98 protein-coding genes and 4 tRNA genes (2 of these 102 running past the window's edge) are annotated in these 115,343 nt (G+C 45.9%); 55 read left to right on the top strand and 47 right to left on the bottom strand.

The features are described 5' to 3' along the window. The 3 genes in view from NF543_RS08295 to NF543_RS08285 are tightly spaced (at most 58 nt apart) and all read right to left on the bottom strand, a layout consistent with a single transcriptional unit that may run on beyond the window. Positions 1 to 12 carry the beginning of a type 1 glutamine amidotransferase gene (locus NF543_RS08295; RefSeq protein WP_257667650.1) on the bottom strand. 708 nt of this gene lie to the left of the window's left edge, so 12 of the gene's 720 nt are visible here — the first part of the coding sequence; the start codon lies at positions 10 to 12; its stop codon lies off the left edge, out of view. 58 nt (positions 13 to 70) lie between these two features. After that, positions 71 to 949, bottom strand: a complete 879-nt coding sequence (locus NF543_RS08290; RefSeq protein ID WP_257667649.1) for a dihydrodipicolinate synthase family protein — start codon at positions 947 to 949, stop codon at positions 71 to 73. Positions 950 to 1,007: 58 nt separating this feature from the next. Beyond that, positions 1,008 to 1,517, bottom strand: a complete 510-nt coding sequence (locus NF543_RS08285) for a cupin domain-containing protein (RefSeq protein ID WP_257667648.1) — start codon at positions 1,515 to 1,517, stop codon at positions 1,008 to 1,010. Positions 1,518 to 1,653: 136 nt separating this feature from the next. Between NF543_RS08285 and pdxR the strand changes: the two genes are divergently transcribed. After that, positions 1,654 to 3,030 (top strand): MocR-like pyridoxine biosynthesis transcription factor PdxR, encoded by a 1,377-nt coding sequence (gene pdxR, locus NF543_RS08280; RefSeq protein ID WP_257667647.1) that lies wholly within the window; start codon positions 1,654 to 1,656, stop codon positions 3,028 to 3,030. Between the two features lie 120 nt (positions 3,031 to 3,150). On the opposite strand, the gene NF543_RS08275 is transcribed toward pdxR, so the two are convergent. The 3 genes from NF543_RS08275 to NF543_RS08265 all read right to left on the bottom strand — a co-directional run bounded on the left by NF543_RS08275 (position 3,151) and on the right by NF543_RS08265 (position 5,838). Then, the gene (locus tag NF543_RS08275; RefSeq protein ID WP_257667646.1) at positions 3,151 to 3,384 is read right to left on the bottom strand and encodes a thioredoxin family protein; all 234 of its coding nucleotides are present in this window, start codon (positions 3,382 to 3,384) and stop codon (positions 3,151 to 3,153) included. An 896-nt stretch (positions 3,385 to 4,280) separates the two neighbouring features. Further along, on the bottom strand, positions 4,281 to 5,582 hold the full coding sequence (locus NF543_RS08270; protein ID WP_257667645.1) for a tyrosine-type recombinase/integrase: 1,302 nt from the start codon (positions 5,580 to 5,582) through the stop codon (positions 4,281 to 4,283). Positions 5,583 to 5,764: 182 nt separating this feature from the next. Continuing rightward, positions 5,765 to 5,838: transfer RNA gene (locus NF543_RS08265), tRNA-Ile, on the bottom strand. A 61-nt stretch (positions 5,839 to 5,899) separates the two neighbouring features. On the opposite strand from NF543_RS08265, the gene NF543_RS08260 reads away from it, so the two are divergent. The 6 genes from NF543_RS08260 (at position 5,900) to NF543_RS08235 (ending at position 9,806) form a co-directional block, all read left to right on the top strand. Continuing rightward, positions 5,900 to 6,532 carry an HAD family hydrolase gene (locus tag NF543_RS08260; RefSeq protein ID WP_257667644.1) on the top strand — a complete coding sequence of 211 codons (633 nt, stop codon included), beginning with the start codon at positions 5,900 to 5,902 and terminating at the stop codon, positions 6,530 to 6,532. A gap of 77 nt (positions 6,533 to 6,609) precedes the next feature. Continuing rightward, the gene (gene rpsU / locus NF543_RS08255; RefSeq protein WP_257667643.1) at positions 6,610 to 6,801 is read left to right on the top strand and encodes a 30S ribosomal protein S21; all 192 of its coding nucleotides are present in this window, start codon (positions 6,610 to 6,612) and stop codon (positions 6,799 to 6,801) included. Between the two features lie 163 nt (positions 6,802 to 6,964). Further along, positions 6,965 to 7,846, top strand: coding sequence for a tyrosine-type recombinase/integrase (locus tag NF543_RS08250; RefSeq protein ID WP_257667642.1), 882 nt, complete (start codon positions 6,965 to 6,967; stop codon positions 7,844 to 7,846). 14 nt (positions 7,847 to 7,860) lie between these two features. Beyond that, positions 7,861 to 8,208, top strand: coding sequence for a ribosome hibernation-promoting factor, HPF/YfiA family (gene hpf, locus NF543_RS08245; RefSeq protein ID WP_257667641.1), 348 nt, complete (start codon positions 7,861 to 7,863; stop codon positions 8,206 to 8,208). 109 nt (positions 8,209 to 8,317) lie between these two features. Beyond that, on the top strand, positions 8,318 to 9,286 hold the full coding sequence (locus NF543_RS08240) for a helix-hairpin-helix domain-containing protein (protein WP_257667640.1): 969 nt from the start codon (positions 8,318 to 8,320) through the stop codon (positions 9,284 to 9,286). After that, a complete protein-coding gene (locus tag NF543_RS08235; protein ID WP_257667639.1) occupies positions 9,279 to 9,806 on the top strand; it encodes an adenine phosphoribosyltransferase in 528 nt (175 codons plus the stop codon). The genes NF543_RS08240 and NF543_RS08235 overlap by 8 nt, the downstream gene beginning before the upstream one ends. A 63-nt stretch (positions 9,807 to 9,869) precedes the next feature. On the opposite strand, the gene NF543_RS08230 is transcribed toward NF543_RS08235, so the two are convergent. Continuing rightward, positions 9,870 to 10,805 carry a DUF6263 family protein gene (locus NF543_RS08230; RefSeq protein WP_257667638.1) on the bottom strand — a complete coding sequence of 312 codons (936 nt, stop codon included), beginning with the start codon at positions 10,803 to 10,805 and terminating at the stop codon, positions 9,870 to 9,872. Between the two features lie 233 nt (positions 10,806 to 11,038). Here NF543_RS08230 and NF543_RS08225 point away from each other — a divergent pair, with 233 nt between their 5' ends. Then, a complete protein-coding gene (locus tag NF543_RS08225) occupies positions 11,039 to 12,190 on the top strand; it encodes an acyl-CoA dehydrogenase family protein (protein WP_308378622.1) in 1,152 nt (383 codons plus the stop codon). A gap of 45 nt (positions 12,191 to 12,235) precedes the next feature. Continuing rightward, positions 12,236 to 12,991, top strand: coding sequence for a TerC family protein (locus NF543_RS08220; RefSeq protein WP_257667637.1), 756 nt, complete (start codon positions 12,236 to 12,238; stop codon positions 12,989 to 12,991). A 9-nt stretch (positions 12,992 to 13,000) separates the two neighbouring features. Here NF543_RS08220 and NF543_RS08215 read toward each other — a convergent pair whose 3' ends face one another. After that, complete coding sequence (locus NF543_RS08215) at positions 13,001 to 13,144, bottom strand: hypothetical protein (RefSeq protein ID WP_257667636.1); 144 nt, start codon at positions 13,142 to 13,144, stop codon at positions 13,001 to 13,003. 152 nt (positions 13,145 to 13,296) lie between these two features. Between NF543_RS08215 and NF543_RS08210 the strand changes: the two genes are divergently transcribed. Then, positions 13,297 to 14,415, top strand: a complete 1,119-nt coding sequence (locus tag NF543_RS08210) for a M42 family metallopeptidase (RefSeq protein WP_257667635.1) — start codon at positions 13,297 to 13,299, stop codon at positions 14,413 to 14,415. Positions 14,416 to 14,519: 104 nt separating this feature from the next. Beyond that, positions 14,520 to 14,828: a DUF3467 domain-containing protein gene (locus NF543_RS08205; protein WP_257667634.1), complete on the top strand. Its 309-nt coding sequence runs from the start codon at positions 14,520 to 14,522 to the stop codon at positions 14,826 to 14,828. A 10-nt stretch (positions 14,829 to 14,838) separates the two neighbouring features. Here the strand turns inward: NF543_RS08205 and NF543_RS08200 are convergent, their stop codons facing one another. Continuing rightward, complete coding sequence (locus NF543_RS08200; RefSeq protein ID WP_257667633.1) at positions 14,839 to 14,994, bottom strand: hypothetical protein; 156 nt, start codon at positions 14,992 to 14,994, stop codon at positions 14,839 to 14,841. An 82-nt stretch (positions 14,995 to 15,076) separates the two neighbouring features. On the opposite strand from NF543_RS08200, the gene NF543_RS08195 reads away from it, so the two are divergent. Then, a complete protein-coding gene (locus NF543_RS08195) occupies positions 15,077 to 16,594 on the top strand; it encodes a carbon-nitrogen hydrolase family protein (protein WP_257667632.1) in 1,518 nt (505 codons plus the stop codon). 23 nt (positions 16,595 to 16,617) lie between these two features. Here NF543_RS08195 and NF543_RS25650 read toward each other — a convergent pair whose 3' ends face one another. The 3 genes from NF543_RS25650 to NF543_RS08185 all read right to left on the bottom strand — a co-directional run bounded on the left by NF543_RS25650 (position 16,618) and on the right by NF543_RS08185 (position 18,724). Next, positions 16,618 to 16,977 (bottom strand): four-helix bundle copper-binding protein, encoded by a 360-nt coding sequence (locus tag NF543_RS25650; protein ID WP_505560198.1) that lies wholly within the window; start codon positions 16,975 to 16,977, stop codon positions 16,618 to 16,620. A 309-nt stretch (positions 16,978 to 17,286) separates the two neighbouring features. Further along, positions 17,287 to 18,243: a hypothetical protein gene (locus NF543_RS08190; protein WP_257667631.1), complete on the bottom strand. Its 957-nt coding sequence runs from the start codon at positions 18,241 to 18,243 to the stop codon at positions 17,287 to 17,289. Between the two features lie 55 nt (positions 18,244 to 18,298). Continuing rightward, positions 18,299 to 18,724 carry a DUF1801 domain-containing protein gene (locus NF543_RS08185; protein ID WP_257667630.1) on the bottom strand — a complete coding sequence of 142 codons (426 nt, stop codon included), beginning with the start codon at positions 18,722 to 18,724 and terminating at the stop codon, positions 18,299 to 18,301. 172 nt (positions 18,725 to 18,896) lie between these two features. Here NF543_RS08185 and NF543_RS08180 point away from each other — a divergent pair, with 172 nt between their 5' ends. After that, positions 18,897 to 19,265 carry a TfoX/Sxy family protein gene (locus NF543_RS08180; RefSeq protein ID WP_257667629.1) on the top strand — a complete coding sequence of 123 codons (369 nt, stop codon included), beginning with the start codon at positions 18,897 to 18,899 and terminating at the stop codon, positions 19,263 to 19,265. Positions 19,266 to 19,303: 38 nt separating this feature from the next. Here NF543_RS08180 and NF543_RS08175 read toward each other — a convergent pair whose 3' ends face one another. Then, positions 19,304 to 19,462, bottom strand: coding sequence for a FeoB-associated Cys-rich membrane protein (locus tag NF543_RS08175; protein ID WP_257667628.1), 159 nt, complete (start codon positions 19,460 to 19,462; stop codon positions 19,304 to 19,306). Positions 19,463 to 19,936: 474 nt separating this feature from the next. Here NF543_RS08175 and NF543_RS08170 point away from each other — a divergent pair, with 474 nt between their 5' ends. The 10 genes from NF543_RS08170 to NF543_RS08125 all read left to right on the top strand — a co-directional run bounded on the left by NF543_RS08170 (position 19,937) and on the right by NF543_RS08125 (position 34,038). Continuing rightward, positions 19,937 to 21,283, top strand: a complete 1,347-nt coding sequence (locus tag NF543_RS08170) for a S41 family peptidase (RefSeq protein ID WP_257667627.1) — start codon at positions 19,937 to 19,939, stop codon at positions 21,281 to 21,283. A 186-nt stretch (positions 21,284 to 21,469) separates the two neighbouring features. Next, positions 21,470 to 22,081, top strand: a complete 612-nt coding sequence (locus NF543_RS08165; protein WP_257667626.1) for an RNA polymerase sigma factor — start codon at positions 21,470 to 21,472, stop codon at positions 22,079 to 22,081. 165 nt (positions 22,082 to 22,246) lie between these two features. Next, a complete protein-coding gene (locus NF543_RS08160) occupies positions 22,247 to 23,281 on the top strand; it encodes a FecR family protein (protein ID WP_257667625.1) in 1,035 nt (344 codons plus the stop codon). 230 nt (positions 23,282 to 23,511) lie between these two features. Further along, positions 23,512 to 26,757: a TonB-dependent receptor gene (locus NF543_RS08155; RefSeq protein ID WP_257667624.1), complete on the top strand. Its 3,246-nt coding sequence runs from the start codon at positions 23,512 to 23,514 to the stop codon at positions 26,755 to 26,757. Between the two features lie 99 nt (positions 26,758 to 26,856). Beyond that, positions 26,857 to 28,317: a beta-helix domain-containing protein gene (locus NF543_RS08150; RefSeq protein ID WP_257667623.1), complete on the top strand. Its 1,461-nt coding sequence runs from the start codon at positions 26,857 to 26,859 to the stop codon at positions 28,315 to 28,317. 98 nt (positions 28,318 to 28,415) lie between these two features. Then, positions 28,416 to 29,246, top strand: a complete 831-nt coding sequence (locus tag NF543_RS08145) for a hypothetical protein (RefSeq protein WP_257667622.1) — start codon at positions 28,416 to 28,418, stop codon at positions 29,244 to 29,246. A 136-nt stretch (positions 29,247 to 29,382) separates the two neighbouring features. Next, positions 29,383 to 30,849 carry a beta-helix domain-containing protein gene (locus tag NF543_RS08140; RefSeq protein WP_257667621.1) on the top strand — a complete coding sequence of 489 codons (1,467 nt, stop codon included), beginning with the start codon at positions 29,383 to 29,385 and terminating at the stop codon, positions 30,847 to 30,849. A gap of 195 nt (positions 30,850 to 31,044) precedes the next feature. After that, entirely contained in the window at positions 31,045 to 32,328 is a 1,284-nt protein-coding gene (locus tag NF543_RS08135) for a beta-helix domain-containing protein (protein ID WP_257667620.1), read from the top strand. Between the two features lie 502 nt (positions 32,329 to 32,830). Further along, on the top strand, positions 32,831 to 33,274 hold the full coding sequence (locus tag NF543_RS08130; RefSeq protein WP_257667619.1) for an SRPBCC family protein: 444 nt from the start codon (positions 32,831 to 32,833) through the stop codon (positions 33,272 to 33,274). Between the two features lie 20 nt (positions 33,275 to 33,294). After that, positions 33,295 to 34,038: an isocitrate lyase/PEP mutase family protein gene (locus NF543_RS08125; RefSeq protein WP_257667618.1), complete on the top strand. Its 744-nt coding sequence runs from the start codon at positions 33,295 to 33,297 to the stop codon at positions 34,036 to 34,038. A 192-nt stretch (positions 34,039 to 34,230) separates the two neighbouring features. Here the strand turns inward: NF543_RS08125 and NF543_RS08120 are convergent. The 3 genes from NF543_RS08120 to NF543_RS08110 form a co-directional block, all read right to left on the bottom strand. Further along, positions 34,231 to 34,321, bottom strand: a tRNA-Ser gene (locus tag NF543_RS08120). Between the two features lie 179 nt (positions 34,322 to 34,500). Further along, a complete protein-coding gene (locus NF543_RS08115) occupies positions 34,501 to 35,799 on the bottom strand; it encodes a carboxypeptidase-like regulatory domain-containing protein (protein ID WP_257667617.1) in 1,299 nt (432 codons plus the stop codon). Next, a complete protein-coding gene (locus tag NF543_RS08110) occupies positions 35,786 to 36,367 on the bottom strand; it encodes an RNA polymerase sigma factor (protein WP_257667893.1) in 582 nt (193 codons plus the stop codon). The genes NF543_RS08115 and NF543_RS08110 overlap by 14 nt, the downstream gene beginning before the upstream one ends. A 78-nt stretch (positions 36,368 to 36,445) precedes the next feature. On the opposite strand from NF543_RS08110, the gene NF543_RS08105 reads away from it, so the two are divergent. Then, positions 36,446 to 38,326, top strand: coding sequence for a vWA domain-containing protein (locus NF543_RS08105; RefSeq protein WP_257667616.1), 1,881 nt, complete (start codon positions 36,446 to 36,448; stop codon positions 38,324 to 38,326). 146 nt (positions 38,327 to 38,472) lie between these two features. On the opposite strand, the gene NF543_RS08100 is transcribed toward NF543_RS08105, so the two are convergent. The 6 genes from NF543_RS08100 to pxpB all read right to left on the bottom strand — a co-directional run bounded on the left by NF543_RS08100 (position 38,473) and on the right by pxpB (position 44,849). Next, positions 38,473 to 38,940, bottom strand: coding sequence for a cold-shock protein (locus NF543_RS08100; RefSeq protein WP_257667615.1), 468 nt, complete (start codon positions 38,938 to 38,940; stop codon positions 38,473 to 38,475). A gap of 157 nt (positions 38,941 to 39,097) precedes the next feature. Next, complete coding sequence (locus NF543_RS08095) at positions 39,098 to 41,119, bottom strand: heavy metal translocating P-type ATPase (protein ID WP_444511709.1); 2,022 nt, start codon at positions 41,117 to 41,119, stop codon at positions 39,098 to 39,100. A gap of 62 nt (positions 41,120 to 41,181) precedes the next feature. Then, the gene (locus NF543_RS08090) at positions 41,182 to 42,357 is read right to left on the bottom strand and encodes an NRAMP family divalent metal transporter (protein ID WP_257667892.1); all 1,176 of its coding nucleotides are present in this window, start codon (positions 42,355 to 42,357) and stop codon (positions 41,182 to 41,184) included. Next, on the bottom strand, positions 42,357 to 43,118 hold the full coding sequence (locus NF543_RS08085) for a LamB/YcsF family protein (protein WP_257667613.1): 762 nt from the start codon (positions 43,116 to 43,118) through the stop codon (positions 42,357 to 42,359). Before NF543_RS08085 ends, NF543_RS08090 begins: the two co-directional genes overlap by 1 nt. Further along, the gene (locus NF543_RS08080; protein WP_257667612.1) at positions 43,115 to 44,131 is read right to left on the bottom strand and encodes a 5-oxoprolinase subunit C family protein; all 1,017 of its coding nucleotides are present in this window, start codon (positions 44,129 to 44,131) and stop codon (positions 43,115 to 43,117) included. Before NF543_RS08080 ends, NF543_RS08085 begins: the two co-directional genes overlap by 4 nt. Next, positions 44,100 to 44,849 (bottom strand): 5-oxoprolinase subunit PxpB, encoded by a 750-nt coding sequence (gene pxpB, locus NF543_RS08075; protein ID WP_257667611.1) that lies wholly within the window; start codon positions 44,847 to 44,849, stop codon positions 44,100 to 44,102. The genes NF543_RS08080 and pxpB overlap by 32 nt, the downstream gene beginning before the upstream one ends. A 149-nt stretch (positions 44,850 to 44,998) precedes the next feature. On the opposite strand from pxpB, the gene NF543_RS08070 reads away from it, so the two are divergent. The 10 genes from NF543_RS08070 (at position 44,999) to NF543_RS08025 (ending at position 65,193) form a co-directional block, all read left to right on the top strand. Next, entirely contained in the window at positions 44,999 to 46,651 is a 1,653-nt protein-coding gene (locus tag NF543_RS08070; RefSeq protein ID WP_257667610.1) for an FAD-binding dehydrogenase, read from the top strand. A 650-nt stretch (positions 46,652 to 47,301) separates the two neighbouring features. Further along, positions 47,302 to 54,315 (top strand): type I polyketide synthase, encoded by a 7,014-nt coding sequence (locus NF543_RS08065; RefSeq protein WP_257667609.1) that lies wholly within the window; start codon positions 47,302 to 47,304, stop codon positions 54,313 to 54,315. Continuing rightward, the gene (locus NF543_RS08060; RefSeq protein WP_257667608.1) at positions 54,312 to 58,565 is read left to right on the top strand and encodes a type I polyketide synthase; all 4,254 of its coding nucleotides are present in this window, start codon (positions 54,312 to 54,314) and stop codon (positions 58,563 to 58,565) included. The genes NF543_RS08065 and NF543_RS08060 overlap by 4 nt, the downstream gene beginning before the upstream one ends. Next, the gene (locus tag NF543_RS08055) at positions 58,553 to 58,858 is read left to right on the top strand and encodes an acyl carrier protein (RefSeq protein ID WP_257667607.1); all 306 of its coding nucleotides are present in this window, start codon (positions 58,553 to 58,555) and stop codon (positions 58,856 to 58,858) included. Before NF543_RS08060 ends, NF543_RS08055 begins: the two co-directional genes overlap by 13 nt. Continuing rightward, complete coding sequence (locus NF543_RS08050; RefSeq protein WP_257667606.1) at positions 58,845 to 59,609, top strand: alpha/beta fold hydrolase; 765 nt, start codon at positions 58,845 to 58,847, stop codon at positions 59,607 to 59,609. Before NF543_RS08055 ends, NF543_RS08050 begins: the two co-directional genes overlap by 14 nt. Before the next feature lie 3 nt (positions 59,610 to 59,612). Further along, entirely contained in the window at positions 59,613 to 60,854 is a 1,242-nt protein-coding gene (locus tag NF543_RS08045; RefSeq protein ID WP_257667605.1) for a glycosyltransferase, read from the top strand. 7 nt (positions 60,855 to 60,861) lie between these two features. Further along, positions 60,862 to 62,067 (top strand): glycosyltransferase, encoded by a 1,206-nt coding sequence (locus tag NF543_RS08040; RefSeq protein WP_257667604.1) that lies wholly within the window; start codon positions 60,862 to 60,864, stop codon positions 62,065 to 62,067. Continuing rightward, entirely contained in the window at positions 62,064 to 63,353 is a 1,290-nt protein-coding gene (locus NF543_RS08035) for a condensation domain-containing protein (RefSeq protein WP_257667603.1), read from the top strand. Before NF543_RS08040 ends, NF543_RS08035 begins: the two co-directional genes overlap by 4 nt. A 9-nt stretch (positions 63,354 to 63,362) precedes the next feature. Continuing rightward, entirely contained in the window at positions 63,363 to 64,652 is a 1,290-nt protein-coding gene (locus NF543_RS08030) for a condensation domain-containing protein (RefSeq protein ID WP_257667602.1), read from the top strand. 4 nt (positions 64,653 to 64,656) lie between these two features. Continuing rightward, entirely contained in the window at positions 64,657 to 65,193 is a 537-nt protein-coding gene (locus tag NF543_RS08025; RefSeq protein WP_257667601.1) for a hypothetical protein, read from the top strand. Between the two features lie 26 nt (positions 65,194 to 65,219). On the opposite strand, the gene NF543_RS08020 is transcribed toward NF543_RS08025, so the two are convergent. The 4 genes from NF543_RS08020 to NF543_RS08005 all read right to left on the bottom strand — a co-directional run bounded on the left by NF543_RS08020 (position 65,220) and on the right by NF543_RS08005 (position 66,723). Then, a tRNA-Val gene (locus NF543_RS08020) sits at positions 65,220 to 65,294 on the bottom strand. Positions 65,295 to 65,500: 206 nt separating this feature from the next. Then, on the bottom strand, positions 65,501 to 65,887 hold the full coding sequence (locus tag NF543_RS08015; RefSeq protein WP_257667600.1) for a sulfatase-like hydrolase/transferase: 387 nt from the start codon (positions 65,885 to 65,887) through the stop codon (positions 65,501 to 65,503). A gap of 112 nt (positions 65,888 to 65,999) precedes the next feature. Beyond that, on the bottom strand, positions 66,000 to 66,428 hold the full coding sequence (locus NF543_RS08010; protein ID WP_257667599.1) for a group III truncated hemoglobin: 429 nt from the start codon (positions 66,426 to 66,428) through the stop codon (positions 66,000 to 66,002). A 222-nt stretch (positions 66,429 to 66,650) separates the two neighbouring features. After that, positions 66,651 to 66,723 (bottom strand) — tRNA-Phe (locus NF543_RS08005). 185 nt (positions 66,724 to 66,908) lie between these two features. Between NF543_RS08005 and mnmA the strand changes: the two genes are divergently transcribed. Continuing rightward, a complete protein-coding gene (mnmA, locus tag NF543_RS08000) occupies positions 66,909 to 67,997 on the top strand; it encodes a tRNA 2-thiouridine(34) synthase MnmA (RefSeq protein ID WP_257667598.1) in 1,089 nt (362 codons plus the stop codon). Positions 67,998 to 68,084: 87 nt separating this feature from the next. Here mnmA and gap read toward each other — a convergent pair whose 3' ends face one another. Genes gap through pfkA form a run of 3 tightly spaced genes read right to left on the bottom strand, consistent with a single transcriptional unit; the run spans position 68,085 to position 70,944 of the window. Next, positions 68,085 to 69,080 (bottom strand): type I glyceraldehyde-3-phosphate dehydrogenase, encoded by a 996-nt coding sequence (gap, locus tag NF543_RS07995; protein ID WP_257667597.1) that lies wholly within the window; start codon positions 69,078 to 69,080, stop codon positions 68,085 to 68,087. Between the two features lie 7 nt (positions 69,081 to 69,087). Then, positions 69,088 to 69,936, bottom strand: a complete 849-nt coding sequence (locus tag NF543_RS07990) for a hypothetical protein (RefSeq protein WP_257667596.1) — start codon at positions 69,934 to 69,936, stop codon at positions 69,088 to 69,090. 24 nt (positions 69,937 to 69,960) lie between these two features. Further along, positions 69,961 to 70,944: a 6-phosphofructokinase gene (gene pfkA, locus NF543_RS07985; protein WP_257667595.1), complete on the bottom strand. Its 984-nt coding sequence runs from the start codon at positions 70,942 to 70,944 to the stop codon at positions 69,961 to 69,963. 219 nt (positions 70,945 to 71,163) lie between these two features. On the opposite strand from pfkA, the gene NF543_RS07980 reads away from it, so the two are divergent. From NF543_RS07980 to NF543_RS07945, 8 genes are all read left to right on the top strand, one after another. Next, entirely contained in the window at positions 71,164 to 71,862 is a 699-nt protein-coding gene (locus NF543_RS07980) for an NUDIX hydrolase (RefSeq protein WP_257667594.1), read from the top strand. A gap of 243 nt (positions 71,863 to 72,105) precedes the next feature. Beyond that, the gene (locus NF543_RS07975) at positions 72,106 to 72,723 is read left to right on the top strand and encodes a TetR/AcrR family transcriptional regulator (RefSeq protein WP_257667593.1); all 618 of its coding nucleotides are present in this window, start codon (positions 72,106 to 72,108) and stop codon (positions 72,721 to 72,723) included. A 34-nt stretch (positions 72,724 to 72,757) separates the two neighbouring features. Next, positions 72,758 to 74,098, top strand: a complete 1,341-nt coding sequence (locus NF543_RS07970; protein ID WP_257667592.1) for a TolC family protein — start codon at positions 72,758 to 72,760, stop codon at positions 74,096 to 74,098. A 10-nt stretch (positions 74,099 to 74,108) separates the two neighbouring features. Further along, a complete protein-coding gene (locus NF543_RS07965; RefSeq protein ID WP_257667591.1) occupies positions 74,109 to 75,290 on the top strand; it encodes an efflux RND transporter periplasmic adaptor subunit in 1,182 nt (393 codons plus the stop codon). A gap of 2 nt (positions 75,291 to 75,292) precedes the next feature. Further along, complete coding sequence (locus NF543_RS07960) at positions 75,293 to 78,988, top strand: efflux RND transporter permease subunit (protein WP_257667590.1); 3,696 nt, start codon at positions 75,293 to 75,295, stop codon at positions 78,986 to 78,988. Between the two features lie 532 nt (positions 78,989 to 79,520). After that, positions 79,521 to 80,135: a papain-like cysteine protease family protein gene (locus NF543_RS07955; protein ID WP_257667589.1), complete on the top strand. Its 615-nt coding sequence runs from the start codon at positions 79,521 to 79,523 to the stop codon at positions 80,133 to 80,135. A gap of 10 nt (positions 80,136 to 80,145) precedes the next feature. Next, entirely contained in the window at positions 80,146 to 80,802 is a 657-nt protein-coding gene (locus NF543_RS07950) for a hypothetical protein (protein ID WP_257667588.1), read from the top strand. A gap of 271 nt (positions 80,803 to 81,073) precedes the next feature. Further along, positions 81,074 to 82,300, top strand: coding sequence for a Glu/Leu/Phe/Val dehydrogenase dimerization domain-containing protein (locus NF543_RS07945; RefSeq protein WP_257667587.1), 1,227 nt, complete (start codon positions 81,074 to 81,076; stop codon positions 82,298 to 82,300). Between the two features lie 26 nt (positions 82,301 to 82,326). Here NF543_RS07945 and NF543_RS07940 read toward each other — a convergent pair whose 3' ends face one another. The 4 genes from NF543_RS07940 to NF543_RS07925 all read right to left on the bottom strand — a co-directional run bounded on the left by NF543_RS07940 (position 82,327) and on the right by NF543_RS07925 (position 86,743). Beyond that, positions 82,327 to 83,082, bottom strand: a complete 756-nt coding sequence (locus tag NF543_RS07940) for a sulfite exporter TauE/SafE family protein (protein WP_257667586.1) — start codon at positions 83,080 to 83,082, stop codon at positions 82,327 to 82,329. Continuing rightward, the gene (locus NF543_RS07935) at positions 83,075 to 83,743 is read right to left on the bottom strand and encodes an HAD family hydrolase (RefSeq protein WP_257667585.1); all 669 of its coding nucleotides are present in this window, start codon (positions 83,741 to 83,743) and stop codon (positions 83,075 to 83,077) included. Before NF543_RS07935 ends, NF543_RS07940 begins: the two co-directional genes overlap by 8 nt. Positions 83,744 to 83,879: 136 nt before the next feature. After that, entirely contained in the window at positions 83,880 to 84,098 is a 219-nt protein-coding gene (locus NF543_RS07930) for a heavy-metal-associated domain-containing protein (protein ID WP_257667584.1), read from the bottom strand. A 167-nt stretch (positions 84,099 to 84,265) separates the two neighbouring features. Further along, entirely contained in the window at positions 84,266 to 86,743 is a 2,478-nt protein-coding gene (locus NF543_RS07925; RefSeq protein WP_257667583.1) for a heavy metal translocating P-type ATPase, read from the bottom strand. 216 nt (positions 86,744 to 86,959) lie between these two features. Between NF543_RS07925 and NF543_RS07920 the strand changes: the two genes are divergently transcribed. Then, entirely contained in the window at positions 86,960 to 89,806 is a 2,847-nt protein-coding gene (locus tag NF543_RS07920; protein ID WP_257667582.1) for a M16 family metallopeptidase, read from the top strand. 98 nt (positions 89,807 to 89,904) lie between these two features. On the opposite strand, the gene NF543_RS07915 is transcribed toward NF543_RS07920, so the two are convergent. Both NF543_RS07915 and fmt read right to left on the bottom strand, forming a co-directional pair. Next, positions 89,905 to 90,765: a sigma-70 family RNA polymerase sigma factor gene (locus NF543_RS07915; RefSeq protein WP_257667581.1), complete on the bottom strand. Its 861-nt coding sequence runs from the start codon at positions 90,763 to 90,765 to the stop codon at positions 89,905 to 89,907. A gap of 420 nt (positions 90,766 to 91,185) precedes the next feature. Further along, on the bottom strand, positions 91,186 to 92,103 hold the full coding sequence (gene fmt, locus NF543_RS07910) for a methionyl-tRNA formyltransferase (protein ID WP_257667580.1): 918 nt from the start codon (positions 92,101 to 92,103) through the stop codon (positions 91,186 to 91,188). Between the two features lie 184 nt (positions 92,104 to 92,287). Between fmt and NF543_RS07905 the strand changes: the two genes are divergently transcribed. From NF543_RS07905 to lysA, 10 genes are all read left to right on the top strand, one after another. Beyond that, on the top strand, positions 92,288 to 93,508 hold the full coding sequence (locus tag NF543_RS07905; RefSeq protein ID WP_257667579.1) for an ABC transporter permease: 1,221 nt from the start codon (positions 92,288 to 92,290) through the stop codon (positions 93,506 to 93,508). A 102-nt stretch (positions 93,509 to 93,610) separates the two neighbouring features. Next, positions 93,611 to 95,743 (top strand): cation:proton antiporter, encoded by a 2,133-nt coding sequence (locus NF543_RS07900; protein ID WP_257667578.1) that lies wholly within the window; start codon positions 93,611 to 93,613, stop codon positions 95,741 to 95,743. Between the two features lie 7 nt (positions 95,744 to 95,750). Further along, positions 95,751 to 97,034, top strand: a complete 1,284-nt coding sequence (icd, locus tag NF543_RS07895) for an NADP-dependent isocitrate dehydrogenase (protein ID WP_257667577.1) — start codon at positions 95,751 to 95,753, stop codon at positions 97,032 to 97,034. A gap of 85 nt (positions 97,035 to 97,119) precedes the next feature. Beyond that, positions 97,120 to 98,484 carry a sigma-54-dependent transcriptional regulator gene (locus NF543_RS07890; RefSeq protein ID WP_257667576.1) on the top strand — a complete coding sequence of 455 codons (1,365 nt, stop codon included), beginning with the start codon at positions 97,120 to 97,122 and terminating at the stop codon, positions 98,482 to 98,484. A 78-nt stretch (positions 98,485 to 98,562) separates the two neighbouring features. Then, a complete protein-coding gene (locus NF543_RS07885) occupies positions 98,563 to 99,534 on the top strand; it encodes a fumarylacetoacetate hydrolase family protein (RefSeq protein ID WP_257667575.1) in 972 nt (323 codons plus the stop codon). 169 nt (positions 99,535 to 99,703) lie between these two features. After that, the gene (locus tag NF543_RS07880) at positions 99,704 to 100,591 is read left to right on the top strand and encodes a flavin reductase family protein (RefSeq protein ID WP_257667574.1); all 888 of its coding nucleotides are present in this window, start codon (positions 99,704 to 99,706) and stop codon (positions 100,589 to 100,591) included. 241 nt (positions 100,592 to 100,832) lie between these two features. After that, positions 100,833 to 101,900 (top strand): 3-phosphoserine/phosphohydroxythreonine transaminase, encoded by a 1,068-nt coding sequence (gene serC / locus NF543_RS07875; RefSeq protein ID WP_257667573.1) that lies wholly within the window; start codon positions 100,833 to 100,835, stop codon positions 101,898 to 101,900. Positions 101,901 to 101,974: 74 nt separating this feature from the next. After that, positions 101,975 to 102,922 carry a D-2-hydroxyacid dehydrogenase gene (locus NF543_RS07870; protein WP_257667572.1) on the top strand — a complete coding sequence of 316 codons (948 nt, stop codon included), beginning with the start codon at positions 101,975 to 101,977 and terminating at the stop codon, positions 102,920 to 102,922. Positions 102,923 to 102,978: 56 nt separating this feature from the next. Beyond that, positions 102,979 to 104,292 (top strand): aspartate kinase, encoded by a 1,314-nt coding sequence (locus tag NF543_RS07865; RefSeq protein WP_257667571.1) that lies wholly within the window; start codon positions 102,979 to 102,981, stop codon positions 104,290 to 104,292. Between the two features lie 23 nt (positions 104,293 to 104,315). Continuing rightward, positions 104,316 to 105,488 (top strand): diaminopimelate decarboxylase, encoded by a 1,173-nt coding sequence (gene lysA, locus NF543_RS07860; protein ID WP_257667570.1) that lies wholly within the window; start codon positions 104,316 to 104,318, stop codon positions 105,486 to 105,488. Positions 105,489 to 105,506: 18 nt separating this feature from the next. Here the strand turns inward: lysA and NF543_RS07855 are convergent, their stop codons facing one another. The 5 genes from NF543_RS07855 to rnhA all read right to left on the bottom strand — a co-directional run bounded on the left by NF543_RS07855 (position 105,507) and on the right by rnhA (position 108,682). Continuing rightward, positions 105,507 to 106,127: a response regulator transcription factor gene (locus tag NF543_RS07855; protein WP_257667569.1), complete on the bottom strand. Its 621-nt coding sequence runs from the start codon at positions 106,125 to 106,127 to the stop codon at positions 105,507 to 105,509. A 23-nt stretch (positions 106,128 to 106,150) separates the two neighbouring features. Beyond that, the gene (locus tag NF543_RS07850; RefSeq protein WP_257667568.1) at positions 106,151 to 106,909 is read right to left on the bottom strand and encodes a sensor histidine kinase; all 759 of its coding nucleotides are present in this window, start codon (positions 106,907 to 106,909) and stop codon (positions 106,151 to 106,153) included. A gap of 15 nt (positions 106,910 to 106,924) precedes the next feature. Beyond that, positions 106,925 to 107,233 (bottom strand): hypothetical protein, encoded by a 309-nt coding sequence (locus NF543_RS07845; protein WP_257957454.1) that lies wholly within the window; start codon positions 107,231 to 107,233, stop codon positions 106,925 to 106,927. A gap of 358 nt (positions 107,234 to 107,591) precedes the next feature. Further along, positions 107,592 to 108,110, bottom strand: coding sequence for a hypothetical protein (locus NF543_RS07840; RefSeq protein WP_257667566.1), 519 nt, complete (start codon positions 108,108 to 108,110; stop codon positions 107,592 to 107,594). Between the two features lie 104 nt (positions 108,111 to 108,214). Continuing rightward, positions 108,215 to 108,682 carry a ribonuclease HI gene (gene rnhA / locus NF543_RS07835; RefSeq protein WP_257667565.1) on the bottom strand — a complete coding sequence of 156 codons (468 nt, stop codon included), beginning with the start codon at positions 108,680 to 108,682 and terminating at the stop codon, positions 108,215 to 108,217. Between the two features lie 214 nt (positions 108,683 to 108,896). Between rnhA and NF543_RS07830 the strand changes: the two genes are divergently transcribed. Beyond that, positions 108,897 to 109,595 (top strand): SIR2 family NAD-dependent protein deacylase, encoded by a 699-nt coding sequence (locus tag NF543_RS07830; RefSeq protein WP_257667564.1) that lies wholly within the window; start codon positions 108,897 to 108,899, stop codon positions 109,593 to 109,595. A 206-nt stretch (positions 109,596 to 109,801) separates the two neighbouring features. Here the strand turns inward: NF543_RS07830 and NF543_RS07825 are convergent, their stop codons facing one another. The 7 genes from NF543_RS07825 to NF543_RS07795 form a co-directional block, all read right to left on the bottom strand. Continuing rightward, on the bottom strand, positions 109,802 to 110,050 hold the full coding sequence (locus tag NF543_RS07825; RefSeq protein ID WP_257667563.1) for a hypothetical protein: 249 nt from the start codon (positions 110,048 to 110,050) through the stop codon (positions 109,802 to 109,804). 228 nt (positions 110,051 to 110,278) lie between these two features. Next, positions 110,279 to 111,529, bottom strand: a complete 1,251-nt coding sequence (locus tag NF543_RS07820; protein WP_257667562.1) for a sulfate adenylyltransferase subunit 1 — start codon at positions 111,527 to 111,529, stop codon at positions 110,279 to 110,281. Positions 111,530 to 111,558: 29 nt separating this feature from the next. Next, positions 111,559 to 112,449, bottom strand: coding sequence for a sulfate adenylyltransferase subunit CysD (gene cysD, locus NF543_RS07815; protein WP_257667561.1), 891 nt, complete (start codon positions 112,447 to 112,449; stop codon positions 111,559 to 111,561). Positions 112,450 to 112,522: 73 nt separating this feature from the next. Beyond that, positions 112,523 to 113,224 (bottom strand): phosphoadenylyl-sulfate reductase, encoded by a 702-nt coding sequence (locus tag NF543_RS07810; protein ID WP_257667560.1) that lies wholly within the window; start codon positions 113,222 to 113,224, stop codon positions 112,523 to 112,525. After that, positions 113,221 to 113,823, bottom strand: coding sequence for a precorrin-2 dehydrogenase/sirohydrochlorin ferrochelatase family protein (locus tag NF543_RS07805; RefSeq protein WP_257667559.1), 603 nt, complete (start codon positions 113,821 to 113,823; stop codon positions 113,221 to 113,223). Before NF543_RS07805 ends, NF543_RS07810 begins: the two co-directional genes overlap by 4 nt. Beyond that, positions 113,820 to 114,578 (bottom strand): uroporphyrinogen-III C-methyltransferase, encoded by a 759-nt coding sequence (gene cobA / locus NF543_RS07800; protein ID WP_257667558.1) that lies wholly within the window; start codon positions 114,576 to 114,578, stop codon positions 113,820 to 113,822. The genes NF543_RS07805 and cobA overlap by 4 nt, the downstream gene beginning before the upstream one ends. Before the next feature lie 46 nt (positions 114,579 to 114,624). Next, on the bottom strand, positions 114,625 to 115,343 hold the 3' end of the coding sequence (locus NF543_RS07795) for a ferredoxin-like domain-containing protein (RefSeq protein ID WP_257667557.1). The gene runs 1,390 nt beyond the window's last position; 719 of the gene's 2,109 nt are visible here — the last part of the coding sequence; its start codon lies beyond the right edge, outside the window; its stop codon occupies positions 114,625 to 114,627.

Raw genomic sequence — 115,343 nt, 5'->3', positions numbered from 1 at the left:
ATGTATTCTCATGGCAGGACCAATTTTATTCAGGAAGAAAGAGTGGGGAAATGTAGTTTTTCATCGCTTATTAAGTTGCTTTGAGAATCAGATCCAGCTGTTCTATCTCACTTGTAGTGAGAGGTTGCAACGGACCGCGCAACTGTCCCCCCTGTTCACCGATCAGGTCTAGGCCGGCTTTAATGGCTCTCGGCAAACCTTTGGTTACAATGAATTTCAATAAGTCGAGTTGTTGCAGAAATACGTCCTGCGCCGTCGAAAGATCGTTGTTCTGAATGGCCTTGTACAAGTCCAGATTTAATTTAGGTATCAAATTCGCCGCCGCAGTGCACCATCCTGTAGCTCCCGCTGCAAAAGCAGCCAAAGCAAGCGGGTTAGAACCGTTGTAAAATGCAATCTCATCGCCCAATTCCCGTCTGAGATAGTGCATCCGCTGTACATCACCGGTACTTTCCTTTATCATGGTGATGTTGGGGATCTCCAATAGACGCTTCAAAAGGGCGGGAGACATATCAACTCCACCAGTTGCTGGATTATTGTAGGCCATGATTGTTATAGAGATTTTGGACGCCACAGTATCATAGTGTTTCAGGATCTCATCATCGGTCAATTTCCAATAGCTCATGGGTATAATCATGACAGCTGTCGCACCAGCATTTTCTGCGAATTTTGCATGGTAGACAGTTCTTTCGGTTGTGAGGTTAGAGACACCGACCAAGGTTGGTATACGGCCTGCAACTTGCTGCATAGTTGCTTCGGTAACGGCTTCTTTTTCTTCGTCGGTTAAATAGGGTAACACACCTGTACTACCCAATGGAGCAATACCGTGTGAACCTGTTGTAACCAGGCGTTCCACTAATTTTTTAAATAGCGGTATATCTACCCGGTCATTATTGTCAAATGGAGTGATCGGATAAGAAATGATACCTTTGAATGGAATATTTTTCATAATGTTATTTCACTGGGCTCGAAAGCCTATAATAAGGAAACTTGAATAATTTATAAGCTTAAAGGTCCCTGCCTTCTTCTTCACGAAGCGCAACACCTAGATTTTGCAGCTGTGGCGCGTTCTCGCAAGCGATGTATTTGGCCGATTCAGTATCGCTCAGGTTCTTATGCTTGTGCCATGCCCACGACGGGATATATACCGCGTCGCCTTTTTGCCATGCTACCTTATCTCCTTCTATTTCCGTATAGCCATTTCCTTCCAGCACATACAGTACGGTTTCATAGGTGTGACGGTGTTTGTTTGTTAGCTGACCTGGAAGCAAACCACCAATCGTCATGCTTACGTTTTTACTTGGCAGGTCTACAAAAAACACTGGGTGTTTACGCTCTGTAGAGAACTGAGTATGCTCACCAGCATTTTCTACATTACGGTGAACCAGGTACGGAGGTTTTACAAACACCGGCCTTGCAAAAGTTTTATGAAAATCATTTGAACTGAATTGTTTTTGTTCGTCATGGATCGCTGTTTTGAACACGGTCTCGGCAGCATCGAATTTCGACTTTGACATCTTTAAAAAATTAAATGTTGTTGCACTATTGCATTACAAAAATCATATATATTTGGACTATTATAGTAGTACAGAATTTATAATATAGGGTAGTCCAGTTATGTTAAGACCTTGGGATCTTCAAATCGACATTAGTGTGAACTGCGAAAGAGCAGTATATATCCAGATAGCAGATTCAATTATCAGCGCGATCAAAACCGGGAAGTTGCAATGTGGCTCGCCCTTACCCGGCAGCCGGCAACTGGCTACCCAGCTGAAGTTGAACCGCAATACGGTAATCGAGGCTTTGGATGTACTGCTGGCAGAGGGCTGGCTGATCTCCAAAGAACGGAAAGGTACATTCGTCGCAGAGCGCGTACCGGAATTCAGAGCGGCTAAACCAGAGATCCCGTTACCGTTAGAACTGCCTGCGAACATTGTTCCTGAGATTATTTTTAATGACGGCGTACCGGATACCCGGATCGCGCCAATACCTGAACTGGCCAGAGCTTACCGCCAGATATTTAACCGTAAAGGCCGTTGGCAGATGATGGGGTATACTGAGAGCGCAGGTGACCTTGATTTCAGGAGTGCCATCATACGGATGCTCAACTATAAACGGGGCATGCGCCTTACCGTAGAGGAGATATTTGTGACCCGCGGCAGCCAGATGGCCATGTACCTGACGGCGCATTGTATATTACAGCAAGGTGATGTTGTAGTTGTTGAAAACCCCGGCTATAAGCCTGCCTGGATGGCATTTGAGCATGCCGGCGCAACGCTGTTGCCGATAAATGTTGATAGCAACGGTATTGTTGTGGACGACCTCAAGGCTTACCTGCAAAAAGGTAAACCCATCAAAGCCATATACATTACCCCGCATCACCAATTCCCGACCACAGTTACTTTGAGCCTGACCCGTCGCCTGGAACTGATCGCGCTATCCAATCAGTACAGCTTTACCATTATTGAAGATGATTATGATAACGAGTTCCACTTCGGGCAGCGCCCGATACTACCCATTAGCAGCTTTGAAAACGTAAAGCATTTTGTATATATCGGCACCATGAGTAAGATCGTGGCGCCGGCTTTACGAATAGGTTATCTGGCCAGTTCCAAAGAATTGATCCAAAGAGTAGGGAAATTGCGGCGGATCATCGACACGCAGGGAGATAACATGATGGAACAGGCGGTTTTGCAATTGATCAACGACGGCCATATCAAACGGCATTTGCGCCGGGCAACACTGCTATATAAAAGCAAACGTGATGTGTTCGATAAAATGATCAAGGAACATCTCGGCGAGAAGGTGGATTTTCACAAACCGGATGGCGGGCTGGCCTTTTGGTTGCAGCCTAAAGAAAAGATCGATATGATTAGCTTACACAAAAATCTGTTGGAAAAAGGCGTGCAGATCATGCCGCCGGAGAGTTTCAGCTACGGTATTCCCGTCAATGGCCTGCGCCTCGGCTACGCCTCATTATCTGAAGAGCAGCTGGAAGAGGGATTAAAAAAGATCGCGAAGCTCTTATAGCAAGTGGACTGCATCAATAGGAATAGATCGACACAGTCCGCCTTCAACGCAGCGATAATAAATCGCCTCTCTATGAGCCGGCTAAAATGCACGCCGTTTATCATTTCATGCCAGATAGATTTAGCCTTTTACATCCGTTAATGAGGCACCAAAGTTAATGTGCAGTACATTGCCATTAGGCGTTACTAAGGCAGGTACTGATTGAATGCCTGCTTTTTCCGCTTCGTCGACACGACTTCTGTCTTCGCCAATGTTTACCACTTCAACATTTGATTCACCGATCAGACTGATAATGTCTTTTTCAGCACTTACACATACCGGGCAACCGGCGTGATAGAAAATTGATTTTGCCATTTTTATAAAATTTATGCGTTTAATTGCGATACAAACATAGTTAGGTGTCCTCACCTCGCGATGATCCAGTTTTGTGTTTTATCGCGACAAACTGGTTCATTTCCTAACCCAGAAAGAATAAAAGCAGGTCATTAAGGGGCCTTGTTGGGATTAAACAACTGTAACATCCACTGACCATTGACATTATAGGGTGATTTGTCCAAGCCTTTTTAAGTATCGCGGTAAAGCCGAGTTTTGCGCTTCTAGACATTATTCATCGTGAAATAGTATTTTACGTCGTCACCTTGGTGTATTCGTTGAAAAAAACGTCTTATTCATTTTGATATAGGCCACCACCCACTTGCCAACCTTGCTGAGTTCAGCCATAGTTTAGGTGTGTTGGTGCCTGATATCTAGGTATTTTGTCTTCGGTTATTTATCATACTTTTACCAATTACCTCTTCGGTTAGGGGCTCACCATCGGTGCTGTCACTTTCAAACATACCTAGTGATACATAAGCGATCACCTTTTTACCCTTGGTATGCAAAGAGGTTACGGTTTAGCCTGTGTTTGGAAAGGCATCTACGTCCACGACACTACTGTTAAAAATGTGGGATGAGGTGATGTCATCAATATCCGGTCGATGTATATTGCGGTCGTGGCTGACCACAGTATAATTTTGTTAATAGATTTTCTTTATCTTTTTGAAACTCGATAAAGAAACAACATCCATACTACAAATGCAACAATGAAGGCTGGCAGTGGATTGTCCATAGTTGTGCCAGCCAAAAATGCTCCAGTAGCAATAGTACAAGTCACAAAAAATAGAATTAGGTTTTTCATGATATTCAAATCTAAGATTTCAATTAATATAAACCTGCACGGTCCAATAACTAAACCATGCAGGGTGCCAATTTTATGCAACATTCTTTAATGATGCTTCTTTCTTTTGTTTCGCCGCTATTTTTATATCTAACCTTCTCAATAGGCTGATGACTTTAATTTGTACCTCATCAACGATACTCCAATCTTTTTCAATATAAATGTCTGTTGTGCGGTGTTCATCGTCCACATGATTCAGCGCCAAAGCAACATCATCTTTACTTATTCGGCATGCATTGCGTGCCACGGTTGCAAAGGTGTGTCTCGCCCAATAAATAGTTGATCCGGGAATACCCGTGAGTTTACGCAGTTGTTTCATCCCCTGGCTTAGCGCCGTATCCAAAACACCGTATGTTGAATAACGTACAGGTAGCTTTTCAATGTACTTTTCTAATAATGGCCTGGCTTCTTCAATAACTTTGATACTGATAAATGCGTTGTCCTTTCTCCGGCCTTGTGTTTTGGCTCTATTATAGTCGATTCGTCCATTCTTAATATCTTTTCTTGTTAAATGAAAGAAGTCTACTGCATTCATCCCGCATAAATAGAACGATAACATATAAATTTCTTTTGCCAATTCCGCCCGGCTGCCAGCTTTGGTTACGCAATCCCTTATCGCCCTGACTTCCTCCAAACTATTGTTTCTTTTTCTGGTAAGAGGGGCAGAACCGACTTTGTACTTTTTAAACGGATAATGCTTGATCCTGTAGATGCCCAAGTCTTCATTATTATACATATTACAAGCAGCATTGAATAACGTACGTAGGTCACGCATGTGATTATGGAGGCCGCTATCGGAAAGGCCGTCTATTGTCCTCTCTTTTGTTTGACCGTCCCCGGTAACTATACGGGTCATGGTACGCCTGCTTCTTAGAAATCTTTCATAGGAGACTAGCATATTTGAATTGATCTCAGTAATAGATACAGAGTCCCGTTTGAAATAATCGATCAGACTGTTTCGTACAGTACGATGGGTACCCGCTGTTCCTGTGCGGTTTTCCTTTTTCAGCTGCTCAATGTGCAGCTGACAGAACTTGATAAAATCTACATCAGCATCTTTATCCCGCAGATAATCCCTTAGAGATTCTGCCTTAAAGAAGTTGAGCTTTTCGCCAAGTTCACTAATAATTTTGCGGTACCCTTTCAGCTGGTCATCGATCAGGTCGTTTAAAAAATTGTCCTTAATCTTTAGTTTTGCAGATAATTGCTTCTTGACTACGTAGTGATTGGTGTCAATAAATTTTCTTTGATCTTTGTGATGGACACAGATTTTTACGTTATAGGTGCCATCTGCTTTCTTGTGGTGTTCATAAACCTTCGCGCTTACGGTTGCCATAATTTTCTTTTTAGCACGCAAAAATTTCCGTTACGTATTTGTTACGGTTTTGCGTAAAGTTTAACAAAAAATTATGTAAAACCTGCTTTAAAGGGGCTTCCTCAAAGCATGGTTGCTGACGGTAATCAGCATCAGAAAACAAAAAAACCGCCTCCAAATTTCTTTGTAAGACGGTTTTATAGTGCGCCCACCTGGGCTCGAACCAGGGACCAAAAGATTATGAGTCTTCTACTCTAACCAACTGAGCTATAGGCGCGGCAATTCTATTGATTTGCGGGTGCAATTTTACATATTTGTAGCCACATTTGGAAATTTTTATGCAAAATATCAAAAACATTATCTTCGACTATGGCAACGTGATCTTCTCCTTGGACTTTGCACGTCTGCGACAAGCATTTATGAATTTGGGCCTCAAGGATGCGGAAACGTTCTTCTCGCATTCGGGTCAAAGTCCTTTATTCGATGCGTTTGACAAGGGAGAACTTACGGTAACCGGATTCCATGAGGAGATAAGGCGCACTACAGGTAAACCCACGTTGAAGGGGGAGGAAATCGACCACGCATGGAATACCTTGTTGGTGGGCGTGCCAGATGGGTACCACCAATTGCTACGCCAGCTTAGGGATCGTTATCGGACATTCCTACTCAGCAACAACAACGAAATCCATTATCAATGGATCACGGAGTATTTGAAGCGTGAGCACGATTTGGAGGGCAATTCGGATTTCTTCGAAAAGGACTACTATTCACATTTGATGGGCATGAGGAAACCCGATCCCGAGATTTTCAGGTTCGTGCTGGACACCCATGGGTTAGATCCCCAGCAAACGGTCTTCATCGACGATAGTCCACAGCATATTGCCTCAGCTAAAAAGATAGGGTTACAGGCCCAACTGCTTGAGCCTGGTGATACACTTCCTGCGTTACTGAACCGCATTGGCGTTAAATAAAAAGAGTTTTTAATAATACGGAATAAAGTATTACCTTTGCATTCCATAAAAATGTACGAAAGGAGGTATTACACGATATGATTATAGTTAATGTAAAAGATGGAGAGTCATTAGACAGGGCGCTTAAGCGTTTCAAGAAGAAATTCGAGAAAACCGGTGTGTTGAGGGAACTTCGCTCACGTCAGGCTTATGAGAAGAAATCCGTTACCCGCCGTACGCAAATCAAAAAGGCAATTTACAAACAAGGCCTTAACCAAGATACGATTTAAGGACTTTATCCATACAAACTACGATAACCTGTCTTTATATGCAAGTTTACACTAAACAGCATATAAAGGCAGGTTATCTTTTTTGGTCGTGGACAAGCAATTTATTTGCAATATCAGAAAACTATCCCTATATTCATCGTGTTGAATATGGGGGGAGTTTTTGATGCTTATAGACCGTTTTATTAATTTCCTGAAATATGAGAAGCGCTATTCCGAGCACACGCTTGCGGCATATCTCCATGAGGTGCAGCGATACATCGGATATCTGGCTGAACAGGATATCGATGTAGGTTCGGTTACCCACCGTTATGCACGAACTTACCTGGCCGGATTGCTCGAACTCGGTCAAAGTCCAACAAGCATCAACAGAAGTCTATCGGCCCTTCGTACCTATTATAAATTCCTAATGCGCGAGGGTACGGTTACACAAAGCCCATTTTCGCTAGTAAAAGCACTGAAGACTCCCAAGAAACTCCCTGTGATTGTCGATAAGGAAAAATTGTCATCATTGTTAGACACGGAAGATGTATTCTCGAGTACATTCGAAGGGCTTAGGGACAAGACCGTTATGGAACTACTGTTTGGCACAGGCATACGGCTGTCTGAGTTATTACAAATTCATGATGAACATATCGATTTTTACAATGGGAATATCCTTATATTTGGTAAACGGAAGAAGGAAAGGCTTGTTCCCTTGAATCAAACGTTGGCTATATTGCTTCAACATTACATAAATGAGAAAAAAGCACAGTGTTTCGACAACAATTGCCCACGTTTAATCGTTACTAAAGAAGGAAAAGATGCGTATCCTAGATTGATATATAATATAGTAAACCATTACCTAAGTGCAATATCTTCACAACAAAAGAAAAGCCCACATGTATTGCGGCACACATTTGCCACAGCCTTGCTCGACAATGGGGCAGACTTGAATGCGATTAAGGAGCTATTGGGGCACGCAGGACTGGCAGCTACGCAAGTTTATACACATAATTCGGTCGAACGGCTTAAATCGATTTATAAACAAGCCCATCCAAAGGCTTAAAAAAAGGAGGAAACATGAACATTACTGTGCAATCTATCCGGTTTGACGCAGACAGGAGACTAATCAAATTCATCCAAAAGAGGGCAAACAAACTCGATCAATTTTTTGATCATATCATTGATGGTGAGTGTTACCTGAAACTGGAAAATGTAGAAGATGAGGCAAACAAGGTCATGGAATTCAAGCTCAACATCCCGGGCAACCAATTGTTTGCCAAAGGACAGGCAAAATCCTTCGAAGAGGCCGCAGATCTCGCTATAGAATCATTGCGTAGACAGATCAACAAACATAAAACCAAGACACGAGCCAAGGCAAGCAACCATAAGGAATGGCTTGTTTCGACTAGCGAGAGCTTTGCATAGGCGCTCCCTAAAAAGGCAAACCCAACAGAACATAAGTAACTGTTGGGTTTGCTAAATAAAAATCACCAAAATTTGCTATCTTAGGTCTCCAAAACCTCGAGGATGGTGTATGCTTAAACAATTCGGGAAATATTTTGCTTTCAGCCGCAGGGAATTGAACGGAATCTGTGTGCTAGGTGTATTTCTATTGGTGTTATGGTCGGTGCCCTACCTTTTTCAGGTGTATCATGCCAATGAAAACGAGGATATATCCGCCCGTATCCGCGATATCGAACATTTCCTTTCTTCTACCAACGATAGTATATCCATCATCGATAAGGATAAGGCGATTGCTGCCTCGCCAAATCCCGTGGCGCATTTTGATGAAATAACTTACTTTATGTTCGATCCCAATGGTTTGGCCATAGTGGATTGGAAACGACTTGGGCTTTCTGACCGGCAAATACGGATGATCAAAAATTATGAGGCGAAAGGTGGACGGTTTAGAAAAAATGAAGACCTTAAAAAGATTTATGCCATCAATGAAGCTGATTATGCACGCCTTGCCCCTTATATTAGCATAAAGGATATTCAGGTAAAGGCGACAGCTAACGATGAGAACTCTATGGGTCAACCTGAAACGCAAACCCGACAATATGCTGCATCCCCTCATGTAGCAATGATGCAAAAAACATTGCTTATTGATTTAAATGCTACCGACTCACTTGAATTGCAGCAATTGCCCGGTATTGGTCCGGTATACGCCTCACGCATCGTGCGGTTCAGGGATCTCTTGGGCGGCTTCCATAATGTTTCGCAATTGATGGCGGTATATGGGTTTGATTCTGTACGTTTTGATGGGTTGAAGGAATACGTGTATGTTGATACGACTTCTGTGGAGAAAATGGCCTTGAACGTTGCCGATTATGATCAATTGAAAAACCACCCATTGATCAGCCCCAAGTTGGCCAATGCCATCGTTCGGTATCGCCAACAACATGGCCACTATAGGTCGCTTGAAGATTTATTGCGGATAGTAATCGTGGATGAAGAGATTTTTTGTAAAATTGCACCATACTTAACAATTTCGAATGATTGACGAGCAGCTTAAAGCCACCATACGGGACGTGCCCGATTTCCCTAAACCAGGCATTGTTTTCAAAGACATCACGCCAATTCTTAAAGACCCAAAACTATGCGAAGCCATATTGACCAATTTAATTATGCGATTGGCTGTCGACTCCTTTGATGTAATAGCTGGGATAGAAAGCAGGGGCTTTTTGTTTGGGTTAATGCTTGCCCAACGCTTGGGCAAACCATTCGTTCCTATTCGAAAGCAAGGCAAACTGCCTTACTCAGCAATGCAGCAAGAATATAAGCTTGAATATGGAAGTGCTACCATTGAAATCCATGAAGATGCCTTCATGCCGGGCGCACGGGTGCTTATTCATGACGACCTGCTGGCTACGGGGGGTACGGTGGCTGCTACTAGCCAATTGATCCAAAAACTGGGTGGGAGCGTGGCTGGATATGCCTTTATCATCACCCTTGATTTCCTCAATGGCAAAGAGCGGTTGTTGTCATATAGCCCAAACGTGGTTTCGTTGGTGGGGTATTGATCAAATAAAAAACGCCACGGGTAACTAAACAGTACCGTGGCGTTTTGGCGCTGGTAATTGAATTTACAGCTTTTTACCCGTGATGGTAATATCCGAGGTGATAGTCATCGGAATTTGCATCCCCTGTACTTCGAGGTTCCCAGATATCGCTTGCTTTAGTTTGGTTTGCAGCGGTAATCCCGATTTGATATCCACTTCCAAGGTTCCCGTTTGTGTACCCTTCAGTTTGAATTCCGCACCCTGTAGCATCGGGTTGCCACCGCCCCCCTCCAATTTGGAAAAATCCATTTCCCCGTTCATTTCCAATATCGCCAAATCGCCTTCTATATCTGATAATGAAAAATCAGAGGTGGCCTCCGATTGCATGATACCCGCTACCGGGCCGGAGAATTTCTTCATCCATTTATCACCAACCCTTACTTTCTTATTGGGGTAGATGTTGGTTACTTGGTTCATGTTTTGTATCATGGAGGAATCTCCAAAACTCTGCTTCAGCAATTCAGCCTGTTGTCCACCAATGGAGCTGATGATTTCGGCAAGTCCTTCTATCTTTTCAACACTTCCTTCTTCATTGATTTCCATCAAGAATGATTTGCCAACCATGTTTGACATCGCCTTCAATTCCTCGGTTCCCCCATCTGGATTATCCGAATCATACGTGAGCTTTTGCATACCTGCAACATCCATATCCATTTTGATGCTTCCGAAGGTCACGTTGATGGTAGTCATGCCATTTTGGACAGCTTGGATGTCATATATATAGTCAGCCACGATATCCTGGGTGGTGGTCATCTGTTGGCCCATAGCCTCCTGCACAATATTTTGTTTCGTAACAGATGAAAAATGATATTTATCTCCTGGCTGGAGATTAAACTTCAATAATACTTCCTTTTGGCGGCTTAGCGGGTTATCATTTTTTAATGCCGGTTCATCAGCCGATGCGGTGCCATGGATAAGAAATAAAAGAGACAGTAACCCTGTCGTCATGGAGTACTTCATTGTTTTTATTTTAAGATTATCAAATGCTTGCCCAAAGATACGCTTTATGAATATCTGCGATCATTAATTTTTTATCTTTTTTGGAGTCGACACGGGCTTGCGATATAGCGGCAATACCATTTGATTATATAGATTTCATACCAAATACCAATTTATTCTATATTACACAATATTTTTTTTGGTTTGCATTTCCTTCCATATTGATTATAATTGCGCAAACACCAATTATTATTATGCAAATACAATCGGAAATGATGGGCGATGAAAATCGGCGGATGGTACGTAACATGGTACGCGAATTTGCGGACAAACATATACGGCCATATGTGATGGAGTGGGATGAAGCGCAGATTTTCCCTGTGGATACGTTCAAAGCCATGGGGCAATTGGGTATCATGGGGGTGCTTGTGCCAGAGGTATACGGTGGGGCGGGTTTGGGTTACCATGAATATGTAGACATCATTGTAGAGGTAGCCAAGGTATGTGGTTCAGTAGGCCTTTCATTGGCTGCTCACAATTCGTTATGCACGGGGCATATCCTCACGTTTGGGAATGAAACGCAAAAACAACGTTGGCTACCTAAGTTGGCCACCGCAGATTGGATTGGAGCGTGGGCACTTACGGAGGCCAATACAGGGTCAGATGCGTTGGGTATGGGCACCACGGCCGTGTTGGATGGGGATGAATATGTGGTGAATGGATCAAAGAACTGGATTACCCACGGAAAAAGTGGAGACATAGCGGTAGTCATGGTGCGCACAGGCGAGAAGAACCGCTCCCTTGGGGTGTCTACCTTGGTCATCGAAAAAGGTACGCCCGGATTTACACATGGCAAGAAGGAAAACAAGCTTGGTATGCGTGCATCGGAGACTACGGAACTGGTCTTTGATAATTGCCGGGTGCCTAAGGAAAATCTGCTTGGTGAGGAGGGAGAAGGGTTCAAGCAAGCGATGAAGGTATTGGATGGCGGACGTATTTCTATTGCTGCGTTGGCTTTGGGTATTGCCAAAGGGGCATTTGAAGCTGCTACGAAGTATGCAAAGGAACGTCATCAATTTGGACAGCCGATAGCCAGTTTCCAGGGCATATCGTTCAAATTGGCAGACATGGCTACGGAGATTGAGGCGGCAGAGTTGCTGATAAGACAAGCTTGCGAATTGAAGAACCTCGGGAAGGATGTGACCAAAAACTCAGCAATGGCCAAATATTACGCTTCAGAAGTTTCAGTACGATGTGCTACAGAAGCCGTGCAGATTTTCGGAGGCTATGGCTATACCAAGGATTTCCCAGTTGAAAAATATTATCGGGATTCTAAATTATGCACCATCGGGGAAGGAACTTCCGAAATCCAGAAACTGGTGATCGCTAGGGAAGTATTAAAGTAGGGTAATTTAAAAACAATGTGTAGTTTTGTGCATTGTTTTTTTACTATGGAATGGCTCACTGACCCCGAAATTTGGATTTCACTGCTTACCCTTACAGCCCTAGAAATTGTATTGGGTATCGATAATATTGTTTTTATTTCGATTCTCAGCGGGAAACTGCCGCTAGATCAGCAGAAAAAAGCTAGGCAACTGGGGCTGTTGCTCGCCCTTTTTATGCGCGTGGCGTTACTGTTTTCCATAAAGTGGATCATGTCGCTCACTGCTACGTTCATGAACTTGGCGGATTGGTTCAATGTGAGCAATGAGAAATGGCAGGCGTATTTGAGTTTTTCCGGTAGGGACCTGATACTGTTGTTGGGCGGTTTATTCCTGATTTATAAAAGTACGACGGAGATCCATCATAAAATCGAGGGTGGGGAAGAGGGTCATGAATTGCGCGGCAAAGCTGTTACCTTTGGCAATGTCATTTTACAGATCCTTATATTAGATATTGTATTTTCACTTGATTCGGTGATCACCGCTGTGGGGATGGCTGACTATATCGGGGTGATGATTGCTGCAGTAGTCATTGCGGTAATCATCATGATGCTTTCTGCAGGAGCCATAAGCGACTTTGTCAATAAACATCCAACCGTAAAAATGCTTGCGCTGGCTTTCCTCTTGCTTATCGGGGTATCATTGACCGCAGAGGCCTTTGAACAGCACATACCCAAGGGATATATCTATTTCGCCATGGCATTCTCTATTTTGGTGGAGTTTTTAAATATGCGTGCGCAAAAGAAGGTGAAATCAAAAACTTGACAAGAGGGGTCAAAGTGAATTGATAAGGGCCCAATACCGGAACCCCAAGATGGCCCGCTGGCTTTTGGTCAAGACAGTGGGATCACTCCCCGAATACTTCGGCAGTAATTTGTTGTTGACTTTAACGAGTAATTTGAAAATTGCTTTCTTCATACCACTTCAACGAATCTATGAACCAATTTGTTTTAAATGCCCTTCCCCCTTGGCGGAAGCTCGAACACAAAAAACTAACTTGTGAAAAAAAATCACTTTATCTAAGTTTGCCAATGGCAATTTAATCACATCTTTTTATATCCGTAAATAACATGGCAAAAGTAAAAAAAGAAATAGAACAAAAACATATCCCTATTGTAACCCCAAAATCATTAGTTTTTTTTGGCAAATATATCAACAATCCTTCGCCTACCGGCTTTGAATGGGCGGGACAACGCCTCTGGTTGGATTACTTAAAACCCTATGTGGATGAAATGTTTACGGACCATTACGGAACTGCTGTTGCCGTCATCAACCCCAAGGCCAATTTCAAGGTTGTCATTGAGGCACATGCCGATGAGATATCTTGGTTTGTCAATTACATCACCAAGGAAGGGTTAATCTATGTAATCCGAAACGGGGGATCGGACCATCAGATAGCCCCGTCCAAACGTGTGGATATCCACACGGACAAAGGGATTGTAAAGGCAGTGTTTGGGTGGCCCGCTATCCATACCCGTTCGGGTGAAAAGGAAGAAGGGCCATCGCTGAAAAATATTTTTTTGGATTGTGGCTGCACCAGTAAAGAGGAAGTAGAGGCCCTAGGTGTACATGTAGGCGCTGTAGTTACGTATGAAGATCAATTCATGGTACTCAACGATCGCTATTATGTGGGGCGGGCGTTAGACAATAGGGCAGGGGGCTTTATGATAGCAGAAGTAGCCCGTCTCCTCAAGGAAAACAAGAAGAAATTGCCTTTTGGGCTGTATATCGTCAATTCGGTCCAAGAAGAAATCGGATTGCGCGGAGCCGAGATGATCGCTGAGCGCATCAAGCCCAATATGGCCATTGTGACGGATGTTACCCATGATACACAGACCCCGATGATCAACAAGGTAACGCAGGGCGACTTGGCTTGTGGCAGGGGGCCGGTGGTGTCATATGCCCCTTCGGTACAGATAAACTTCAATAGGCTTTTAATCGACACGGCCACTAAACAGGGGATACCTTTCCAACGGCAGGCCTCTTCCCGTTGGACAGGTACGGATACCGATGCCTTTGCCTATTCCAATGAGGGTGTGCCCTCCGTATTGATATCATTGCCGCTTCGTTATATGCACACCACCGTGGAGATGATCCATAAGGAAGATGTAGACAATGTCATCCGTTTAATCTACGAAACCTTATTGTCTATTAAACCTGAGCATGATTTCAGAACGTTTAAACAATGACCATTTCGATTTAAATTCCCTCAAACACTTTATTCATTTAGAAAAAAAAGGTATTTTCGAATCTTATAAGACTACAAATTTAAATTGTATTTAGCTAAGGGATCATGACAGAAAAGAAAGAAAATCAACTGAACATAGAATTGACGGAAGAAGTGGCTGATGGCACCTATTCCAACTTGGCAATTATCACTCATTCCAATACGGAATTTGTGCTCGATTTTATACGGGTGATGCCTGGTGTGCCTAAGGCGAAGGTGAAATCGAGAATCATCCTGACCCCTGAGCATGCCAAGCGGTTATTGCGGGCCTTGGAAGACAATATTGCCAAATATGAATCCATAAATGGTACCATTGACGCGCATGAAGAACCACCGTTCCCCATGAATTTTGGCGGCCCTACAGCACAAGCTTAACGACAACATGTCAACTGCTTTTTGGCTTATTGAAAATGGCCAAAATAAATGCGATTACGGCAAAGACAACGATGATGTTGAACAAGCCTTTCAATGCATATAAAAAGATGCCAATGCCCCAGATAGCCAATAAGACGAGGGCCAGGATAAACAAAAAAGTTCTCATACTTGTTGCTTTTCTATAGTAAACTCGAAAACAACATACTTTGTTTGCAACAAGTGGGTTAGTGGATTATTGAAACTACAATATGGACATCCAAATACGCTTGTTGAGCAAGCAAGATTACAGTGACCTGATAGACTCCATGACGGAAGCCTATGAAGGCTCCGATGTGGGGATATGGACCAGGAAAAACATTGTTGATTTGACTAATCTTTTTCCGGAAGGACAGTTATGTGTGGCTGTTGACGGGAAAGTGGTGGCGAGTGCCCTATCTATCATTGTGGATTCCAAAATAACGGATAGTGGTGATTCCTATTATGAGATCATCGATCATGGAAAATTCAGTAAGCACGATATGGAGGGCGATGTGCTGTACGGCATTGAAGTATTTGTGCATCCGGAATTCAGGGAATTGCGATTGGGACGTAGGCTGTATGACGCACGCAAGGAACTATGTGAGGAGATGAACCTCAAAGGCATCATCGCCGGAGGACGTATACCCAATTACCATAAATATGCAGACAAGCTATCTCCGCGGCAATATATTGAAAAGGTGAAACGTAAGGAAATTTATGATGCCACGCTTACCTTCCAGCTTTCCAATGATTTTCATGTTAAGAAAATACTGAAAGATTACCTACCAGGCGATACGGAATCCAGGGCATATGCTACGCTATTAGAATGGAACAACATCTATTATGAACCGAAATCCAAATCTAGTTCTCCAGCAAAACAAACCATCAGGCTGGGATTGGTGCAGTGGCAGATGCGGTTGTTTGATAACCTTGAGGCGTTCTATGACCAAGTGGAGTTTTTTGTGGATGTGGTGAGTGGTTATGGTGCTGACTTTGCGGTATTCCCCGAATTTTTCAATACACCATTGATGAGTCCCTACAACGATATGCCGGAGACCGAGGCCATGCGTAAATTGGCTGACCATACGCCGCATATCAAAAAGAAAATGCAGGAATTGGCTGTCGCTTACAATGTCAACATCATTGCCGGCACCATGCCGTTGGTCGATAAAGGCAATAAGTTGTTCAATGTGTCATACCTATGCCACCGCAATGGTAAAACGGACGAATTCCGAAAGATACACATTACGCCCAATGAAATAAAATATTATGGAATGAGCGGCGGCAATGAAGTGAAGGTATTTGATACAGACTGTGGCAAGGTGGGCTTGCTGATCTGTTATGATGTCGAATTTCCGGAACTTAGTCGAATATTAGCCGATCAAGGGATGCAAATATTATTTGTCCCTTTCCTTACAGACACGCAAAATGGATATATGCGTGTACGGCATTGCTCCCGGGCCAGGGCCATCGAGAATGAGTGTTATGTGGCTATTGCTGGGGCCGTGGGCAACTTACCCAAAGTAAACAACATGGATATCCAATACGCTCAATCAGCGGTATTCACACCATCGGATTTTGCTTTTCCAAATGATGCAGTCAAGGCCGAGGCCACGCCCAACACGGAAATGGTACTCATCGCGGATGTAGACCTTTACCTGCTGCGTGAGCTGCATGAATACGGTACGGTGAAGACGATGAAAGACCGACGGAAGGATTTATATGACCTGCGCGTGCTGAAGGGTTAATTTTGAGTATGGAGTAGCCAATTTTAAGCAGCCATTTTGTAACATTCGTCCGCACATTTTCTACAGGCTTCTGCGCATACCTTGCAATGCTCGACCTCATGTTTTTCGCATTCATTTGCACAGTCCTCACAGATTTGAGCACATAAACTACACATCTGCTTGACATAGCCTTCATGTCCTACACCGCTGGTTTTTGCCATAAACGAGGCTGCCGTCTGGCAGGCTTCCACGCAGAACCTATTCAGGTGGATGCACGTAGCCATAGCTTTTATATGTTCCTCTTGAAGGCAGGCTGTTGCACAATGATCGCATGAAGTTGCACACAGATAACAAGCCTCTATACAACTTTTAAATTTTTCCTGTAAGATGATTTCTTGTAACATAATTTCTTTTTTTGAAGTGCTCCTTTTCTAACATTAACAGCGACTGTCTACAATTTGTTTAGAAGCTATGAAGATATTACGGGATAAACACGTCATCTGATTCCGCCACCTTAAGAACAATTTTGCCACTTACATGCCTCCGCTTGCCCCATAACGATATTTGACGCTTTGTTGTTTGTCAAATCATGAAAACAGCAGTCGCGTGATTGTACAACATTTCCCGCTTGTCAGCAAGGCGAAGGCCACTCAGTTTTTAAACCGGCTCTCAAAAACCAATTAACCTACTTTTGTATGCCTAGGCAGGGCTTCTTATGATTTTTTGATCGGTCCAATGTATTTTCGGGCAATGACCAGGTTGGAAAATTTGATATGATGGGACTGTCCTTCTGGTGTGGTATCATCGTAGAATTGGATCCAGAGATAATTGAGGTTCAGTTTTTCATTTATTCTCCAGCGAAATCCTTCAAATGGCTGCCCTGCCGGATCATTGAACCAAGAATCGGCATCCCACTTCCCGTTTGGAAAGCCCGGTCCCCAATGTCCTATTTCAAGGCCGTCTTGCCAAACCTTTAATTCGCCATTGTATGCCCTTACCGGATTGTTAAGTTTGATCATCAATTCAACGCACATCCACTTTCCCCAATCCAATTTTTTTGACTGCGGACTGCCATTGACCATGTCATTGCCATAGCATTTTCCCCGGGCGCCGGCCCTCATGTCTCCCCAATAAAGATAGGTGTCCATATTTGGCGCATTGACGGGTTCATAGCTTATTGCGATTCGCTTATCTCCCAGTCCGCAGGAGCCCGCATTCGGGCTTGGATACCTTGTTGAGGGATGATAACCTCCGATCCAAACCGATTCATGATGAATGTACCCTTTCGAGCTCAGTGGGTATTTTACATAATATCTTATGTAGATGGTACTGTCAAATCCTGGGTTAAATCGTCTGAATAAATGCCCTCCTTGGTTTTTCCCTCCCTGATTTGTCATTTTGATGGCAACAGAACCTTTGGCTGGAACGTCCTCGGTATCAAGACTCATTCCTTCGCTGTTCAATACATCCGTATACCTGGCCAATATATTGGCCATGCCATCATTAAATTTCTCCGTGTAAAAGACATCAGGATCATATTCAATACCTATATCACTGGGATATTTTCCTGCGAGCGAGCTGTCTAGGTTGGTAGGGGCGTGATTGTATAGCGGTTTGAAACCAGTAAAACCAGCGAGGATCAAAAAACAGATCATTAGCTTAATTTTCATATCCCAAAAACTGCGGGGTAGTTTAATATACGTTTTTCAGTGGCCGCGTAGCCATTCAATTATCCCCATATTTTGATTTTAAATAACTGATGGTTTCCGTTAGGAGTTTCGTCAGCTTCCGTGTATCAATGTCAGCCAATTTCTTGATATAGATACAGGCTTTACCCATTTTGAATTTGCCCAAAGCATCCAGCAAATGCCTATGCTCTTCCAGTCCTGTAAAGGCATACAGTGATATGGCGGCCTTTCGCGGTGAAAACCCGACAAGCGGCGCATCGCCTTCGTGCCCACTATCATACCGATAGTGATAACTACCGAAGCCGATGATGCTAGGCCCCCATAGCTTGGGTTCATGACCGGAAACCCGTTGCATGAGTTCCAGCAATTCAAAGCTGTCTTTTTTCTTTTGCTCGGAGTCCGCAAAGGCATTGATGAAATCGACGACACTTGCTTCGGTTGGTGCGGTTTTGTTCTTTGTCATGATTAGGGGTTTTCATATCCCGGCCATCTATGGGAAATCCGACTATTTCTGTTACTTTTACGTGGTAAAAATAAGCATAAAGTATTGGCTGTATCTTATTATTTTCAAAATGGAATAAGGTGTCGATTGGGAAGTGCAAAAAGTAGGGAATTATTTATAATTTTGAATACTTATGGCATTCAACGAAAATCTAGTCAATCGTATCCGGGAGTTATTGGTTGACCAACTGGTTGTCAAGGAACCGGCTATTGAAGAAAAGGCAATGTTTCAAGGACTCTGTTTCATGGTGAACGACAAGATGTGCATTTGCGTGAAGAACAGTGAACTATTGTGCCGCATCGGTGAAGTTCAGGCCAAACCAGAACTTGAAAAGGACCATTGCCGTCAAGCGGTAATGGGGGGGCGGGTGATGAAGGATTTCGTGTATGTCGATGGCACCAATGTACAATTCGGGGAAGGGCTGAATTACTGGATTACCCTGTGCTTGCAATTCAACGGGGAAGCCAAATCCTCCAAACGGAAATCGCCAAAGGCTCTTTAAAAAGGCAATGAATCGCCCCGAACAAGTAGCCACCTTTATTAAATATCGTCCTCTTTGTGTTTTTTAAGATTCAGTTCAGACTGATTTACGGTCCTTTCAAAATCTTTCCTGTCCTTTTGGTTTCTTCTAATCAGCCAGATGATTAATACAATGACGGCTGTCAGGACCAGGCCAATGATTATATAGTTCGTTTCCATCATGTAAATATTATTCACTTCTTAATACCTAACGGACCACTTAACGTAGCGGCGTATTGTGCGGCATGGGTAGCTGCTTCCGAGAAATCGTTGGTAATGATGATGGTTCGCATGGTATGTGACTGAAATAACTAATACAAAGTTAGGTATAATCTTTCCACCCCGGATAAGTTATTGGAATTTAATGTTTTCTTAATATATAATTTAAATATATATTATTCAAAGTGCTGGGGAAAGCCGTTAAGAACAAGTTAGAAAAGACTGTGAAATAAACAACAACGTTTTGAGGTAAACAATTTTTTGTGTTACCTTTGCCCCGATTTTTTAATTAATGTTATCATAACATTAAGGCGCATCATGCGACAAGGCTGATCTACATAAATAAGTAGGTCAGCCTTTTTAGTCCCCGACCCAAATTTAACAATAACTACATCTTGACCCGTTATCTTTGTTGCTATCCGACAAGCGACCGTTATGTGTAGATCTAGATTTTATTTTCACGGGTTATTCCTGTTTGCCGTTCTGGCTTTGCTTGGGGCCTGCAGGAAGGATGCACCCGATCCGTCCTATCCTCCCGGTAGTAATGAAGCAATCAATGACTGGGTGCTGGACAGCATGGCGGTCTATTATTACTGGAACCGTAACCTGCCCAAAAATCCGGCACGTTGGAAGGCTCCGGTAGATTTCTTTGCTGACATCCGATATCGGGATGACCGCTTCTCGGAGTTGGTCCATCCATCCCGGCCGGATACTTACCAGCAAACCATGACCGGAAACTTCGGCCTCGATCTGGTAGCCGTAGAAAGCGGGCAGAATTTAGCGCTTTACATCTCGCTGGTTGTACCCAACTCAATGGCAGCACGCAGTGGGTTGAAACGGGGTCAACGGGTGGTTACAGTCAATGCGATCAGACCCGATGCAGGGAACGTCGCGGATTTGGTCAATGGATGCATAGCCAATGGGATTGCGGAACTGGAAATCGACGGGATGGATGAGCCCATCAGCCTGGTCGCGACACATATAAACGAAAATCCCGTGCATGTGTTCAACTTGGTGGGCACAGGTATGAAAACGGGTTACCTTTTCCTGAATCGATTCGATTCGGGACGCCTTTCGCCGGTAATGGAAGCATTTGACTATTTCAGGAGTCACGGAGTCTCCGAACTCATCATCGACCTACGCTACAATCCCGGAGGTGACGTACCTGTGGCGGCATTGGTTGCCGCTTTGCTAGCTCCGGTCAATGGAGCGGACATCTTTGCGGAATACCGGGGCAACACGAATGCCGGGGTCAAGCGTAATAACTTCGATGCGGAGTTGTCCTTCATCAACCATAACGTGTCAGGGTTAGCAATCCGCCGACTAAACCTATCGCGTGTCTTCTTCTTAACCGGCCGGCATACCCTTTCAGCAGCGGAGCTGCTGGTGAATAACCTGGCACCTTATATGGACGTCATCCGGATTGGGGAACAGACGCATGGCAAGGACATGGCCGCTTTCGTGATCCGGGACCATCAGCAACCCTCACCTGCGGACGGCTGGATCCTCCATCCACTGGTCTACAAGCTATATAATGCACAGGGAATCGGTGATTATCCCGAAGGCCTTGCCCCCGATATCGGTGTCAACGAATTGTCGATACTTCCGCTCCGCCCTTTGGGAGCCGAGTCCGATCCGCTGGTCGCAGCCGCCTTATCTCAGCTATCCGGCACCAATGCCCAATCCCAACGTTACGCCCAGCCTGCTTCCACTGCGCCCAAGATTATTTTGGACACACGGATAGCGGTCGACAAACAGTCCGGTGTGCCCCTTGTCCGATGATTTAGATTGCTGGGTTTAAACCGTATTCCAGATTTAACATTAACTTTAAATAACCTCCCTATCTTGCACAACGTTTGAAAGCACTAACCAATTGCGAGATGGAACCTGCATGAGCTACCACTCAAAAATGGATATAAACAAATTGCTCATGCAAGCTTCATTGCCACTTAAAAACAACTTATACTGATGGAAAAGTTTGCCAATCATTCGGGGGAGGAATTGTTAACTGGGATCAGTTCAGGCAATAGGGAAGCCTTTAATGAGATTTACCTCCGGTATGTCGTGAAGGTGATGAACTTTGTCCGGCGTTTTGTCCATTGTGACGATGAAGCGGAAGACCTTGCCCAGGATGTCTTTATCCATCTCTGGGCTAACCGTTCAAAAGTAGGGGATATCCGCAATGCCGATGCTTTTCTAAATACCATCAGCCGAAACATTGCGTTGAAGGCCTTACGAAAAAAGTCGCTTGAGGTCAGTTCCAATGCAACGCCCATTTATGAGCTGGCCCATGCGCCTATTTCAAATGCCGTATCCGAACGTCTGGATTACATGGAATCCCATCGGCTTGCCCAAGAGGCCATTGAAACCCTTCCGCCGCAGTCAAAAACGGTTTTCCTGCTGAGCCGAGACAAGGGCCTGTCCTGTGATGCCATTTCGCGTCAGCTCCATATCTCCCAAAATACGGTCAAGTATCACATCAAGACCGCCCTCAAACAGATACGGACCTATTTCGAAATCCATTCCCCCGATACCCTGTTGTCGGTTATCTGCTTTTTTTCTTTTTCGGGTTTGATTTAGCAGCCGCCATTTGCCACCTTATCTTTCCGAAAATTTTACGTATTGACATCCAGTAAGTTATAATTCATTTAGGAAAAAGTAACCTCCGTCACCTACCCACCTATGCGTTTTGTGGATCAATAGTTATAAAGGGTACCCATTAGGTAACCGGAAATAACAACGAACGTGGAAAGCAAGGAAGATATCAAGCGATTATTCAGACTCTACCTAGCGGGGCGCACGAATCCCTTACAGGAGAAACTCCTGTTCCGGCACTTGCATGCCGGGACCCTATCGGAAAAAGAGCTGGATGAACTGGCTAATGAGCAATGGGTGAAGGAGCCGGCGCCACGTCTTGAGGGTAACAGGGCAGCCCAAGGCCTGGATAAGCTTTGGGACAGGATTGGGCATAGCGAGCCGGTACGCAAACGCCGATATGGGTTACTGAAATATGCCGCCGTAGCCCTATTGTTTGTTACGGTGGGATTGAGCTGGTATAGTTACCAGTTGGGTCAGCAGGAGTCCAAGACCGAAAAGCTAGTACAACTGGTCACCAAATCCACCCTTCCGGGCGAAAAGAAAAAGGTCGTGTTGCCGGATAGCAGCATCGTTTACTTAGGCGGTGGAAGCACCCTGAGCTGGCCGAATCAGTTTGCGGAAGGGCCGTACCGGAATATTTTCCTGGAGGGTGAAGCATTTTTTGAGGTCAAACGGGATACCTTGCGGCCATTCACCGTTCGGTCCGGTAACTTGCAGACCCGCGTGCTGGGGACATCGTTCAATGTTTATTCCTATCCATCCGATAACCAGTCCAGTGTCCTGGTCAAGTCGGGAAAAGTGGAAGTTTCGGAACTCAGCAAGGACAGCACAAGGCAGCTGTCTGTGCTGACCAGCGGCATGGAACTGACCTATCAGCGTGACCACGGTACTTATGCCGTGAACAAGGAGCGCACCGAAGACGCGGATAGCTGGGCCCATAACCGTTTCGTGTTCCGGGATGAACCGATGGAAAACATCCTTAGGAAGTTAGAACGGTACTACAATATACAGTTCATGTGGCAGGGAGATCCCGGTCTCGATTGCCCGTTCAATGCAACGTTTGACAAGAAGAGCATCAAGGAGGTGATGGACGAACTGCAGATCATGAGCGGCGGAAAACTGCACTACCGGGTATCCGGGGACAATGATAAAATCACCTTGTGGGGGGGGGTATGCCGATGACATAAGCTACTACATGTCTAACAACGAATCGGATCCGGGTGGAGCATGCACTCGTCTCGATAAGAAATAAATTTAGAAAAAAGAAAACCGCTCTGCGCCAACAGAACGGCTTTCCAACAATAGTTTTTAACGCTGTAAACATTAAAAAACACTTCATCCCTATGGATATAGGAATCTTTATACAAAGAAACAAATTTTATTCCAATCTAAAACTAAGGAAACTTATGTTAATGCCTTTGGTAATCCTGTTATTGGCTAACGACACCCTTTCTAAACCCCTTGAACAACATGTAAACATGACACCGGTGGTCATGAGTGTCCGCGAAGTGACCATTGAGGAAGCCTTAAGTGATCTGGGAGAACGCGCTGGTATCTCGATCAATTACAACCGGATGTTATTCGACCGAAACCGGCGAGTCAGCGTTCATGCCGAGCAAGGCATGAAGTTTACGCAGATACTCAAAAGATTGCTTCGGAATACGCAGGTTGGCTACCAGATTGTTGACACCAGGACCGTACTGTTATTCAGAGAACAACAGCCCGGACGCGTGTCTGGCAAGGTGGTGGATGAGCGTGGCGAACCGCTGGCTGGGGCTACGGTGAAAGTCGTGGAGCCCAACCGTTCTCTCCAAAGCAGTGTAGATGGAGGCTTCAATTTCCCGTTGGATCCCGGCACGTATACCATAGAAGTCTCCTTCCTTGGCTTCCAGACCAAGCGCATCACCGATGTGGTAGTGCGCGAAGGGGCGCAGACCCCATTGGACGTGTCCCTGCAACCGGCCAGCGCCGCCCTGGGCGAAGTGAGCGTAACCGCCAGCTACCAGCGGGCTTCCATCGAGGGCCTGTATGCCCAGCAGAAAAACGCCGCTTCCATCACCGATGGGATTTCCGCGGAGCAGATTAGCCGCACCCCCGACAACAACATGGGGCAGGTTTTGAGGCGTGTGAGCGGGGTAACCACCGTAGACAACAAGTATGTGGTGGTACGCGGATTGACAGAACGTTACAACCAAGCCATGATCGATGGCGTGGTATTGCCCAGTACGAACATGAACCGCCGGAATTTTTCCTTTGACGTGCTGCCACAGGAACTGGTAAGCAATGTGGTGGTCAATAAGACGGCTACGCCAGATATGTCTGCCGAGTTCAGCGGCGGGCAGATATCGGTGAATACGCTGGATATCCCGGAAGAAAATTTCACTAGCATCACGATTGGTACAGGTTATAATAGTCGGAGCACGGGAAAGGATTTCCTGATGCTGGGCGAACGGAGGGGCTGGGATTATCTTGGGTTTGACGATGGGCAGCGTAAGGAGCCGGCCAACCTTATTCCATGGCGATTTCCGAGTGGCGTAGATATACCGCCCCCAGGCGAACCCGGCAATGATTTTCCCCTTCGGCCCGGCAGTGACGCGCCTTACAGTAGTCTCGATGCGATTGCTCAAAGCAAACGGCTGAATGCCGAAGGTTTATCGGTTAACAATTACCAGGCGTTCCCGCACCAGAACATGCGTTTTGCCCTCGGTCGCATCTATGACCTGAAAAATGGTCTACGGGCCGGTTTTGCCGGTGGGGCGACCTACCGTAACCAACAGAACATTGCCGATTTCAATAATGTGAGGGGGCAAGGTGGCGCCGGAAGCGCGATAGCAAGCAATTATATGGATAGTTTGGAGAATGGCAGCGGCCGTTCCTACCGCTTCAATAGTACGGTGGGCGCTGTATTGAACCTTGGCTTGCAGGGTGAAAGTTTTAAACTAGCATTGAAGAATATGTATTCCCGTATTTTTGACGATAATTTCAATGAGGCTTATCGCCTGAACCTTGGTGGAGATAACCTCAACAAATACCGGGAGATGTTCCAGGAGCCGCAGACAACCGAAGTTTGGCAGCACAAACTGGAAGGCGAGAACCTGTTAGGTAGTACAGGTATCAGGTTGGCCTATTCCGGTGGGATGACGCGCATCGGGCAGCAGGTGCTGGATCAACGCAGGCTCCGTTATTGGAAGACCGCTGACGTAGGCGGGGTGGAGTATTTCCAGACACCGAATATCTATAACCCCAGTCGTGTGGATAATGATTATGACTACCGGATGTGGACCCAAGTCAAGGAAACCGATTACAATTGGGGTGTAGCGCTTAGCCGAGATTTTGATCTTGGTCATAGCGTACGCAATACCGCCAAAGTGGGATACAACGGTTGGCATAAACATCGCACCCTTGGTGTGAACCGCATGATTCCTTATGGGCTATATGGAAGCTTTCACTCCTTTGAACAACCCTATCATGTCTTACTTGATCCGGATAATATTGGCGTTGGAGAAGGCTTAGCCTACTATTATGCAGAAATGCTGAACGGCCCCGCCTTTGATGGCACGATGGAAACCCATGCTGCATACGCCATGCTGGACCAGCGCTTCTTTCAGAAGCTGCGATTGGTGTATGGCATTCGCATGGAGCATTACAACCTGGGTAACCGGCAGGAACAGTATATCATCAACCGATTCGGAGAGATTCCCGATCATTTCACGCTGTTCAGCACAACCGGCGAAAAGAACTGGCGTGTGCTGCCATCGGTCAACGTAACGTACGGCTTAACTTCCCAAATGAATGTACGAGTCGCGTATAGCAAGACCGCCATCCGACCTGATTTCCGGGAGACGGCCTACTTCGGTTTCTACGATTATGAACTGGACGCGAATATTTCCGGCAAGCAGCTGATTTCCACGATTGTAGAAAACTTGGATTTGCGCTATGAATGGTATCCCACTGCTGGGGAGATTGTTTCAGTTTCTGGGTTTTACAAGAAGCTGCATGATCCTATTGAATTAGTCCTTGCACGGGCTAGGCAATATATTTTCCAGAACCAGCATGCGGCGGTCAATTACGGGCTGGAAGTAGAGTTCCGCAAATCGCTGGGATTTATTGCGGATAAGCAATGGCTCCATAACCTGGTGATATTCGGCAACGGTACGTTGATCAAATCTAAGGTAGAGGTACAGACACAACCCTTGCCCGGAGAATTTATAGAGGCCGAACGCCTACCAAGCCTAGACCGACCGCTCTATGGACAAGCCCCGTGGATCGCCAATGCCGGACTATCCTATCAGGGGAATATCATCGGCCTGACGGCCAGCTACAACCGGTCGGGCCACCGAAGCAATACCATAGATTTGCAACCCCAAGGCGTGGAATATGAAAACGGACGTAATCTACTGGATATCCAGGTTAACGCACGGTTGCTAAAGCAACGTGCGGAATTGAAGCTGAATCTGAGCAACCTGCTGGATGAGTACATCTTGTTTTATCAGAATATCAGTGCGTACGAAGAAATCATGGATTCAGAAACCGGCCCAGCTTTAGGTTGGAGATTGGTTAATGGCACAACTGCTTTTGAGAAAGACAGCGGTGACCGGGTGACCTATCGAATCAAAACAGGGAGGGCTGCAACCCTTTCATTCACCTATAACTTTTAGCTCCATCATGAAAATACCGACAAAAAAGAATTGAATGAACATTACCAGGGCACGATGTGCTTTTTTCATACACGATTCATTAATTAAAAAATCAAAACAATGAAACTAAATTTTGTTAAATCGATGTTGATTGCGGCAAGCGTCGCAATTACGGGCGTAAGCTTTACAAGCTGCGAAAAAAACAAATTTGACTCTGGCGAGGGAAATTTCGACCAATCTGCCACTGCTGGGGCGCTGAATAACGGCCGACCTTGTGTTTCCATTCCCGTGAATGCCAGTGGCATCATTACGGTAAGCAGTCTTTCGAATGCCAACAACTGGTTGCTTGATGGTGTTGCCTATGTGGCACCCGGTCAAACGCTGACCATTGATCCCGGAACGGTCATTGTCACTGGTGCGACGAAGACATATAATGATCCAGCGTTTGGCCCGCAAACGTTGGCCGGCGTATTGGTGGTACCGAAGACCGCTAGATTAATTGCACAAGGTACCGCAGGAAATCCGATCGTCTTCACCACGCCCCAACGGGTAGGTTGTTCTTCGGGCACATGTAGTACTGCTGGTCAGTTCGGCGGAATCGTAGTCCTTGGAAGGGCTACAACTAATCGCACAACTCCAGTCCGGATTGAAGGCATACCTCAGCCAGCCGGCACGGACATCACCTTCGGTGGTACTGCCAACAACATTAACAACGATAATTCAGGAATTATTGAATATGTACGGATTGAATATCCAGGGTACAGATTGGCTGAAGGGAATGAAATTAACGGTCTTACCCTTGGAGGAGTAGGATCTGGTACGACATTGTCACACATCCAGGTTTCTTACAGTGCGGATGACGCCTTTGAATTTTTCGGAGGCACGGTGAATGCCGACCACTTGGTGGCCATCGGTACGGACGATGACGATTTTGATTTTGACTTTGGATATACCGGCACCATTCAGTATGCACTGGGCTTAAAGGATCCCAATTCGACTCACAGTACCAGTGGTGGAAACTCAGATTCCAATGGTATAGAATCCGATAATGATGGATCCGGTAGTGGAGCAAACCCTAAGACAAATCCTATCTTAGTTAATTTTACATTATTGGGATATGCCAATAACAGTAATTTGACTGATCTTCAGGATGGTAATCGATGGAGAAGGGCTACATCATTGAATATGACCAGATCAATTATTGCAGGATTCCCTACGGGGATTGAGTATGGCCGCACTACCGGCATCACTAATCCTTCTACTTTCGTAAACAACGTTGTTCACGGATATACCGATTCTGTCGAGGTTATCAATACGCCCAAGCCCTCAATTTTGTTCGGGAATATAAATAACCAATCTGTGACTTTGGCAAATAATTTCTTGCAATTAGGGCCGACAACTGCAAGCAATCCATTCTACTCTTGTTCCACTGCGGCATCCTACAATCCAGCTTTATTGATACCAAGAAGCAGTTCCCCGGCATTCGGAAACGCCACGACATATAAGGGTGCATTCCAACCAGGTCAGCCTGTTTGGACAGCTGGCTGGACGGATTTCAATCCAGAATTCTGCTGTAACTAAAAAACAAAAGCATGTACGTGCATTGGTAATGTAATTTAAATGATAGACCAAGGTGGCACAATGGGCCACCTTGGTTATATAATAACTGAAATAAAGAAATGAAAAAAAGATTTTACATGTTTGGTGGTTTCTGGATTCTTTGCTGCGTCGTTAGTTTCTATTCCTGTCAAAAACAGAACTACGAAGATGGGTTTGTCACATTTGGCAATGTGTATTTCCAGAACCAAAGTGTATTGAATACTGATTTGAGTATAAAATATAAAGGGGAGCCAATAGCTTGGCAAGGAGGCACAGGCATGGTAAAGGTTCCAGAAGGGGAAGCAAGCTTTGAGTTTTATAATAAAAGGACCGGCAAAGTCTTGGGGGAGAAAACGGTACAAGTGATTGCATCCCATCCAGAAACCTTTCTGGTATTCCAACCAACAATCGACGCCCCAGTGGCATTTCTCGATCCCAATGAACAAGCCGATGAAGAGGCCGCACCTGAAGGATTTTACAAAATGAAGCTGGCCAATTATTCATTTGATCTATTGCCCTTTGAAAAAATCGATATCATTGTAATGGGTGAGAAATTCAATTTGGAGACATTTGAGTTGTCATATGAAGAATTGGCAATGCTTGAAGACGTTGGACGGAACTTGGGTGATGAATCGTATCGGTTGATTCCCAAACCGACTGGTGGTGACTTCACCGGAAGTATTCTATTTGCCTTCAGGGATTCTAATACAGGCATGGATGTCCTAAACCACGGAGGACGGCTGTATATATCAAGTTTTGCTTTCTTTCCTGAATTTGAATATCCAAATGCACAAAAAGCCGTATTTACCGTGTATCTAATTCCCTATGAACAATGGGGTGAGTCTGAGGAGCATTTAGCTTACGGAGGAACGTATTATGATATTGAGCCAAAGGTTCTGTTTAGCGATTAATTGACACTTGCTATATATGATAATAAAGTAACAGAAATTGAATTATACATGGCTCCTATTCATCCTGACGACGGTATGGTTTGTACGAACAAATGATGCAGAAGTATATTTATAAATAATTTTAAAATTAAAACTTATGTTTAAAGAAACTCTCAAACGGATCGGATTAATAGCATGTTTTGCAATTATCACGACAATTGGATTTACCTGTTGTAAAAAGAATAAACTCCATGACAGTGGAGACTTCAACCGGTCAACTACAGCCGGCGCATTGAGCAATGGACGGCCCTGTGTTCCTATCCCCGTAGATGCGAATGGTCTTATTACGATAAGCTCGCTTTCAAACACCAATAATTGGCTTTTGGACGGGATTTCTTATGTTCGTCCCGGACAAACGCTGACTATCGCTCCCGGAACTATAGTGGTAACGGGGGCAACTAAGCGTTATGACGATCCATTATATGGTCCTCAAGATATGGCTGGTGTATTGGTCGTACCCAGAACGGCGAAACTTATTGCCGAAGGAACTCCTAATGAGCCTATTGTATTTACTACTCCGCAGCGAGTAGGCTGCAAAAGCAATTCTTGCAATACAGCAGGAAGTTTTGGGGGTATTGTCATCATCGGAAGGGCCTCTACAAATAGAACCTTTTCTGTACGAATTGATGGAATTGCACAACCGGCTGGAGCTGATATAACATACGGTGGCGTGTCAAACAATATTAACAATGATAATTCAGGGATTCTTAAATATGTCAGGATCGAATTTCCTGGTGATAAGTTAACGGAAACCAATGTTCTAAGTGGTTTGACACTGGGAGGAGTGGGTTCGGGTACCACACTATCCCACATTCAGGTATCTTATAGTTCGACCGATGCTTTTGCCTTCTTCGGAGGCACGGTGAATGCCGATCACTTGGTAGCCATCGGTACGAGTGATGACGACTTCGATTTTGACTTTGGTTATAATGGAACGATTGATTACGCCATTGGTCTGAAAGATCCCAATTCGACTCACAGTACCAGTGGTGGAAACTCAGATTCCAATGGTATCGAGTCAGACAATGATGGCTCTGGATCAGGAGCTACTCCATTGACGGGGCCAACATTGCGCCACTTCACGTTATTGGGGTATAATACCACTTCAAGTGACCTGCTCAGAGGAAATCGTTGGAGAAGGGGTACCTCTTTGGATATTCAATATTCAATTATTGGAGGATTTCCTACTGGTGCTGATTTCGTAGGTACGTCATCAACTGGAAGCATATTCAGCAATAATGTACTTCTCGGGTTTGCCGATGATCATCTCCCAGCTTCACCAACTCCACCTAATCCTCCATCAACATGGGTGGGAAACATTATCAATCAGGGAACGAGTACAGCTAATAATTATCTGCAATTGGGACACCCACTTGGTGGAACGCCTTTCTACAACTGTTCGAACGCTGCTTCCTATAATCCAGCATATTTATTGCCTCGTAACGGAGGATCTCCTGCATTTGGAAACGGAACAACAACCTATAAAGGTGCGTTTCAGCCAAGTGGCGGAACCATCTGGACAGCAGGCTGGACGGACTTCAATCCAGAGTTCTGCTGTAACTAGTCAGTTTCGATAATCAATTCATTCTCCTATACGATTCCTTTAAAACAAATTGAGAAGAAGTACCGTGTCCAAAATCTTATTCGCATCGGAAGAAGCATTGACCCCAGACTGGCTGACCTACATCGAGCAGGAAGCTAAGTCATCATAAACAATAAAATGTCCCGACATCCCATTCTGTTCATAATCCCATTTGCCATGCTTTGGCTCGCGGCCTGCGAAGAAGTTGAGCAATTTCCGCTCGATCCGTACAGCCCTGCGGCACCCGATTATGCCGCATTGGCGCTGCCCGTGGTGACGATAAGCGGAGATATTACCGGCAACATGACCTGGGATGCGGCGCATGTCTGGGAAATAGATGGGGTGGTTACTGTGCGGATGGGTGCAACGCTGACCATCGAATCAGGTACTCACATCAAATCGACCATCCAAACCCCCGGTGAACCCAAAGGCGTGCTGGTGGTTGCTCGTGACGGCCGCATCCATGCGATTGGCACTGGCGACGCACCCATTGTGATGACCAGTCGTTACCTGCTGGATGGTGACCCCTATACCGTAGGTTCGTCGGGGGATTTTGGAGGCCTGGTAATCCTTGGAAATGCACCCATCAACGACCCCGGAGGCGAACGGGCCGTAGAAGGGTTGCCCGATGAGCCGGCTTTCCGCTATGGCGGCCGCGATGAGAACGACGACCGAGGTGTCATCCGGTATGTGCGAATTGAATATGCCGGTTTTGATAAATCCCTCGACAATGAAGTGAATGCGCTGACCTTGGGCGGTGTGGGTAGGAGTACCACTGTCGACCACATCCAGGTATCCTATGCGCTGGATGACGGGTTCGAGTTTTTCGGAGGAACGGTCAATGCTTCGCACTTAGTGGCCCTTGCTTCGCGGGATGACCAGTTCGATTTTGACAGCGGCTACCGCGGCACCATCCGCTATGCCCTGGCCGTGGCCGACTGTAATAGCGGGCATTCGATGAACAGCGTGACCGGTCTTCCAGACGCCCACGGTATCGAGTTGGATAACCATGCAGATCGCTATGATGCCGAGCCAAGGACTCACCCCGTGCTGATGCACTTCACCGTTATCGGCACGGAGATGCTGGGTACCATGGATCCCGGTTTGGGCCACGGCATTGCGCTGCGGAACGGTGCCGCACTGAAACTGGAGAACTCCATCATTACTGGATACCCGAAAGGTATGGTATTCGATGAAAATACGGATGCGGATGGTTCCACACTGACGGACGTAGTTGTGCACGGACTCAGGGATGCCATTACTTGGCAGGTAGGTGAATACTGGGGCAGACGAAGCACGTTCAGCGTGGCAGCAAAGGCTTCCAGACTCGGGATGGGGCAACCCTGGTACAATGCTCCCAATTCACCGGTTACATTGGCCTTTGATGGCACAGACGCTATTGGGGCATTGCCGGAAAGGCATAGCGATTGGATGATTGGTTGGACGAATTTCATTTTCTGATTAGCCATGAAGGCTACCCTTTGTGGAGGAGGCTTCGGGCCAAATGAAGCCATTTGCTCCGCTTATTGCTTTTTCTGCTTATGCTGAAGCTAATGCTTCCCAACGATAAAAACCAAAAGGGGCTGTCTTCTATGCTGAAAAACAACTTTACCGGTGAGTTTTTCAGCATAGAACCTATATTGGAATGTTTAAATATGCTTCATTAGGTTTTTTCTGCAAAGTTACTATTACACCTGTCTAAATCAGCCCGTCAAATTGTCTTATTATCCCCCTTTCAAGATCATTGTTTCACTATACTTTTGTAATGTTTTTTTATCTCAATTAGTCAATATGGATAGATTAAAAGAAAAAGTAGCCATGGAAAGTAAGACTCATACGAAACATCTCACCTCCATTAATGACCTAGCAAAAGCAGCAGTGTTTTTGGTAAGGCCATTACCGGAACCATTTTAAATTTAACCGCCGGAATAATTGTCAATTAGACCGGATAATACTAACTATTATGGAAAATCAAGATTTCAGCACAACAATTTTGGTTGATCAATCGCCTCAAGAAGTATTCAATGCTGTTAATAATGTTCGGGCTTGGTGGTCGGCAACCACCAAGGGAAACACTGTCAATCTCCATGATGAATTTATGGTTGATTTCGGGTCACATTGGTGGGCACTTAGAATTATTGAAACTGTTCCCGATCAGAAAGTGGGGTGGCAGGTTAGCGGTAGCTACATGCCGTGGAACGAAGACCAGTACGAATGGACTGGCACGACGGTTAACTTTGAAATTTCTCGCAGTGGTACTCAAACAAAGTTACGATTCATACATAGTGGCTTGGTTCCGCAATTTTCGTGCTTCCAGGGCTGTTCCAAGGGGTGGGCCGGTTATATCAATATTAGCTTGAAAAATCTGATAACCACAGGCATCGGAACCCCCGATTTTCCTTATTAACTTTTAGATTTAAAAACAACATGAATCATTATCAAACATTTTACGATCTCCATCATCGGGAGCACCCCTTAGTGATCGCTAATGTCTGGAATGCCAGAAGTGCCCAGATTATAGAGAAAGTAGGATTCGATGCTATAGCTACCTCAAGTGGGGCTATAGCGGATTCGCTGGGTTATAAGGATGGAGAGCATATACCCTTTGCTGAACTGCTTTATATGGTGCAGCGGATAAAGGCCGTAACCAGCATTCCATTATCAATCGATATGGAACGGGGATATAGCGATAACCTCAAGATTTTGAATCAGCACATCCAACAGATAATCGATACAGGTGCAGTGGGCATTAATCTGGAAGACAATCAGGGTGAAGATATCTTCCTTAGAAAATTGCACGCCATAAGGAACTATCTACAGCAGACCAACCAACAATTGTTTATCAATGCCAGGACCGACGTCATTCTCATGAAACGGCCCAATCCTGTGGAAACGATCATAGTTAGGGCCGGGCTCTATAAGGATGCGGGTGCTGATGGTTTATTTGTTACCGGTGTGCAGGATACAGAAACAATCAAAGAAATTGTCTCCGCCATTTCACTGCCCTTAAATGTAGTGGGTGTCTCCAAACTCTCCTCCGTTCCTTTACTCGCCACCTGTGGTGTAAAAAGAATCAGTATGGCTGGGATTTTATATTCAGTTGGTTATAGAAAAGTAGAAGGCTTGGTAACAGGCATCAAGGCCGAAAATTCGTTAGTTGGTCTGTATTAAAAAGTAGACGAAAATAAAATGGGGAAGCTGTTCAAGCAAAAGAAGCCGCTCGTTTCCGTTTACTTCTTTTTTAGTTCTTCCGCTTTTCCGAAGCTGGTGCTTGGTAAACGTGGTCGGGATTAGCTCAAGTTAACGCTTGGCCTTGCTCCAAAACAAAAATGCCCCGCCTATAGGGCGGGGACATTGATTGCTTGGCGGAGAGGGAGGGATTCGAACCCTCGATACGGTTAGCCCGTATACACACTTTCCAGGCGTGCTCATTCGACCACTCTGACACCTCTCCTTGGGTCTCTGGGCCCGCAAAAATAAGGTTTTTTTTAGGATTTCAAACGAAAAATGTTTTTAGTCGTTTTGCAAAAACCATGTTGCCGTCGCCTTGATGCCTTCCTCGTATGGAGTGGGCTTAAAATCAAAGGCTTGTTCAAATTTGGACAAATCGCGAGTGAACGGAACATATGCTACTCAATGGAACCTAATTTTCAATTGGATTTCTTGGCTTTCGTCATTGCCCAGCACCCACGTTGAGCCATCGCGCACCAGTTGGATCGCTTGTTGATCCAAGTCGTCGTTAAGGCCGTTCACGATGCGGATATTGATGGGGTTGCCTTCAGCATCCAACATGAAGGCCAACTTAACAATGCCATTTTGGTCATCATGGCTGCGCGCATGGTCCTTGAGGTATTGATTATAGGCTTCCCAGCCTATCCTTGGTTCGGCTTTCTTCTTTTGCTTGATGGGATCGTAGCCTACTACCACTACTTCACTAAGTGTCTGTTTATCCGACTCCAACCCGATGATGAGGCTATCATTATCGGTTAGGTTGATTTGCCGACTTTTATAACCAATCATCATGGCTTCCATTTGTGCCTTGGCTTCCCTGCCGACGGTAAACTTACCCGTCGAATCGGTCATGATGGTATAGCTGCCATCGCGGAGCCTTATGGTAGCTCCGGCTAACGGTTCATTCGTTTCCCTGTCCACTACAGTTCCGGTAAAGGCTGGCTGTTCCTTGGTTCCCCTTATGGATACACCGGCCACGCGACCTGTTAATGCCTCGGTTAGATTTGGGGAGTCGGGTGTGTTGATGGCTGATAAGTAAGCCACAGCATTTTCTTTCTTTTGGGCCATGTAATCTGCAACCTGTGCTTCGCCCAGCGTGTCATTCACACCGCGAAGCCGGACTTGCTCCATGGGGCGTAAAGCAGCCAACCTCGTAGGTGAAGTATCAGCCATCTTGCGGCTTGCTAAGCGTGTGTCTGCGGATGGGGGAATGGATTCTTCTGATTGTTTTGGTGCTGGTCGTGCTGCCAGTACCTGTGGACTATCGGCAACCTCGCTTTCAGCTGCAACAGGGGCACGGGTGGCTTTTTCAGCTGGCGTATCGGGAGCTGTTTCTTCTTGTTTTTGCAACGGGGCCTGCTGCGCAATACGTTCTTCCATTGGTGTTGGCTGCTCGCGGAACAACCATAATGCACCACCTATGGCTAATAGGAAAACAACCGATGCGGCTGCTCCCCAACGCCACCATAACACCATGTTTGCCTTTTTGCCTCCCTGTTTTACACGCTGTTCGATTCGCTTGTGGATGTCCGATAAATTGGCATCATGCTCTCCTAGTTCGCCATGCTCCATGCCCATGATGATATCCATCAGCAGGGGGTCGTCCTGCGCCTGCCGCTCCATTTCATACATCTCACGTGGGCTCAGCTCCCCGTTGAGGTACTTGCGGATCAATGCGATATCGGGTTTATGCTTCTTCATGGGTTGCCTCCATGCATATTTTCAAGTTCCTTTTCCCATTTTGGATGTAACTTTTTACATCCTTTAAGCTATATCCGGTCATCTCGGCTATTTCCTTGTAGCACTTTTCGTCCATAAAAAACAAATCAATGCTACGTTTTTGCTTTTCAGGGAGCTTTTCCAAACAGTGTTCAAGCGCTGTAAGTTGTTTCTCCTTGTTTTCATGGCTATCCTCCTGATGCGCAGCTATCGGAAATTCCACAAATTCATCAAGAGAAATTTGCTGCATCTTCTTTTCCGAACGTAGTTGCATCAGGCAATGGTTGCGGCTCAATACATAGAGCCAGCTTCCAAATTGCCGGATTTCCTGTTTGTTTACCTTGGTTATCAGTTCCTCAAAGATTTGCATGACGGCATCCTTGCTGCGTTCGCTATCCTGTAAATACCGGAAGCATACGTAATACACCATTTCCGCATGGGTGTGAAACAAATCCCCCAGCACAGCCAAATCCCCCGTTTCGCGATAACGCTTCAACAGCTGTTCATCGTTTGCTGTGTCTGGTTTTTTGGAGTTGCCGAACCGATTCATTGTGATGGGCAAAATAAATTATTTTTCTTGTTTATGGAAATATACTTATTGATGCATCCTTGGCCAAAATTCAATACCATGAAGACTTATTTTTATGTAATCGTGCTGACGCTATCCCTGGTGGGATTTAGGAACAGTACTCCGCGACAGATCAGCGGAACGGTTTATGACAAAGCTAACGGGACACTGTTAGCCGGCGTATCCGTAAAGGTAGAAGGTCACAATGCCCGGGCACAAACCGATGCCAATGGCCATTATTCCATTGCCCTAGCCAAAGGGGATAAATACCTGGTGTTCCAGTTTATTGGGTATGAAACCCAACGGATGGGGATTGGCAAATCCGATAAGCTGGATGTTTGGCTTAATCCATCGGTTCAGGCATTAGAAGAAATAGTTGTAGTAGGCAATGGCACTCAACTGAAAAATGTACTTATCGGCCGCGTCGCAGGTGTGACGACGGGAACAAGGCATCGGATTGCCTATGAAAGTCGCCCTCCGATGTTATATGCGATGGATTCCGAATCCTATAAAGGTATAACGGAAAACCGCTTTTTCAACCCGAAGAGCGAGCCATTATCCACGTTCGCAATCGATGTAGATGCCGCATCTTACAGCAACGTGCGCCGTTTCATCAACAACGGGCAGTTGCCCCCAACAGATGCAGTGCGTATTGAAGAGATGGTAAACTATTTTCAATACAACCTAAAGGGCCCATCCAACGGCGATCCAGTAGCTATCCACACTGAGCTTTCGATAGCCCCATGGAATCCGAAGCACCAATTGCTACGAATCGGATTAAAGGCTAAATCAGTGCCCACCGACCAACTTCCTCCGTCCAATCTCGTGTTTTTGTTGGATGTATCTGGCTCCATGGCCAGCATGAATCGACTACCCTTGGTAAAGGCTTCGATGAAAATGTTGGTCGATCAATTACGGGACAATGACCATGTATCCATCGTTACGTATGCGGGTACATCGGAGTTAAAGCTGGAGCGTACACCTGGCAATCAGAAAACAAAAATCAAGGATGCCATTGACGGATTGGTGGCCAGCGGATCTACCGCCGGGGGAGCTGGCCTGAAGCTGGCCTACCGTACTGCTCGTGAGCATTTCATCAAGGGCGGAAATAACCGGATCATCCTTGCTTCAGACGGGGATTTCAATGTGGGGCCGTCCAGCGATGGCGATATGGAACATCTTATCGCCAAGGAGCGGGAATCTGGGGTGAGCCTATCGGTGCTGGGCTTTGGTATGGGCAACCTCAAGGACAGTAAAATGGAGCTAATGGCTAATAAAGGGCATGGCAACTACGCGTATATCGACAACATCATGGAAGCCCGTAAGGCGATGGTCACGGAGTTTGGCGGCACGCTATTTACCGTGGCTAAAGATGTGAAAATACAGGTAGAATTCAACCCCGCTAAAGTACAGGCTTATCGATTGGTGGGCTACGAAAACCGTCTATTGGAAAAGGAAGATTTCAACAACGACCAGAAACTGGGGGGCGACATGGGCGTGGGCCACACAGTCACGGCACTGTATGAAATCGTCCCGGTAGGGGTGAAGAGCGATTACCCAGGTGATGTAGACCCGCTGAAATACCAACAGACCAAGGGCAATACCGTGGTTTCCAATTCGTCTGAAGTAGCCAATATCAAATTCCGGTATAAAGACCCACATGGCGAAAAAAGCCGCATGCAACAAGTGGCCATTGCGGACAAGCCGCAAGATTTATCGAAAACAAGTGAAGATTTCCGTTTTGCCAGTGCCGTTGCCGAGCTGGGCATGCTTTTGCGCGATTCCGAATATAAGCAGCAATCAGGTTATGATGAGCTCATTGCCCGGGCCAAGGCAGCAAAAGGAGTCGATGGCGAAGGCTACCGGGCTGAATTCATTCGTTTGGCCGAGAGCGCTAAACTACTTTCCAAAAGCAATGATTTGGCGGTAGAAACGCAGTAATGTTATAAATCACCGCGTTCCTTTTATGGACTGGGTGGCATTCCATGCATATGGAATGCCACATCCATGAAGTCAGTTCTGTATACCGTGAGGGAAGGTGTGGGCGATCATACAAAAAAAGCTGCCCAATTGGAGCAGCCTTTTCGCTATGTGTTGCTAAGTTTCTTTACGGATTCTGCCTGTAGGCCACGGGGGCCATTTTTGACGACAAATTCCACTTGGTCGTCTACCAATACCGGTTCGGCAAGGTCATTGATGTGTATGAATACACGCTCCCCTGTTTGCGCGTCTGATATAAAGCCATAACCCTTTGCTTCATTGAAATAAGACACACGGCCTATTCGTGTGCCATCGCCATCTTCTATGGCTTCTAGTTTCGGTGTGCTGATCATAATTTCCTCAGCTGATACCTTTTTCAGTTTCTTCGGATCTGGTGGTACAGTGGAGAGGTTGCCGTTTTCATCCACATAAGCCAGCATCTCATCCAGGCTCTTGCTCTTGGGAGATGTACCTGTTTGCCGTTTTTCCTCCCGGCGCTGCTCTTTTTCCTTCTTCTTCTGAAGGCGCTTTTTAGTGTTTTCTTTTTTACTGAATGTTTCTTGTGATCTTCCCATTTATAAATTTTAAATTAAACATGCGGTTCGCTAGTATACAATTATAGTGCTCGAGGATTTGCAATCTGGGGAGCAAATACGAAAGGCACAGTGCTACTTTTTGCGAATATACGAAAATATAATGAGATAATAAAGTCGTGCTAACGTATAGTTTGATTTAAAATTTCATGCGTTGTATGCGTACGGCGTTCAGAATGGCCAGTAAAGCCACTCCAACATCGGCAAACACAGCCTCCCACATACTGGCCAATCCTCCGGCACCGAGGGCTAGTACAGTGGCTTTGACCACAAAAGCCATCGTGATATTTTGCCAAACTATTTTTTTGGTGGCCTTGCCAATGCGGATGGCCACAGGGATCTTACCGGGGGCATCGTCTTGGATGACCACGTCGGCTGTTTCGATGGTGGCATCACTACCCAGTCCACCCATGGCGATGCCCACATCACTCAGCGCAATCACTGGCGCATCGTTTACCCCATCGCCCACAAAAGCTACACTTACATTCATTGCCTTTATTTCATTGATTTTATTTACTTTATCTTCCGGCAATAAATCACCATATGCATGCGCGATGCCCAATTTTTCAGCGACTGCCCGCACCACGGCTGATTTATCGCCGCTTAGCATCGTTGGTGTTATGCTCAGAGCCTTCAATTGCCGGATGGTTTCTGCCGCATCGGGCTTGATTGCATCGGCAATGGAGAGATAGCCCGCAAAACGACCATCATAAGCTATGGCAATGACCGTATGCACGATGTCTGAAAGGTCGGCGCCATAGGTGACGTCAAATTTGTCCATCAGCTTGAAATTGCCTACAAGCAACTCCTTGCCATCCACGGTGGCCTTGAGGCCGTGCCCCGCTATTTCCTCCACATGGCCCAAGGAGATGCTTCGGTCTACCTGCCCCACATATTCATGGATGGCCGTAGCTACAGGATGGGTGCTATTGCTTTCCAGCGCGTTGACCAACTGAAGCATTTCTTGTTGGTCGAACCCCTCTTCCATCAGCACTTCTTGAACCTTAAAAACTCCCTTGGTGAGGGTGCCGGTTTTGTCCATAACCACTTGCTTCACACCAGCCATGGTGTCCAAAAAATTGCCTCCCTTGAAAAGGATGCCATGACGACTGCCGGCGCCAATGCCTCCAAAATAGCCGAGCGGGATGGAAATAACCAAGGCGCAAGGGCAAGAGATGACTAGGAAAACAAGTGCCCGGTACAGCCAATCGGCAAACACGTAATCGGCAAGGAAGAAATAAGGCATTACCGTGATAAGTAGGGCCAGCAGCACCACAATAGGGGTATAGACCTTCGCAAATTTACGGATGAATAATTCGGTGGGCGCTTTTCGGGTGGTGGCATGCTGTACCAGGTCGATAATTTTACTGAGTTTGCTATCGGTATAAGCGGTGGTGATTTTCACCAGGGCGACCCTATTTAGGTTGATCATGCCTGCCAGTACAGGCTCTCCTTTGGTCTTGGTCTGCGGTTTGCTTTCGCCGGTTAGCGCTGACGTGTTGAAGGAAGCGCCATCAGAAAGCAACTCGCCATCCAATGCCAGCTTATCGCCCGGCCTGAGCTGTATGGTTTGCCCGATGGCTACGGTTTCGGCTTTAGCTGGGCGCGGTACATTGTTTTCAAGAACGGTCACTTCATCCGGGCGCTGGTCCAGCAAGGCCTTGATATTTCCCTTTGCGCGGCGTACTGCCATGCTTTGGAAGTTTTCCCCCACGGTATAAAATAGCATTACGGCCACGCCTTCAGGATATTCGCCAATGAGAAATGCCCCGATGGTGGCTATGGTCATTAGGGTAAATTCAGAAAAAAACTCTCTTTTGGCAAAGGCTTGCAGCATTTCCCATATGACCGGGAGGCCTACGGGTGCATAGGCAGCCGCATACCAACCTATGCGTACCCAGCCCGCGAAAAATGCCGGCCGGGATATCCACCCTTGGTCGAAACTGAGTCCCAGCAGCAATAATACCAAGCTGATGATGGCTGGTAAAAACAACCGGAAGATAGGATATTCTTTAGGTTGGACTTGAGGTATCTGCTTATCGCCAACAGCATCGAGCAAATCAGACGCTCCAGCCTTCTCATATACATGTTCTTCCATGGTGCAGCAGGTCCGCCGGCCTTGTTCGTCATAGGTATGTATATGGTTTGGATCGGTATTCATCATCATATAAAATGCTTCAATAAACAGTAATACCCAAAGGTATGCAAATTATGGAAATAATATCATTCCAATAGCTGGACAATGGTTTGATACCCCATCCATGTCATGAGAAGTACCACGGCTACTCCGGGGACACTCAGCCAAAGCGGTTGTTTATATGCACCTACAATCTTGGAGCGATAGGCAGCGACCAGCATGATACCAAGCGAAAGTGGTAAGATTAGCCCATTGAGCGCTCCTACAACGATTAGCGTTTTGATGGGTCGGCCAACGATCACATATATGATGCAGGAAACTAAGATGAAGCCGATGGTCACTGTGCGATTTAACCGTGCTATCCGTGGGTGGAAGTTCCGGATAAAAGAAACTGACGTATAGGCGGCGCCGACAACGGAGGTAATGGCCGCGGACCACATGACTAAACCAAACAACTTGTATCCAATCTGACCACTGGCGAGCTTGAAAATGGAAGCGGGTGGATTATTGCTATCCAACACATTGCCTGCACTGATGACCCCCAATGCAGTGACGAACAAAAGGACGCGCATCAATGAAGCGATGCCAATGGCACCGATAGCTCCTCTGTTTACTGCTCGAAGGTTTTCTTGGCCCGTTATACGGGCATCCAATAGCCGATGTGCCCCCGCAAAGGTAATGTAACCACCCACCGTGCCCCCTACGATAGTGAGCACCGCTGCAAAACTGAATTGCGTGGGTGCAACTGACCGGACAAGGGCTTCTGCCATAGGAGGTTTGCTTTGATAGGCGACATAAAGCATAAGCATAATCATAAGCAGGCCAAGTCCCTTGGTAAACAAATCCATTGCTTTACCGGCTTCCTTATAAAGAAAGATGCCAATGGCAATGGCGGCACTGATGATGGCTCCGTGTTCCACATCCAATCCCGCCAATACGTTCAGGCCTAGGCCTGCGCCGGCAAGGTTGCCAATATTGAAGGCCATGCCGCCAAGGAAAACCAAAAAAGAAACCAGGTAACCCAAGCCGGGTAATACACGATTGGCAACTTCCTGGGCCGGTTGGTCTGCAACGGTGATAACCCGCCATATATTCAGTTGGGCCACCGCATCTATCAAAATGGAAAGCAGGATAATGAAACCGAAATTTGCCCCCAATTGGGCCGTGAAAACGGCGGTTTGTGTCAGAAAACCAGGGCCGATAGCTGATGTGGCCATCAGGAAGGCTGCACCCAATAAAACACTCCAGTTGTATTTCCCCATCACATGGAAGGGGCTTTGATCATGATGCCTTCCTGAACTAACGCACCATGGATGGCCTGAGCAAATTCCGCGGCGTAGGGCGTGTCACCATGTATGCACATCGTGTCTACCTGATGGAAAATGACTGAGTTGGTGACGCTGATTACTTGTTGATATTTTGTTAACATAATCGATTGTTTTATTGCTTCTTGTACATCGGTAACTAAAGAATCAGTGTGATTTCGGGGGGTCAGTGAACCATCAGCTTGGTAGGTGCGATCCGAAAACCCTTCAGCGGCTACAGCAATACCCTTTCCCTGGGCGGCCTTGATCATTTCGCTGCCCGCAAGTGCGTAAAGTATCAGCTTGGGGTCAAAATCATATAACGCAGTCACCAGCCCCCCAGCCAAGTCGGCATCCCGCGCAGCCATATTGTACAAGGCTCCATGAGGTTTTACATGGTGAAGTTTTCCGCCAGCGGCTTTGACGAAACCATATAAGGCGCCGATTTGGTAGGTGGTCAGTTGGTATACTTCATTGGCAGTAACTCGTATTTCCTGCCTGCCAAAACCATCCAAATCGGGCAATCCCGGATGGGCGCCAATGGCTACACCTTTTGTTAGCGCCGCATGGACGGTAAGTTGCATCCGTTGAGCATCCCCTGCATGGAAACCACAGGCAATATTGGCGGAAGAGACGTAATCAAGCAGTGCCTCGTCCGGTGAGCCGGGTTGGTTTCCCGCAGTCTCACCCATATCGCAATTCAAGTCTATGCAAATCATCTAAAAACGGTTAACATGTCGGTTTTCAGGGCAATAGCCAATCTGTCCAACTGGTTTTCTTGGTGAATATATAGCTTTTCAGCGTCGGTTCGGCTTATTTCTTTGAAATTGACGGCATCACCCGGCTTCAGCTGGGCGCATAATGGGATATCCACAGCGGCTACCTGGGCGATACGCGGATAGCCTCCGGTTGTTTGGCAATCAGCCATTAATAGCACGATACTGCCGTCCCCGGTCACCTGTATCGTGCCCGGTACAACGGCGGTAGATAATAATTCCTGCTTGACAAATCGATGGATAGATGGGCCTTCCAATCGATATCCCATGCGATTACTTTGTATGCTTACCGTATAAGGTGTCGATAGGAAATCCACCACCGATTTGCCGGCAAACCATGTAAACTCATGGGCTGGAATTACGTGTACGGTTTTGCGGTACTTGGGCAAAAAAAGCCAGCGGGCAATACCCCATTTCGAATGTTTGATGGTTGTTCCTTTTAGGCTTTGGAGGATTCTTGCCGATGTTTCGTTCAGTTGACCGCAGGCGTTCAATAGGTCGTCCGGCTCAAGTGCCCTGCCCTTATATCCACCTATCCCAGCGGTGACATAGGTGCTTTTACTGCCCAATACTTCGGCGACATCCCATCCACCAGCAATAGCTAGGTAAGTGCGGCTGCCCAGCGGGTTATTGGCAAGATGGATGTTCGTACCCGATGGGATAAACAACGGTCTATCGGGAGGCAAGGGTAGGGAATTCACCCTTAATGTGGCCCCATCACCTGAATAGGCAAGGAGGATGTCGGTTTCTGCTTGGAACTCGGCTTCACCATAGGTGAATTCAATGACCACATCATGCGCATTATTCCCCACTGCTAAATTGGCGATGCGGGAAGACAAGGTATCCATAGCCCCGGAGATAGGCATACCCTGTGATAGGTAATTCCAGCGGCCTGTATCCTGCATGGTGCTCAATAACCCGGGTTTAATGATACGTATCTGCATCTTTGCTGCCATTGTAGTGTTCAAACCTATCATATTCCATTGCCTTGAAGACCACTTTATCCCCGGCTTTCAGCAATGCGGGCTGGGCACGGTTGGGATTGAAGAGATGAAGTGGTGTCCGACCGATGATTTGCCAGCCACCCGGTGTATCCAACGAGTATATTCCCGTTTGCTTGCCCGCTATACCTACTGAACCGGCAGGTACAACGCTACGGGGAAATGACTTGCGCGGTGTGGCCAATTGTCCCGGCATCCCCCCAAGGTAAGCAAACCCCGGTGTAAAGCCTATTAAGTATACATGGTAAATGGCGGTGCTATGTAAATGGATTACTTCGTTGGCCGTCATCCCATGTAACCGTGCCACTTCATCCAGATCCGGGCCAAATTTACCGCCATAACAAATGGGAATGGTCATTGTTCCATTTTCGGTTATGATCTGATTTTTCTCTTCATCTTCCAGCCTACTCAAATAACTCGAAATCCGCTCAAAGCAATTGATGCCGCGTAGATGAGGTGATTGAATGACTTCTAACGGATCAAAAAATACGCTCAACGTGGCATACGCAGGAACTGTAGTACAGAAACCATCAAATGGTTTCCTGTGCAACAATGTGTTGAACTTACTGATTAGCTGCAATATATCGGCGTTTATTTCATGGCTAAACTCAAGCGTAACTGCATATTCACTTAGCGGATAGATAGTAAAGTCATTAACTGTATATGTTTGCATATTTTGCATGATGGGTTAAAAGATCTGATTGGGTGTATTGTCCATCAATAATAGTGAAAAAATAATAAACCGTAAAAAACCTTGTTTGCTTTCCAACGAATGCTATCTTTGAGTAACACTCAGCAGAAATCAGTGTAAATCTATCCAACATGGAACAATGTGAAGTGATTATCATCGGTGCTGGGCTTGCTGGATTGGTGGCCGCTGCCGAATTGGTGAAAGCGGGCAAACAGGTTGTTATACTTGATCAGGAACCCGAACAATCCATTGGCGGGCAAGCTTTTTGGTCTTTTGGAGGGTTGTTTTTGGTCAATTCATCCGAACAACGACGCATGGGGATCAAGGATAGTTATGAATTGGCGTTGCAGGATTGGATGGGAAGTGCCGATTTCGATAGGGAAGATGACTACTGGCCTAGGAAATGGGCGGAGGCTTATGTACGGTTTGCCACATTTGAGAAACGGGATTATGTCCGATCATTCGGTCTCCGGTTTTTTCCTGTGGTAGGCTGGGCTGAGCGTGGAGGATATGGAGCAATCGGCCATGGCAATTCCGTGCCCCGCTTCCATGTTACCTGGGGTACGGGGCCTGGTGTGGTGATGCCGTTTGTGGAGGCAGTCTACAAAGGCCAACGGGATAGATTGGTCAACCTGAAGTTTCGGCATCGGGTAAATCGATTGCTTACAAACAATGGAATGGTGATAGGCGTGGCGGGTGATATCCTCGAAGACAGTCAGGTGGCACGCGGCATAAAAAGCAACAGGATAGTGAAAGCATCGTTTGAATTAAAAGCCCCTGTAGTGCTGGTCACTTCCGGTGGTATCGGTGCCAACATGGATTTGGTGAAGGAAAATTGGCCCGATAGGCTGGGAAAAGTGCCCAAAAACATGGTATGTGGGGTACCTGACCATGTTGACGGCCGCATGTTGGGTATCGTAGGCGAAATAGGAGGAAATATCATCCATCCCGATCGGATGTGGCACTACACCGAAGGACTGAAAAACTGGAGCCCCATTTGGACCAATCATGGCATTCGCATCCTTCCCGGACCATCATCCATGTGGTTTGATGCCACCGGAAAACGCTTGCCCGTACCATTATACCCGGGTTTTGATACATTAGGCACGCTCCAATACCTGATGGATACGGGCTACGATTACAGCTGGTTTATACTTACCCAAAAAATATTGAAAAAGGAGTTCGCCCTCTCCGGCTCCGAACAGAATCCTGACCTGACAGACAAAAAATGGTCGCAAGTGCTTAAACGCGCCTTTGGAAAACTAGCCACTCCACCGGTGGAGCGTTTCAAGAGCCAGGGAGAGGATTTTATCGTGCGCGACAACCTCTGGGAGTTGGTCGGGGCGATGAATGAGCTAGCTGGGAATAATTTGCTTGACCATGCCCGCATCCTAGCCGAAATTACAGCACGCGATCGGGAAATCGACAATACCTTTTCGAAAGATGCTCAGATAAATGCTATCCGTTCAGCCCGTAATTACCTGGGTGATAAACTTATCCGTACGGCCAAACCCCATAAGATCCTCGACACCCGAAACGGGCCGCTGATTGCCGTCCGGTTGAACATCCTCACGAGAAAGACACTCGGCGGGCTGGAAACCAACCTCGACGGACAGGTGCTTCATGCTTCGGGAACGCCTATTCCCGGCTTATATGCAGCAGGAGAGGTGGCAGGCTTTGGCGGTGGGGGTATGCATGGATACCGGGCATTGGAAGGGACATTTTTGGGTGGATGTATTTTTTCAGGCAGGGCTTGCGGACTGGCTATCGCAAAGGGGAACTGATAGCGTTGTGTTTGGTAATCAGTGAGGCGTATATTCCCTAAATTGAAGTCGTTGTATAGATAAAGAAGGGTAATTAACGGCTTGTTCATCTCATTCAATTGTAGATTTTCGGTTGCCTAAGGGTGGCTATTTAGTAGCTTTGTAGAGTGATTTGTAAGCATTTTATTTAAGATTTGTAGGAGATGTTGACGTGTTGTATTAATTTTGCTTGATGCTATCCTTTAAAAATCTCATTGCTATACCCATTGTTGGTTGTTTTACAAATCAAAACGTTTGATTTTTATTCATCTACCCAAAAGTCAGGCAATTTTCTAATACCTTATGCTATGTTGTCTATGAAAACATGTTTTTGCTTCCCGTTTCTTGTTCAATTGGCCGTGAAACAATATGATATTAACTCTTTAACGATGCAAGTTAACTTGCTTTCGTATCATGGAGCATAAAATGAGTTCCTTTACATTCAAATTTATCTTGGTGAAGATGTTTTGAAAAATGGTACGCCAATTCAAATTTTAAGATGTTAGCTATATCAAGTTGCGTCGTCATATGTTTGCCCCTAAACTTGGCAACGGCATAGCGAAAGTAGTAACGGGCAATTGCCACATGCGGATGAAAATCTTGTTTATCAACTTATCTATACAACGTTATCGATGAATTCGGCTCAAATTATCATTATTACCCCTTTTGAAAAACCAGATACAGCCCTGGTAAACCGGCTGCGAAAAACGACTGCCTTCCCGGTATTGCACGTTGGCCGTGATGCTGATGAAGCCAATGCGGCATTGATACAGGTAAGTCGATATGAGGGCAAACCTTTTGGGATTTGTCTCGCCGATGATAGCCCATATCCATCATCCATCCCATCACAGGTAAATCTGCTCATTTTGCCCTGGGGCAAGCCCATACCCGTTTCTTATACGGGTGAAGTGTTGTACCAAGTGACGTCGGTGACCGATGCCATGGCAGCCAAATCGGCGGGATTCCAACGCATCATTGTCAAAGGCAGTGAAAGTGCAGGGAAAGTGGGAAATGATTCTGCATTTATCCTTTTCCAACGGATTAAACAAGAGCTACCTGATATAGATGTATGGGTGCAAGGTGGTGCCGGCGTCCATACCACGGCGGGTTTGGTAGCCCTCGGGGCCAAAGGGGTGGTGCTGGATAGCCAAGTGGCACTTTTTGCAGAATGCAGCGTGCCAACGCCTTTGAAACAGTTGTGCGAAAAATTAAGCGGCAACGAAACCCGCATCATCGACGGATTCAGGGTTTTGGTACGTCCCAACTCACCGGCGTTGACCGAAGGGGCCGGATGGCACAAATTGCAACCATTACTGGGTGAATTAGACCTTAATGAGGCTTACGTGCCAATGGGGCAAGATATTGCCTTTGCTGGGGGTATGGCCAAACGGTATGGAAAAATAACAAACCTCATCCATGCGTTGTATGATGCCATCCAAGGGCATATTAGGCAGGCCAAGGCGGTGAATGTATTGGGTATGGGCAATACGATGGCCAAGGATTTGGGCACCGATTACCCCATCGCGCAAGGACCGATGACCCGAGTGAGTGATGTGCCAGCTTTTGCCCATGCCGTTGCCGAAGCTGGAGCATTACCCTTCGTGGCTTTGTCGTTGATGAAAGGCGAAGATGCGAAAGCGCTGATTACTGAGACCAAGGCGCGGGTAGCGGATAAGCCTTGGGGAGTTGGGATATTAGGTTTTGTGCCTCAAGAGTTGCGAGATGAGCAAATGGCCTACATCATGGCAGAAAAGCCACCCTTTGCGCTGATTGCTGGGGGTCGGCCAAGCCAGTCGGCCGCACTGGAAAAAATGGGCATCAGCGCATTTCTGCATGTCCCTGCGATGGCGCTGCTGGATTTATTCCTGAAGGAAGGCGCAGCCAAATTTGTATTCGAAGGCCGGGAATGCGGAGGACATGTGGGACCATTATCTAGTCTTGTACTATGGGAAATGCAGCTTACCCGGTTGCTGGATGAGGAGCAGGCGGAGCGGTTACATGTATTTTTTGCCGGAGGCATACACGATGCGCTATCCGCGTCGTTTGTAGCGGTAATGGCGGCCCCGCTGGCAGCAAGGGGAGGCAAAGTGGGGGTGCTGATGGGTACAGCCTACCTCTACACGCAAGAGGCGGTTGAAACCGGAGCTATCCTCAAGCAGTTCCAAGACCATGCACTTATGCACTCGGAAACGGTACTGCTCGAAACCGCACCGGGTCATGAAACCCGGTGCCTAGATTCGCCATTCGCTGGGTTTTTCGAAATGGAAAAACGGAAAATGGCCTCGGAAACAACAGACAAGAAGGAAATATGGGCCAAATTGGAGGCACTTAATGTAGGCCGACTACGCATTGCCAGCAAGGGTAAGATGAGGAAAGGTCCACAATTGGTAGCACTCACCGCCGAGCAAAGGGCTGAAATGGGCATGTTTATGATCGGGCAGGTGGTATCGCTGCGGCATGAGATTGTGACCATGGCACAACTGCATAGCGAGGTATCCACGGGTAGCCAAAAATTGATTGAGGCGATGTCGAAACCCATAAATCCCGAAACTCATGAAACAGCAGGCTTGGATATCGCCATTGTTGGCATGGCCTGTATTTACCCCGGGGCATCAAACATGGATGAATTCTGGACCAACGTCTTGTTGGCAAAGGACTGCATCACCGAAGTGCCGGATGAGCGTTGGAACAAAGCGGTCTATTACGATCCCGATGCTCAGCATGGCGAGAAATCGCCATCCAAATGGGGAGGGTTTATCCCTAAAGTCGCTTTTGATCCCTTGGCATTCGGCATACCACCCCAGTCGCTTGCCGCCATTGATCCCACCCAATTGCTGAGCCTGCTCGTGGCCAAGCAGGCACTTGATGATGCTGGTTATGGCGGCGATGCGTTCAATGGCGATGATGTCTCGGTTATTATCGGTGCCGAGGGCGGCCACGACCTGGCCAATAACTATGGATTCCGGGCCCTATTTCCACAACTTTTTGGGCAAATGCCTTCAGAACTTGATGAGGCGTTGCCTAGGCTTACGGAAGACTCGTTTCCCGGAGTACTGGCCAATGTGATTGCGGGCCGTATCACCAATAGACTCAATCTCGGAGGACGGAATTATACGGTCGATGCCGCATGTGCGTCTTCACTGGCCGCGCTGGATCTGGCATGCCAGGAATTGCTACTAGGTAAATCCGACATGGTTCTTGCCGGAGCGGCTGATCTCCATAATAGCATCAACGATTATTTACTGTTTGCTAGCACCCACGCCCTTTCCCGAAAAGGGAGGTGCGCTACATTTGACAGCGAGGCAGATGGCATTGCATTGGGCGAAGGCATTGCCATGGTGGTGCTGAAGCGCCATGAAGATGCCATAGCCGATAAAGATAAGATATATGCGGTAATTAAAGGCATTGGCGGATCAAGCGACGGGAAAAGCCTGGGGCTTACCGCACCCCGAAAAACCGGACAGCTTAGGGCGCTGGAAAGGGCTTATTGGCAGGCTGGCATATCAGCCGCAGACGTGGGAATGGTAGAGGCCCATGGTACCGGTACAGTGGTGGGCGACCGCACGGAAATGAGCGCGCTCAGCGATATGTGGTTGGCTGCCGGTGCTGCAAATAAAAGTACCTTGCTGGGGTCAGTAAAGACTCAGATTGGTCATACAAAATGTGCAGCCGGTCTTGCCGGTGTTATCAAAGCGGCCTTATCGGTCTACCATGGTATCAAACCACCAACTTTACACCTCAACACACCAAATCCATATTATAGGGAGCGCTTTAGCCCGTTTGTATTCCATGTGGCAGCTACACCATGGCTTGAAGAGAAACGCCGGGCCGGGGTAAGTGCTTTTGGATTTGGCGGCACGAATTTCCACGCCATACTGGAACATCCTTCAACGGAAACAAGAAATGAAGCTGTGATGAAGGTTTGGCCCGCGGAGCTGTTTGTATTCCGGGGTACGTCTAGCACAGAAGCCCTGGAGGTAATGACATTGGCCGAAAAGCTGATGGCGGTAAACCATAGTCTCCCATTCAAGGACATTGCCTATAGCTTGGCCATGTACAGCGATCATCCGGTTCAGTATTCCATTGTAGCCACTTCTATGGAAGAATTATTGAACAAGATGGCGCTGGCCCGTACAGGTGCTGTTGATAAGGTAATCCATTATACCCAACCGCAAGCGGGCCAGGTAGCGTTGCTTTTTTCCGGCCAGGGAAGCCAGCGTATTGGCATGGCAAGGCAACTTTTCCTTGCATTTCCCAGCTTACGCAATTGGCTTGAACGGTATCCCGCCTATGCGGATGTTTTATTTCCTCCCGCCACTTTTGACCCTGCTGAATCCGTACGGCAGAGGGAAAGGATGAAGGATACCCGGATGGCCCAGCCATTATTGGGTATCGTAGATTATGCCTTGGCAGATTTGCTGCGTAATCTGGGTGTGGTGCCTGATGTGTTGGTGGGCCACAGCTACGGTGAATTGCCTGCGCTTTGTTTCGCCGGTGTATTTAGCGAAGACTTGTTGGTGCCGCTGAGTGAGTGGAGGGCCAAAGCCATCCTCGATGCCGTAGGAGACGACAAAGGGATGATGCTCGCGGTCAACGCTTCACAAGATGCGTTTTCCGAGCTAGCCAATGCTGAACAAGGTGTGTATGCCGTGAATCACAATTCACCCCAGCAATGGGTGTTGGCTGGTGGTACCGAGGCTATCACAGCCGCTATGCAACGGCTGAAATCGGCCGGTATCCCCTGCAAAGCATTGGACGTGGCCTGTGCCTTCCACAGCCCGCTGATTGCTGGAGCCAAATCAACGTACCGCGAGATGCTGGATGCGGTTGATTTTAAACCGGCAGGCGTTACGGTGTGGTCAAACACGACAGCGCAACCCTATCCCCAAACAGCAGTCGGTATCAAGGAGCAGTTGGCTGAACATTTAGTCAAACCCGTGCGGTTTGTTGAAGAAATCGAACAACTATATGCACAGGGCACCCGTATATTCATCGAAGTTGGGCCCGGCAACGTACTTTCCGGTCTCACCCGATCCATCGTGGGGACGGATGCCCACATTATTCATACCGAGGACCGTAACCAAGCGGGTATTGCCCATTTCTTGGGAGCTATTGCGAGCTACATGGCCACCGGAAGGGACCTCAAGCTGCAATTATTGTTTGATGGAAGGGAAGCGCGGCTGTTGGACCTACATAATATCGAACAGTACAGCCACAGCAAAAGTACATGGTGGGTCAATGGGCAACTGGCCATGCCGGAAAACGGTAAGATACCTAGCTATGCGGCCCTGCCCGTGATAACGCCGTTGTCTACCTTTTCCAGCATACCTCACCAGGCCACACCGGGGCGCAATGCCGAGCCTGTGCAATTGATAGCGGAGTATTTGGAGGGCATGCGCCAACTGGCACAGTCGCAACGGGATGTGATGCTCGGCTATTTGGGTCAAAACCCTGGCCAGCAACCAAGCGTGGCAGATCGACCGATCGCCGAGTTGGGCACGGGGAGAACAATAGATGTTGTTCCTGCGGCAACCACCGAGGTATTACCACCGGCTGCCACCGCAGCATTACCGCTTAAGGATATCCTGTTACATATTGTGAGTGACAAAACAGGCTATCCAGCGGATATGCTAGGCATGGATTTAGATTTGGAGGCCGACCTTAGCATCGATTCCATCAAGCGTATGGAAATCATTGGTGAACTCCGTCTCCAGCTAGGGGGCTTTTCAAAACCGGATGGCGTAGAAGATGAAGCATTGATGGAGGATCTGGCCGGTATAAAAACCCTCAGCGCGTTATTGGAATGGATTACCCAATACAGGCCTACTACGGATGCACCTGCGCATGAAGGCACTCCAGTGACGCTTCCCGAAGCGTCCACCCGACTGACTGAATCGCAAATCAAAACTATTTTGCTAACGGTAGTGAGCGATAAAACAGGCTATCCAGCGGATATGCTGGGTATGGATTTGGATTTAGAGGCCGACCTCAGCATTGACTCCATCAAACGCATGGAAATCATGGGGGAAGTGAAGACGCAGATGGGCCTGTTTGATAAAAACAGCGAAACCGACGATGAAAGGCTGATGGAGCAGATGGCGTCCATCAAATCATTAAATGGCTTGGTGGAATGGGTGAAAAATGCGGTTTCGGGTGGCCTTGAAACCGTCGCCGAGGCCAAAAAGATATTGGATGACGATAGGTCGCTGTCCGATGAAGATACCGATCAAAATGGCTTGTCACGTTTTCGCTTTGGAGCGTTATCCGTGCCCCTGCCTGACAATACCAGCTTGACATTTGACGGAGAGCATATAGCTATCTTGGGATCAGGTACATGGAGTGATATGATGAAGGGTATGCTTGAAGAAAAAGGAGCGACGGTAGACCTCATCCATAACGGCGCGGTCGACAATCTTCCTGCATATGATGGCTTGATATTTCCTAATCTGTTATCGGTACCGGCTGATTCGATATCGCTCAAAGCTGCATTGCCTATACTCAAGGGCTTGGCTCCCGATAAGACAAAGTGGGTTTATGCACTATTGGAAAGCCCCAGTTTACCCGAGCAATCGCAAGGATTTGCAGGTTTGTTGAAAAGTTTGGGACATGAATGGGAACAAACCAGCTGCCGGGTCATCCATGTGGAATCCGCAACAGGTATTGAGCAAATGGCTGCCTGGGTATTGGATGAGCTAGCCCATCCGGAGGGCACAATGGAGATTGTATACAAAGAGGGACTACGCCATGTATGGCAACACGTTCCTGAGGATTTGGAAACAGGGCATTCGGCATCATTGGCATTGGACGAAGAGGATGTGATCTTAGTCTTTGGAGGTGCCCAGGGGATCACCGCCCAGCTCATGCAGCATGTGGCTAATGATAGCCCCTGCCGTTATGTGTTAGTCGGCCGTACACCGCTTATAACCATCGAAGAGGAGTTTGCGAGCCTTATGGATTTCGAGACGATAAAAAAGACGCTGATTGATAGTGGCCGTTATACAAGCCCTGCAGAAATAACCCGTCGGGCCAATGAGATTTTCAAGACCAACCAAATTCGGGAATCATTGGCTGCATTTGGCCAATGTGGTGCTGAAGTTTCCTACCATAGCTTGGATTTACAAGACGGAGTAGCTTTGGCCGCGTTCATTGATGAATTGTATGCTACTTATGGGCGCATAGATGGTGTTGTCCATGGTGCCGGGTTGCTCGAAGATAAATTATTCCAGCAAAAATCAATTGAATCATTTGAGCGGGTGTATGATACGAAAGTAGCCCCGCTGAATATTCTCATTGATCGGTTGCGCTGGGATGGACTCAAATTCATGGTATTGTTTTCCAGTGTGGCATCAGTCTTTGGGAATCGTGGCCAAACGGATTATGCGGCGGCCAACAGTGTGCTGGATGAATTTGCACATATCCAAAACAAGCGGATTGACGGCAAGGTGATGGCCATTAATTGGGGGCCATGGAAAGGTGCGGGAATGGTCTCCCCGGGTTTGGAAAGAACCTACAAACGTCGTGGCATCAAACTAATCCCCCTGGAGCAAGGGAAAGCGTGGTTTTTACAGGAATTGAAATATGGCCAAGATAGTCAGGTGCTTATTATGGCTGGGCAGAAAACAGCGGAGTTAATGGCACAGACATGAAGAAAGGGGTAGACATAGCCATCGTAGGTATGGCCGGAATCTTTCCCGGTGCCGGGGATGTCGAGGCCTTTTGGCGCAACATCCGGCAGGGCAAGGATGCCATACAAACCGTTCCTGAACATCGCATGGAAACCTGCTTTTTCGGGAACGATGGCCCGGCTGTCGACCGGTTTTATTGCCGAAGGGGTGGCTTTATTGATGATTTTGTTCAGTTTGATCCCATCCCGTTTGGTCTATTACCCGTAGCCGTGGCCGGTACCGAGCCTGAACATTTGCTGATGCTGTCGTTGGCCAAAACCGCATTGGAAGATGCAGATGTTGGGGATCAGGCCCCATACTTAGACCGCACCGCCATCATTATTGGCAAAGGCAACTATGCCGGACCAGGTGCAACACGGGCCATTGAAATTGTACGTACAGGCGAGCAAATTATACAGCTGCTAAGGACATTGCTTCCTGATATGGATGAGGAAACCTTGCTCCGCGCCAAACGGGAATTTCAGCAAAAAAAAGGCCGGTTCGCAGCAGATACTGCGATGGGGCTCATCCCAAACATGGTGGCCTCCTTGGTGGCCAATAGGCTGAATCTGGGGGGAGCCGCCTATACAGTGGATGCCGCATGTGCCAGTTCATTGATAGCGGTTGATCATGCTGTTCGGGAATTGCGGAGCGGGCATGCGGACATGGTGCTTGCAGGAGGTATGCATGTGAGCCAGAATGCACCATTTTGGAGCATATTCACGCAATTGGGAGCACTGTCACGCGACCAACAAATCCGTCCGTTTGACCAACGGGCCGATGGCCTGCTTATCGGCGAAGGCTGTGGCGTGGTCGTTTTGCGCAGGCTTGAGGACGCCCAACTGGCGGGCCAGCGCATCTATGCCGTGATCAAAGGGGTGGGGGTATCCAGCGATGGGGCAGGCACCAGTGTGATGAGCCCATCGATCAAAGGCCAGCAAAAAGCCATCGAAGAAGCATGGCAGCATGCCGGGATGGATCGGTCAGACATTGGATACCTTGAGGCCCATGGCACAGGTACGCCACTTGGCGATAAAACGGAATTAGAGACGCTCAACATACTTTTCAGCAAGGCTACCGACGAACCTAAAGCCGGTATCGGTACCATCAAATCCATGATCGGCCACACCATGCCCGCCGCCGGTATAGCCGGACTCATCAAAATGGCACTGGCTTTACACCATAAGCTACTGCCGCCCACCCTGCACTGCGAAGAGCCCTTACCGGCGTTGAAGGAAAGCTGCTTTGAGCCTATCCGTCAAGCTCGAAGTTGGCCGGAAAGCGGACTGCCCTTGGTGGCTGGAGTGAATGCGTTCGGATTTGGTGGGATAAATGCCCATGTGGTGCTCGAAGCCTTTGACCATCCTAACGATATCCCTGCTTTTCCAATGCAGGATAAAGCTCGGTTGCTGGCCCGATCCTCAGCGGCATCGCTCATTAAAGCACTGGAGGAAGGGCAGCAAGACCTAGGCCACGGAGATTACAGGATAGCCTTATTTGACCCCAGCCCCGAGCGTATACAGAAAGCCATCAAAATCGTGCAGCGGGGTAAACCATGGCGTAATCGGCAGGACATTTGGTTTTCCAATGAACCCCTGTTGACACGTGGCGGCAAAATTGCCTTCCTGTTTCCTGGGCTTGATGCGCTCGCTGGAGGCGAAGTGGAAAGCCTGGTTACTTATTTTGATTTGCCATTGGGCGAAGCCACAAACAAGCAAGGTAATGGGGAGGGCGTTTTTGGCACAGCCATTGAAGTCCTGGAACGCAGCCGGATCATTGATTCGGCGTTGAAGTTGCTGGGGGTTGTTCCCGACCTCAATGCCGGGCATAGTTTAGGCGAATGGCTAGCCGGGCGCGCATCGGGCTTGGCTACAGAAGCCTCCGTGGCAAACTTGTTGCAACGGCTCAACCCTGACTCTTTTGAACAGCTCCATACCCGGTTTTTAGCCGTGGGCGCCGGAGCAGATACTTTGCTGCCACTACTGCAAAACACCCCTGATGTTTACCTAGCCATAGACAATTGCCCGCAGCAGGTAATCTTATGCGGTACCAATGAGGCCGTGGACCAATTTGTTGCTGTGCTGCGTCAAAAGCAGATTTTCCACCAATCTATGCCATTCCAGTCGGGGTTCCATTCCCCGTTTATGCACGAACAACTCGACTACTTGATGTTGGGCATGAACCAGATGGAATTCCGCAAGTTGACCACACCGCTTTGGTCGGCCACCACGTTAACCACTTATCCGGACGACAATGAAGCCATCAAGGAGCTCAGCATTGCACATCTCGTAAAACCTGTGCGTTTCCGGGAGTTGATTGCTAAACTGTACAGGGAGGAAGAGGTACGCTGTTTCATTCAGGTGGGATCGGGTGGTTTGGTTGGTTTTGTAGATGATACGCTGAAGGGAAAGAATTATAGCGCAATAGCGGCAAACTCGCCGCATCGGCGTGGACTGGATCAGTTGAAACGGGTGCTGGCCGCCTTATTTGTGGAGGGGAAAAATACCGATCTTACCTTGTTGGGGATTGAACCACCACGGACGGCGCAGCAGTCAACATCCATTACGCTGCAACTCGGTTCTCCTTTCGTAAAAGAACTGGATACCTTGAAAGGAAGGGCAAATGTGCCCAAGTATGCTTTGCCGTATGATACCTATACCCAGCTGGGTACGGTACATCCGCTGGTGGACGCCTATGTGGCCAACATTAATGAACTACAGGAAGCGCAGGCGACCATTATTCAACGGCTTAAAACCAGCGTAACATCCCCCCAAAAACTGAAATCGGTTGTCAGGGAATTGGACATTTCCCTGCAAAACACCCCGTATCTGACAGACCACGCGTTAATCCGTCAACGGGAGGGCTGGCCCCATCCGGAAGATACGGATCCGGTGATACCAATGACCATGATTCTGGAGCTGTTTGCTGAAATGGGGGAATCATTGTCTGAAGAAGGGCAGATGGTGCATAAAATCAAACAGATAAAGGTGCATAAATGGCTCAATGTAGCCAATCCTTTCCGGGATACGTTGAAGGCAACAAAAGATGATAACGGACATACGGTCAGCGTCATACTAAGCGACTACGCCAGTGCGTCGGTGGATCTATCAACCCGGTATGAAGAGGTGCCTTTGTATACTACGGAAATTGGGGCAACGCTACCCATAACCATCACACCGGAGCAGATTTATACGCATCATATGTTTCACGGATTAGCCTACCAGGGCATACAGCAGGTATTATCCGTGGGACAAGGCGGTATCCGCGGCATCATAGTGGGAGCAGCCGGCAAAGGCTCATTATTGGATAATGCCGGGCAATTGTTTGGCCTCTGGCTGCAGCTCACACTTGATCAAGACAAGGTGGCTTTCCCCGTCAAAATAGATGAGGTGCAGTTCTATGCCGACCGCCATGACCAGCAAGGAAATTTTACCTGTACCTGCCTCTCCACGCAACTCAATGACGAATTTGCCTCAGCCGATATCATCATAGAAAAGAGTGGGCACCTATGGGCTTATATTCGGGGCTGGCAAAACCGGCGGCTGGAAATTGATGAACGCCTGTGGAATGTATCGATGGATCCGCTAAATAACTTGTTGTCTGAAGAAATAGCCCCAGGCGTGTGTTTCTTTCATAATGCCTACCAGCGCGTGGTCTCTTGGGATTTCATTATCAAAAGATACCTCAACCAGACTGAAAAGAAACAGGTGAAATCATTGAACCCACGGAAACAACGGGAGCGTATCATCAGCCGTGTGGCTGCCAAAGATGCCGTTCGGCTGGCGATGCGTAACGGCGGCGCTGAAGCTTGCTACCCCATTGAATTGGAAATCGCCTCTAACCCTTATGGCAAGCCTATGGTGGTGGGGCATGGCCCAGCAGATGGCGTGGAAGTTTCCTTATCGCACAAGAACAAGGACAGCGTGGCCATTGCCCGATTCGGCATTCCGGTGGGAATTGATATGGAGGAAATTCTGGAGCGGGACGAAGGTTTTGCCAACATGGTATTCACAGTGTCTGAGAAAAAGCTGTTGGCAGGAAGGGATCTCGCCGAATGGTACACCCGGTTTTGGGTGGCCAAGGAAGCTTATGGAAAATACCTTGGCATGGGATTGAAAGGCAATCCCAAAGCTTATGAAGTAAGCGACATTGAAGGTTTTAACTTGACGATAAATCAAACCATTATTCATACCATTAGCTACAAAAATTATATAATCGGATGGACATTATAACTACTCAGCCTGTCTCATCGGGCAATTCAGATGTATTTGACACATTGAAAGGCTTTATCACCGAAGTCATCGGCGAAGAATTCATGGAAGACCTGGATATTACCCCGCAAAGCTCCTTTACCAAAGATTTGGAAATGGATAGCATCGAAATCGTGGCTTTTTCCGAAAAGGTGAAAACCCATTTCGGGGAGCAGATCGATTTCACAGGATGGCTATCCAGCATGGATTTGGATGAGCTCATCGCACTCAATTTGGATGACATCATTAGCTATATCCAGCATGCCCGTCATTAAGGTAAACGGCCTTGCTATACATATGCAGGAGCTAAACCCGCAAGGTACGCTTACGGTGGTACTTATTCATGGCATGTTCAGCAATTTGTCCGTTTATTATTTCAACATTGCCGCGTTGCTGGCCCAGCATTTCCATGTGCTGATGTATGATTTGCGGAGCCATGGCTTGAGCGAAGAGGTAAATTCTGGTTATGGTTTAGCGGATATGTCTGATGATTTCAAGGGTCTGCTGGATTATCTCCATCTCCCCGAGGTCTATGTGGTGGGTTATAGCTTCGGCGGCCTGATAGCCCTGAAAAGCGCGCTAAGGTTTCCAGACCGTGTGAAACGATTGGCCATCATCGATACTCCTGACCCCGCTGACCAGCAAACTAGGGATGTGATCAATGTTTATAGCAGGGAGTTTCTGGAAAATTACATTGCCAATTATACGGATACCACGCGGTTCAGCATGGGCAAACGACAGTTGGAGAAAAACCACCGGAAATACGAATTTCTGTTCCATCAAACCACCATGAAAGCCGATATGCTCCGTGACCAGCATTTTATGGAAGCGGAAAACCTAGGTGCCATCCGGCACGCTTTGCTAATTTATGGAAAGCAGTCAAACTGCCTCCATGCAGCCAAGAAGTTGCAAGAGCGACTGGGCGACTCCACCTTGCAGTTGCTGGATGGCGACCATAACATCCCCATCCAACAACCGGATGCCGTAGGATCCGCACTTGTGAAGTATTTTATAGAAAAAAGATAAGGTATGGCCAAATTTGCTTTTACTGTTCCACCGTTTACCGGCCATGTGAATCCCACATTGAGCATCGGTGCCGAACTGCTGAGGCGGGGCCATGAAGTGGCATGGATTAGCCTCGACGAATCCTTACCAGCACAGCTTCCAGTAGGAGGGAAATCGCTCTTGGTACAGGAAGCCGGTAGTTTGGTGACACAGCATGACCAGTCCGATTATCAAAACCACATCACCCAAAATCACTTTACGGGCATTGAGAGCGTGAAGTTCTTATATGAAGATGTGCTTATGCCACTCAACCGGTATATGTTTAAAGGCATTGTAGGTTGCCTCAACGCATTCCAACCGGATGTAGTGATCCATGACCACGAGCTATTTGCCGGTGCATTTGCAGCAAACCTATTGGATATCCAGTATGCCACATTGGTCACCGCTCCGGCGGCCATTCGGTTGAAATATGATTTGCCAGGGGTATATGCTTGGGAGCATAAGCAGGTGCTTGCCCTGCAGCGTGAATTGGGATTGCTTAGTTCAGCTGATATCACCCTTTCGCCCCAACTGGTGCTGATTACTAGCATTGCCGCTTTTTTTGGAGATATGGCGCTTCCTCCCCATTACCGGTTCACAGGGCCGGTGATGCAGCACCGCCGATCACTTGCGCCATTCGATTGGAAGCGCTTTGAAACCATGGAGCCCGGAGCTCCAAGAGTGCTGGTTTCCATCGGCACCACGTTTGACCATGCTTACAAAAAAGAGTTTTTTGCTAAAGTTGTGACGGCGTTTGCCGGGCAGCCTATGCAGGTGGTGGTGGTAACCGATCCCAAGCTATTCACCGAATGGCCGCCCAATTTTATGGTTTGCGAAAAGATACCTCAGGTGGAGTTGCTACCACATCTGGATGCCGTAGTGTGCCATGGCGGACAAAATACCGTATGCGAAAGCTTGGCCAATGGATTGCCGTTGGTGGTGATACCCATTGCCTATGACCAATCCTATGTGGCGGGCCGTGTGGTGGAAACCGGATGTGGAATACGACTCAATTATAAACGTTTCAAGTCGCAACATTTGAAAGACGCCGTGGAAACCGTGCTGCTGGATGATACTTATCGTCAAAAGGCCGCCACCATACAAAAGGCTTTTGCCGGTTTGGGTGGTACCGATGATGCCGCTTCGCGGCTTGAGGAATTGTCGCAGTCAGGGGGATACCGGACAAAGGCAGACAAAAAGCCATTTGAAGTAACCCATAAAGGATAACAGTTGTATGCATAAGTATCTATTTGTAGTGCCGCCTTTTTTTGGCCACATTAGCCCAACGCTGAGTGTAGGAGCCAGTTTGCTGCAGCGAGGGCATCAAGTGGCGTGGACAGGGCTCATTCCCTTGGATGATTCTCATATCCCAAAAGGGGGGGAATACATCTTGCCAACGGATGAATTGGCCATGCATCAGGAGGAGATTACCCGAATCCTAAGGCGACAAGATGATGGCCCTCGGTTATCTGGCGCCGAAACGTGGAAGCTGGCCCTGGAAGAAACATATATCCCCTTTTGCCGCATCATGATGAACGGATTGGAGCGGGTAGTGGATGATTACGCACCCGATGTCATCATCAGTGATTGCATTACTTTTGCCGGCGGGTTATGCGCCTATAAGAAGCAAATTCCTTACGTAACCAGCACACCGGTACCTCCTGATATCGGAGGACAACATATAGATGCTCTACGCGTGATGGAATGGCAGAGCAAGCTAATGTATGATCTGCAACGGTCGGTGGGGATAGACGCACCAAATCTGGTGATCCATTCGCAGAAGCTCAACATCGTGTTTACCTCATCTGAATTCGCTGCCATTGAAAACCCTGAACCCCATATGCGGTTTGTGGGTCCGGTGAAGGGTAGGCCCAATGACGTGCCTTTCGATTGGCAGCGATTGGAAAATGCCACGGGGCCTAAAGTGTTTGTTTCCTTAGGTACATTGTTGGAAGATATCCGGGAAGCCTATTTTGCCAAATTGGTAGAAGCTTTTGCCAATGAACCCGTTACTATCATTGCCGCAACCAACCCGAAAATCAGGGATTCATGGCCCGCCAATTTCATCGTGCAAGGGTTTGTTCCACAGGCGCAGCTCATGCCACATATGGATGTGGTAATTTGCCATGGCGGTTTCAATACCGTGAATGATGCTTTCGCAAATGGCTTGCCCATGTTAATCACGCCCATTGCTTATGATCATTTCCATACGGCCGGGCTGATTGAAAAAGCGGGGTGCGGTATTAAAATACGCTACAAAAGGCTGCGTATCGCTGATTTACGTTATGCGCTTTGGCAGCTGATCGCAAATGATGCTTACCGGCAAAACGCCATGCGTATTGGGCAGTCTTTTACAGCTGCAGGCGGCAATGAGCGAGCGGTGCAGCTATTGGAGGATTTCGCCATAGCATCGCCTGAAAATGGAGAGTTAGTAGTATGATTAAGGAAAGGGACCTGTTGTTTTTGGAGCGGGTGCTCTATGGAGATGGCACAGCAGCCTTTAACGGTGTTTTTGCCTTGCGGATAAAGGGACAGGTAGATGAGGGTCGACTAAGGCAAGCCTTGCAGAAAGTGCAGGCCAAGCACCCGATATTAAAGGCATATGTGGTAAACAGCGCCAAGGGACTGCCGGCTTTCCGCGTGGCTGAACAAGGCCCTGAAATCCCATTAATAGTGGGCAAACGAAAGGGCGATACGACATGGAAAGATGCCGTGAAAAAGGCATGGGGCACCATATTTGATATCCGAATAGGACCATTGGCCCAATTGGAAATGCTATTGGATACAGACGGAGCTGATCTAATATTTGCTTTTCATCATTGTATTTGTGATGGGGGTGGGGGTGTGGTATTGATGTCCGAATTGTTGAAGCTGCTGGATAATCCTAACCATTCCATGGGCCCTGCACAAGGGTTGCCCGGATTGGAGGCGATCATTCCGTCGAAAGTACAGGGTAGCAGCAAGCAGCGGAGGCGTACCCGACTATTGGCCAGGTTACTTCGCGTAGCGCTTAGTACTTCCGTGGCGTTTGTCTCCACCAAAAACAAACCAAAAATCAGCAGGGTAGACGATTACCTGATACATTGGAAGTGCTCTCAGGCATTTTCGGCCAAACTGTTTTCCGCCTGCTCAGCAAAAGGGGTTACCGTCAATACGGTGCTTTCCCTAGCGTTTCTATTGGCCTTTAAGCAGGTGAGGGGGCGACAGGCGCATGGTCGGCTCACATGTCCGGTGGATATTCGTCGATTTGTGCCGGGTATTGATAAGGACAGCCTGTTTTCATTTGGCTTGGTGCTCAAATTCCAATTGACCAAAAATGGTACAAAGGACTTTTGGCAACAGGCAAAGGCGCTGCAAACGCAATCGGATAAGCAGGTTAACGGTATGAAACCGTATGATTTTCTCATGGTCATGGAAAATCTCCATGGCGCCTTGGATAACATGCTGAAAGTACTTACCTATGGGAAGGTAAGTAACGACCTGATGTTTTCAAACATCGGAAAGTTGCAAATACCGCAAACCTATACTGATTTTGAAGTCGATACTATTTTCAGTCCCACCGTTATTGGCCCTTTTGCCAACCCGACAACGGTGATTACATCGACCTATAAGGGCCAACTTGATTTTTCTTTTGTATGTAACGAAGGGTTTATCCAGAGGTCTGATGCCGAGTCCATTAGAAATGAAGCGATAGCCAATCTTGAATTGGCCGTAGCCACCGCATAATATGATGTTATGACAACAACATTTGCCAGAAAGCTGACCATGGGAGAGCGCATCCTGCATGTGGATGCTCATACTTCCATCAATTGCATATTTGCCGCAAAAATTCGCGGACAAATCAAAGCTGAAGATGTAAAACTGGCCTTGAAGAAAATTCAAGGTAAGCACCCGGTATTGAGGATGGGCATACGTGAGGATCAAAGTGGGTTGCCCCATTTTGTGGAGTTGGAATCTCCGCCCCCAATCCTATTGACGCAGCTCATTCGATATACCGATGACGACTGGAAACGGATATCGATGAAAGAATGGGCAAGGACATTTGACAAGGAAAACGGACCACTTGTGCACGTTGTTTTGCTTCACGGTGTCGATGAGGTGTCTGAATTGATATGGGTGTGTCCGCATAGTCTTGTAGATGGGGTAAGTTGCACGGCATTGATGCGTGAATTGCTGCTTTTGCTGGATAACCCCAGTTTGGAATTGGATGCTTACCAGCTATTTGGAGAAGTCGGAGATCTTCTAGGTAAAGTAGATGCTGCACAACGTTTGGGCACCCGACTGAAATCCAACCTATATATGTTGATCGCCAGAGGCTTTCTGTGGTTCAAAACAGGCAGTCAAAAACAAGCTGCATCAGGGGAAAGCTATTTTATCCATTGGAAACTGGACAGGGCTTTGTCAGACGCGATTGTAGCCACCTGCAAAGCCGAGCAGACAACGGTGTACGCCGCATGCTGCACCGCGGTATTAGATGCGTTTGCACAAGTGTTGGGCACGCGGGCCAAAGGGAAACTAATCTGTCCGGTAGACATCCGCCGGTTCATACCGGCTATTAAGGACGACCAGCTATTTGCCTTTGCGCCCATTACCGATATCGCCAAGCCTCCTGCCGGAGCGTTTTGGGAAAGGGCAAGGAACGTAAAAGCTGATTTGGCCACACGTATTGAAGCCATGGACGTACCTAAGCTGCTTGTACGGGGCGAGCGATTCCATGGGCTTGTTGGCTTTATCGTCAAACTTTTGCTGCAATCTGTCGGCGACCATGATGTGACTTTTTCGAATATGGGGCGGTTAGCCATTCCCGAGCACTATGATCATTTCGATGTGGAGTCCATTTTCAGTCCCACCGTAGGGTTCCCGTGGCGCAATCCCAACACACTAGTGCTAAGCACGTACCGAGGTATGATGGATTTTTCTCTTATGTCAAATACGGCACTGGTTACAGAAGCAGAAGCAGAAGCGATAAAGGAACAGGTCATGCATCAGTTGATTTCGGCCATGTCGGTTCATCAAGAAAATTAAGGTTATGAAGCGGGAAGAAGCAGTAATGGACTGTTCCAAAACACAAGCGACTGAACCATGGCCCGGAGTGCGGATAGGAAAGTTAATCCGCAGGAATCTGTGGCTTTATATACCCACGAATCTAGTTTTCAATACGTTGGTTGCTTATTTTAATTTCGAGGATCCAACAGCCGTATACCTGTTTCGAGGGGAGCAACATTTTGCACGTTTCCTATTGCCGATGGCGTTGTTGCTCCCATTTATCATTTCGTTTGATATTCTTAAAAAAACAATCGATATGGCCGAAAAGGAAGATGTTGGTTTTCAACTGCCACAACCCTTTGCCAAGTATCGGTTCATTACCAAAATTGCCACGGTACATACCTTGATGGCAAGTGTTCCGATAGGCCTCGTTTTGTTGCTGCTTCCTGCCGAAAGGCCCTATGATGGGCGGGTATTAGCTGTGATACTGGGCTTCTTGGCTGCTTTATTGGCTGCAGCGTTTGTATGGCTATCGATTAAAAAATTAAGGGGAGTCGTTGAGGTGAACAAAAAACCCTGATTGATCAATCAGGGTTATGCTTTATGTGGGAAATACAGGGCTCGAACCTGTGACTCCTACCTTGTCGAGGTAGTGCTCTAAACCAACTGAGCTAATTTCCCTTGATATGGCACAAAAATAGATTTTTTTGATGATGATGCAAATCATTTTTTAAAGTATATTACCATCACAAGTAATACCACGGTTCACAAGGAATCCCGAATAAACGGTAAACTATTCAGTGTTGTAATTTATTAATTTCGCCTCGGCTTTCAATTTGTAATATTCCTTCATTTCTTCATTCTTATGTGATATCCTTCATTTTTCATTATTCGGGGAAACAGTATTTGTTGCGTGCTATCCCATCCAGAAGCGTTTCTGTAACGCTATTTTTATGACTATGTTGTCCGGTGAGGATCGTTGCTCGGCTTGGCCCGTATATTGAGTTACCACAAAAGTTGTTTTGAAAAATGGCGCCTTCTTCCGCAATCCGATCTATATTCGGTGTATTGTTGATGCCTGCTCCATAACTGCTGATGGTGCGGTTGGCATGATCATCACTGAAGATAAAAATGATATTGGGTCGATCCAGTTTCTCCGCTTGTCCAAAAGCTTTCATCGTAAATAAAAGCACCACCAGGATGTAAAATGTCGACTGTGCCAATCTGATAATAAATAAAGTTTCTTTTTTCGTCCGTATAAGTATTGATTTCACTTTATGGCCTTTATGGCATCGTTTTGTGAGTAGCAATTCATGCAGGTTTCATACAGCGTAAATTTATTCGTTCGCAGGTAAGAATGACGAAGAGGAGTTAGTAGTGTGTAAACTAAGACTCCTTGGTATACTTTAGCTTGTTATAGAATACATTGGCGATGCTGTTTGCCCTGAGCTTTGCCTCATCAGCTATCGGCCCGACGTACAGTTCGTCCACCGTGCCCCGGAAGAGTACCAGCCAGCGCTCAAAATGCTCGATGCCAATAGGTAGCTGGGTATGCGGGGGGAAAGGTCTGCCATGGTAGGTATGCTCGCCTAGTAATAACCCCTGCCAAAACCGGTACATCTTGTCTAAATGTTCCGGCCAATGATCCTGTATTTTATCAGTGAAAATCGGGCCGATAAGTGGGTCATCCTTCATTTTTGCATAGAATGAATCCACCATTAGTTTGATGTCCTCCAATGTTTGGATGTCCTGCCTTTCCGCAACCATGTTTCCTGTTCTTGGGGTAAAGATAGCGTTATAATATTTATTTGACATTGCCGAGGTCTAGAATAATTTTTTAAATAGAACGCCCTATTCATATATGTTGTAAATTTTACCAGTGTTGACTTACCGGACGGCTCCCATGCCGGAGTAGCCAGTTTTATAGGCAAGTGATGGAGGCGTTGTCGTTCCGCTGCCCCAGGGTTCGACCCGTTTGGATGATATAAAAACGCAAAAAAAGCGCTTAGCAGAGCTATAGCACCTTTTTTCATATTGTGGTACCACCTGGATTCGAACCAGGGACACAAGGATTTTCAGTCCTTTGCTCTACCAACTGAGCTATGGTACCCTATCTCAACCGTTTCTGATTGTTTTGGGACTGCAAATGTAGCGTCTTTTTTCATTTCAGAAAATTTTTTTTGAAAATTATTCGAAAGACACGAGCAAGCGCTTGATTGTGTTAAGGATAAAATGACGAGGCAAAAACATATGGTCAAAAAAAATAGCTGTATCTTTGCGATTTAATTGTTGGAAATGAGCAAAAGAGGAAGAGTATTGGTTGCCATGAGTGGTGGTGTAGACAGTTCTGTAGCCGCCGTGATGCTCCATGAACAAGGATATGAGGTTATCGGGCTGACCATGAAAACATGGGATTATGCTTCATCAGGTGGGTCATCCAAGGAAACGGGCTGTTGCAGCCTTGATAGCATCAACGATGCGCGTGCATTGGCCGTGTCTTACGGTTTTCCTCATTATATACTGGACATCAGGGGGGAGTTTGGCGATTTTGTGATTGACAATTTCGTGGATGAATATCTGGCCGGACGTACACCTAATCCATGTGTGCTCTGCAATACCCACATCAAGTGGGAAGCACTCCTCAAACGTGCAGATAAGCTGGATTGTGAATTCATTGCCACGGGCCATTATGCCAATATCCGCCTGCAAGACAACGGTCGATATGTAATTTCCAAAGGAAAAGACGCTCATAAGGACCAGTCATATGTACTATGGGGGGTATCGCAGGAAAATCTTGCCCGAACTCAATTCCCTTTAGGTAGCTATACCAAGGCAGAGATTCGCCAAATGGCCGCAGATATGGGGCAAATGGAATTAGCCGACAAATCTGAAAGCTACGAGATTTGCTTCGTGCCCGACAACGACTACCGAGGGTTTCTACGCCACCGCGTGGAAGATATCGACGAACGGGTAGGGCAGGGGAATTTTGTGTTGACTGATGGCACCATAGTGGGTCAGCATCAAGGTTATCCTTATTATACCGTAGGCCAACGCAAGGGCTTGGGTATTGCCTTAGGCCGCCCGATTTTCGTAACCGAGATATTGCCACAAAGCAATACGGTGGTGCTTGGTGACGAACATGAACTGCAACGCGGGGAAGCCTACGTAAAAAATGTAAATTTAGTGAAATACGCTTCCATTGAACAACCCCTGGAAGCCGTGACTAAAATACGCTATAAAGATGCAGGTATGGCAAGTACCATCATGCAAGCGGACGATAAGGTTAAGGTGGATTTCCATCATGCCGTGAAAGGTATTGCGCCCGGACAATCGGCTGTGTTCTATGAAGGCGACGATTTGTTGGGTGGTGGTTTTTTGATGTAAACAAACAAAACCTCATAGGTGTAGTTGTATGGAAGCTCCCATGCAGACCTATGAGGTTTTTGATTATAGCTATTAAAATGGGGCAAATTATATTTTGCCTACCAACTCAACCAAATCAACCAATTTGTTGGAATATCCCCATTCATTGTCATACCAAGATACCACTTTGACAAATGTATCATTGAGTGAAATCCCCGCCTTAGCGTCAAAGATGGAAGTACGCGCATCACCACGAAAATCTTCGGAAACCACATCCTCCTCAGTATAGCCCAATATCCCTTTCAATTCGCCTTCAGAGGCATCCTTGAATGCTTGTTTGATTTCTTCATAAGTGGCTGGTTTTTCCAAACGAGCAGTAAGGTCTACCACTGAAACATCCGGCACAGGGACGCGAAAAGACATCCCTGTAAGCTTGCCTTTCAGTTCGGGAAGCACCAGTCCAACGGCTTTCGCTGCGCCTGTGGAAGAGGGGATGATGTTTTGATAGGCACCACGTCCGCCACGCCAATCTTTCGCGGATGGCCCATCAACGGTCTTTTGGGTTGCGGTAACCGCATGGATGGTACTCATCAATCCTTCAATAATACCGAATTTATCATGAAGTACTTTGGCAAGTGGAGCCAAACAGTTGGTTGTACATGAGGCATTTGACACAATGGTTTGATCAGCCCTTAGCTCCTTGTGGTTTACACCGATGACGAAAGTAGGTGTGTCGTCTTTTGCTGGAGCAGACATCACCACCTTCTTGGCGCCCGCATCAATGTGTTTCTGTGCGGTTTCTTTGGTAAGGAATAAACCGGTAGATTCGATGATTACCTCGGCACCTACTTCATTCCATTTGAGATTTGCGGGATCTTTTTCTGCGGTTACCCGGATGGTCTTACCATTCACGATAAGGTTGCCATCTTTTGCTTCTACCGTGCCGTCAAAACGCCCATGTGTAGAGTCATATTTCAGCATGTATGCCATGTAATCCGGTTCTACCAAGTCATTGATGCCAACAATTTCGACATCTGGGCGGTTGACCGCCGCCCTGAATGCTAAACGGCCAATCCGGCCGAATCCATTGATTCCAATTTTCATTTTTATATCAGTTTTTATTTAAATAGTATTTCAATAAATTATGTATCGGTTCCTTAATAACTGTACCAATCACTATGCCATATCTTTCAGCTACATCCCGCAACCATCCTTCATATCCGGCAGCTACGCTTCCTGTAAAGTTGATGGTCGTATCCGGATGTTGGTCTTTCAATGGCAATATATAGGTTTCAATGTAAAGTTTGAAACCATGGTAAATCATTTTTTTTATAAAACGGTGTTTATGATTTTCCAAAACAAAATCCGCAAACGATGTCAGGAACAGGGTAGGGTTTGCTTGATTATACACTTTGTCCAATATTTGTTTGCGGTCTAACGGATAGCGTGCAACAAACTTTTCCCTCAAATCGTCGGGCATCACCTCATTGAGAAAGCTTTTCAACAACATGCGCCCAATCCAATTGGCAGATCCTTCATCCGCTAGGATATAACCCAGTCCAAAATTGTTATCCAATGTTTTTCGCCCATTGAAATAAGCTGCATTGGATCCACTGCCCAATATGCCAATCAGGCCTTTGCCGTCACCGAGTGTCGAAATGGCAGAAGCTTTGACATCGTGGTCTACATTGATTTTCGCATTTCTAAAAAATTGCCTGAGAACCAATGCTATTTTCTCTTTGCGCTCAGCGGAGGATGAACCGGCTCCGAAAAAATAAATCCGCTTTATTTGTTCGGCATAATTGATGAGGTTGTTGTTTTTGTTTAGCAATTGCAGAATGAATCGCTCGTCGTGCAAATAAGGATTGATACCCATTGTCCGGAACCCCGTCACAATCTTCCCCTTATCAGCCAACCGCCAATCTGCAAACCTCGAACCACTGAATACAACAGCTATCATCAATAATCAAACCCAAACATGAAGTTATATGGACAATACTTCCACCATTTCAAGCATATCCTCACTCAGTTTAAACGCTTTGTTGTTCAACGCTTCTTCCAGCGGAGTTGTCCTAATTTCATTGCCCCATAATCCTACCATTACCCGGGTGGAACCTGCAAGCAAATGCCTCACGGCTGCAAAGCCTAGTCTACTCGCCAATACCCGGTCAAAACTGCTTGGCGACCCGCCGCGCTGCAAGTGGCCCAATATCGTAACCTTGGTATCATAAAAGTCAAACCGGTCCTTGACCGCCTTTGCGACATTATACGCACCCCCATTTTTTTCTCCCTCGGCTACAATAACAATGGTAGAAGCCTTATTTCCCTTTGCGGCAATCTCCAATTGGCTGCAAAGATCCTGAATTGCCGTAGCCTTTTCCGGTAGCAAGATGGCTTCCGCGCCACCAGCGATGCCGGCATTCAAGGCAATGCAGCCCGAATCACGCCCCATCACTTCCACGAAGAAAAGCCGGTCGTGTGAGGCTGCTGTATCCCGTATTTTGTCTATGGCCTCAATAACGGTATTGGTGGCCGTATCATACCCCAATGTAAAATCCGAACCATATAGGTCGTTGTCTATTGTGCCGGGAATACATACCACGGGAATGTTGTGTTCGCGCGAAAAGATTTCAGCCCCAGTAAATGTGCCGTCGCCGCCAATGGCAATAAGGCCGTCAATACCCGCTGTTTTAATGTTGTCATAAGCTTGTTGTCGGCCTTCCTTCGTCCGGAAAGCTTTGCATCTGGCAGTTTTGAGGATCGTGCCGCCTAATTGAATGATGTTACTTACCGAGCGACTGCTCATCTCCTCGAAATTGCTGTCGATCATCCCTTGATAACCATGGTATACACCTACCACAGATTTGCCAGCGTGTAACGCTGTTCGCACTGATGCCCGGATACAGGCGTTCATACCCGGTGCGTCACCACCGGAAGTAAATATACCTACTTTTTTTATGCTTTGCACTTTTCTAATAATCTTTTGTAATTTAGCAGCACGAATATAGTGTGTATTTACTACACTATTAAATTTTTCAAGAAATATTTTTCCACTTTGGAAGGTTTAAGTGGGCAAACTTAGTGAATTAAAATCAATTAGTAAACAACATGAGTATAATTCAAATCGTTTGAGCCTGAGTTTTTTGGAGCCTACAATTTGGACTGTATTCAACAAACAGGCAACGCTTTGCAATCAAACTTACCACATTTACAATCTACGTTTACCACGGACTGCGTGATTTTTGGTTTCCACGAAGGGGAATTAAAGGTGCTTCTTATTGAACGCAACGAATACCCTTTTAAAGGTTGGTGGGCCCTCCCGGGCTTTTTCGTTGAACATAATGAAACCATTGACGATGCTGTGAAACGGATATTATATGAGCATACCGGCCTGAGGGGGATCTTCATGGAACAATTGTATACATTTGGTAACCTGAAACGCCATCCTCAAGGACGTATCATTACGGTGGCCTATTATGCATTGCTACGTTTGGACGACCTCAAGAGCCAACCTGCGCCGGTGACCGACTATGCGCGGCAGGCCGTGTGGCACCCATTGAAGAACTTGCCCGAACTGGCCTTTGACCATAGACATATTATTGATAAAAGTATCCAGAAAGTAAGACGAAAGATAAGCTATAGTCCGATTGCCTTTGAACTGTTGCCTGAAAAGTTTACCCTCACGCAATTGCAACAACTTTATGAAGCGATTTGGGGAAGGAAATTGGATAAGCGTAATTTCCGTAAGAAGATGCTTAATTATAATATCCTAAAGGAATTGCCGGAATTCCAACGAGGGGTTTCATATCGCGCAGCAAGACTGTACAAGCTCGATAAACGCAAATACGCCAAGGTGTTCCAGAACGAGCTGACATTCAGCAGATAGGAAAATTCTTCAAATTACCTTCAAAATCCGCAATCAAAAATCTTAAATCCGTTTATGGCGCACTGCCATAGGGTTGTCATTGCCCGTTATTTCCTTTGCAGCAGCTGAAAAGGAAATATAAAGTAATATGTATGTCATAAAATGCTTCATGAATAAAATGTGCAAAAAAAAAATTTGCATCGTAAATTCTTAGTTTTACTTTTGACCAAATAAAAAAAATAGTCAAATAGTAGAAAAGCAAAAATGCAGATTGTAGATGACAAACGGAATCAAATCATAACGGCAGCGTTAAAGCGATTTTCGCACTTTGGCATAGCCAAAACAGCATTGAGTGAGATAGCGGAGGATATAAATATTTCCAAAGCGAATCTGTATTACTACTATCCGGATAAATTAGCCTTGGTAGAGTCAATCGTAGAGTGGTTGTCTGCCGAGGCAACGGATTTGATGGATAATGTATTTCGAGACGATGCCACAACGCTTGAGCTTTTGGAACAAGTACTCCGGATTAAATACGATTTGTTCAGTAAACACTACATGTTGATGCGTGACCTGGTAGAAGGAAATTTCAGCAACGAAAAAGCAAAGGAAATATCCAAAGACGTGTTTGAAAGAGAAAAAAGGACCATCAGCAACATTTTTGAACGAGGCATAGAAAAGAGTGAACTTGTAACATTTGATATCGGACTGATGTCAGAGTTATATGTTGCGATTCAGCGTGGCTTAGCCCTGTTTTGTGATGCATGTCTACCGTCAGGATTTTTGGACCAGGCGTTCCTGGAAAAGATTTTTGAAAAGCAAAAATTGGCCACTAAGGTTTTTCTTCATGGAGTCATCAAAGTTAAGGCCAGTACATTATAATGAACTGAATTACATAAATATATTATACATCAACATGCGCTATCTATTTGTCATTTTATTACTTTCTGCGTCGAGCTGGGGGTTTTCACAAGACAACAAATCCTTTTCGTTTTCTCTGCAGGAAGCCATTGATTTTGCCATGGACAGTAACCGGACAGCAATCAACGCCAGACGCGATGTGCTGGCAGCCTTGAAGAAGAAATGGGAAACCACTGCAACGGGATTGCCACAAGTCAATGCCAATGTGGAGTACCAAAACCAGCTTAAACAACCTGTTTCATTGATCCCAGCAGAATTTTCAGGGGGGGAGCCCGGCACATTCATCCCCGTGATTTTCGGTGTGCCCCAAACCATGACTGCCACCGCTACCTTGGACCAACTTATTTTTGATGGTTCGTACATTGTGGCTTTACAGGCTTCCAAAACGTTCTTGGAATATTCAAGAAACACGGAGGAAAAAACGGCATCAACGATACGGAAAGAAGTGATAAACGCTTATGGCAATGTGTTGCTGGCTGAGGAGAATATTGATATTTTGGAAAGTAACAGGCAGACACTGGAGAAAAACCTAAAGGAAACGCAGGCAATTTTCGACAACGGAATGGGCGAAGAGGAGGATGTAGAACAGCTGCAGATTACGCTTTCCAATATGGAAATCCAATTGGAAAATGCTAAACGTGTACTGCAATTGTCTAAACAACTTTTCAACGTTACCTTGGGTATTGATTTGGAAGCTTCGGTTGATTTGACGCAGAATCTGGAAACACTTATTGGGGAAAATATCGATTTAGAGCTGTTGTCTGAGGAGCTGAATTTGATAAGGAATGTAGACTACAAGATTGCCTATAATTTTACCGAACAACGGAGGCTTGAACACAAATTGGAAAAGGTGAAGTCATTACCCACGCTAAGTGCTTTTATCAATTACGGCACAGCATCCTATGGCAACAACTTTGACTTCTTCAAGAGCAACCAGGACTGGTTTCAATCATCGGTACTCGGCTTTAGGCTGCATGTGCCAATCTTTAGTTCCTTTTCGCGTAGGGCAAAGACCCAACAGACGGCAATAGCTTTTGATCAGGCGAAAACAGATCTGGAATCTACCATTCAGCAAGTAAAAATGGAAGTCACCACAGCGAGAAACGACTATCAGTTTTCAATAGAAAAATACGGGAATGCAAAAAATAATCTCGCGTTGGCAACGCGCATCGAGAACAAGAACCAAATCAAATTTTTTGAAGGGCTTAGCAGCAGTTTCGATCTCCGGCAAGCCCAGCTGCAGCTTTACACTGCACAGCAAGAATTTTTACAGGCCATGCTAGATGTAATAAACAACAAAGCAGAATTAGAACGAATCCTTAATACCCATAATTAATCACCATACCATGAACAGGACAGTAATCGTATTTCTTATGCTGGCACTAACGTATGCCTGCTCCAATAATACAGGCTCAGAGGAGCGCGTAGAAGTTGTCATTGAATCAGGCGACCTTTCGGCCATGCAGCGGAAACGGGCCGAGGTTTTAGCCTCTTCCGATAGCATCAGCAAGATTCTGGCGCAGTTGGAACTCGCCATAGCGGAGAAAGACTCCACACTCAAATACCCATTAGTGACGGTATATCAAGTAAAGGATACCACATTCAATAATTTCGTTTCCATACAGGGGAATGTAGAAACATCGGAGAATATCCTGGTTTATCCTGAATATCAGGGCATACTTTCGGGGGTTTATGTAAAGCAGGGCCAGCAAGTTAGCAAGGGGCAGCTACTAGCCCGGATTGATGACGGTGGCCTATCTAGCCAATTGGCTCAATTGGAGACCCAATACAATTTGGCAAAAACAACATTTGAGCGTCAAGATAGACTGTGGACTCAGAAAATAGGTAGCGAGATCCAGTTTCTCCAAGCAAAGGCGAATATGGAAGCCGCAGAGAGTGCCGTGCTCCAAATGCGCTCACAATTGGACAAGACGTCCATACGCGCGCCTTTTTCAGGAGTTATCGATGATATCATTACAGAACAAGGTCAAGTGGTGTCACCTGGCGGACAGGCACTGATGCGCCTTGTGAATCTAAATAAAATGCGTGTAAAGGCATCAGTGCCTGAGACTTATCTGCAAAGCGTAACCACGGGGACGACAACGAAAGTTACTTTCCCAGCTATCCAAACCACGGTAGATGGAAAAATATCGAGTGTGGGCAGTTACATCAATCCTACGAATCGCACATTCCAGATCGAAGTGGCCATACCCAATACGGAAGCGAAAATCAAACCAAATTTGATTGCAAATCTCCAGATCAACAATTATAGCAATCAGGAGGCGTTTACCATTCCTTCAAATTGCATTCAAGAAAATGCAGCTGGGGAGAAATATGTCTATGTGCTTACGGACATGAATAACGACAAAGCAAAAGTGGTGCGTACACAGATTCAAACAGGAAATAAAAACGAAGGGTATGTGGAAGTGCTGGACGGGCTCTCCAGTGGAGATGTTATCGTAAAAGACGGAGCATTGACCCTGAAAGATGGCAGCAGAATTTCCATTCAAAATGAAAATCAGTCTTAACGATGGCAAACAATAAAATAAAATATTTCGGACTTTCCAATTGGGCCATCGACAATAAGATGACCGTATTTGTACTGGTTGGAATTGTCCTGTTTGGAGGATTAATATCATACCTGACCCTGCCACGGGAATCTTTTCCAGAGGTCATCGAGAATAAAATATATGTGAGCTCCGTCTTGCCGGGCAACTCTGCCGAGGATGTTGAAAAGCGTATCACCAAGCCGATGGAAGAAGAGATCAATGATATATCCGGTGTGGTCAAGATTACTTCCAATTCCCTACAGGATTATTCCATCATAACCGTTGAGTTTGAAGAGACGTTGACAACTGAGGAGGCAAAGACAAGGGTAAAAGACAAAATAGATGCGGTAAAAGCACAGCAAGATTGGCCCACATTGGATGGTGGTGTCAAGGTAGAACCCAACGTGTTCGACCTCAACATTTCAGAAATTGTACCCATCGCCCAACTTAACCTGAAAGGAGATTATACGCAGGATCAATTAAGGAAGTATGCGGAGGATTTACAGGATCGCTTGGAAGAATTTCCAGAAGTTAAAGAGGCCACGCTTTTAGGCGTTCAAGACAAAGAAGTGGAAGTTGCCGTAGACGTTTACAAGATGATGGCTGCCGAGGTAAGTTTCGACCAGATTATCAGTGCCATTCAAGATGAGAATACCACGATTTCCGGTGGAAATATCATCGATAACGGCCTGCGAAGGAATATTCGCGTGATTGGCGAAATCGAAGATCCGGAGGAGCTTGAACAAATTGTTGTGAAGGAGGATGAAGGCGCCGTCTATTTGCGGGATATCGCTAAGGTAAACTTCCGGGCCAAGGATGCTACTACCTATGCTAGGGAATACGGCCGTACGGTAGTGATGCTAAGCATCAAAAAGAAAAGTGGTAAGAACATGATTACGGCAATGGAGAAAATCAAAAACCATATACCGGAAGCTTTGGAAACCTATTTGCCGAGTGATTTGGATATTTCTATTACCAGCGACGAGTCTACCAGAACGGAAGACCAAGTAGCCGAATTGGAAAACAGCATCATCTTTGGCGTGCTGCTGGTAGTCGGTGTATTGATGTTCTTCCTTGGATTCAGAAACGCGCTTTTTGTAGGGATAGCCATTCCGCTCTCCATCCTTTTGTCGTTTCTCATCTTGCCCATAGCGGGTGATTTTGTGGGAATTAACCTGACACTGAATACCATGGTGCTTTTTGCTACTGTGATGGGATTGGGTATGTTAGTGGATAACGGCATTGTGGTGGTCGAAAACGTCTACCGGCTCATGGATGAGGGAATGCCCCGTATACAGGCGGCGAAGCAGGGTGTCAGCGAGATTGCATGGCCTATCATTGCTTCCACGGCCACCACGTTGGCCGCGTTTTTGCCCCTTGGTTTTTGGCCGGGCATCATGGGCAAATTCATGATTTTTTTCCCATTGACGCTCGCTACGGTACTATTTTCTTCCCTTTTCATAGCCTTGGTCATCAACGCCATGTTTACTTCGGTATTTATGCAGACCGAAGAAGAGGAAATGTCGCGTAAATCACTCATTAGGATTAGCATTTCATTACTGATATTTGGCTTACTGCTCATCATCTCTGGATTGTTCAACACCCATATTATCTTCCAAATTTTAGGGCCTATTATTTTGATCGCTTCGTTGGTGATGATATACATCGGATGGAAAAACAGGCGCAAGACGGCACTGCTAAAAAGGGGGTTAGGCCTGTTTGCCTTGGCTATCTTGTTCACTATTTTGGGATTCATAGGTGGCCCCGGAGCACTTATCGGATTTGGTAACCTGTTTATTTTTGTCTCGGTGGCATTATGGTTCTTCAAATACGTGTTGATTCCTGCATCGAGGCATTTCCAGTATAAAACCCTACCGCGGCTTGAACGTGGCTACAAGAATTTTTTGGGATCTGCACTGAAAGGAGGGAACGCCTATCGTTTCGTATTCGGTACGTTTGGACTGTTGATATTGTCGCTTGTTGTGTTTGGAATATTTACACCCAACGTGCTTTTCTTTCCGGAAAACCAACCTAATCAGGCCATTGTTTATATTGAATATCCGGAAGGGACAGACATCGAGAAAACCAATGAGCTTACCAAAGTCATAGAAGAACAAGTGTTTTCCGTTTTGGATAAATACCAATATTCCAGAAATGGAGCGCCCTATAACTATATGGCCGAGTCGATCATTTCGCAGGTGGGTGAAGGCGCAGGAAACCCAATGACGGATGGCGCCTCGGAAAACGAAATGCCGCACCGTGGAAAAGTGTCCGTGCTGTTCAGAGAGTACAAATACCGCTTCAATGAAGCGGGCGACAAAATAAGCAGTTCGGATGTACTTACTGAAATCAGAAATGCCATACAAGGTCATCCTGGGGTGAGTATCATTGCCGAGAAGGACCAAAACGGCCCGCCAGCAGGGTATCCTATTAACATCGAGTTGAAGGGAGATGACTATTTTGAACTCATCAATGAAGCCAAAAATATCCAGTCGTATATCAACGGATTGAATATTGCTGGAATTGAGGACCTGAATCTGGACGTCAATCAGAATAAACCCGAAATGGAGGTCATCGTAGATAGGAAGAAAGCCGGGGAATTGGGTGTGACCACAGCTCAGGTAGGGCGGGCATTGCGCTCGGCCATCTATGGCTTTGACGCATCCACGTTCAAGGATGGAAAGGACGACCATGATATCATGGTACGCTTTGATGGTGATAATCGGTACAATGAAAGTGCCCTGTTCAACCAAAACATCACGTTCAGGGATAACCAGGGCAACTTGAAGCAAATTCCGCTTTCTACTTTAGTGAAGACGAAGAGTATCGCTACGTTCAGTGCCATCAAACGAAAGGATCTCAAGCGTGTCATCACTATTTATTCCAACGTATTGGAGGGCTTTAACCCTACGGAAATTGTCCAGAAAATCCAGGTAGCGATGGAGAGCCATCCCTTGCCCAGGGACATCACGTTCGAATTTACAGGTGAACAAGAGGAAATGGCAAAGAACATGGAGTTTTTATCCAATGCGTTGATCATCGCATTAATGCTTATCCTGCTGATTATCGTGAGTCAGTTCAATTCGATTTCTAAGCCAATTATCATATTTGTCGCCATCATTCTGAGTTTCATCGGAGTGTTTTTCGGACTGGTCATCTTCCAGATGGATTTTGTCATCATTATGACTATGATGGGCATCATTTCCCTTGCTGGAATTGTAGTAAACAACGCCATCGTATTGATTGATTATACGCAATTGCTGATTGACCGAAAGAAGGATGAATCGAATATTCCCCGTGACGAACTGCTCACAAGAAAGCAGTATCGGGATATTATCATTGCAGCAGGGACTAATAGGCTACGTCCAGTATTGCTGACGGCTATCACCACCATCTTGGGCCTGATTCCGTTGGCGATAGGACTCAATTTGAACTTCTTCACACTATTCACGGAATTTGATCCCAAAATCTATATTGGTGGCGATAACAATGTCTTTTGGAAACCCATGTCGTGGACCATTATTTTCGGTTTAAGTTTTGCTACATTCCTGACATTGGTTATCGTGCCAACCATGTTTTACTTGTTGAACCGGGCAAAAATCAGGTTTAACAACCATAAGAACGAACAGCAGGCCAATAATCAGATAACCCAAGGAAACACTGATAGCTTGCTTTAAAACGGAATCAATACTGATTTAAGGTAAAGGGGCCACACGTTGTGGCCTCTTTTGTTTTTTGCGCATTGTCTTGCCTGTTGCCATGATCAGGGGATTGGCCATGTTTTGGAACCATTCAATACCCCACCCATTTGCAGATAAGAAAGAACTGGTAAAGAGTATTGAAAAACAAAAGCAGGCTGCCACGATCTTCATCAATGGTATCAGAAATAGGGCCTAAAAAACAACATGAACATAGCTAAAATGAATATAAGAAAGAGCCTGTCCAATTGTGATGTATTCGAATATTAGTTAGATTAATTATGTTTATGAGCCTGCTGGAAATTCCAGCAGGCTTTTTTGCCTTTCCCGTGCTGTACCAAGTATAGTTGCTTAAATTACCCCATTTTAGGTATTGCCACTTCTTATACCCCAAGGTATCTTTGTCTTGATGGTCATGCCATGTAGCATTTAGGCGTACCGGTTCATGTCCTGCGCTCAGTGCTGTGATGTACGAATAGATTCAATTAACTTTATCTAATTAGTAACCAAAATGAGAGGCAAAAGTAAATTTATTGGATTGGCAATCCTGGTCATATTAGGGATTGCAGGATGCTGCAAGTGCCCTGGCGATTGCCAGAACCTCGGCTCGGTCACGGTACCCATCCGCCCGCAAGAGACCAACAATTGGTGCTGGATAGCCTGTTCGCAGATGGTCCATGCCTATTTTGGACACACCATAAGCCAATGTGTCTTAGCCAATGCGCGGCTGGGACGCAGTGATTGCTGCACACCGCAAGGGGATGGATCGTGCCCAAAGACCAACAATTGCAACACCCCCGGCAATACTCGGGCGGCTATCGAATCATTGGGTTATACCGTTACCCAATCCGATGCGCCTTTGGCATGGGATGACCTCCGTAAGGAAATCTATTGCCGCAAGAAACCGTTGGTCTTTGGCGATGGTGCGGCCAGTGGCGGTGTTGGCCACGTAAGGGTTATCTATGGCTATGTAGACGTAGGTGGCCAGCGGTGGATATCGCTTTCCGACCCATGGGGGCCATGCGAAGGCAGTGACGACCAGATATCCTACGAAACCTATGCCAATACTAGCGGGCCCGGCAGGGTCCATCGACGCACGTTATATCAATTTATAGATAATAATTAATAAACACATGATGAAAACGTTATTCGCAAGTTATATATTGGGCATAGTTTTGCTGATGCAAGGTTGCCAATGCGATGGCATCAAAGATCCAAATGATGACATGAAACCCATTGAAAATAAGTTCGACAGTCCAGAAGAGGCCCTCAGGCAGGCGCAGGAAAATTTGCATCTGATTATCAATGAAAATCAACGCCAAGTATTTGGGCTATCATCCGATGAAGAGATCAAGCAGCTTAGCACCCAAGCCGCGGTACCCATTACCTACCTCTCGATAGACCAGCTCAAAGACACGGCCCGTATTTCATCAGATGATGCGTATTGGTATGGTTTGGGCAGTGAAAAAACCACCAAGATTGGAATCAGTGTAGAGCGGGCGGACGATTCATGGATACAAAGCACCATCGGTATGAAGAAATTCGTGCAAGCCATAAACAGGCATCCCTCAGCTACCCGCTTAGTGGAGGTACCTGGTTTGGAAATGAGTTTTATGGAGCTGCAAGACCCGGATCGCCCCAGCTATATTCCGATTGTAGATTATCCCGAAGCCAAGCTTTCCATTGATGGCCGGTATTCCTGGGTGGAATTGATTCGCATACTCGATAATTACCGTGAGCAGTTGGAAATCGAGTTTGGCGAAGATTTCATCAATGGATACCTTGAGCGGTAGGCTCGTCCATTGCATATCATTTCCATAAGATTAGATTGAACAGAGTTGTTGGTTCATGGCGTGCGATTAAATAATTTATATGGCAAAAATCCGTTTTCAGGACAAGTTTTCCTAAGGATTTACCCTTCACTGATTGAAATGAACAGGTGACCATTCTTGACAATGATTGGACTCGCGTTGTATTGTTGTTTACACGGCAATAGCGGGCGCCAGACAATTTTTGCTTATACACATAAGTTTAGGTAAGTTTGCGCCCAAATTATAACCCGTTATGAAGGATCTACTGAAGCGCTTTGAGGAAAAAACACCTGAAATTGTATTTGAATGGAATGACCCTGAGACCGAGGCCGAGGGCTGGGTGGTTATCAATTCATTGCGAGGAGGTGCTGCTGGAGGGGGTACCCGCATGCGCGTAGGGTTGGATCGCAATGAGGTGGAATCGCTAGCCAAAACCATGGAAGTGAAATTCACAGTTTCTGGGCCGCCCATAGGAGGGGCAAAATCAGGCATCAATTTCGACCCATCCGATCCTCGTAAACAGGGTGTTTTAGACCGTTGGTATAAAGTGGTTACCCCATTGCTCAAGAATTACTACGGCACGGGTGGCGACCTAAATGTGGATGAGATACATGAGGTGATTCCAATCACCGAAAACTACGGACTTTGGCATCCACAGGAAGGCGTATTGAGCGGGCATTTCAATGTTCGGGAAAATGAACGCATACACCAAATCGGGCAATTGCGTTACGGGGTATCTAAGGTGTTAGAAGACCTTCAATATACACCGGACTTAAAGCGAAAATACAAAGTGGCCGATATGATTACGGGATATGGCGTGGCCGAATCCATCAAGCATTATTATGCGTTGTTTAATGGGCAAGCCGCCGGTAAACGTGCCATCATTCAAGGTTGGGGCAATGTGGCTGCGGCTGCCGGGTATTACCTCTCTCAGATGGGTGTAAAAATTGTGGGCATCATTGATAGGGTGGGAGGGCTCATCAATGCTTCGGGATTTGATGCCGATGAAATCAAATCGTTATATCTTAGTAGAAAGGGGAATAGCCTGCATGCAGCTGAGCTATTGTCATTTGAAGAAACGAATGCGCGTATATGGGATGTGCCCGCCGAAATCCTTATCCCAGCGGCAGCCTCCCGACTGATATCCAAGGAGCACGTAACCCAATTGGTGGACAATGGCCTGAAGGTCATTTCTTCAGGCGCAAACGTGCCGTTTTCGGATCGAGAAATCTTCTATGGCCCGGTGATGGAATACGCGGACCAGCAGCTTTCGCTCATCCCCGACTTCATTGCCAATTGTGGCATGGCACGCGTATTTGCCTACTTGATGCAGCGCAACGTGGAGATGAGTGATGATGCCATTTTTTCGGATGTATCCAATGTAATCCAAAGGGCATTGGCCAATATCTATCGGGTTTCGCCGGAGAAAACGAATATTTCTTCAAGGGCCTATGAGATCGCTTTAGAACAGTTGGTATAAGAATCTATGGTTTAATTCAGGAGCCTTTATACCAACAAAAATAACGTAGATACCACGATCAACGCGATCATCAACGTCTTAAATTGCTTTTCCGGCAGGACATTCACTATCCGGATACCAATGAGGCCTCCAATGATAATAAAAGGTAAGGCCATCAAGTCAAGCAGAAATCCATCCCAGGAGATATTGTCCCAAACGAATAGCTGTAAAGGGATTTTAAGGTAGTTCAAAATCATTATAAACCATGCCCCTGTTGCCACAAAGGCATATTTTGGCAGCCGCGTAGATAGGAGGTACACCGTAAGTAATGGACCTGCGGCATTGCCGATCATCGTAGAAAAACCAACGAAGAAACCGAACACCGGTGAAAACCACACCGAAGTAGTCATCTCTATCATTTTGCCGCTGCGTTCCATACAAAGCATCACCACCATGCCCAACAATATTGACGCTCCCATCATGATTTTAAAGCCGGATTCGGGTACCACATGTCCTGCCATCAAGGCAACCAACAAACCGGCTATACCCCATGGCAGCAGCTTTAGGATATGTGAGCGGTGAAATTTTTTTCGATAGTAGACTACCGCGATGGCGTCTGCCATGCAAAGCAAAGGAAGTACAATCCCTGTGGAATGCTTAGCACCAAAAAGCAAAGCAAATACCGGAATAGTAAATGTGCCGATATTTTGTATGCCTGTTTTTGACATGCCTATAAACATGGCGCATATAAAAAAGAGCGTCCATTCAGACACGCCATGGATTAGATGAGAGAGATCAGGCATGAGGCAATGCCAATATCCGTTTTACGATAGCTATATCCACATCATGGTAGTTTCTGATGTAGTATTGGCAAGGGGGAAGCTGGTCCTTGGTATGTGAAGAGAGAACACCGATTACCTTGGTTCCAGCGTTGATAGCGGCCGATACACCCGAGTAGGAATCTTCGAAAACCACACAGTTTATGGGGCTTACTCCCAAATTGTCGGCTGACTTTAAATAGATTTCTGGGTTTGGCTTATGCGCCTGTACATCCTCACTAGCCAAGACGGATTCCATCTGTGCAGCGAACCCCAAGCCATCCATGATCAAATCCAAGTTGGCACGTGGTGCGGAGGTAGCTACCCCGGTATGGAAGCCCGAATTCTTGAGGGCGGCAAGGAATTCCAAAAACCCAGCTATCGGTTTCATGATGTGCTGGTATATTTCGCGGAAAAGAGCCTCTTTTTCATCTTCCAATCGCTTAAACTCATCGCCCTTGATTTCGCGTTTGAAAAAGTAGTTCATGATATAGCTGTTGTGCTTGCCATACATGTGGTCTTCAAACTCCAGTTCGGTATAGGACACCTTGTATTTGTCAAAAAATTGCCTGAAGGCTTCAGTGTGGTAAGGGTTGGTATGGGCGATGACCCCATCCATGTCAAAGATGACCGCTAGTTTTTCCATGCGTCAAAGGTAAATTTTTTTGGGCGCAGATGACACGGATTGAACAGACTTTCACTGATTTTTTATTAGTATAACAGCTATGAACTTCCGCTTAACGGTGCTCGCATCCAAAGAAATTTACCTAACGCGAATGCCTTTATGAACCAACAGGTTCAATATGATATCCAGCTTTCTTTACGGCTTCCACGATTTCTTCTGCAGTGGCGTTATCGCTTTCCACCGACAAAATCTTGTCCGGATTTACAGTATCTACCTGCCAATGGCCTTCCCCGACCACATGGTCAAGTGATGGGGTAACGGATGCTACGCATCCACTGCAATTGATAGTTGTTTTGAATTTCAGTTGTGCTTTCATGTTATTGAGTCATTTATTTATTTACTTATTTGCCGATTCGTTTATTATTGATTCCCTGTTTGTTTTTAAAGGCATCAATGAACCCTCCTGCGTCGGGTTTTGCTTATCCGCTGATTTGCATGGCCACGAACGGCGAATTAGCGAAGATCGCATCTGCCGGTTCCTTATTAACTCCATTTCAACCGCAAACTATTGGACACCACGCTCACGCTACTCAATGCCATAGCTGCGCCGGCCCACATGGGGTCGAGCAAAAATCCGTTAATCGAGTATAACAAACCCGCAGCAATCGGGATACCAATTATATTGTAGATAAATGCCCAGAAAAGATTCTGCCGGATGGCGGTGACCGTTTTCCTTGAAAGCTGTATGGCCTGCGGGATTTTGGTGAGTTCACTGGAAATAATGGTCATTTTGGCCACATCCATGGCAATATCACTCCCTTTGCCCATGGCGATGCCCACATTAGCTTGGGCAAGTGCATTGCTGTCATTGATGCCATCACCCACCATGCCCACTATCTTATTTTGAGCCTGTAAATCCTTGACAAATGCAGCCTTTTCGGCCGGTAATACATTGGCCTTATATTGTTTGATACCCGTTTGCTTAGCGACGGCCCGTGCGGTCTGCTCGTTGTCTCCGGTAAGCATATATACTTCAATACCGTTAGATTGGAGCTGCCTAACCGCTTCAATGGAAGAGGGTTTAATCCTGTCGGCAATGGCTATTGCTGCTAATAGGGTACCCTCATCGGCAAAATGGATAACCGTATGGGCGCGGTCCAATTTTTCGTCTATCCATTGCTTGGCTTCTGCACCAATTGAAATCCCCTTTTTGCGCGCTAATACGGCATTACCGATGATGTAGCCTTTTCCTTGATATTGGCCATGTATGCCCTGTCCGCTAATGTTTTCGATATCCAAGGTATCAATGAAGCTCGATTTTTCCTTGAGAGATTTAACCACGGCATCTGCCAAGGGATGCTCGGATGATTTTTCGATGCTATACAGGATATTACGCAGCTGGTCTGTTTCATTTACAAACCATTTCAACGCAACCACCTCCGGCTTACCTTCCGTTATGGTACCCGTTTTGTCGAGGACAATGGCGTTCAATTTTTTTGCCAGTTCAAGGCTTTCAGCATCTTTGATGAGAATACCTTGCTCCGCCCCCTTGCCCACACCAACCATAATGGCCGTAGGCGTGGCCAATCCCAATGCACAAGGACATGCGATGACCAACACGGTGACCAAGGCCAGTAAACCATGGGTGAAGCCCTCCTGTGTATCCAAGAACATCCAGAGCACAAAACTCAATAGTGCGATGCCGATAACGATTGGCACAAATATGCCCGATATCTTGTCGACTAGCTTTTGTACAGGGGCCTTACTGCCTTGGGCATCCTGCACCATTTTGATGATTTGCCCAAGCAATGTTTCGCCACCCACTTTTTCCGCTTTAAATTGGAAGCTTCCCTTTTGATTGATCGTACCAGCAAATACGGTAGCGTCCTTTGTTTTCGCTACTGGTACAGGTTCACCGCTAATCATGCTTTCATCCACATAGGAATTGCCGGAAACTACGGTGCCGTCTACCGCAATTTTTTCACCAGGTTTTACCAATATTGTATCGCCAACATTGACCTTAGAGATGGGGATTTCCATCTGATGGCCACCATGGTGTACGATGGTCACTGTTTTGGGTTGAAGTCCCATCAGCTTCTTGATGGCAGACGAGGTACTTCCCTTTGCCCGCTCTTCCAACAATTTGCCCAACAAAATGAAAGCAATGACTACGCCTGCCGATTCAAAATAGACATGAGCATGCAGTCCCCTGTTATGCCAAAAATCAGGGAATAATGTATTATATACGCTGAAAAGATAGGCTACACCGGTGCTTAGGGCCACCAAGGTGTCCATATTAGCCGAGCGGTGCTTAGCCTGTTTGTATGCCCCGATATAAAATTGCCTACCGAAAACAAAGACGATGGGTGTGGCCAATGCCCACATGAGGTAGTTGGTATATGACCAATCCATCAAAGCCGGGGTCATGCCCATGATGACCAACGGGATGGCCAATAAAATGGCGCCAACGGTTCTCCGTTTTAAAGAAAGAAAGTGCTGTTTATGCACGGCTTCCAATGATTCGGAGGCTTCCGCAGATTCATCAACCATCAAATCATAGCCGATGGATTGTATGGCTGTTTTTAATTGCTGGGCGTCGGCGATGCCGGGGATGTATTCTACCTTCGCCGTTGCGTTGGCATAGTTTACGGTAGCGGACAGTACGCCGGGTTGTGCCGTCAGCATAGTTTCGGTGCTATTGGCACAGGAAGCACACGAGAGGTTGAGCACGGGGAACGTTTTTTTGACCGTGGGCACCGCATATCCCAGGCCACGGATCTTATCCACAGCCTCCGGAATAGCGGATGTTAGGTTGTCTGAAGCGATCATCGCCCGTTTATTATTGAGCTCCACCTGATGCTTCATGATGGTTGGCACTTCGTCAAGCCCTTTATCTACAATGAGGGCACAATGTTCACTTTCCACGCCTTCAAGTGGAATGTAAGCGACAGGATGCTCATTATTCTTGATAGGGATAAGACTCCCCTCGCTTATCGGTGTTGTTTCATTTATGTTTTCCATATTTTTCATTGATTGGACAATACAAATGTCGGGCTAAATCGATAAGATGTTTTATGGAATAATAGGAAAAGTTTATGTTTTATGCTATACCATTCCACCCATCAGTGTATTTCCTTAACACTATTTAACGTTTGGTTTAGTGAAAATAATACTACATTTGGCACATGACTAATCTCCAAAACTGGCATTTCATCCATTTGTATTAATTTAAATTTTATGCACTTCAACAAACGATTTATTTGTGCAATAACCTTGCCTTTGGTGTTGCTATTGCTCGCATCCAGCAAACCGACAATCAACAAAGACCAACCCCGTATACCGATAGATACCATACAGCTGACCGATACATTGGCCATGGATACTGGGGTAATCCGCGGCCAGCTGGCCAATGGCTTCGAATACTACATCCGCCGCAATGTGGAACCCAAGGACCGCGTGGTGATGTATCTGGCCACCAAGGTAGGCTCGATACTAGAAACCGAAGATGAGGTAGGTCTGGCCCATTTTCTTGAGCATATGCAGTTCAACGGAACCAAGCATTTCCCGAAAAATCAACTGGTGGATTACCTACAACGTGCCGGTGTGCGCTTCGGCTCCGACCTAAATGCCTATACGTCGTTTGATGAAACGGTATACCAATTGCCTATTCCCTCGGATGACCCCGAGTTGCTGAAAAACGGTTTGCAAGTGATGCGCGATTGGGCGCAGGATGCACTGCTGGATGGGGAGGAAATAGACAAGGAACGGGGGGTTGTACTCAATGAGATGCTAGGAGGACGGGGAGCGCAGCAACGGATGCGCGATCAATACCTCCCCATGATATTCAACCATTCAAGGTATGCGAACCGTCTGCCTATCGGCACCAAGGAAAACATTGAAGGCTTTGGGTATGAGACGCTTCGCAACTTCCATCGCATGTGGTACCGGCCAAATTTGCAGGCCATCATTGTGGTAGGTGATATTGATGTGACCGAGATGGAAATGCAGATCAAGACATTATTTGCCGATCTGAAAACTCCGGATAATGCGCCAGCTCGTAATGAATATAATATACCCCTGAATGGAAAGAATCAATTCATGACCGTGACCGACCCTGAGATGACTAATACGGTGGTACAGGTAATCGTCAAACATCCCGAATCAAAAGCGGAAACCATAGCGGACTATAAGGTACAGATAGCCAAATCACTTTTCAACCAAATGGCTGGGGCGCGCTTTGCGGAACTATCCAGGCAGTCTGACCCCCCATTTATACAAGGAGGGGGCAGCATCGGCGGGTTCATGCGTGGACTGGATGCATTCACTATGTATTTGGTAGCTAAACCAAGGGAGATAGAACGCGGATTGAACGCCGTAGTAACCGAATTCGAGCGAATAAAACGATATGGCTTCACGTCAACGGAAATGGAGCGTGCCAAAAGCAACTACCTTACCAGCGTGGAGTCTTCATATGCCGAGCGTGACAAGCGGAAATCAGAAAGCTATGTGGGATCTTATCTCAACCATTTTCTTGAGGGGACCAAAGTACTAAGTAACGAAGATCGGTATAGGTTAGGCAAGCAGCTTATAGGCACCATCACGCTGGAAGATGTGAGCGGGCTAGGTACACGCTACTATGTAGACAATAACCGTGATGTGCTGGTGATGGCTCCCGACAAGGAGCAGGACAGTTTGCCAGATGAAAGCACGGTGAATGGATGGTTAGCAACAATCAAGGACACTGAAATAACACCATATGATGACAATGTGTTGGATGAACCCTTGTTGAAGCAGCAACCACAAGCAGGAACCGTTGAAAACAGGGTTGAGCAACCCGAGTTAGGTCTCACCGTGCTTACCCTGAGCAACGACGTAAAGGTATTGCTCAAACCCACGGATTTCAAGAATGACGAAATCCAGATGACAGCCTTCAGTCCGGGTGGCACCTCATTGTACAGCGATACAGACTTCTTGTCGGCAGCATATGCCACTACGGTGATAGGAGGGAGCGGTCTGGGTGCATATGATGCCACACAATTCACCAAATACCTGAGTGGCAAGAAAATATCTGTATCACCCTACATTGGTGAACGATCGGAAGGCTTCAATGCCTCCAGTGGCAAGAAAGATCTGCAAACCGCTTTTGAGCTGGTGTATGCTTACTTCACCGACCCCAGATTGGACCTAGAAGTGTTCAAGGGTACCATGGAGCGAATAAAGGCGTCATTGGCCAACCGATTGGATGACCCTAATGCCGTATTTTCCGACACGATAAATGCCGTGCTCTACAATAACAATCCCCGGCGGATGAGCATGACGGTAGATCAAGTGGCCAATATCAATCCCCAGCGTGCCTATGAAATCTACAAGGAACGCTTTGCCGATGCATCAGATTTCACAGTGACCATTGTTGGGAACTTTACCGAAGCGGAAATACTCCCTTTGATAACGCAATATTTGGGTGGGTTGCCCAGTACAAATAGGGGAGAGAGGGCCTATGACCTTGGTATCTACCCACCGACGAAAGGACTACAACGTACTGTACATCGTGGTAAGGAACAGAAATCAAGCGTACGTTTATATTACTTCGGGGATTATGACTATTCCGAAGACGAAAACATGCAAATGGATGCGTTGGAAAGTATCCTGAGCATCAAATTGCTTGAGCGTCTCAGGGAGGCGGAAAGTGGTGTTTACGGCGTATCGGCTGGTGCTTCCTATGCTAAATATCCACGCCACCGGTATTCGTTTAGCATTGGCTATGGCACCAGTCCGGATAAAGTGGAACCACTGATGGCCTCCGCGATGGATGAGGTGAACAAAATCAAGGAAAACGGCCCGGAACAGGCTGACGTAGAAAAATTTATCAGTGAGCAGAAACGGAGCTTGGAACTGAGGTTGAAAGAAAATGGCTTCTGGTTGGGACATCTTTCGGGATCGTACCAAAACGAGGAGGACCCTGCCTATATCTTATCTTTTTTAGACGAATTGAAAAAAGTAACCGTAGAAAGTGTGAAAGTGGTGGCCAATAAATATTTGATAGAAGAAAGGTTGTTCAAGTTTATCCTGATGCCTGAGGAATAATAGCACCTGATCAATAATAAGAAAGAAACCTCATAGGTTTTTCACATTTGCGTAAACCTATGAGGTTTTTTATTGCATTATGGCTATAATATAATCAATTAGCCTAAATAAGATTTCAATATGCGGCTACGTGAAGTATGACGAAGCCGTTGCAGGGCCTTATCTTTGATCTGGCGCACTCGCTCACGAGTAAGGTTGAACTTTTCACCGATTTCCTCCAACGATAGCTGATGATTAGAACCAAGGCCAAAGAACAACACGATAATCTCGCGCTCTCTTTCCGTCAATGTAGCCAAAGAACGTTTGATTTCCTCTGAAAGCGATTCATCGATTAAGGAGCTATCTGTATCCGGATCACTGTTTTCCAAGACATCCAACAAGGTGTTTTCCTCACCTTGTACGAAAGGTGCGTCCATGGATACATGGCGACCGGAATTACTCAATGTATCGGACACCTTGTCTACCGTTGTCTCCAAGATATCTGCCAATTCCTCAGGTGAAGGTTCACGTTCATACTCCTGCTCCAATTTGGAAAAAGCCTTGCTGATTTTGCTCAACGAACCCACTTGGTTTAGGGGCAAACGAACAATACGCGATTGCTCGGCAATCGCCTGCAGGATGGACTGACGAATCCACCACACGGCATATGAAATGAACTTAAAGCCCTTGGTCTCATCGAATCGCTTTGCCGCTTTGATTAAGCCAAGGTTTCCCTCATTAATCAAGTCACCAAGCGTAAGCCCTTGGTTTTGGTATTGTTTGGCCACGGATACCACAAAACGCAAATTGGTTTTGGTCAAACGTTCCAATGCCGCTTGGTCACCTTCCCGTATTTTTTGGGCGAGGATAACCTCTTCTTCGGCTGTGATTAAGTCTACTTTACCAATCTCGTGCAGGTATTTATCTAACGACTGCGATTCCCGATTGGTAATGGATTGTGTAATTTTGAGCTGTCTCATTGAATCAATTAAGTGCCTTTCTTCCTAAAAAGTTTGCAAAACTACAAAATTTTCTACTACATATAACTGTATTGTGGGGAAAAAGTTGTCTGATTTTGAGGAAATTATCAGATTATTTTGCGCACTTAACACCATCAAAAAGCGTTCCAAAGTAGTTTTTGGCAGCTTTTAGCAAATGTGGTAATATATCATCGTAAAGCATTGTTAATAAGATAATTGGATTGTTATACGAGTGTTTGTAGTATATATTTGTGCCATGATTATGAAATAATTGTGACAGAACAACTTTAATCTAATTGACTTAACATATTCAAAATGAATCAATAAACGGAAAATAATAAGCAATAGATGAAAAATCAGCCATTTGGCGTTGTGTTATCACAACCCTAGAGATGATAATGCCGGCAATAGGTTAACTATTTAAAACCGATATCCTCTGAGAAACTCCTCCACACCCATCCTCCGTTTGCCTTCAAGTTGCAATTCCTGGACATTTATATAACCATCTAGACAGGCAAATTTCAAAAACGATTTACCATCCGTGTGAAAAGTGCCCGGTGCATGTTGCATTGTCGCTACTTCCATATCCGCTTTGATGAGCTTTAATGTCTTTCCTTCCAACAATGTGTATGCGGCAGGATAGGGGCTGAGTCCCCTGATCAAATTATACACTTGGCCAACAGGCTTATGCCAATCTATCAGGCAATCCTCTTTAAAAATTTTTGGCGCATGTTTAAGCTCTCCATCCCTCACTACGCGTTCCTGCGGGATGGGATTCGTTTTACCTTCCGCTATGGCCTTTACGGTCTTGACCAATAAATCCGCCCCAACAACCATTAGTTTGTCATGTAGGTCGCCCGCCGTATCATTTGGCCCGATCTCCACCTTTTCCGAAAACAGGATGTTGCCGGTGTCGATTTCATGTCGTAGAAGGAAGGTGCTGACACCGCTTTCAGTGTCCCCATTGATGATGGCATGGTTGATAGGTGCAGCTCCCCGATATTGGGGCAGGAGGGAAGCATGTAGATTGACGGTTCCCAAAGGGGGCATGTCCCAAACCACTTCGGGCAACATACGGAAAGCTACCACCACCTGTAAATCAGCTGCAAATAATCGTAGTTTGGCTAAAAACTCTGTATTCCGCAACTTTTCCGGCTGCAATACGGGAATGCCTTGTGTTGTTGCATATTGCTTTACAGCCGATTGGTGCAGTCTTTGCCCTCGTCCAGCTGGCTTGTCGGGTGCCGTAACCACCGCAACAATGTGCTTTCCCTCCTCAATCAGTGCAGCTAACGATGCCACGGCAAATTCGGGTGTGCCCATGAAGATGATACGCATATTTCTATTTTATTTGATAGAACGGACGATGCTGGTATTGTGTGGGTATACATGGATGATTCCCCCAAAATTAAAAGGAATATCGGTGGAAAATCTGTGCAATCCATGTATATCTGTGTTTCATTCCATTCAATTTACTTAACTATTCCTTACCTTTGCGAAGGTACAAATTATATCGAAAGGCTTGAACTTCCCTTATTTTTTAGCGAAAAGGATTGCCATTAGTGGCAAACGAACATTCTCCAAGCTCATCGTACGCGTGGCTATCGGGGCCATCGCGCTTGGTGTAGCCGCCATGATGCTTTCCATTGCGGTACTCAAAGGATTTAAGGCTGAAGTAACGACTAAACAACGCGGTTTCTTTGGAGATATCACCCTGAATAAATATGACCTGAATGCATCGTATGAATATTCACCTTTCCGACTGAAACCAGATAAAATGGCGGAATTGAAGGATATAAAGGGAGTGTCGTCAATCCAGTACTATGCGACAAAAGCAGGTATCATCAATGTGAACGACGAGGTAGAGGGGGTATTGTTCAAGGGGATAGATTCAACCTATAATCAGCGTTTCATAGAAGATGTGCTGGTTGCTGGGCATGCGATTGATTTTTCAGACAGTACAAAGGCCATCGGTCAAATCTTGGTATCCCAATATACAGCCAGTCGGCTGAATCTTTCCGTGGATGACGATTTTATCATGTATTTCGTGCAGGAACGCATTAGGCCGCGCAAATTCCAACTGAAAGGCATCTACCATACTGGAGCAGAAGAACTCGATAAGGTATATGTAATCGGGGCCCTTCCATTAATTAGGAGGCTGAACGACTGGAGTGAAAGCGAAGTGGGTGGATATGAAGTGTCCATTGACGACTTCGGGAAATTATACGAACTTACTGAAGAGATACAAGATGTATTGCCTATAGAGGTAGATGCCGTTAATGTGAGAGACCAATTGCCTGAGATATTTAAATGGTTGGATTTGTTGGATGTCAACACGGTGGTTATTCTGATCTTGATGATGGTGGTAGCTGTAGTGAATATGGTATCTGCATTGCTGATCATCATCTTGGAGCGTACCTCCATGATCGGTGTCTTGAAGGCCCTGGGTTATACAGACGGGGGTATCCGGAGTGTGTTTTTATACAATGCAACCTACTTAATTGGCTTAGGATTGTTATTTGGCAATGCCTTGGGGTTGGGTTTCTATTTTTTCCAAAGCCACACACATTATTTCAAGCTGGATGAAGCATCTTATTATGTGTCCTATATTCCCGTAAGTATCAATGCCTTTGAAGTCGTTCTGCTCAATATTGGAATAGCCATCATCGCGTTGATTGTCTTGTTGATTCCATCATACCTCATCAGCAGAATTAGTCCCATCAAAGCCATCCAATTCCGATAAGTCAACGAATTTTTAGCTAAGGAACCCACTAAAACGGCTTATTTTGCTATCTTTGAGGCAAGCTTAAGTGAATGACGTAAACGAATGTATTAAAGTAATTTTATGGCCAATAGTATTTTCGACCATTTAAGCCATGCGTTTGAAACGCCATTGAGCAACCCCGTGCTTATCTTTTCACTTATACTTTTCATTATCCTTTTGTCTCCCATTTTGCTTCGCAGGATTAAGATACCAGGCATTATCGGTCTTATCCTATCTGGCGTAGCAATCGGCCCGAATGGGTTGAACTTGCTTGAAAAAAATTCGGCGGTAGACCTTTTTTCAACCATTGGCTTGCTTTATATCATGTTTATTGCCGGGTTGGAATTGGATATGAACGAATTTCGGAAGACACGGCATAAGAGCATCCTGTTTGGTTTTTTCACGTTTTCGGTTCCCATTGCCGTGGGCTATCCAACATGTTACTATTTGCTTGGCTATGATGAGGTGCCAAGCATTTTAATAGCCAGTATGCTAGCAACGCATACATTGGTAGCCTATCCCATCGTAAATAAATATGGAATTTCCAAGAATGAAGCGGTAGCGATTGCTATTGGCGGAACAATTTTGACTGACACAGCCGTATTGGTTATACTCGCTGTGATAGTAGCAGCATTTTATGACAATTTGAATCAACAGTTTTGGTTAGAATTTGGAATTTCCTTTGCTGCTTTTCTGTTCATCATGTTCGGCGTTATACCCCGTGTGGCCAAATGGTTTTTCGAAAAAATTGAAAGCGAAAAGACATCACATTATATTTTTGTCCTTTCAGTGGTATTCTTTGCCGCATTCCTTTCAGAGTTATGCGGTTTGGAACCAATCATTGGAGCATTCTTGGCCGGGCTCGCACTTAATAGACTTATTCCCCATTCATCCGCATTGATGAATAGAATAGAATTTATAGGAAATGCAATTTTCATTCCTTTTTTCTTGATCAGTGTGGGCATGATTGTGGACATGAGGATACTCATAGAGAGCCGAGACGCTTTGATCATTGCGGGGACACTGATAGGGATTTCTATGTTCAGTAAGTGGAGTGCAGCTTTCATCACCCAGCTGTTTTTTCGCTATTCAAATACCCAAAGACAGGTCATTTATGGGCTAAGCGGTGCGCATGCAGCAGCTACGTTGGCCATTATTATGGTAGGCCATGAATATGGTATTATCGGTGAAAATGCGCTGAACGGGACAATCTTATTGATTTTGGTAAGCTGTATTGTAGCTTCACTCGTTACGGAATCCGCATCGAAGAAAATCGTCGTGGCTGGTGAACAGGATATTATCTCTACTAAACGAGATATAGCCAAAGAAGAACAATTGGTGCTACCTATCGCCAATTTGAACAACATGGAATCCTTACTGGATTTCGCCATATTGATCAAAAGCAAGCAATCGCCACACCCCGTTACGGTATTGACGGTAGTGCCCAATAATGAGCAGGCTGAGCAAAACCTACAGCGGGCACGGAAGAACCTTGATTCCACAGCGAAATATGCTTCAGGTAGTGAAACGGAAGTAAGCATGATGGCCACCATAGACCATAATATCGCTAATGGCATCAGTAGAGCGGCGCGTGAAGTAGGGGCAGACGGCATCTTGTTAGGATGGCCCAGTAGGCCCGGCATCATTGAGAAAATGGTAGGGGAAAAGACAGAAAGTATCCTGAACCAAACCGACACGAATCTATTTATGTGCCATGTGGAAAAACCGTTGGTGCTGCAAAAACGTCTTGTGTTATTCTGCCCCCCGCTATCCGAATCTGAACTTGGCTTTGATTATTGCATAGAAAAAGTGTTGCGGCTTTCAGGTGAACTGAGTATGCCCATCCTATATGTCTGCGACATGCGGACTAAGAAAGCCTTAACCGAATATATGAAACGAAACAAAACCAACACCAAGGTGTTGTTTGCTAATTATGACGAATGGGATGATCTGACCGGATTGCGAGAATTTGTAAAAGATAATGACCTTATTGTATTTGTTTCCGCAAGGCAAGGTGGCGTATCATACCGGCATTCTTTTGACAGAATACCTAAAAAACTAGGAAAAGTATACAACCAATATAATCGCATCTTGGTATTTCCAAAAAGGAGGAGCGGGCACTCCCTTGATGAATTTGAAGAAGTACCTACCACACCGATATTCCAGCGCATAGGTAGAGGAATTGGTAACATATTTACTAAAGGTAAACATTGATAACCTCATGGCAATTAGAAAAATAACGAAGAAACATGATGGGACGTTGGATGTGCCAGATCATGTGGAAATCCCATTCATTATAGGGGATGGCATTGGACCAGACATTTGGCGCGCCTCTGTGAGGGTATTTGATGCTGCCGTGGAAAAGGCTTATGCTGGAGTGCGCAAAGTGAATTGGCTGGAAGTATTCGCAGGTGAAAAAGCTTACCAACAGACTGGTGAATGGCTCCCCAGTGAGACCTTAGCTACCATAAGGGAACACCTTGTGGCCATTAAGGGGCCGTTGACTACGCCAATAGGCGAGGGGATACGTTCGCTCAATGTAGCAATTCGGAAGGCCCTCGACCTGTATGTCTGCCAACGACCAACTCGATGGTTTGAAGGTGTACCTTCGCCTGTGAAACACCCTGAATATGTAAACATGGTCATTTTTAGGGAAAATACGGAAGATATCTACACCGGTATCGAATTTGCCGCGGGCTCGGCTGACGGCACACGGGTAAAGGACTTCCTGAGAAAGGAAATGGCGGTAGATTACGATTTCACGGAAGGCACGGCCATTGGTATTAAAACGGTTTCCGAAAAAGGATCCAAACGATTGGTTAGGTCGGCCATCGAACATGCCATTTTCCATGGATTTCCTTCGGTCACTTTAGTACACAAGGGAAATATTATGAAATATACCGAGGGTGCATTTAAAAACTGGGGGTATGAAGTAGCCGAAACCGAATTTGCCGACCATACCTACACATGGGCGCAATGGGAAAAAACAAAGGTGGCTGTAGGTGAGCAGCAAGCTAATACAGCGCTCAAGGAAGCCCAGCGCAACGGTAAAATCATTATCAAGGATGTCATTGCAGATAATTTTTTGCAACAAATATTGCTGAATCCTAAAGATTATTCCGTTATTGCCACATTGAACCTGAACGGGGATTACATTTCTGATGCATTGGCGGCCATTGTGGGTGGCATTGGGATCGCTCCAGGCGCCAACATCAACTACAAGACTGGTCATGCCGTATTTGAAGCGACGCACGGTACAGCTCCTCGGTTTGCGGATACAGACAGCATGAATCCTTCATCCATAATTCTCAGTGGGGTGATGTTGCTTGAATATATTGGATGGAACGAGGCTGCTTCCCTTATCGTTGCCGCATTGCAGGAAACGATTTTGCAAAAGGCCGTCACCATTGACTTTTTTAACCAAATGGAGGACGGCAAATTGTTGAAGACAAGTGATTTTGCATCTGCAATCATTTATAATATGGAAAGCGCGAGTAGCCGTTAAAAGGTAATACCCCACACGTAAAATAAAAACAGGCTTTGACCGTTCGATAACTAAGACATACACTCAACTTTTTAATCATTGACCCATGGCCAATATTCTGTTGGTAGAAGACGATACCACGTTTGCCGCGATTCTTGAAAACTTCCTAAAGAAAAAGGGGTTTGAAGTGGTTGTAAAATATAGTGTAAAAAGTGGGATAGAAGCCATTAAAAATGAAACATTCCACTTGATTTTGTTGGACTACCGATTGGGAGACGGCATCGGGCTGGATGTTTTAGAAGCACTTCGCAAGCAAGGCAAGGTTATTCCCTCGATTATCATGACCAGCTTTAATGACGTCCGCACTGCGGTGAAAGCCATCCGTCAAGGGGTATTTGATTACATCACTAAACCCGTAAACCCGGATGAATTGCTGATGGTGGTGAATGAGGCATTGGAGGGCAAGTCAGCCGAAAAAGGGTATATTGTTTCACACACGAAAGCCACGCGAGAAAATACAGCAAAGATGGATTTTGTGGAAGGCAGCAGCCCTGTGGCTCGGAAGCTCCATGAATATATTGCATTGGTGGCGCCTACGGATATGTCTGTACTCATCCGTGGCGAGAGCGGTACCGGCAAAGAATATGTGGCCCGGTCCATCCATCGGATGAGTAAAAGGGCGGACAAACCGTTTGTTTCCATCGACTGCGGTACCCTTTCCAAGGAATTGGCATCCAGCGAGCTTTTTGGCCATATCAAAGGTTCTTTCACCGGCGCCTTGAACGATAAGATAGGGCAATTTGTGGAAGCATCGGGCGGAACCCTATTTCTCGATGAAATAGGCAATCTCACATATGATGTGCAAGTAAAGTTACTCCGGGCTTTGCAGGAGAAAGTGATCCAACCGGTGGGCGCCAATAAAACCATCAATGTAGATGTGCGGGTTATAGCAGCCACAAATGAGGATCTATTGGGTACAGGTAAGTTTAGGGAAGACCTTTACCACCGGATCAATGAGTTTGAAGTCATTGTTCCTGCCCTCCGTGACCGGCGAGATGATTTTCAGCAATTCGTTGATTTTTTTGTGGATCGTGCCAATGAAGAGTTGGGTCGGAAAGTGCTTGGACTATCGGATGAGGTAAAGGAAATATTCGAAACCTACGATTGGCCAGGCAACCTCAGAGAGCTCAAGAATGTAATCAAGCGCATGGTGTTACTTTCGCCAAATTCCATTGCGGAGGCATCGGCTTTGCCTGAAGAAATGGTGTTTGCCATAAGGAACCAAGAGAGGCCCGAAGCAACGCCACCTAGTAATAATCCCGATCTACGCTTGCATAGTGAGGCGCATGAGCGTAAATTGATCATGGATGTGTTGCAAAAAGCTAAGTATAACAAGAGTAAAGCGGCGCAAATGCTCAATATAGACCGTAAGACCCTGTATAATAAAATGGAAAAGTATGGGATTGAGTGAGTAGGGATGGCGAATGATATTCGTATGATAACTGGCGATAAACTGCATGGAATACGTTCCAACTGATAAACCAATTCGATGAAGTTGTTTTCCTATCGGCATGACCAAATAACCAAACTGGGTATCGCTATTGGAGATTTGATGTATGACCTGCATACGGCAAATCCACAATTGCCCGATACGATGTCGGAATTTCTCCTAGCTGGTGAAAATGCAATGGCTATAGCTAAAGAGACCAATCTAGCGTTGAAAACCGGTGCTATTGCCCCCCAACCACTAACCCACATAGACTTGCTGGCACCAGTGCCGGAACCATCATCTTTCCGGGATGCCTATGCATTCAGGCAACATGTAGAAACATCAAGGCGTAACAGGGCAGTGCCGATGATTCCTGAATTTGATCAATTCCCTGTGTTCTATTTTACCAACCATCAGGCTGTTTTTGGCCCAGGTGATGTTTATTGTATGCCTGAGCATTTCAGGCAGTTGGATTTTGAACTAGAGGTGGCGATCGTGCTTAACAAAAAGGGAAGGAATATTAAGGCTAAGGATGCAGACACCTATATAGCGGGCTATATGGTTATGAATGACCTCAGCGCCCGCCAGCTTCAGCTGGAAGAAATGAAGCTCAACTTAGGGCCTGCCAAAGGGAAAGATTTCGCTACGGTGCTTGGTCCTTATTTGGTGACGCCCGATGAATTGGAACCCCATAAAGTGCCTCCATCTTACGGGCACGTAGGCAATGCCTATAATCTCGAAATGACCTGCAGAGTCAATGGCGTCCAAGTATCAAAAGGTAATTTTGCCGATATGCATTGGACATTTGCCGAAATCATTGAACGGGTGTCCTATGGCGTGGATGTATACCCTGGCGATGTTATCGGTTCGGGTACTGTAGGTACGGGTTGTTTCCTCGAATTGAATGGCACAGGCATGCGCCGGGATCCGAATTACCAAGCGCAATGGTTGGAACCCGGTGATACGGTAGAGATGGAGGTGACCGGATTGGGGGTGCTTAGCAATACCGTAAAAATGGCGAACGATGATTGACCCCCTAATAATGGCGATGCTACGCGTTTAGCACAGAGATAGAGAGTAAACCTTTTTTGCGTATGGACTTAAAGCGCAATAATGTCTTGGATATTTATTGTCTTATTGATAAATAGTTGTGTATTTTTGCTCCCACCTAGTAAAATTTTTCAAATGTTAATACAGGCCAATGACAAAGACCATTGATCCGAATATTCATCCCCAATTTGATAATTTAATCAAATATGCCATCGCACCACGACCTATTTGTTTTGCAAGTACGGTTGACAAGACTGGCAATATAAACCTCAGTCCATTTAGCTATTTCAATTTCATGTCCCACAATCCCGCCATCTGTGTTTTCTCACCCTTGCGGCGGATGCGGGACGGAAGTACCAAGCATACAATAGAAAATATCAAGGAAGTACCCGAAGTCGTTATTAACATCGTAAATTATGCCATGGTGCAACAACAATCGTTGGCGAGCACGGAATATCCCAAGGGTATCAATGAGTTCCATAAATCGGGCCTTACTCCGGTTCCATCGGAATTAGTGACTCCACCGCGGGTGGCTGAGTCGCCCGTCCAATTAGAATGCAAGGTGCGGGAAGTCATTGAACTATCTGACGCTCCAGGGGCGGGCAATCTGGTGTTAGCTGAGGTGTTGAGAATGCACGTACATAAAACACTACTTGATGAAAACAATCACATTGACCAAGCTAAGCTCGATTTAGTAGCCAGGTTGGGAGGTGATTGGTATTGCCGTGTTACTGCTGACAGTTTGTTCCAAGTGGCCAAACCATTGCGTAACTTGGGAATGGGGATAGACCAATTACCGCGGCATATTCGCTTGTCGTCTATCCTTACGGGTAACCACCTTGGGAAATTGGGCAACGTGGAAACACTTCCTTCGGAAGAAGAGGTGGCAGCACTCCGTGGAGACGAGGAAATCCGCGATATAATCAACGCTTTCATAGGCGACAAGGCTGCCCTCCAAATCCACCTGCACCGTAAGGCGGCTGAATTGCTCGATATGGGGGAGGTGTACAAGGCATGGAGGGTATTGTTATTGGTATAGTATAGAACCCCCCTTGGCTTTTCAGAAATGGAAAGTTTGATGATTGCCCTATGAGGTTTTCATATTTCTGTATTTATTATTGAATATTTTGTAATAAAATATTGAAATCATTAAACAAATTACAATAATTAATTGTTAATTTTGCGGCCATAAAAATCGCATGACCATTGTCTGAATGGGGAATGGCCAATAAAAACGTCGGTTAGCCGATAGACCATTTAAAAAAATAAACGATAAACTGATGAAACATAATTTTGGAGCAGGACCCTGTATTTTGCCTCAGGAAGTTTTCCAGAAAGCTTCCCAAGCTGTATTGAATTTCAACGATACTGGACTGTCTATTTTGGAAATATCGCATCGGAGCAAAGAATTTGAAGGCGTAATAGCTGAAACCGAAAGCCTGGTAAGGGAATTACTTTCTGTACCGCTAGGCTACTCCATCTTGTTCTTACAGGGTGGGGCGAGCACACAATTTGCCATGGCGCCGATGAATCTGTTGCCCGAAGGCAGTAAAGCCGCTTATTTGGATACCGGCACTTGGGCGAGTAAAGCTATCAAGGAAGCAAAAAGGATTGGACAGGTAACCGTGGTGGCATCTTCCAATGATGCGAACTATACCTATGTCCCCAAGGATTATGAAATCCCAACGGACGCCGCCTATTTTCATTATACTTCAAATAATACGATTTTTGGAACGGAGATTTTTGAAACACCTGCCTCAGTAGTACCCATCGTATCCGATATGTCATCGGATATCCTAAGCCGTAAAATCAAGGTGTCAGATTATGGCCTTATCTATGCTGGAGCACAGAAAAATATGGGGCCGGCTGGCGTGACGTTGGTCATCGTAAAGGACGAGTTGCTGGGTAAAACGGGACGCACATTGCCCAGTATCTTTGATTACCAATCTCATATCGCTGCGGGGTCAATGTACAACACCCCCCCTGTATATTCTATTTTCGTATCCATGCTCAACTTGCGTTGGTTGAAGAAAAAGGGAGGCATAGACGTGATCGAACAGGAAAACATCATTAAATCAAGGACCCTGTATGACGAAATCGAACGTAACCCTTTATTCAAGGGAACAGCAATAACCGAGGATCGGTCAAGGATGAACGTGACGTTCGTGACGGAAAACAAGGCACATGAGACAGCATTCTTAGATTTGGCCAAGGAACGCGAACTAATTGGCCTCAAAGGACACAGGAGTGTTGGTGGTTTCAGAGCCTCCATATACAATGCATTGAGCATTACCGGTGTAAATGCCTTGGTGGATGCCATGCAGGAATTCGAAGAGAAAAATACATAGGCTTGAGGAAACTAGCGATGAATTGAGACTTATCTCATGTCTCGCATCTCATGTCTCATATCTAAAACAAGAAAATGAACATATTAGCAAACGACGGAATAGATCCATTGGGCAAGCAATTGCTCGAAAATGTAGGTTTTACTGTAGACACCAACCACATACCCCAAGGCGAGTTAGCTGAGAAGCTGCAAGCTTATGAGGCCATCACTGTACGCAGTGCCACTAAAGTGAGAAAAGAATTGATTGACGTATGTCCTAACCTGAAATTGATTGGCAGGGGAGGAGTGGGTATGGACAACATTGATGTGGAGTATGCCCGCTCCAAAGGTATTGCGGTGGTGAATACACCTGCCGCATCTTCCTTATCCGTAGCTGAATTGGTGTTTGCACATTTGCTAGGGGGTGTGCGGTTTCTCTATGATTCCCAACGTAGAATGCCCGTGGAAGGCAACACGAATTTTGGTGGCCTAAAAAAGGCTTATGCGAAGGGTATGGAACTGCATGGAAAAACCTTAGGTATTATTGGGATTGGGCGTATTGGCCGCGAGACTGCTAAAGTAGGATTGGGTCTAGGCATGGATGTCATTGTAAGTGATCTAGCTGAAGCACCTAAAAGCCTGCCTTTGACTCTTTCTGGCGGTATCACCGTGGATGTACCCATCAGTCAAGTAGCTGTTGATGAATTATTGCAACGTTCGGATTTCATCTCATTGCATGTTCCATTTACGGATAGACCGATTATCGGAAAAGCCGAATTTGAATTGCTGAAGCCGGGGGTGGGTATTGTGAACGCCTCACGTGGCGGAGTCATCGATGAACTGGCGCTTATCGAGGCGTTAGATAGCGGTAAGGTAGCCTTTGCAGGCTTGGATGTATTTGACAACGAACCAACCCCACGAAGGGAATTGCTTGCACATCCCAAGGTATCGCTTACCCCGCATATCGGTGCGGCAACGGGTGAAGCCCAAGAACGTATTGGGGAAGAGTTGGCCAATTTGATTATAGGGCATTTGAAGAAGTAATTCGCTTACTAAACCTCATAGGTTTTTCAAAATTTATGAGGTTTTAATGAATAATGATGAAAATACTGAAATTTGGGGGTACATCTGTAGGGAATGCGGGGCGCATCAAAGCCCTATTCAACATCATCAATCCACAGGAGCGGCAAATCGTCGTGCTATCCGCTGTAGCTGGCACCACCAATTCATTAGTCGAAATTTCCCAAGCCTTCGCCGGAGGGGATAAGGATAAGGCTTCTGCATCGATCGAGATGCTCCACGGCCAGTACGATGCATTGATTGCTGAACTTTTCGCGACAGACGAGGGTCAACAAAATGGCAAGGAGTTGATTGACTATCACTTTAACCTGATTGCTTCCTTTTCCAGCCATTTATTCACCCCCATCGAGGAAAAAATAATTCTGGCCCAAGGCGAATTGATTTCGACTACGCTATTCCATTTTTATTTGACAGAAATAGGCGTACGCTCGAAGCTGTTGCCCGCATTGGATTTTATGAAAATCGATGAGGACAACGAGCCGAAAATAGACTTCATTCGGGATAGCCTGAACGAATTGTTACTTCAATCAAGTGACCATAATCTCTTTATTACCCAAGGATATATATGCAGGAATTCATTCGGCGAAATTGATAACCTCCGTAGGGGTGGAAGTGATTATACAGCATCACTCATAGGGGCATCCATAGGTGCAGATGAAATCCAGATATGGACCGATATTGATGGAATGCATAATAATGACCCCCGTATTGTCAAGGGCACCAACCCCATCGCTAATCTTAGTTTTGATGAGGCCGCGGAACTGGCTTATTTCGGCGCGAAGATACTGCATCCACAAAGCGTATTTCCGGCGCAACGCTTTAATGTGCCTGTACGTCTGCTCAATACCATGGAGCCACAAGCACCCGGTACGCTGATCAGTAAGAGCGGAGCTGCAAAAGGTGTGGTACGATCCATTGCGGCAAAGGACGGTATCACAGCTATTCGAATCCACTCATCGCGGATGTTGCTCGCTTACGGATTCTTGCGTAGGGTATTCGAAGTATTCGAACGTTACAAAACCCCGATAGATATGATCACCACATCAGAAGTGGCGATTTCATTGACGATAGATGAGACGAAATACCTACCTGAGATTGAAAAGGAGCTCGGGGATTTCGGTTCAGTTCATATAGATAGGGACCAAACCATCATATGCGTGGTAGGGGATTTTGGGCTGGATACCCATGGATATGCCTCCCGGGTATTGGATGCCGTAAAGCATATTCCCGTGCGGATGATTTCATATGGAGGGAGCAATTACAATATATCCATGTTGTTGCAGACAGAATACAAAGTGGAAGCCTTGCGGTCATTGCACAACAGGCTTTTTTGAACAAATAAGTGAAATGACCGATTATGTTTGACGCAGAGCTCATTGCAGCATTTTATAGGAAAGAAACCCCTTTCTATTATTATGATTTGGCCTTGTTGGGACGTACTTTGAATGCGGCAAAAACGGCTGCTGAATCACATGGCTTCCATGTGCATTATGCACTCAAGGCTAATTTTAATGGTCGCGTGCTCGAGTATATCCGTGACACAGGGTTTGGTGCGGATTGTGTAAGTGGCAATGAAGTAAAGAAGGCCATAGAAATGGGCTTTGATCCGAGTAAAATTGTGTTTGCTGGGGTTGGCAAATCCGATAGGGAGATTGATTATGCACTAAGGCATGATATTTTTGCCTTCAATGTGGAATCCGTTCAGGAATTGCGAGTAATTGATGGGTTGGCAGCCAAGCTTGGGAAAAAAGCGAATGTGGCTCTTCGCATCAACCCCAATGTGGATGCACAGACTCACCACTACATTACCACCGGATTAGATGAGAATAAATTTGGTATTTCATATTGGGAACTGGGCGATGCTATAGAGGCGTTGCGGGAGAGTGATTATATCGAATTGATTGGGATACACTTCCATATCGGTTCGCAGATAACCGACCTCAATGTATTTAAGAGTCTTTGTATTAAGGTCAATGAAATGAACAATTGGTTTGATGAACGTGGTTTCCGCTTGCAGGTTCTCAATGTAGGTGGGGGATTGGGGGTTGACTATCATCAACCAGACATCAAGCATGTTCCTAATTTTCAATCTTATTTTGAAATCTTCGCTAATTTCCTAGAACGCAAACCCGGCCAGGAAGTACATTTTGAATTGGGGAGGGCATTGGTATCGCAATGCGGAAGCCTGATAAGTCGCATATTATATGTGAAAAATGGAATCAAGAAAAATTTTCTGATTCTCGATGCAGGAATGACCGAATTGATGCGCCCAGCCCTATACCAAGCATATCATAAAATCGAAAGACTCAGTCCAATAGCAGCTGTGGACAATGAAGAACAGGTGCATTATGATGTTGTGGGTCCGATCTGTGAAAGCAGTGACTGCTTCGGCAAGGAAGTATTGCTGCCCCGGTCAGCGCGTGGCGACCTTATATCCATCCGAACCACAGGTGCTTACGGAGAAGTGATGGCATCACATTATAACCTTCGTGATGAAATACGCTATGTATATAGCGATGAAATTGTATAACGGTTGAGCGCTTCCTGGTTACCCATTAATTAAGGCAAGCATTTCAGCCGTATTGCGCACATCCAGTTTATGAAGGATGTTTTTGCGGTGTGTCATCACGGTATGGATGGATAAAAACAACAGGTCAGCTATCTCTTGGTTGGTATGGCCATTACGCACCAACCCGACAATTTCAAGCTCCCGCCGAGATAGTTTGAATTTATTCAGAAACTTATCCTCAAAAATTGCGTCTGATTCCCCTGGTTTCTGAGCCTGGTCATAGTCATACTGGTTTTCGCCGCTGTATATCGCCTTTATAGTGTCTATCAAATGTTGGGCATCCGAGTCTTTATGCAAATAGCCGTTAATGTCCATCTCTCTGCATTTTGCATAAACGTTTTCATCGGCATACATGCTTAACACGACGATCTTGCAGGCTGCCTGGTTGTTTTTCAAAATACGGATCGTGTTTGGACCATCCATAACAGGCATGTTCAGATCGACCAATGCCAAATCAACGGTATTGTTTTTCAGGTATTCCGCTAATTCTTTTCCATTCGAACAGATTTTTGCAACCGTTAACTCAGGATCGGACTGCAAAATGGACGCAATCCCTTCAGACATCAGCTTATGGTCATCGGCTATTGCAATCGTTATCATAGATCAATCATTTGGGAAAATGTTTAAATATGTGGGATACGAAGTTTGATTGTTGTTCCGTTATCTATGGTGGAAGCTATTTGAATATCTCCTCCTATAAGTTTGACACGGTCATATATATTTATAAGTCCTGAGCCCATATGCGCTGCATCTATTTGGAATCCCGCACCGTCATCGGCAATGTGTAACATACAGCCGCTGTTTTCTGCCACTAACTTAACAAATATATTCTTAGCTTCCGCATGTTTAAGGATATTATTGATGCATTCTTGAAAAATACGGCTTATCATCAATCGGTTTTGAGCATTTGAAGGTTCGCAAAACCCTTCGTTGTCGAACCAGGTCTTCACAATACCCGCTTTGTGCACCTTGTTTAGTTCTTGTTCGATGAAATCACTCAACGAATATTGCTCCACCCGATTGATATTCAAGTCTTGGGACAACTTGCGGATGTCCATGATCGCCTGGTTAATTAGTTGCTTCACATCCGTTTTTTGCTCGGTGCCTGGGCGAGAGAGGTATAATTTGATAAGCGACAAAAGTTGCCCTACATTATCATGAAGCTCCAGGCCCACATATTTCAATGTTTCCTCGCGTATTTCTACTTTTGCCTTCAATACAGACTGCTCATATTCGGTTTTAAGCTGTTGCTGTTCTTTGTAATGCTTGGTTTTTTTCTTTTGATATACGATCAGCATTGCGAGCATGAAAAATCCGATGACCAGCAGCATTAAACTGGCAAAGAGGATGGCAATCCATGGTTCGAAATCTGCAGATTCCATTGTTTTGCTATTAAGCTACAAAGGTTTTTCTAGACGAAGATAGTTCTTATGGAGCAGAAAACCAGCGATATACATGGAATAAAGAATGAAGGCATATATTTTCATCAAGACGTTTCCAAAATAAGCCTTGTTGATGACCAAGTAATTCCATAGGCTAATGGTCAATGTGCTACATAAATAAAAGAAAAATAAAGCCGTAACAACCCAAAACGTGGCATCTCTTAAGGGGTTTTTTTGGTTTTTATCATCAGTCAATATTTCATGGAAATACAACAATGAGTAAGTAACCACCAATATCCCTAACATCGTGCGGGAGTAAGTCATCAACAATGATATTCCCTGGATATGAAATAAGTTAATAAAGTAAAAGACAACCCATATAATTGCCGTAATTGCTATAAAAATCCGTTTCCATTTAGCAGATATTATTTGGCTGAAAAGAAAGGAGAAAAAAACGAAATTAATTAGGTAAAAGATATTGAATATGGGATAGTTACTTTTGAAATTCGTAAAAACAAACGAATATAATGATGCAATCAACTGGTAGGAAAATTGCATCATAAGAAAATAAGGGAATAGCTTCAATACAGGGGGGGTGATTGATTTGCTTTTGTAAAAACCAATCAGCCCCCCTAAAAATATCAATAAAAACAGGATGATGGTATAACTGTCCATACATCCATCAAAGAGGAAGCAAACAGCCGTCACCGGACGGTGGTGGTGGACACATGTTGATATCATCAGCAGGTAAACCAGCCTCAGCTTCAGCTTCGCTACTGGAAATAGGCATTAGAATAGGGCCTATTTTCCCGCCATTGTCCTTGTCAAGACTAGGCTGTTTCGAAATACGCAAACAATCGACGCTGTTTTCCATGGTAGGATTGTCGGAATCTTTGGACTTTGTGGCGACCATCACTACTGTATGTCGTTTTTTGTGCTCTGGACGTTTCAGCTTATGGCCTGGGTAATCATCCGCTATGCCAAAGTAAAGACGTATACCATCCGCCTTATTCAGTTCAAGTAGTTCAAGGATGGCTTCCTTGCCGATCCATACAGAGCGCGAGTCTTCTACTTCCTTGCCAAGTTCTCTACTGATCTTCTTGGAGGCAGGACCCCGACGCTGCTTGTCGTAAGCCTTGATCATCATATCAGCCAGTTCCAGGGGAATAAGCTTCAACTTGCTTGGTCTTTCTTCTTTCATTTTTAGTTGGGTTTAAATATTTGATTAGCTATATTTCTTGGGTGCTAATTTCGTTAACAATTCAGCCAATAGCAATACCCCAAAATAGGTATTTTAAACAGGTATTAAAGCAACTTGCTTTCGGCGACTTCGAATACGCTGTCTATTTTCCATTGTGTTGAATCTTGCGAAGCCTGTACTGCGAGGTAATCGCAACGCTCATTTTCTGCATGCCCCGCGTGGCCCTTTACCCATACAAATCTTACATTATGCAGTTTATATACATTCAGGAAGCGTATCCACAGATCCTTGTTCTTTTTGCCAGCGAATCCTTTTTGCAACCAACCATACACCCAACGTTTTGTTACCGCATCGATGACGTACTTTGAGTCGGAATAGACCACAACGTCTTGATGAGGTTTTTTGAGGGCTTCTAATCCTTTGATTACTGCCAAAAGTTCCATCCGGTTATTCGTGGTTTTGCGGAACCCTTCCGATAATTCCTTGTAATGCTGGCCCGACCGCAGGATTACCCCGTATCCGCCCGGACCAGGGTTTCCGCGTGATGCACCGTCAGTATATAATTCAATCATGGGTAACAAAGGTAAACCATTCGATGTGAAATCATTCGTTAAATCTACCAGAAATCATTTATTTTGTTATGGAGCAGGGGAGGAAAGGGTAGGAGTGCCCACTGAATATACATCGTACCAAAACAATTTATTTAATGAAACTCGCATGAGCCGCCGCTCACAAAGGAAAAGAATAACAGCTCATGCGAGCTTCATGGCCGTTAAAAAACAACTTATGAAAAAGCATATAGTCATATTCACCGGGGCAGGCATATCTGCCGAAAGTGGGCTCAAAACGTTCAGGGGAGAGGATGGCCTATGGGAAGGGTTTCGGGTAGAGGATGTAGCTACACCCGCTGCTTGGGCTAAAGACCCCGAACTGGTACAGCATTTTTACAACGTGCGCCGCAAAACCGTGCTGGAAGCAAAACCAAATGCAGCCCATTCGGCATTGGTGAAACTCGAAGAGATGTATCAGGTAAATATTGTTACGCAAAATATCGATGACCTACATGAAAGGGCAGGATCTACGAAGGTACTGCACTTGCATGGCTTGATAACCAAAGCGCAATCAAGCGAGGATCCAAAATTAGTATATCCAATCGTTGGTACCGAAATTGGGATGGGTGACCAATGTGAACTGGGTAGCCAATTGCGTCCGCATGTGGTATGGTTCGGTGAGGCCGTTCCGGCAATGGGGGAGGCGATACGGATTTGCCAAACAGCCGATATTTTCATTGTCATCGGTTCCTCATTGCAAGTGTATCCGGCCGCGGGATTGTTGGATGAAACACCTAATGGCGCTGTAAAATATTTTATCGATCCACAGGCGTCGGCGCTGATAAGGCATCATGACGTGATTGGTATCGATGAGCAAGCTGGGGTCGCCGTGCCGAGGATTGTGGATCAGCTAATGGGCAACAATGTGCAATAATTTGCCTATTTATTCGCCAAATATTATTTGGTTGTAATATATAAATAATTAATAACTAGTTATATTTATAGTTTAATTAAAGTTAAATTTTAATACAATGTACCCGTCCAAAGATGTGATGAGGAACTTCGCCAAATATAATTTCGAAAACCAAAATACTTGAAAATATATAGCTATTAATAAGCGATTTAAAGATTTCATATAACCTAATACTCATGCCTTTTATAAGCACCAATAAATGACTGGCGCATTTCATCAAAACGTTTGGTAATAGACGCTGTAAATTCTTCATCAACCATTTGGAAGATTCCGTTGACGCCATCGGTTATATCGGCCTCGGGGATTTTATAAACTTGTTCGAGCATGCCTTGTTCAAATTTGATGATGAATTTCTGGTTCATCGAAAATATGGTGATTTTGAAATCAGGATGTGGTAATTCTGCGATGGTTCTCATGGGGTTGTCCGTTTTATTTGATTGCCAAAGAAAGCAAATTATTCTGCAATAAATAAATTGAGAAATAATGGAAAATAATATCTCGATAAACTATGTGGCAAGAGCCGAGTAGCTCAAGCGCGCTAATTTGTGGATTATTATATAACTCATAATTTACGTTATGTTAAGTAATAAATTCAGACACTCTCCTTGCTGATGTATTTCAATGGATCCAGTTACATCTTTTGTCTATTCCGATTTAGTAATCATGAGCGCCGCTACAGTAAGGTTATTCCTGCTATCAATAAGAATGGCGCCACCATTGGCTTTGTTGGATGCATAATTGTCGAACGCCAATGAATCAGCTGACTTGAATTGGATTTGGCCAATATCATTCAACCCGAAATGATCACTGCTGGCTTTTTCAAGTGTATCAACGTTAATACGATAAATCACATCTTGCACCTTGACCTTCGTGGTTTTGCCATGATGTTGGAGTAAATACATATGGCTAAAATCAAGCGGTTTGGTATCCATCCAACAAATGTCAGCTTCAAACAACTGTGAAACTTCAGGTTGTTCATCTTCTTTCACTAGCATATCTCCTCTACTGATATCGATATCCTCGGCCAAATGGATCGTTACAGAGGCTCCATTTTCGGCAACGCTCAATTCCTCCGATGACAGCTCAATCTTCTTGATGCTGCTGCTAAATCCCGAAGGTAAAGCCACTACCCGATCCCCCACTTTAAACGAACCACCAATGACCCGACCTGCATAACCTCGGTAATCATGCAGCTCAGCTGTCTGTGGCCTGATTACCCATTGTACTGGAAAACGGGCTTGTTGCTTATCGGTGAGGTGATGATTGATGGTCACCGTTTCAAGGAAGCCAAGCAGTGATTGGCCGTCATACCACGGTATGTTGGGCGATTGAACCACAATATTGTCGCCCTTCAAGGCGCTGACTGGTATATAGTCGATTTGGCCGATATTGAGGTTTCCCGTCAGAAGTTCGTAGTCCGTTTTTATTTTATCAAATACGGCTTTATCATAATCTACCATATCCATCTTATTGACACAGACCAGTACATTTGGGATGGCCAAAAGCGATACAAGGAATGAGTGTCGCCGGGTTTGTTCGATGACTCCCTTACGTGCATCAATCAAGATAATAGCCAGATCAGCATTGGAAGCTCCGGTTACCATGTTGCGGGTATACTGGATATGGCCGGGTGCATCCGCTATGATGAACTTGCGTTTTTCAGTTTGGAAATATTTATAGGCCACATCAATGGTGATGCCCTGCTCGCGCTCGGCTTTGAGACCATCCGTTAGTATGGCCAAGTCAATTGTACCATCATTGTTTTTACGGTTAGCCCGTTGGATAGCTTCCAATTGGTCGTCTAATACCGAGTCGGTGTCGTAAAGCAATCTTCCAATCAAGGTGCTTTTTCCATCGTCCACACTGCCGGCCGTTATAAATTTGAGTAGATCCATTGTTCAGTAAATACGAAATATAATTTTTGTTAAAAGTAGCCGCCTTTTTTGCGGTCTTCCATAGCCGCTTCAGATACTTTGTCGTCCATCCTTGCACCACGTTCACTTATTTTTGACAGTCGAATCTCATCAATAATGTCGTCGATATGATAGGCATCGGATAGTACTGCTGCCGTACAGGTCATATCGCCTACCGTCCGGAACCGCACTTTACGATACTCCACGACATCTTCATGATCGATATTCAAGTGTACGGCGGCTGCCATTAATTGCCCGTTGCGGGTGATGACATCCCGTTCATGCGAAAAATAAATGGACGGGAGTTTGATGTTTTCCCTACGGATATAATTCCAGACATCCAATTCCGTCCAGTTACTAATGGGAAATACGCGCACATTCTCCCCTTTATGTATTCGTCCATTATATACGCTCCAAAGTTCGGGACGCTGCCGTTTGGGATCCCATTGCCCGAATTCATCACGTACGGAAAAAATCCGCTCCTTGGCCCTTGCTTTTTCCTCATCGCGCCGTGCCCCGCCAATGCAAGCATCAAAGCCATGTGCTGCAATCGTATCCAAGAGCGTCACAGTTTGCAGGGCATTCCGACTAGCGTTTTTACCTTTTTGCTCGATTACTTTTCCAGCATCAATGCTATCTTGTACATATCCTACAATCAATTCTTCACCTAATTTTGCAATCAGTTCATCACGGAAAGCAATGGTTTCGGGAAAATTATGTCCCGTATCAATATGCACCAACGGGAATGGGAATTTACCCGGTCTAAAGGCTTTCTCCGCCAAGTGTACCAAGGTAATGGAATCCTTTCCTCCAGAAAACAGTAACGCCGGTTTTTCAAATTGCCCTGCCACTTCCCGAAGGATATATATTGCCTCCGCCTCTAATTGATCCAAGTAGTCCATGTATATTCTTTATTTATTTAATGTAGCTATCAGCTACGTTCTTGCTATCTGCGTTTTATTTCAAATATTCAAATCACGTGGCATGCAACCCACATTCTTTCTTGCTCTTGTCTTCCCACCACCAGCGTCCGGCCCTGAAGTCCTCCCCTTCCCTTACCGCACGGGTGCAAGGAGCACAACCGATACTCGGAAATCCCTTGTCATGCAATGGGTTATACGGGATATTATGCGCTTTCACATATTCCTTCACGTCATCCAACGTCCAGTGGTATAGGGGATGGAATTTGATGAGCTGGTTGGTGCCATCCCACTCCACCTGTGACATGTCTTGTCTATTGTCTGACTGTTCTGCCCGTATGCCCGTAATCCAGCATTCTGCCCCTTCCAATGCCCTATGCAACGGCTCAATCTTACGGATATGGCAGCACTCCTTTCTGTTTTCAACCGACTCATAAAAACTCGACGGCCCTTTTTGGCTAATGAGTTGTTGCACGGCATGTGTATCGGGGAAATAGGCTTCTATTTCCTTCTTGTAGATTTCCAACGTACGATTCCATACATAATAGGTCTCCGGGAAAAGCCGTCCGGTTTCCAATGTGAATACGCGTATGGGTAAATTATTGCTAAATATGAGATGGGTGATGATTTGGTCTTCAAGGCCAAAACTGGTCGAGAACACAGTTTTTCCGGAAAACCGGTTTACCAACAATTCCAACGCCTCCAGCTCCTGTCTGCCCTCCACCAGTGCTCCTATTTCTTCCGTGATGTGGTTCATGACTTATCTTTTGATGCAATCAATGCAGCCGTATGTGCATTCAATTCCCTTACCTTATCCGTAAAATCGCCTTTCAGCATATCCCTCAATTGGCTCATGTAAGTTAGCGTCTCATCGATTTCCTCGGGCAGAGCTTCATTCAATAGCTCCTTGATCCTTTTGGCAATGGTAGGTGATTTGCCATTGGTGGATATCCCTAGTTTCAAATTCCCTTTCTTCACGATAGATCCCAAATACAAATCACACAAATCTGGTTTGTCTGCCACATTTATCAATTTTAACCGTTTGCGGCTCTCTTTATGGATATGCTCATTCAGGTTTGGATTGTTTGATGCCACCACCACCAAGTGTACATTGTCCAGGTCTTTGTCTTCAAAAGCGCGTTCATGTAACTGCACTGATGGGTAGTCCACTATAAATGCACGTACGGATGGGTTTATTTCCTTGGCGACGATGGTGATTGTAGCTTGGGGGCTGTTGCCCAACAACGCGGTAAGCTTTTCCAATGCTACATTGCCACCACCCACAAGCAGTGTATGCAATTGGTTCAATTGTAGGAAAACGGGAAACAATTGGTTATCTGCTACATACTGTGTCATACCGCTATACTTTTGTGGTGTTGTATCGCAAAGTGTTCATGTTTGGCTACCACATCGCCAATGACGATTACCGCTGGAGCACCAATTTGTTGTTCCTTGGCATTGGCAACAATGGCATCTACCGTGCCCAATGCAATCTTTTCATCGGGCAACGAGCCATTTTGGATGACGGCGATAGGTAGTTTTCCCCTCCCCTCGCGTTGATAGATTTCCACGATCTCAGCCAATTTATTTAACCCCATGAGAATCACTACGGTAGCATCCGTTTTGGCGGCAGCATAAATGTCTTTTGAAACTACCCCGGCTGTGGTTGCCCCTGTGATTACCCAGAAACTTTCACTGATTCCCCGGTATGTCAATGGGATACCCTGCAATCCAGCCAAAGCGGTCGAGCTAGATATACCGGGAACCACGGCGGTGGGAATACGGTGTTTGGCCGCATACTCAAGCTCTTCTCCTCCCCTGCCAAAAACAAAAGGGTCGCCACCTTTGAGCCGTACAACATGGCCATGGGAACGTGCGTAGGCAATCATCATCTCGTTGATCTCCTGTTGGCTATATGCATGGTGGTTGGCCCGTTTACCTACAAATACACGAATTGCATCTTGGGATGCGTATTCCAACAGTTCCTCATTGACCAATGCATCGTAAAGCACCACATCGGCCTTGGCGAGTGCCTTCAATCCTTTGAGGCTAATCAGATCGGTATCTCCCGGACCCGCCCCTACCAACGTTATTTTTGGATAATGGTTCATTGCGTCTGTTTCGTTGTTTGTCGTCCTAAAATCATGCCTAACCTATTTAGGCATTCACTGTATCCTTATTTTCCCTTTTGGCGGTTGCTGCTTCATAAAAGCCTATTGCTGCTGCCAAATATTGTTTTGCAAAAGTCTCCGAAGGTTCCTGTCTATTGATTTGCAACACCTGTCCTCCAAATCCTTCCGGAAAAGAAAACTCACCGGTTTCCACGAAATTGGTATCGAAATCCTTGATGATGGCGTGTTGAGAGCTACTTTGAATGCCTTTATCAAGCAATAAAGCTTTTGCACCACTGATGAACACACTATATACATGGTAAATGGCATCCGCATATGCCCCAGCATTATAGCTTTCATTGGCCCATGCTAGTTTTTCCTCGACCTCAAAGAGTAATGTGGCTACCAGATCGATCACCACACCAGCGCATTCTCCCACACCAATTGCGGTTTGGAAAGTCTCCTCATGCCCCCAATCTACAAACTCTTCATCCCTTAGCGTGGTGAGGTCTGCCAATGGTTTAAGCAAGCGATAGAAATAATCTTTCGTCTGGCGGTCGTAATAGTGGTGAAAAAGCTCCTCTTCGGAAGCGTTTTCTGCATAATCGTTGAGGATTAGTTGCAATACATGGGTCACCCGTTTGGATGGTACTTTGATGATTCGTTCAGCGGCCCTTCCAAGCCCATCGCCCAATGTGCCACCTCCCAACATCACTTGCGCAGCAGGAACCACTTTTCCAGCTGCTTTCAGCGAGCTACCATGAA

Source organism: Parapedobacter tibetensis, assembly GCF_024704835.1.
GTDB classification, from domain to species: Bacteria; Bacteroidota; Bacteroidia; order Sphingobacteriales; family Sphingobacteriaceae; genus Parapedobacter; species Parapedobacter tibetensis.
Note: the sequence above shows the minus strand (reverse complement) of the source record. Positions and strands in the feature narration are given on the sequence as shown.

Excerpts from the sequence above, each read along its gene's own strand:
- NF543_RS08290 (WP_257667649.1), bottom strand. The coding sequence starts at position 949 with ATGAAAAATATTCCATTCAAAGGTATCATTTCTTATCCGATCACTCCA.
- NF543_RS08285 (WP_257667648.1), bottom strand. The coding sequence starts at position 1,517 with ATGTCAAAGTCGAAATTCGATGCTGCCGAGACCGTGTTCAAAACAGCG.
- NF543_RS08275 (WP_257667646.1), bottom strand. The coding sequence starts at position 3,384 with ATGGCAAAATCAATTTTCTATCACGCCGGTTGCCCGGTATGTGTAAGT.
- NF543_RS08270 (WP_257667645.1), bottom strand. The coding sequence starts at position 5,582 with ATGGCAACCGTAAGCGCGAAGGTTTATGAACACCACAAGAAAGCAGAT.
- NF543_RS08260 (WP_257667644.1), top strand. The coding sequence starts at position 5,900 with ATGCAAAATATCAAAAACATTATCTTCGACTATGGCAACGTGATCTTC.
- rpsU (WP_257667643.1), top strand. The coding sequence starts at position 6,610 with ATGATTATAGTTAATGTAAAAGATGGAGAGTCATTAGACAGGGCGCTT.
- NF543_RS08250 (WP_257667642.1), top strand. The coding sequence starts at position 6,965 with ATGCTTATAGACCGTTTTATTAATTTCCTGAAATATGAGAAGCGCTAT.
- hpf (WP_257667641.1), top strand. The coding sequence starts at position 7,861 with ATGAACATTACTGTGCAATCTATCCGGTTTGACGCAGACAGGAGACTA.
- NF543_RS08240 (WP_257667640.1), top strand. The coding sequence starts at position 8,318 with ATGCTTAAACAATTCGGGAAATATTTTGCTTTCAGCCGCAGGGAATTG.
- NF543_RS08235 (WP_257667639.1), top strand. The coding sequence starts at position 9,279 with ATGATTGACGAGCAGCTTAAAGCCACCATACGGGACGTGCCCGATTTC.
- NF543_RS08230 (WP_257667638.1), bottom strand. The coding sequence starts at position 10,805 with ATGAAGTACTCCATGACGACAGGGTTACTGTCTCTTTTATTTCTTATC.
- NF543_RS08225 (WP_308378622.1), top strand. The coding sequence starts at position 11,039 with ATGCAAATACAATCGGAAATGATGGGCGATGAAAATCGGCGGATGGTA.
- NF543_RS08220 (WP_257667637.1), top strand. The coding sequence starts at position 12,236 with ATGGAATGGCTCACTGACCCCGAAATTTGGATTTCACTGCTTACCCTT.
- NF543_RS08215 (WP_257667636.1), bottom strand. The coding sequence starts at position 13,144 with ATGAAGAAAGCAATTTTCAAATTACTCGTTAAAGTCAACAACAAATTA.
- NF543_RS08210 (WP_257667635.1), top strand. The coding sequence starts at position 13,297 with ATGGCAAAAGTAAAAAAAGAAATAGAACAAAAACATATCCCTATTGTA.
- NF543_RS08205 (WP_257667634.1), top strand. The coding sequence starts at position 14,520 with ATGACAGAAAAGAAAGAAAATCAACTGAACATAGAATTGACGGAAGAA.
- NF543_RS08200 (WP_257667633.1), bottom strand. The coding sequence starts at position 14,994 with ATGAGAACTTTTTTGTTTATCCTGGCCCTCGTCTTATTGGCTATCTGG.
- NF543_RS08195 (WP_257667632.1), top strand. The coding sequence starts at position 15,077 with ATGGACATCCAAATACGCTTGTTGAGCAAGCAAGATTACAGTGACCTG.
- NF543_RS25650 (WP_505560198.1), bottom strand. The coding sequence starts at position 16,977 with ATGTTACAAGAAATCATCTTACAGGAAAAATTTAAAAGTTGTATAGAG.
- NF543_RS08190 (WP_257667631.1), bottom strand. The coding sequence starts at position 18,243 with ATGAAAATTAAGCTAATGATCTGTTTTTTGATCCTCGCTGGTTTTACT.
- NF543_RS08185 (WP_257667630.1), bottom strand. The coding sequence starts at position 18,724 with ATGACAAAGAACAAAACCGCACCAACCGAAGCAAGTGTCGTCGATTTC.
- NF543_RS08180 (WP_257667629.1), top strand. The coding sequence starts at position 18,897 with ATGGCATTCAACGAAAATCTAGTCAATCGTATCCGGGAGTTATTGGTT.
- NF543_RS08175 (WP_257667628.1), bottom strand. The coding sequence starts at position 19,462 with ATGGAAACGAACTATATAATCATTGGCCTGGTCCTGACAGCCGTCATT.
- NF543_RS08170 (WP_257667627.1), top strand. The coding sequence starts at position 19,937 with ATGTGTAGATCTAGATTTTATTTTCACGGGTTATTCCTGTTTGCCGTT.
- NF543_RS08165 (WP_257667626.1), top strand. The coding sequence starts at position 21,470 with ATGGAAAAGTTTGCCAATCATTCGGGGGAGGAATTGTTAACTGGGATC.
- NF543_RS08155 (WP_257667624.1), top strand. The coding sequence starts at position 23,512 with ATGCCTTTGGTAATCCTGTTATTGGCTAACGACACCCTTTCTAAACCC.
- NF543_RS08150 (WP_257667623.1), top strand. The coding sequence starts at position 26,857 with ATGAAACTAAATTTTGTTAAATCGATGTTGATTGCGGCAAGCGTCGCA.
- NF543_RS08145 (WP_257667622.1), top strand. The coding sequence starts at position 28,416 with ATGAAAAAAAGATTTTACATGTTTGGTGGTTTCTGGATTCTTTGCTGC.
- NF543_RS08140 (WP_257667621.1), top strand. The coding sequence starts at position 29,383 with ATGTTTAAAGAAACTCTCAAACGGATCGGATTAATAGCATGTTTTGCA.
- NF543_RS08135 (WP_257667620.1), top strand. The coding sequence starts at position 31,045 with ATGCTTTGGCTCGCGGCCTGCGAAGAAGTTGAGCAATTTCCGCTCGAT.
- NF543_RS08130 (WP_257667619.1), top strand. The coding sequence starts at position 32,831 with ATGGAAAATCAAGATTTCAGCACAACAATTTTGGTTGATCAATCGCCT.
- NF543_RS08125 (WP_257667618.1), top strand. The coding sequence starts at position 33,295 with ATGAATCATTATCAAACATTTTACGATCTCCATCATCGGGAGCACCCC.
- NF543_RS08115 (WP_257667617.1), bottom strand. The coding sequence starts at position 35,799 with ATGAAGAAGCATAAACCCGATATCGCATTGATCCGCAAGTACCTCAAC.
- NF543_RS08110 (WP_257667893.1), bottom strand. The coding sequence starts at position 36,367 with ATGAATCGGTTCGGCAACTCCAAAAAACCAGACACAGCAAACGATGAA.
- NF543_RS08105 (WP_257667616.1), top strand. The coding sequence starts at position 36,446 with ATGAAGACTTATTTTTATGTAATCGTGCTGACGCTATCCCTGGTGGGA.
- NF543_RS08100 (WP_257667615.1), bottom strand. The coding sequence starts at position 38,940 with ATGGGAAGATCACAAGAAACATTCAGTAAAAAAGAAAACACTAAAAAG.
- NF543_RS08095 (WP_444511709.1), bottom strand. The coding sequence starts at position 41,119 with ATGAATACCGATCCAAACCATATACATACCTATGACGAACAAGGCCGG.
- NF543_RS08090 (WP_257667892.1), bottom strand. The coding sequence starts at position 42,357 with ATGGGGAAATACAACTGGAGTGTTTTATTGGGTGCAGCCTTCCTGATG.
- NF543_RS08085 (WP_257667613.1), bottom strand. The coding sequence starts at position 43,118 with ATGATTTGCATAGACTTGAATTGCGATATGGGTGAGACTGCGGGAAAC.
- NF543_RS08080 (WP_257667612.1), bottom strand. The coding sequence starts at position 44,131 with ATGGCAGCAAAGATGCAGATACGTATCATTAAACCCGGGTTATTGAGC.
- pxpB (WP_257667611.1), bottom strand. The coding sequence starts at position 44,849 with ATGCAAACATATACAGTTAATGACTTTACTATCTATCCGCTAAGTGAA.
- NF543_RS08070 (WP_257667610.1), top strand. The coding sequence starts at position 44,999 with ATGGAACAATGTGAAGTGATTATCATCGGTGCTGGGCTTGCTGGATTG.
- NF543_RS08065 (WP_257667609.1), top strand. The coding sequence starts at position 47,302 with ATGAATTCGGCTCAAATTATCATTATTACCCCTTTTGAAAAACCAGAT.
- NF543_RS08060 (WP_257667608.1), top strand. The coding sequence starts at position 54,312 with ATGAAGAAAGGGGTAGACATAGCCATCGTAGGTATGGCCGGAATCTTT.
- NF543_RS08055 (WP_257667607.1), top strand. The coding sequence starts at position 58,553 with ATGGACATTATAACTACTCAGCCTGTCTCATCGGGCAATTCAGATGTA.
- NF543_RS08050 (WP_257667606.1), top strand. The coding sequence starts at position 58,845 with ATGCCCGTCATTAAGGTAAACGGCCTTGCTATACATATGCAGGAGCTA.
- NF543_RS08045 (WP_257667605.1), top strand. The coding sequence starts at position 59,613 with ATGGCCAAATTTGCTTTTACTGTTCCACCGTTTACCGGCCATGTGAAT.
- NF543_RS08040 (WP_257667604.1), top strand. The coding sequence starts at position 60,862 with ATGCATAAGTATCTATTTGTAGTGCCGCCTTTTTTTGGCCACATTAGC.
- NF543_RS08035 (WP_257667603.1), top strand. The coding sequence starts at position 62,064 with ATGATTAAGGAAAGGGACCTGTTGTTTTTGGAGCGGGTGCTCTATGGA.
- NF543_RS08030 (WP_257667602.1), top strand. The coding sequence starts at position 63,363 with ATGACAACAACATTTGCCAGAAAGCTGACCATGGGAGAGCGCATCCTG.
- NF543_RS08025 (WP_257667601.1), top strand. The coding sequence starts at position 64,657 with ATGAAGCGGGAAGAAGCAGTAATGGACTGTTCCAAAACACAAGCGACT.
- NF543_RS08010 (WP_257667599.1), bottom strand. The coding sequence starts at position 66,428 with ATGTCAAATAAATATTATAACGCTATCTTTACCCCAAGAACAGGAAAC.
- mnmA (WP_257667598.1), top strand. The coding sequence starts at position 66,909 with ATGAGCAAAAGAGGAAGAGTATTGGTTGCCATGAGTGGTGGTGTAGAC.
- gap (WP_257667597.1), bottom strand. The coding sequence starts at position 69,080 with ATGAAAATTGGAATCAATGGATTCGGCCGGATTGGCCGTTTAGCATTC.
- NF543_RS07990 (WP_257667596.1), bottom strand. The coding sequence starts at position 69,936 with ATGATAGCTGTTGTATTCAGTGGTTCGAGGTTTGCAGATTGGCGGTTG.
- NF543_RS07975 (WP_257667593.1), top strand. The coding sequence starts at position 72,106 with ATGCAGATTGTAGATGACAAACGGAATCAAATCATAACGGCAGCGTTA.
- NF543_RS07970 (WP_257667592.1), top strand. The coding sequence starts at position 72,758 with ATGCGCTATCTATTTGTCATTTTATTACTTTCTGCGTCGAGCTGGGGG.
- NF543_RS07965 (WP_257667591.1), top strand. The coding sequence starts at position 74,109 with ATGAACAGGACAGTAATCGTATTTCTTATGCTGGCACTAACGTATGCC.
- NF543_RS07960 (WP_257667590.1), top strand. The coding sequence starts at position 75,293 with ATGGCAAACAATAAAATAAAATATTTCGGACTTTCCAATTGGGCCATC.
- NF543_RS07955 (WP_257667589.1), top strand. The coding sequence starts at position 79,521 with ATGAGAGGCAAAAGTAAATTTATTGGATTGGCAATCCTGGTCATATTA.
- NF543_RS07950 (WP_257667588.1), top strand. The coding sequence starts at position 80,146 with ATGAAAACGTTATTCGCAAGTTATATATTGGGCATAGTTTTGCTGATG.
- NF543_RS07945 (WP_257667587.1), top strand. The coding sequence starts at position 81,074 with ATGAAGGATCTACTGAAGCGCTTTGAGGAAAAAACACCTGAAATTGTA.
- NF543_RS07940 (WP_257667586.1), bottom strand. The coding sequence starts at position 83,082 with ATGCCTGATCTCTCTCATCTAATCCATGGCGTGTCTGAATGGACGCTC.
- NF543_RS07935 (WP_257667585.1), bottom strand. The coding sequence starts at position 83,743 with ATGGAAAAACTAGCGGTCATCTTTGACATGGATGGGGTCATCGCCCAT.
- NF543_RS07930 (WP_257667584.1), bottom strand. The coding sequence starts at position 84,098 with ATGAAAGCACAACTGAAATTCAAAACAACTATCAATTGCAGTGGATGC.
- NF543_RS07925 (WP_257667583.1), bottom strand. The coding sequence starts at position 86,743 with ATGGAAAACATAAATGAAACAACACCGATAAGCGAGGGGAGTCTTATC.
- NF543_RS07920 (WP_257667582.1), top strand. The coding sequence starts at position 86,960 with ATGCACTTCAACAAACGATTTATTTGTGCAATAACCTTGCCTTTGGTG.
- NF543_RS07915 (WP_257667581.1), bottom strand. The coding sequence starts at position 90,765 with ATGAGACAGCTCAAAATTACACAATCCATTACCAATCGGGAATCGCAG.
- fmt (WP_257667580.1), bottom strand. The coding sequence starts at position 92,103 with ATGCGTATCATCTTCATGGGCACACCCGAATTTGCCGTGGCATCGTTA.
- NF543_RS07900 (WP_257667578.1), top strand. The coding sequence starts at position 93,611 with ATGGCCAATAGTATTTTCGACCATTTAAGCCATGCGTTTGAAACGCCA.
- icd (WP_257667577.1), top strand. The coding sequence starts at position 95,751 with ATGGCAATTAGAAAAATAACGAAGAAACATGATGGGACGTTGGATGTG.
- NF543_RS07890 (WP_257667576.1), top strand. The coding sequence starts at position 97,120 with ATGGCCAATATTCTGTTGGTAGAAGACGATACCACGTTTGCCGCGATT.
- NF543_RS07885 (WP_257667575.1), top strand. The coding sequence starts at position 98,563 with ATGAAGTTGTTTTCCTATCGGCATGACCAAATAACCAAACTGGGTATC.
- NF543_RS07880 (WP_257667574.1), top strand. The coding sequence starts at position 99,704 with ATGACAAAGACCATTGATCCGAATATTCATCCCCAATTTGATAATTTA.
- serC (WP_257667573.1), top strand. The coding sequence starts at position 100,833 with ATGAAACATAATTTTGGAGCAGGACCCTGTATTTTGCCTCAGGAAGTT.
- NF543_RS07870 (WP_257667572.1), top strand. The coding sequence starts at position 101,975 with ATGAACATATTAGCAAACGACGGAATAGATCCATTGGGCAAGCAATTG.
- NF543_RS07865 (WP_257667571.1), top strand. The coding sequence starts at position 102,979 with ATGAAAATACTGAAATTTGGGGGTACATCTGTAGGGAATGCGGGGCGC.
- lysA (WP_257667570.1), top strand. The coding sequence starts at position 104,316 with ATGTTTGACGCAGAGCTCATTGCAGCATTTTATAGGAAAGAAACCCCT.
- NF543_RS07855 (WP_257667569.1), bottom strand. The coding sequence starts at position 106,127 with ATGATAACGATTGCAATAGCCGATGACCATAAGCTGATGTCTGAAGGG.
- NF543_RS07850 (WP_257667568.1), bottom strand. The coding sequence starts at position 106,909 with ATGGAATCTGCAGATTTCGAACCATGGATTGCCATCCTCTTTGCCAGT.
- NF543_RS07845 (WP_257957454.1), bottom strand. The coding sequence starts at position 107,233 with ATGACTTACTCCCGCACGATGTTAGGGATATTGGTGGTTACTTACTCA.
- NF543_RS07840 (WP_257667566.1), bottom strand. The coding sequence starts at position 108,110 with ATGAAAGAAGAAAGACCAAGCAAGTTGAAGCTTATTCCCCTGGAACTG.
- rnhA (WP_257667565.1), bottom strand. The coding sequence starts at position 108,682 with ATGATTGAATTATATACTGACGGTGCATCACGCGGAAACCCTGGTCCG.
- NF543_RS07830 (WP_257667564.1), top strand. The coding sequence starts at position 108,897 with ATGAAAAAGCATATAGTCATATTCACCGGGGCAGGCATATCTGCCGAA.
- NF543_RS07825 (WP_257667563.1), bottom strand. The coding sequence starts at position 110,050 with ATGAGAACCATCGCAGAATTACCACATCCTGATTTCAAAATCACCATA.
- NF543_RS07820 (WP_257667562.1), bottom strand. The coding sequence starts at position 111,529 with ATGGATCTACTCAAATTTATAACGGCCGGCAGTGTGGACGATGGAAAA.
- cysD (WP_257667561.1), bottom strand. The coding sequence starts at position 112,449 with ATGGACTACTTGGATCAATTAGAGGCGGAGGCAATATATATCCTTCGG.
- NF543_RS07810 (WP_257667560.1), bottom strand. The coding sequence starts at position 113,224 with ATGAACCACATCACGGAAGAAATAGGAGCACTGGTGGAGGGCAGACAG.
- NF543_RS07805 (WP_257667559.1), bottom strand. The coding sequence starts at position 113,823 with ATGACACAGTATGTAGCAGATAACCAATTGTTTCCCGTTTTCCTACAA.
- cobA (WP_257667558.1), bottom strand. The coding sequence starts at position 114,578 with ATGAACCATTATCCAAAAATAACGTTGGTAGGGGCGGGTCCGGGAGAT.